A 91,461-nucleotide genomic window follows, 5' to 3' on the forward strand; every position below is an offset into this window, starting at 1 on the left:
CTCGCCAACCTCGAAGACCAGTTTACGCCCAATGTGATCGGCTTTTGGGGGGTACCTTACAATGGCCTGGTTACTTACCTCAACTCCAACTGGAACCAGTGGGTATGGCAGAATTATGCTACTTACGATAAGACCATTGCCAACATGCACAAGGTCTCAGTTGTAGCCGGCGCAGAATACCAGTATAATAAAATGCAATGGTACCAGGCAGGGGCCGTAAACTTTGCAGATCCCTTCTATGATGCCATCGTAAACGGGGCCTTCACTAATATACAGCCCGGTCAAACCAGCATATACGACCAAACCCATGGCGACCTGAATAGTTCTTCCCTGATGTCCTATTTTGGCAGGGCCAGTTATGCCTACAGCAGCAAGTATTTACTGGAGCTCTCTTTCCGTGCGGATGCCTTTTCTGCTTTCGGTATAAACAACCAATGGGGCTACTTCCCCAGCGTATCCGCTGGCTGGGAGGTAACGCAGGAAAAATTCATGGAATCCGTGAAATGGCTGTCTTATCTAAAGCTAAGAGGCAGCTATGGCCAGGTAGGCAACTCCCGTATCAGGAATCCCTACGCATCGCAAACCCTCTACACCGGCTCTGCCTATGGTATGCTCAATGGCTTTAACATCCTGCAGGTGGGCAATGCCGGCCTCAAATGGGAAAGCTCCAAAAAGCTGGACATTGGCTTTGACGCTACCCTGCTGCATAAATTCAATATCGTAGCAGACTACTTCAATAACAACATAGATAACATGATCCTGAGCGCGCCGGTGCTCTCCACCGTAGGCGTACCCAATAACTCCGTATACACCAACATCGGCAACATGCGTAACCGTGGTATAGAGTTAACGCTCAGCACCACGCCCGTAGCGCGTAAGAACTTTACATGGAACACCGCCTTAAACGTATCCCGCATCTGGAACAAAGTATTATCCCTGGTCAGCAGTAATAACAACGCAGATATTATCCAGGGCAATAGTGTAGCCAGCGTAGGCAAACCGCTCGGCACTTTTTACCTGGTACGCTGGGCCGGCGTAAACCCGGAGAACGGTAATCCCCGCTGGTTCGCCAAAGACGGCAGCATTAAGGAATACCATTTTGGCCAGACGGGTAGCGCCCTGTGGACGGATGATAAAGGCAACCCCGTTGCCCCTATGTCTGTTTCCACAGACGCTGTATATTCCAACAAAAGCGGGCTGCCTACCTGGTTTGGCGGATGGGATAATACCTTTACCTATAAGCAGTTCGACCTGGGCATCAATATCATCTTCTCCGGCGGTAACTATGTATACAACGGTACCAAGGCCACTATGCTCAGTAATAATGTGCAGAATAATTTTGACGAGATCCTGAAACGGTGGACCACACCCGGTCAGCAAACAGATGTGCCCAAGGTATACCTGCAGGATAACCAGGGCAACACCGCTTCTGACCGCTTCCTGGAAAAAGCGGATTTCTTACGGGTAAGGACCATCTCCCTGGGATATACTTTCGACAAAAGCCTGTTGGGCCGCATCGGCTTTGATCGTATACGCATCTATGGCCAGGTGTTCAATGCCTTCCTGCTCACGGGTTACACCGGCCTTGACCCGGACGTGAATACCGCCACGCGCGCCAATACCAGCAACACCAGCACGGCCAATAACATACAGATTGGTATAGATGCGCTGAGCACGCCTCAGCCCAGGACTTTCACCGTTGGATTGAATGTATCATTCTAAAATTTAAAGATCATGCGCACAATACAGCTTAAAAATATACTCACAGGAGGTTTAATGGCCTGCGTGGCTTTAACGGCCTGTACCCGGGAAAACTTTTTTGACGATCCGTTGGATGCCGTGCCTACAGACATTGCTTTCAGCACGCCGGAAAGAATAGAGAAATCCGCCGTAGGTATGTACAGCGCCTTGCAGAACATCAACTGGGGATGCGGCCGCAACCTCATCTATGCGGATGTGCAGGGCCTCGACGCCAATCCCAATAACTTCTTCAATAATGTGGGCTTCTTCGACCTTATGCGGCCCAATGACGTCACCATTACCGCCGCCTGGTCCGCCGCTTATAATACTATCTACACAGCCAACCTGTTTGTAAAGAACTTCCAGCCCAAACAAAGCCTGGTTACGCCTGCCAAAGCAGACCAGTATATTGGCGAGTCAGAGTTTATACGCGCCTACAACTATTTCTACCTGGTAAACTTCTGGGCCCAGCCTTATACGGATACCATCAAGGGGCCAGATGCTAACCCCGGCGTACCGCTGATCCTCGAAGCCGCAGATGATCCCTTTGGCGCCGGCAACCTGGTACAACGTGCCTCTGTTAAAGCGGTGTATGATCAGATAGAAAAAGACCTGAAAGACGCCGCCATCCGTCTGCCGGAAGATTATGGCGATGCCAATTCCCGTGTAACGCGCGCTACCAAAGGCGCTGCCCGGGCGCTGCTCATGCGTATGTATCTGTACAAAGGAGATTGGGCTAATGCTGTCACTTATGCAGACTCCCTGATCAATTCGGGGCTGTATGAGCTCAACCCAACACCGGCTACCCTGTACAGGAACTATACTACTAAGGAATCCATCTTCTCCATCGCTTTCTCTGGTTCCAATAATCCAGACAGGAACAATGCGCTCTCTGCCCACTACAGTCCTACCGTAAGGGGGGATATTTCACTGAGCAACGCCTTCCTGCAGTTAATGGATACCACTATAGACCTGCGCTATAAGGATCTGGTCATTACCACCGTAAGAGGTACAGGCCCATCTGCCAGCACCTATTACTGGAGCACCAAGTACACCAGCTTTGGCGATTGGGTGCCCGTAATACGCTTTGCAGAGGTGTTGCTGGTAAAGGCGGAAGCGCTTGCCAGGCAAGGTATTCCCACCGCCCCGCTTAATACGGATGCATTAGGTTGCCTCATGCGGGTCCGCGCCCGCTCCAACGGCGGGCCAATGCTGGCGGCTACAAATGCGCAGCTGATACAGGCAATTCTCAAAGAGCGCCGTATTGAGCTGGCGTTTGAAGGCCAGGCCTATTTCGACCTGCAGCGTACCCGGCAACCCGTACCGCCGCATGCCAGCATACAGCATGAGCAGCCTTATGGCAGCAACTACCGCGTATGGCCCATACCGCAACGCGATATGAACATCATGCCGGATCTGATCCAGAATCCCGGTTATTGATAGCCGTATATATTCACTATTTTGCTTTGTCAATGTTCAAATAAACAAATATGAAGAAACGCCTTGTTATTGCGCTGCTCATGGCTGGTGTAAGTGCGGCACATGCCCAATCACCCACTATTGTACAACGCGACCCGGAAATTGCTCAGATGGTGCAGGAAGTATCTGCAGATTCGCTGAAAGCATATATTAACGCTATGGTGTCTTTTGATACCCGTAGCACCCTCAGCACCACCAAAGACCCTAAAAAGGGAATAGGCGCGGCCAGGGAATGGGTAGTGGCTAAATTCAAAGAATTCGCTAAACAGTCCGGTGGCCGTATGACGGCCTTTGTAGATACGACCACCTATGCCGCAGATGGCAAAAGGGTGGATGCGCCCATTAGCCTGGGCAATGCCATGGCCATACTAAAAGGCACAGATCCTGATGATAAACGCATCTTCCTGGTAAGCGGCCACCTGGATAGCCGGGTAACAGACGTAATGAACCGCACCAGCACCGCGCCTGGCGCTAATGATGATGGCAGCGGCAGCGCGCTGGTGGTGGAATGCGCCCGTGTAATGAGCCGTCATTCCTTCCCGGCTACCGTTATATTCGTAACTGTAAGCGGCGAAGAACAAGGCCTGCTGGGTTCCCATTACCTGGCAGAGAAAGCAAAAAAAGAAGGTTGGCAGATAGAGGCCATGTTAAATAATGACATCGTAGGCAGCAATAACAGCAACGAAACCAATATCATCAACAATACCCAGATAAGGGTTTTCAGCGAAGGCATGCCCTATGGGGCAGATTCTGCGACTACCGCCATGATCCGGCAAATGGGGCTGGAAAATGATGGCAAGGCCCGCCAGCTGGCCCGTTATGTAAAGGAAACAGGGGAACGTTATGTGGATAACCTGCAGGTAGTGCTCATCTACCGCAACGACCGCTTCCTCCGTGGCGGCGATCATTCTCCTTTTGTAGAACGTGGTTTTGCGGCAGTCCGTTTTACGGAAATGAACGAGAACTTCTACCACCAGCATCAGGACCTGCGTACAGAAAAAGGCATCGAATACGGCGATCTGCCCAAATTCATGGACTTTGAATACCTGCGTAAGAACACCGCCATGAATATGGTAAACCTCTCTAACCTGGCCAAAGCACCCGCTATGCCGGAACAGGTGATCATTGAAGTGGCCGGCCTGGGTAACTCCACTACCCTCAACTGGAAAGCGCCCCTGCATGGTAAGGTAAAAGGTTATTATGTCCTGCTCCGCGAATCTTCCAACGCTATGTGGCAAAAGAAGTTCTTCACCACAGCAACCACCATCAACATCCCCTACTCCAAGGATAACTACTTCTTTGCCGTACAATCCGTAGGCGAAACCGGCAATGAAAGCTTGCCCGTGGTACCCAAAGTGCCGCCGCGCAGAAAATAATGTGCTAATGTGCCAATATGCAAATGTGCTAATGAAATGCAGCGAATGATTTAATTAAACTAATTAACTCATCTAATACTCGCGCTAATCCATTAGCACATTTGCATATTGGCACATCCGCACATTAACTACTCCCCCCATGCCGTTATCACCAGCCTCCGCTTCCCGCCATGATCACGGTGCTCGCACAAATAGATCCCCTGCCACGTGCCCAAAGCCAGCCGCCCGTTACGGACCGGTATCATAACAGAACTGCCCAGCAGCGCCGCCTTTAAATGCGCCGGCATATCATCAGGCCCTTCATCATTATGCACATAGTCCGGATCATTTTCAGGTACCGCTTTGTTAAAATACGTCTCAAAGTCCTTACGCACCGTAGGATCCGCATTTTCATTAATAGTAAGCGAAGCGGAGGTATGCTGTATAAACACCTGGCAAATGCCCGTCTTTAGCTCGCTCAGCTGTGGCAGTGCATGTACAACTTCCGGTGTGATCAGGTGAAAGCCCCGGCTTCTTTCCCGCAGCTCAAGCAATTGCTGATATATTTTCATATTTTACCATTCAGTGTGGAATAATGGAAGATGCGTCAAAATTATCTATTTTTACCGCCTTCCTGAAAACCTTATGCCGACACAATACCTGGAATGAAAACTATTTTATTGCACTGCCTGCTCCTGCTGCCGTTCACGGTGCTCAACATACAGGCAAATGCGCAAGATCCTTATACTATCAACCACTTCACAGATCAGGATGGGCTGCCGCAGAACAGTGTAAAAGCCATTGCGCCGGATGAGAATGGTTTCCTGTGGCTGGCTACGGAAAACGGGTTGGCCAGGTTTGATGGCAGCCGCTTCCTTACATTTAACAGTGGCAACCTGTCCATACAGAATAGCCGCATATACTATATGTGCCCCAGCCCTGGCGGGAATAGCGTTATGGCCAGGACCATCAGGAACGAAGTGCTGCTGGTGCGTAACGGTGGCATAGTAGTGCAGCCGCGGCCAGATCATGACTTTGACTACATGAGCTTTAAGGATGTTTCGGATGAGTATCCCATTACCGGTCTTCCTAACTATTATATCTACCAGTCAAAATCAATGCATTTACTGGTACCTGTGGGGCCGCGTGTTTATTTTAAGATCACAGCAGATACCATCCGGTTAATAGCAGATAATAAAGAACGCTACCGCATTACCCATCCCCATCTCGATGCCGGTCATTTATTCACACTGGGCGCCCGGCTCTGTTACATGGAAAAGAATGGAGAATTCTTTTTGCTGGATAAGGAGGGCGCACATACGCTGCGGCTTACGGGAGATGTATTGCAACAGCCCCGCGGGTCCACCGCCGCGCAGGAGAGGGTGCTGTACTGGAACTTTGCTGCCGGCCAGGTATTCGTGGTCATCCACAATACCTGCTACCGCCTGCAGCTATCAGGTACGGATACCCTGCATTCCTCCCTGGTATTGCAGCAGTTCGACTTTCACCGCAATGGCATCCATACCCTCTATCATGATAGCGCGCACCGGCGCGTATTCCTGGGCAGCGTTACCAAAGGCTTGTATGTCTATAGCCCTAAGCAGTTTATGAGTTTTAAAGCCAGTGGTGATGAAGATGAAGTATATTATGCACAGGCCCCTTTTGGAAAGAACGGCGTAGTCACCCCGCAGGGTATAGCCTTTGATACAACAGGCAAAAGCCGCCTGCTCCCCCTTTTAAGTAAACTGTCAGAGGGGGATAAGTACAGCATGACCCGCGATCAGAACGGCAATTACTGGTATAAGCACTTTACAAAAGTATATGGGTTTAATAGTGATTTGACCGTAAAACGCTGCGAGTTTACTTTAACAACTGCTGTCAACCAGCTCTATATCGATAACCAGGGCCGCTTATGGGTGGGCACCTGGAATGGCGGGCTGTATACCCTGCAGACAAATGACCCGCATCCACAGTTACAGCTGTATACAAACCGGATAAAGGATATCTCCTACATGGCCCTGGACAATCAGCAACAGGTGTTATGGACCGGCACAGGCAATGGATTATTCCGGATGGACCTGGCCTCCCGCAGGATCGATACCATCCGCTACTTCAATAACCGGTATGTAAGGAGCCTGTTGATCACCGCCCCGGACGAAGTATGGGTCACTACCTACAGCAGCGGTGTATACCTCTATAAAAATAATCACCTCGTACAGCTGCCGCTGGATCAGAAAAAATATATAATCACCGCGCATTGTGTGGTAAAGGATGAACTGGGCTTTTTGTGGATCACTACCAACAAAGGCCTTTTCCAATGCAGTTACCGGGACGCCGTAGCCTATGCCACAGGTACGCATCCTAACCTGTATTACCTGTACTACGGAAAGGAACAGGGTTTTTACACCAATGAGTTCAATGGCGGTTGTCAACCCTGCGCGCTAAAACTGCAGAACGGTAGTATCTCTTTGCCCTCGTTGGATGGCCTGGTGTATTTTGATCCCGCCAAAATACGCACGGAGCTGCCGGATAAACAGATCTTTATAGACCAGGTAGAGCTGGATGCCAGGGTGGTGAGCATAGATAGCGCACGCACCTTGCCGCATAACTTCCACCATCTCCGCTTTTCTATCAGCACCCCTTATTTCGGCGATCCCAATAACCTGCACCTCTACTATTCCATGACCCGGGAAGGAGAGGAGGAGCCCGCATTATGGCTACAGGTAACGGATAACAGGATGATCGAGTTCTCCTCCATGCCATCGGGCCAGTACACGCTCCGTATCCGTAAGCCCAACGGCTTTGGGCCCGGCAATATGTCCGAAATGATCTTTGTGATCAATGTAGCAAAAGCGTTCCACGAAACACTTTGGTTCCGGGTGCTCACCGGGGTGCTGTTTTTTGTGATTGCATTTGCCATCTCCTGGTTGCGGGTAATGCGGGTACAACGTAAGAACAGGATGCTGGAGCTGCGGGTGCAGGAGCGTACCAGCGAACTTAAGGAAACCCTGGAAACACTGCAGGGCTCTGAACAACAGCTCCGCCGCCAGGCCTTTATACAACAGCGGCTCATAACTGCTATCTCCCACGACCTGCGCACCCCGCTTAAACATATCATGCATGTATTAAGCAAGGGCTACCGCCAGCAGGGCGATATAGAAAAGGAGGAACGGAGTATCATCTACGAAAGCCTCTATGGCATGTATCACCTGGTCGAGAACCTCATACAGTACATGAAATCCCAGTTCATAGAAGACGATTCCTTCCTGGAGATGACAGACCTGAAAGGCCTGCTGGAAGAAAAAGCAGATATTTTCCGGCCGGTTTCTCAGTCCAAAGAAGTAACTATTGAGAACCTCACAGCCCCCGGCGCCATGGCCCTGGTAAACAGGCAGCTGCTGGCCATCGTGGTCCATAACCTGCTGGATAACGCCGTAAAATATACCCGTAGGGGAAGCATACAGCTAAACGCCTGGTGCACCGCGGAAAAGATCCATATCCGGTTTAAGGATACAGGTATCGGCATGCCCCCCGCTATCAGCGGCTGGATTAACCAATATGAAATGGGCGCTTCCGTGCTGGATGGCAAACCGGCTTCCTATAACGGCATCGGTCTGCTGATGGTAATGGAGCTATTACAGCTCATAAACGGGAGCATCACCCTGGATGCCAACAGTAACGAAGGCGCCACGGTACATATCACCCTGAACATGATCAATTAGCAATATTGTGCAGCCGCATCTTTTCCAGCAGCTCAATAATACTGTTGATCTCCAGCTTGCTGAAAATGCGGGTTTTATAAGTGCTCACCGTAGATATCTGCAGGTGCAGCATTTCCGCTATCTTTAACAACGGAATGCCCTTGGTAAGCAGGTTCATGACCTCCACTTCCCGTGTAGACAAGGTGGCAAAGGGATTGGTCTGCGGGTTGTTCTTGTTCAGGCTTAATTTATTGAGTATCTGCTGACGCGTGGGCGCGCTCATGTACTTCTCCTTGTTCAGCAGCGTCTGTATGGCCAGCTTGGTCTCCTCTTCTGTAGCGTTCTTGCTGAGATAACCGTCAGCCCCGGCCGTCAGATAATCCACCGCATACATCTTCTCATCATAGGCAGAGAACACAAGTATCATAGTATTAGGCCGTTGCAGCCTTACCGCATCCAGCATCTGTATGCTGTTCCCGCCGGGCAGATTAATATCCAGTATCAGCAGGTCATAGGCCTGCCGTTCGAGTTGGGTAATAACATCGTCAAATATTTCAACCGTGGTCACTGTTGAGGGAGCAGACAGGCTGCCTATTATTTTCGCCAGACCATATCGGACAATCGAGTGGTCATCAGCAACTAATATATTGGTCATCAAAGGCTAATATAGTGAGTGAACACGTCAATACCAGGCAAAAATAGGATATTTTTTTATTGTCATAGGTTAATTTGTAGTAATATTACTACAGTCATAGTCATGTATTACTATTTGTAACAATGTGAACCGCGTCTACCTTTGTACCGGGAAAAGAAAATAGGTTTGTTTGCGATCCCTCAAACTACCCTCAAGGACGGTCCCTATACGGACGGAAAACGTATAGCGGCATTTATAGGACAATTAACAAACTGCAATAATGCAGGCGAACAACTATTAATATTTGGTTTTACATGGAAAAAAGAAACAGATGACTATCCTATGTCTTGCCTACCAGTGATGCAGCAGACATAAATTTCACAACAGCAGAAGGACAGTGTAACTAATCACTATCAAAAAGACTATACCATGAAACGTATATAGCTTAACGCTATACCTATGCCAACTTCCATATACCCTTGACAAGGGATCATATGCGCGTACGCGCCTTTGTTTGGATAATACCCGCCCGGGTATTGTCCCTGGCCTTGCTATGTCCGGATAATGTTTCCCGTCTCGGTATCCCTATCACGTAAACTCTTACTTATAAATATGAATCGATTTTACAAAACAACTTTTACTTATTGCATAACGCTCCTATGCCTGCTTGCAGGTTTTAGTAGTTATGCAGAAGGCTCAAAGGATCTGTATCCTACCGGTGCTACCGGACAAAGGGCCTGGCTCATGTGTACCAGCATGCCTGGCGCCACCACATGGCCCTTCACCGCATTAGGCACGCACTTCGTGTATGCCAACGTTGGTGAAAAGGTACAGGCCGCATCCAGTGGCCAGAATGTCGGCGCCGGCCGTATCCGGTTAACTGCACCGGATGGTACGGTTTATAATTCTGCCAACGATGATGTGGGAAAGATCCCAAACAGGGCAGGTGAGCTGGCTGGTCCCACACCTAATCCTGGCGGTTATACGCCGTTCTCCAGAACGGTAGGCGCCGGTCAGGCGGGTATATGGAAAGTGGAGTTCATTCCTACCGGCGATATTAATGCTAATGCGGATAACGGCGGTACTATTGATGCCACCGCTAACTGGACCCAGCCCGCTGACAAAAATGCTATCGCTGCCTGGGATATTTCCGTAAGGAATACCGCCAACACTGCTTTTATTACAGGCAGGGTATACGCCAACGTATTGAACATGTATGTGACGGATGGCCGGTATTATGGTAAGATCTACGTGCAAACAAATGACGGTTACCTCTATCGTGTACAGAACAATGGTATCGCAGGTATCGGTTTCCTCGCGTTTGTCAATAACAAAGGCATTACCAACGGCACCACCGATGCTGCCCTGCCAGCTTATAAGAGTGCAAACAATACCAATTCCGGTACTATTAAAGATCCCCGTGAGCCGGACGGCGCTACCAGCATCACCCAGAAAATGTTCTATAACCTGCCGAATACAGACCTGCCAACATCCAGCGTTCTCCCCGGCGGCGGTATTACCTGGTTAAAAATGCCCGCAACGTTACCTACGATAAGTAGCATATCCATTGATGGCGTAGAAGGTACCGCAAACCAGGTGAGTAGTAAGGGTGCCTATATTAAATTTAATGCCAGCCAGGCGGGCACTTTCCGCGTTACCTTAGTTGGGCCTCCTGGCTTTGTAACCAGGAAGATTACAGGATCGGCCGCTGCTGGTCCCAATTCGGTTTTCTGGGATGGTAAGGATGGTGCCGGTAGCCGGCCAGGCCTGGGTACTGCCTCTGTAGTGGCACACATCCAGTTACAGGGTGGAGAGGTGCACTTTCCGCTCATTGACGTGGAAGCGAATGCCAGCGGTATGATCATTCAGCAAATGGATGCCGCTGGTACAACCGTGATTACGGACAAGGTGTTTTGGGACGACGCTGATCTGCCCGTAATAAGCGGTCAGATTGCCAGTAGCCCCATCACTAATGGTAACGACGGCACAGGGATAAGTAGTAGCACCAACGGACATAAATGGGGAAAAGCATCAACGCCTCCTAGTGCCTCCGAGTTCGGAAACGCCCGTATAATGGACACATGGACCTACGTCCTTGGTAACGAAGAAACGAAGACTACCAGCCTGGTGATACAAGAGGCAGATCTCCAGGTGCTGAGTATTACGCCCAGCACTACTACTATCCCCGTAGGCCAACCCCTTACTTATGATGTAGTAGTGGTTAATAATGGTCCTAGCGACGTAGTAGGTGCTCCATTTAAATTTGTGACGCCGGATGGTTTTGTAGTAAACGCAGCAGATGTAACCTTTACTACAAGTTGCGCCACCCCACATGGGGGTACTATAGATGGTAGCGGCGATTACAACGCTACGCTGGACCTGCCAAATGGGTGCATTATCACCTACCATGTTAAAGGAAAAGCAGACCCTTCCCTGGCGGGCACTAACATAAAAAATGACATAGAGGCCAGTATCATGCGTCCTAATGACGTAACGGATCCTGATGCGACCAACCCGGTAGCTACCCAACTTCCTACAGATCCTCATGTGGAATGTTTGAATGGGAACACGCCGCCGACACGGGCAAACGAACATTGTAATAATATCGCATATCCCATTGCGGTAGCCGTAACGCCCGTCGCTGATATCGTAACGGTAAAAACCACCCAAACGCCTGGTCAAACTAAATACGTGCCCGGTGGGATTGTTACCTATATAATTACAGTTACCAACAATGGCGCTAATGACGCCAGCAATGTGCACATCGTAGATAATGCGCCCGCAGGCTGTAACATTACAGAATGGACATTGACCAGCACTGGTGCGCCAGTGCCTTTCTCCACGCCCATTACCGGTACAGGCAACCTGGACATGACGGTTGGTACCTTCCCTAACGGCGGTCAGCTGACCTATGTGGTTAAAATGAAGACCCCTTCAAATGCCACCACTAACCTGGTTAACACAGCAACGGTAACCACGCCTACATCAGACCCTGATCCTACATGTCCGGCTTGTGCCAGTACGCTTACACCTGATCCGCAGGCAGATATCGTAACAGTGAAAAGCTCAGCGGTAACAGAGATTACCCCTGGTGGTGCGGATGTGGTATATACCATCACCGTAACTAACAATGGCCCCAGTGATGCTAAGAACGTACGCGTCCAGGATGCGCTGCCCGCTGGCGCCCTGAGCATGGGCTGGAGCGCTTCATCCGCCATCACCCTGCCGGCTAACAGTGGTAGCGGCAACCTGGATCAAACCATCCCGGTATTACCTAACGGTGGTGTGGTTACTTACACCGTAACCGTAAAAACTGATCCTGCCTTTACCGGTGCACACTTAGTGAACACCGCTACTGAAAGCGCTACCACACCAGATCCCGATAGCGGTACGCCTTGTACAACTTGTGATGTGACCATCCCTGTTGTGCCCAAGGCAGATGTGACTGTGGTAAAGAGCGCAACAGTAACAGAATTTACTCCCGGCGGCGCCAATGTGGAATACACGATCACAGTAACCAACCATGGGCCTAGTGTAGCTAGGAACGTGCGCATTCAGGATGCCCTCCCAGCTGGCGGTGCCAGCATGACCTGGAGTGCCGGTCCAACACCCATCACCCTTCCGGCAACCAGCGGTAGCGGTGACCTGGATCAAACCATTTCGGCAATACCCAGCGGCGAGGTAGTTACCTACACCGTAACAGTGGTAACAGACCCTGCCTACACTGGTGCGCAGATGAAGAACGTGGTAACCGAAAACGCCGTAACCTCAGATCCTGACCCTGGTAATAACTGTAACCCTTGTGAAGTAGACCTGAACAACAATCCGAAAGCGGACATCGTAACGCAGAAGAAGCTGAAGGATCCCTCCCAGACAACTTTTGTACCGGGTGAAGCAGTGGATTATGTGATCACGGTAACAAACAATGGTCCAAGTGATGCAAAAGATGTAAATATTAAGGATAACGCGCCTGCCGGTACAACTATCAGTAGCTGGAAGGCAACCGCGGTAAGCGGTGGTGCTAACCCTCCTGCTGGTGCCGGTGTTGGTGACATTGACGAGATAATCGCCAACTTCCCGAACGGCGCTGTAGTTACCTATGAAGTAACGGTGCAAACGCCGGCTTCTTTTACCGGTAACTTAACAAACGTGGCGGCAGTGACCGGCACCACGCCGGATCCTGTGCCAGCCTGCCCGGATTGTTCCGCCGGACCTATTACCCCTGCGCCTAGTGCAGACATTGTAACGCAGAAAAAACTGAAGAACCCGGGTCAGACCACTTTTGTTCCTGGTGAAGCAGTAGACTATGTGATCACGGTAACCAACAATGGCCCAAGTGATGCAAAAGATGTAAATATTAAGGATAACGCGCCTGCCGGTACAACTATAAGCAGCTGGAAAGCGACGGCTGTAAGCGGTGGTGCTACGCCTCCTGCTGGTGCCGGTGTTGGTAATATTGACGAGATAATTGCCAACTTCCCGAACGGTGCAGTGGTTACCTATGAAGTAACGGTGCAAACGCCGGCTTCTTTTACCGGTAACTTAACAAACGTGGCGGCGGTGACCAGTACTACACCAGACCCGGTAACTGCCTGTCCGGATTGTTCCGCTGGCCCTGTTACCCCGGTGCCTAGTGCAGATATCGTAGTAGAGAAAAAACTGAAGAATGCTTCCCAGACAAGCTTTGTTCCTGGTGAAGCGGTAGAGTATGTGATCACGGTAACCAACAATGGCCCAAGTGATGCGCAGAACGTGCGTATTCAGGATGCGCTGCCCACAGGCGGTACCAGCATGAGCTGGATTGCCGGTGCAACAACCATCACGCCTCCTGCAACCAGCGGTAGTGGCAACTTGGATCAAACTATTCCAACACTCCCGAACGGCGAAATAGTTACCTACACCGTAACCGTGGTAACAGACCCGGCCTTTACTGGTGCGCAGATCAAGAATGTGGTAACAAAAAATGCCATAACCCCAGACCCTACGCCTGGCAATGACTGTAATCCTTGTGAAGTAGACCTGAACAGCAATCCGAAAGCAAACATCGTAACGCAGAAGAAACTGAAGAACCCTTCCCAGACCACTTTTGTTCCTGGTGAAGCAGTAGACTATGTGATCACCGTAACCAACAATGGTCCAAGTAACGCAAAAGATGTAAATATTAAGGATAACGCTCCTGCCGGTACAACCATCAGTAGCTGGAATGCAACCGCAGTAAGCGGTGGTGCTACCCCTCCCAATGGTACCGGTACTGGTAACATTAACGAGACAATCGCCAACTTCCCGAACAGTGCCGTGGTAACTTACGAAGTTACCTTACAGACATCGTCTTCCTTTACCGGTAATTTAACGAACGTGGCAGCGGTGACCAGCACCACACCGGACCCGGTACCTGCCTGCCCGGATTGTTCCGCCGGACCAATCACCGCAGCGCCAAGCGCAGACATTGTAACGCAGAAGAAACTGAAGAACCCGGGTCAGACCACTTTTGTTCCTGGTGAAGCAGTAGACTACGTGATCACCGTAACCAACAATGGCGCAAGTGATGCAAAAGATGTAAATATTAAGGATAACGCCCCTGCCGGTACAACCATCAGCAGCTGGAAAGCAACCGCGGTAAGCGGTGGTGCTACCCCTCCTAATGGTACCGGTAATGGTAATATTAATGAGACAATTGCCAACTTCCCGAACGGCGCTGTAGTTACCTACGAAGTAACGGTGCAAACGCCGGCTTCTTTTACCGGTAACTTAACAAACGTGGCAGCGGTAACCAGCACCACACCAGACCCGGTACCTGCCTGTCCGGACTGTGCGGCTGATCCTATCACCCCTGCGCCTAGTGCAGATATCGTAACGCAGAAAAAACTGAAGAACCCGGGTCAGACCACTTTTGTTCCTGGTGAAGCAGTGGATTATGTGATCACGGTAACCAACAATGGTCCAAGTGATGCGAAAGATGTAAATATTAAGGATAACGCGCCCGCCGGTACAACCATCAGCACCTGGAAAGCAACCGCAGTAAGCGGTGGTGCTACGCCTCCTAATGGTACCGGTAATGGTAACATCAACGAAACGATCGCTAACTTCCCGAATGGCGCTGTAGTAACCTACGAAGTAACGGTACAAACGCCGGCTTCTTTTACAGGTACCTTAACCAATATTGCAGCGGTGACCACCACCACACCAGATCCGGTAACACCTTGTCCGGATTGTGCGGCGCCTGGTATCCCTGCAGCACCGGAAGCAGATATCGTAACAGAAAAGAAACTGAAGAACCCTTCCCAGACCACTTTTGTTCCAGGTGAAGCGGTAGACTATGTGATCACAGTAACCAACAATGGTCCTAGTGATGCAAAAGATGTAAATATTAAGGATAACGCTCCTGCCGGTACAACCATCAGTTCCTGGAAGGCAACCGCGGTAAGCGGTGGTGCTACCCCTCCCAATGGTACCGGTAATGGTAACATTAACGAGACAATCGCCAACTTTCCGAACGGTGCCATAGTAACTTATGAAGTTACTTTACAGACATCGTCTTCCTTTACAGGTAACTTAACAAACGTGGCGGCTGTGACCAGCACCACGCCCGATCCGGTACCTGCCTGCCCGGATTGTGCTGCCGGACCTACCCCCGCAGCACCCAGCGCAGACATTGTAACGCAGAAGAAACTGAAGGATCCTTCCCAGACAACCTTTGTACCGGGTGGATCAGTGGACTATGTGATTACAGTAACCAACAATGGTCCTAGTGATGCGAAAGATGTAAATATTAAGGATAACGCTCCCGCTGGTACAACTATCAGCACCTGGAAAGCAACCGCGGTAAGCGGTGGTGCTACCCCTCCTAATGGTACCGGTAATGGCGACATTAATGAGACGATTGCCAACTTCCCGAATGGTGCAGTAGTGACTTACGAGGTAACGGTGCAGATACCGGCTTCCTTCACCGCTAATTTAACGAACGTGGCGGCTGTGACCAGCACCACGCCGGACCCGGTAGTTACCTGCCCGGGTTGTTCCGCCGGACCTATCACCCCTGCGCCTAGTGCGGACATCGTAACACAGAAGAAACTGAAAGATCCTTCCCAGACAACCTTTGTACCGGGTGGATCAGTGGACTATGTGATTACAGTAACCAACAATGGTCCTAGTGATGCGGAAGATGTAAATATTAAGGATAACGCTCCCGCTGGTACAACTATCAGCAGCTGGAAAGCAATCGCGGTAAGCGGTGGTGCTACACCTCCTAATGGTACCGGTACTGGTAACATTGACGAGACAATCGCCAACTTCCCGAACGGTGCAGTAGTGACTTACGAGGTAACGGTACAGATACCCGCGTCATTCACCACTAACTTAACAAACGTGGCAGCGGTGACCAGCACCACACCAGACCCGGTACCTGCCTGTCCGGACTGTGCGGCTGATCCTATCACCCCTGCGCCTAGTGCAGATATCGTAACGCAGAAAAAACTCAAGAACCCGGGTCAGACCACTTTTGTTCCTGGTGAAGCAGTGGACTATGTGATCACGGTAACCAACAATGGCCTAAGTGATGCGAAAGATGTAAATATTAAGGATAACGCGCCCGCCGGTACAACCATCAGCACCTGGAAAGCAACCGCAGTAAGCGGTGGTGCTACGCCTCCTAATGGTACCGGTAATGGTAACATCAACGAAACGATCGCTAACTTCCCGAATGGCGCTGTAGTAACCTACGAGGTAACGGTACAAACACCGGCTTCCTTTACAGGTACTTTAACCAATATTGCAGCAGTGACCAGCACCACACCAGATCCGGTAACACCTTGTCCGGATTGTGCGGCGCCTGGTATCCCTGCAGCACCGGAAGCAGACATCGTAACGCAGAAGAAACTGAAAAACCCTTCTCAGACCACTTTTGTTGCTGGTGAAGCAGTAGACTATGTGATCACGGTAACCAACAATGGTCCTAGTGATGCAAAAGATGTAAATATTAAGGATAACGCTCCTGCCGGTACAACTATCAGTAGCTGGAAAGCAACCGCGGTAAGCGGTGGCGCTACCCCTCCTAATGGTACCGGTAATGGTAACATTAACGAGATAATTGCCAGCTTCCCGAACGGTGCCGTAGTAACTTATGAAGTTACCTTACAGACATCGTCTTCCTTTACCGGTAACTTAACAAACGTGGCAGCGGTGACCAGCACCACACCGGACCCGGTACCAGCCTGCCCGGATTGTTCCGCCGGACCAATCACTGCAGTGACCAACGCAGACATCGTAACACAGAAGAAACTGAAGAATCCTTCCCAGACAACCTTTGTGCCGGGTAGCTCAGTAGACTATGTGATCACGGTAACCAACAATGGTCCTAGTGATGCGAAAGATGTAAATATTAAGGATAACGCTCCCGCCGGTACAACTATCAGTACCTGGAAAGCAACCGCGGTAAGCGGTGGTGCTACCCCTCCTAATGGTACCGGTACTGGTAACATTGACGAGACAATCGCCAACTTCCCGAACGGTGCAGTAGTAACTTACGAGGTAACAGTGCAAATACCGGCTTCCTTTACCGGTAACTTAACGAACGTAGCCGCGGTGACCAGCACCACACCGGACCCTGTGCCTGCCTGCCCGGATTGTTCCGCCGGACCTATCCAGCCTGGTGCAAGCGCAGATATTGTAACAGTAAAGAAACTGAAAAACCCCGCTCAGGTAAACTTTGTTCCTGGCGAAGCGGTTAACTATGTGATCACCGTGACCAACAATGGTCCAAGTGACGCGAAGGATGTAACTATTAAAGACGTTGCGCCTGCCGGTACAACCATCAGTAGCTGGAAAGCAACCGCAGTAAGCGGTGGTGCTACACCTCCTAATGGAACCGGTAATGGCAATATTAATGAGACGATTGCCAACTTCCCGAATGCTGCCGTAGTAACCTACGAAGTAACCATACAAACACCGGCCTCATTCACCGGTACCTTAACCAACATTGCGGCAGTGACCAGCACCACATCAGACCCGGTAACACCTTGTCCGGATTGTGCGGCGCCTGGTATCCCTGCAGCACCGGAAGCAGACATCGTAACAGAGAAAAAACTGAAGAACCCCGCTCAAACCACTTTTGTGCCGGGTGAAACAGTAGACTATGTGATCACTGTAACGAACCATGGTCCTAGTGATGCGAAAGATGTAAATATTAAGGATAACGCTCCCACGGGTACAACTATCAGCAGCTGGAAAGCAACCGCAGTAAGTGGTGGTGCTACTCCTCCTAATGGTACCGGTACTGGTAACATTAACGAAACGATCGCCAGCTTCCCGAACGGTGCAGTAGTGACCTATGAGGTAACGGTAAAAATACCATCTTCATTCACCGCTAACTTAACAAACGTGGCAGCTGTGACCAGCACCACACCGGACCCGGTACCTGCCTGCCCGGATTGCGCTGCCGGACCTATCACCCCAGCACCCAGCGCAGACATCGTAACGCAGAAGAAACTGAAGAATCCGGGTCAGACCACGTTTGTTCCTGGTGAAGCAGTAGACTATGTGATCACGGTAACCAACAATGGTTCAAGTGATGCGAAGGATGTAAATATTAAAGACGTTGCGCCTGCCGGTACAACCATCAGTAGTTGGAAAGCAACCGCGGTAAGCGGTGGTGCTACACCTCTTAATGGAACCGGTAATGGTAACATTGATGAAACGATCGCCAACTTCCCGAACGGTGCCGTAGTTACCTACGAAGTAACCGTACAAACACCGGCTTCATTCACCGGTACCTTAACCAACATTGCAGCAGTGACCAGCACCACCCCAGACCCGGTAACACCCTGTCCGGATTGTGCGGCGCCTGGTATCCCTGCAGCACCTGAGGCAGACATCGTAACAGAGAAAAAACTGAAAGATCCGGCGCAAACAAAATTTGTACCTGGAGAAGCAGTGGTGTACGTGATCACGGTGACCAACCATGGTCCAAGCGATGCGAAAGACGTGAATGTTAAAGACGTTGCGCCTGCCGGTACAATCATCAGTTCCTGGAAAGCAACTGCGATAAGCGGTGGTGCTACACCTCCTAATGCTACTGGAAACGGTAACATTAACGAAACAATCGCCAGCTTCCCGAACGGTGCAATAGTAGCCTATGAGGTAACGGTACAAACACCGGCTTCCTTCACGGGCGCCTTAACTAACATCGCGGCAGTGACCAGCACTACGCCAGACCCGGTAACACCTTGCCCGGATTGTGCGGCGCCTGGTATCCCTGCAGTAGGTGTTGCAGACATCGAGATCGTAAAAGCCCTTAAAGATCCGTCTCAAACCAGCTTCACACCCGGCGACCCTGTTACATACACCATCACCGTTACCAACCACGGTCCCAGTGATGCGCAGAATGTACGGGTACAGGATGCCATCCCCACTGGCGGTACCGGCATGAGCTGGGATGCAACAGAAACCGGCGGCGTAGCCCTCCCGGCCCTGCACGGCCTCAGCGCCCTTAACCAGGTAATACCCACCATCCCCAACGGCGGTGTGGTAACCTACACAGTAACAGTAACCACAGACCCGGCTTATACCGGCGCTCAGATGGTGAACAAAGCAGCAGAGACCAGCGATACGGAAGATCCAAACGGCGGCGATCCTTGTACTACTTGCGAAGTGCCCCTGGATGCCAAACCAAGCGCGGATGTGCAGATAGTGAAAACACTGAAGAACACCACACAGCTCAACTACCAGCCTGGTGCGCCAGTAGAGTATACCATCACGGTAACTAACCACGGCCCCAGCGATGCGAAGAATGTACATATTCAGGATGCCCTGCCCACAGGCGCTAAGAGCATGACCTGGTCAGTAGTGGAAACAAGAGGTACGGTACCGGGATTGGTACGCAGCGGTAACGCGAGCCTGGATCAAACCATCGCTAACTTACCGGACAATGCGATCCTTACCTACTCCGTAACAATGCAAACAGATCCGGCCTATACCGGTACATTGAAGAACATAGCCACAGAAACCAGTACGACGCCGGATCCCAACAGCAATAATCCTTGTACTACTTGTGACGCTTCAGTAACGCCCAAGCCCAGCGCAGATATCGTGACCGTGAAAAAGTTGAAGAACGCTGCACAGACCACCTTCAACCCGGGCGATGATATAGAATACCTGATCACCGTTACCAATAACGGTCCCAGCGATGCGAAGAATGTCCGTATCCAGGATGCCCTGCCCGCAGGTGCTAAGAGCATGAGCTGGTCAGCTACTCAAACCGGTGGCGCAACCGTACCTGCATCAGGCGGCACCACGCCGCTGGATCAGACGATCGCTACTTTCCCGAACAGAGCAGTAGTAACATATAATATAACAATGACCACAGATCCAGCCTTCACCGGCAGCCAGATCATCAACGTGGCAAAAGAAGAAAGTGAAACGGAAGATCCGAACGGCGACGATCCTTGTACCACTTGTCAAACGCCGCTGCAATCAGTAGTAAGCGCAGATATCGTAACTGTGAAGAAACTGAAGAACGCCGGCCAGACCACTTTCAAACCAGGAGAAGCGGTAGACTATGTGATCACCGTTACCAACAACGGTCCTAGCAACGCGAAGAATGTGCGCATACAGGATGCCCTCCCGGTTGGCGCCAGCAGCATGAGCTGGACAGTTACCAGCAACCCTGCCATCGCGCTTCCCGCTAAAAGCGGCAACGGTAGCCTGGATCAGACCATCGCTGCCATGCCAGATGGCGCAGTTGTTACATACGAAGTAAGCGTGAAAACGCCTTCTTCTTTCACTGGCAACCTGGTGAACGTAGCAACAGAGACGAGCGAAACGCCGGATCCTAACGGCACTACGCCTTGCGCAGCTTGTTCGGTAAATACGCCGGCAGCGCCCAGCGCGGATCTCGTAACGGTGAAAACAACTAAAACGGCTGGTAAAACGGTGTTCTCACCGGGTGAGGCAGTAGTATACACCATCACCGTAACCAACAATGGTCCTAGTGATGCGAAGAATGTAAGCGTGGCGGATAACGCCCCTGCAGGTACTACCATCACACAATGGACAGCCAGTGTAACACCGGCTACCGTAAACCTGCCGAACCAGAGCGGTACAGGCAACCTGAACGAGACCATTGCCAGCCTGCCAGATGGGGCAATAGTAACCTACGAGGTAACCGTGCAAACGCCGCCTACCTTCAGCGGTACATTAAGCAACACCGCTGTGGTAAGCAGCACTACGCCAGACCCTGTATCAGGTTGTACAGCTTGTGTAACTACACCGCTTAAGAATGTGCCAGGTGCGGATATCGTAACAGTAAAAGCACTGAAGAACCCTGCACAGACCAGCTTTAAACCAGGCGATGCAGTAGTATACATCATCACCGTAACCAACAACGGCCCAAGCGATGCGGCTAATGTGAGCATTGCAGACAAAGCGCCGGATGGTACTACCATCAGCGAATGGAAAGGCAGCGCTACAGGTCTTACGCTGATCAACACCCAGGGCAACGGAGACCTCAACGAAACGATCGCTAACATGCCTGACGGCGCAGTGATCACTTACGAGGTAACCGTACAAACGCCCATCACATTTAAAGATGACCTGGTGAACACCGCTGTAGTGAACAGCACCACGCCAGACCCTGTATCCGGTTGCCCGGCTTGTACGGCGCCCGCTGTGCCTGTACAGATCGTACCGCCGGTAGCTGTTGATGATGCTGCAGAGACAAAAGCCAACAATGAAGTGACCGTACCGGTACTGGATAATGACAACCCGGGTGAGGGCGGCGGAAGCCCCATCGTTCCCACCACCGTGGAAGTAGTAGACCAGCCCAAACACGGTACCGTTAAAGTGAACGCAGACGGTTCAGTAAACTACACGCCGGATGCCGGTTATGTAGGCGCAGACTCCGTAACCTACAGGGTACAGGATGAAGGCGGTAACTGGAGCAATGTGGCCACCGTACGGATCAACGTAATATCCAACGACCTGGATATACCCAATGTAATAACACCGAATGGAGATGGTAACAACGATAAGTTTGTGATCAAAGGACTGGAAAGATATCAGCAGAATGAGATCGTCATCTTTAACCGCTGGAACAACATGATCTTCAGAAGCAAGAACTACCAGAACGATTGGGATGGACGCGGCCTCAACGCAGGTACTTACTTCTATACGCTGAAAGTACTGGACGGGAATGGCCAATGGCAAACGCGTAATGGCTTCATTACCCTGATGCGATAATTAAAAACACACAAAGGGCTGCCGGAGGCAAGCCGGCAGCCCTTTAAAAAAACAGTCCTCTTAACTAGCAAAAAATTAATTATGAATAGATACTTTACCAGGATAATGTTACTGTTCGCAGGCACGTTGTCGTTCTCAGCGGCCAATGCCCAGCAGGACGTGCAGTTCAGTCAGTATATGTTCAATGGGTTGTACATCAATCCCGCCTACGCAGGCTACCGGGAGCAATGGAACGTAAATGTGTTTTACCGTACCCAATGGCAGGGTTTCCCCGGCGCGCCCAAAACCTTTTCCGCAGCGGCAGATGGTACCGTAAATGGCGACCGTATTGGCTTAGGCTTACAGGTAATAAACGATCAGTTAGGCATCCAGAAGAATACGGCCCTCTATGGCAGCTACGCCTACCGCATCCCACTGGATGAAAGCGGAGAGCGTACCCTGGCCGTTGGTATTGGCGCCGGTTTCCTGCAGCAAAGGTTAAACCTGTCCGCACTGGATCCCGCTAACCAGAACGATCCCCTGCTGCTCAGCGCTAAAAAAACATCCTTTATGCCAGATGCCCGCGCGGGTATATACTATAACAGCGAACGCCTGTTTGCAGGTGTCTCTGCAGATAACCTCATCACCAACGCCTTCCAGAAAGGCGATGGCTTAAAGACTTACCTGCCGGTAAAACCGCACCTGTATTTCACCTTTGGCGGCTTGCTGCCGTTATCAGAAGAGGTGCTGCTAAAGCCCTCCCTGTTGGTAAAAGAAGACTTTGCCGGTCCTACCAGCGTAGACCTGAATGCCTTTTTCCTGATCTCTCAGAAACTGTGGCTGGGTGGCGCTTACCGTACTGCTGTATTGAACAGGGATAACATCGATAATAATGTTACCAGATCCGGCGCATGGGTAGCCATGGCGGAGATCTTCATCAGCAGCAAGCTGCGCCTGGGTTATGCCTACGATCAGACCATCAACGGCACCGGTGCTAACAGCTACACCACGCATGAGTTCTCCCTCGGTTACTTCTTTGAGAAACGTAAGGCCAGGATGCTGTCTCCCAGGTATTTCTAACAATGATTACAACAACCACGATGTATAAAAAGAATTATCACCTCCGCGCACTGTTAGGCATATTGATGGCCGCCGCCGCTTACAACCCGGCCCAGGCTCAGTATGTAAAGAAACAGGCCGATGAGAAGGCGCTGTTGTATAATTATGCAAAAGCCACCTCATTATACGATAAAGCATATAATAAAAAAGCCACCGCAGAATCAGCCCGCGGGGCAGCGGAAAGCTACCGCCATATGAATGACTATGTGAACGCAGAGCCCTGGTATGCAAAGCTGGTGGCCATGCCGGAGCATACCGCCCAGGATGAGATGCACTATGCGGCCATACTAATGAACAATAGCAAATACGAGGAGGCAAAAGCCGTGCTGGACAGCTTCTTAACAAAGATGCCCGGCGATAAGCTGGGAGAAAGCATGCGCCAGGGTTGCGACAGCGCGGTGAAATGGCTGGCGGCCCCGGTAAGAGGCGGCTTCCAGGACCTACAGGCCATCAACAGTGAATGGTCTGATTGGAGTACCGCTTTCAGCAATGGCAAGATCATCTTCGCCTCTGACCGTCCCTATGATTCCTTAAGGAATGAGTCTTTTCTCGGTAGTAACTATATCCGTAAAAGCTACTACAGCTGGACGGGTAACAGCTACCTGCACCTCTACGAAAGCAATGGCTTCGATAGTAGCAGCCTCCGCCCCCTGGACCGTATCGTGAATGGCGATTATCACAGCGCCAGCGCCAGCTACACGGCTGATGGCAGCAAAATGTATTATGCCGTGACCAGCCTGGCCAGCAAAGGCCGTAGCTTCCTGGGTAAAGATGAGCCCTACACCCTGAACGTAGAGATCATGGAACGCCGTTGGGATACCGCCGCAGGCAACTGGAAATTATCCGTACTGTTCCCGTATAACGAGATCTTCCACTATCCCGTAGGCGACCCGTTTATTACGGCTGATGGAAAAACGATCTACTTTGTGGCGGACTATGGCGACAAAGGAAGCGGCGGTACAGACATCTATTACAGCACCCGCGATGATAACGGTCAGTGGCAAACGCCTGTGAACATGGGACCGGAGATCAATACCCCCGGTAACGAGCGCACGCCGGTATTCGATAATAAAGGCGTATTATACTTTGCTACAGATGGCCGCCCCGGTATGGGAGGCCTGGATATCTTCAAAGCCGTACAGGCAAAAGGCGCCTGGACAATAACCAACATGCGCCCGCCGGTAAACAGCGCCCAGGATGATTTTGCCCCGGTCTTCAGCCCGGACGATTTCTTTTGGTTCTCTTCCAACAGAACGGAGGGCAAAGGCAGCGATGATATCTACAGCTTCAAAGCATTCCGGATCCTGGTATTTAGCCTGTCAGGTAAAGCCACGGATAAAAAGACCGGCCTTCCTTTATCCAATGCAACCATCACGCTCAAAAACAACGAAACAGGCAAACCTGCTGATGTAACAACAGACGAAGAAGGTAATTACCGCTTCCCCCTGGACAGCTTATCCTCCTACGGCTTAGCGGCAGAAAGGAACGGTTACAATGGCGTAACAGGTGTAGCGGTTACCACCAAAGGCCTGCTGGAATCACAGGAGCTGCACCAGGATATTGTAATGGAGCAGCCGCAGCCGGAAGTAAAACCGGAGCCTACCGCGCCGGAACCACCAGATCTGGAAGTAAATAAGCATTTCAAGTTGGAGAACGTGTACTTCGATGTAGCCAAATCGAACATTACGCCCAAGGCTAAACCGGAACTGGATAAATTGGCTGCCCTGCTCAATGAGAATCCTACCTGGAAAGTGGAGATCGCTACCCATACAGACTCCCGCTCCAGTGATAGCTATAACCTGAAACTGTCCCAGCAGCGGGCAGAGTCAATTGTAAAATACCTGGGAACAAAAGGAGTGGATAAAACGCGTTTAGTGGCGAAAGGATATGGTGAAACAAGATTGCTGAACCGTTGTGCGAATGGCGTACGTTGTACGGAAGCAGAGCACCAGGAAAACCGCAGATCAGAATTTACGATTTTGAATAAGTAAGAGGACAACAACAAACAATCAATTAGCGCGACCGTTGAGGTTATTCTTAACCTTAACGGTCGATTGTTTGAAAAGCAGGATTTACCCCGGCAATAAAGCCCCTGTCACCGCAATAGCGATAAAAAGATACAGCTCTCCGCTCAATTCCCGCCGCAGCACCTGCAACGCTTTACTGATGTGTTTTTCTACCGTTTTAACAGAAATACCCATTTCATGGGCAATAGCTTTGTAGCTTAAGCTGTTGTAGTAGTTCAGCATAAATGCCTGGCGGCATTTCTCCGGCAGGGTATCAATACCTGCCTTTATTCTTTGTCGTAATGCTACATGTTCATAGGGATCGGGTTGTGAGGCTTCTGCCTCCTGCTCCTGCCGCAGCAGGTAGGAATGGTGGGGCGCCCTGGCCAGCCGGTCCCGCAATATGGTAGATACCTTGTACTTTACCGCATTGTTCAGGTACCCGCCTATATTAATATCTGCCGGTAGCTCAAACCGGCGCAGATACAGGCTCACATAGATGTCCTGCAGGATATCCTGGGTCAGCTCCCTGTCTTTTAATACGCTGTAAGCCTGGTTGGTTAATCCTATTACCGTTTGCTGGTACAATCGTTCAAAAGCCTTGGCGTCCCCCTGTTGTATGTCCTGCCACAATGCCTCGTATGTAGGATCGTTACTGATATACTGAATTTTCCCCGCAAAAATATCCTGCCGCCCTAAAACGGCATGTTATCTTATTGTAAACATGTTTGGCCCAATGTTAACTTAATATGAATTGTCCTTTTTTCGCAAAAAAGGGATGGGGGGAAACTCCTTTTCACGAGATAATATATCAAAGCAGCACGGCATGACCCAAGAGCGATTAAAATATTTACTGGACAGGTACCTGGATCAGACAGCTACAGAAGAGGAGCTGCAGGAGTATGCTGCCTGGTACCAGCAGCAATCGCATACAGAAGAGCCGCTGTTTAAACAGGAGGGGGGAGAGGATGCCCGTGCGTACAGCCGCCAGCTCTATGCCGGCATCAGCGCTAAGATCAGGATGCTGGAGCCGCAAACGCGTAAAAGACCCGTGTTGCATTATATGAAATGGGCGGCAGCTGCGGCCGCGGTAGCCGTTGGCGTTATAGTGCTGTACAATAGTACCCGTACTAAAGATCTGACTGCCATTGCCCAAAGGGAAACACAGTATGACCGGCAGGTGGTCGTTACAAATAATACAGACAAGGCCCGCAGGATCCAGCTGCAGGATGGTTCCATCGCAGAGCTGTCCCCGGGTAGTGAGGTAAGTTATAACGATCCTTTTGGCAGCCATGACAGGGAACTGCATTTAAAAGGCAAGGGTTTCTTCGAGGTAGCGCAGCATGCCCCTAAACCCTTTACCGTGTACGGCCATAACATTGTTACTACGGCGCTGGGCACCGCCTTCACGGTTACGGCCTGGCCGCAGGAACATAATGTATGGGTAGCCTTGCATAGCGGCAAGGTAGTGGTGAAGAACAGCCGCATGAAAGATGTATACCTGTTGCCAGGCCAGCAGTTATCCTGCAATCTGGCTACAGGTAAGGCTACCCTTCAGTCCATTGCCACAAACGGCGCTACTGCACAAGCGGCTGCCGTGCCCACACTGGGCGGGCGCACCGGCTTTACCGCCAGCTTTGACCAGGCGCCCATGACAGCCGTACTGGATTCCCTGCAGGCAGGGTACGATGTGCCGCTCAAGTATAACAGGAATGACATGGAAGATCTCCTGTTCTCCGGCAGCATCCGGGAAACAGACTCCCTGTCACAGGTATTGAAACGCATTGCTTTACTCTATGATCTGAAAATTAAGCCAACGGATAGGCAATTTATTATTCGAAAAAATCACTAACTAAATATTGAAGTATGATCACGCAACAGAGCTGTAAAGCTGTGAAGGGGCATGTTATGTCCTGCATGCTGCTCCTTTTTATTTCCCTGTTTTCCCTATCGCTGTCCGCGCAGTACAAAAAGATACGGGTAAAGGGATTAGTGGAAAATGAGAAGGGGGAAGCCCTGGAGGGCGTAACCGTAGAATTGATCAGCGGACAGGCCCCTGCCCGGCAGGTAGCGCTTACCAACCAGTCGGGTATGTTTGTATTCGATGCACCCGCTGCCCAGGGACCCTATGTATTCCATATCTCACATATAGGATACACCGCGCAAACCCTGCGTAAGGAAAAGCTAGACGCAGAAAAAGAGGAAGCCCTGTACATTATCTTAAAGACCAGCACCACCTCGCTGGACGAAGTAGTGGTAAGTTACGGCCGCCAGCGCCGCCGCGATGTGACCGGCGCTATCGTACAGCTGGACGCCGCCGGCGTAAAGGATATGCCGGTAGGGCAGTTTGCGCAGCAGCTGCAGGGCAAGATCCCCGGCGTGCAGGTAGATCAGACGAATGGCCAGCCAGGCAGGGGCATGCAGTTCCGCATACGCGGCGCCGCCTCCCTGGCCCTGGGCAATCAGCCGCTGTTTGTAGTGGATGGTATCCCCATTACCGGCAGCATCAATAATATCAACCCCTCGGAAATTGAATCCATCACCGTACTGAAAGATGCTTCCGCCAGCGCGCTGTATGGCTCCAGGGCAGCAAATGGCGTGGTGCTTATTGTCACCAAACACGCCAGGCCCGGCGATGCGAAAATAGAGCTCAACGCCTGGTACGGCGTGCAGGCCATCCCCCAGAAAGGAAGACCTAAATTGATGACCGCCCGCGAATTTGCGGAGTTCGAAAATGAATACTACGAAGACAAAGCAAAGTATGAGAACTCTACCGCCACGGTGCCGGATATATATAAGAACCCCGAGCGCTATGGCGAAGGCACTAACTGGTTTAATACTCTTACCCGCAACGCGCCCATACAACACTATGATCTCACCTTTACCACCGGTACAGACAAAGCCTCTTCCGCGGTAATGGTAGGTTACCAGGATCAGCAGGGGGTAATACTGAATACCGGTACCCGGCTTTTTACCTTACGCCTTAACCAGGATTTTAGTTTTAATAACAAAAAGCTAAAGATAGGTTTTGGCCTGGCGCCCAGCTACCGCATAGATCATAATAGCAGGCTGTCCACAGAAGGCGTGAATGGTTTGATCGAGAAGATCGTGGAAGCCAGTCCCCTGATCGCCCCGGTAGATGAAAATGGCAACATGCCCCAGTACGTGAGCACCACCGGTATGGTGGCCAACCTAAACCCCTATGCGCAGTTCATGCTCAAAAGGGAAGATTATAAGACCGGCCGTTTACTGGGTAATACCTACCTGAACTACCAGATCTTAGACGGATTGATGCTGAAAACAAACGTAGCCCTGGATAAGGGGGCAGAAACCAGTAACCAGTTTACGCCTGCTTTCATTTCTTCCACCGGCGTGGCAACAGGTCTGAGCAGCTCCGTAGACAACTATTCCTGGACAGCGGAAGCTACCCTTAACTATACCAAAACCTTCTTTAAATATCATCATATAGAAGCGCTGGTAGGTTACTCCGCGCAACAGTTCGACCAGGAAAGCAATACCGTATCCGGTACCAACTTCGCCAGCGAGGAAGTACCCTGGCTCAGTACCGCCACGGCTATCTCCGCCGGTTCCAGCAATACCACGCATTACTCATTGCTGTCAGAAATTGCCCGTCTTAACTATAACTACAAAGACAAATACCTGCTGTCTGGCGCTATCCGCCGCGATGGTTCTTCCCGCTTTGGCGCGCTGCGTAAGTATGGTAACTTTCCCTCTGTATCCGCCGGCTGGATCATCAGTAACGAAAGATTCATGGAAAACATAAAACCCGTTAACTTCCTGAAGATCCGCGCCAGCTATGGTATCACCGGTAATAACGACCTGGGTAACTACCAGGCCGTTTCACAGGTAGGACAGAGCAACTATGTATTGGGTAACACACTGGTACCAGGCCTCGCGCCCAGCTCTGTAGGCAACCAGGAACTGGCATGGGAAAGGAACAAACAATGGGATATAGGTGTAGACCTCTCCGTACTGAATAACAGGCTCACCTTCACTTATGATTACTATCATAAATTATCAGATGGCCTTATTCAGGAAAGACCCATTCCCCGTGCATCCGGTTATACGTCCATTACTTCTAACGTAGGCGCCCTGGCCCTGTGGGGACATGAGTTCAGCGTGAACGCCAACATCATTGATAAAAAGGACCTGCAATGGAACGCCGCTTTTAATATTTCTTTCAACAGGAATATCATCAAATCACTCGTAGCGCCCGGGTTCATCCGCAGGAATAACACCATCACATCAGACTACTGGCGCAACCAGGTAGGCCACCACCTGGGCGCTTTCTACGGTTTCGTGTTCGAAGGTTTGTATAAAGATGAGCAGGACCTCGCCAATTCTGCTAAGTACGGTACCAGCTCCGCCGTAGGTACGATCAAGATGAAAGATGTGGTAGAAGACGGGGTGATCAACGAAAGCGACCGTACCTTCATCGGCGATCCTAATCCTGATTTCCTCTATGGTTTCACCAACACTGTAACCTATAAGCGTTTCGACCTCTCCGTAGCTGTATCCGGCTCCGTAGGCGGACAGATCTTAAACGCTTCCCGCTGGGCTTACCTCACCAACCTGGATGGCGCCCGTATGCTGCTGGCTGCCGCAAAAGACCGTTGGCGCTCACCGGAAAACCCGGGCTCCGGCATCTATCCCAGAACACTGACAGGCACCACCGCTTTAGGCCGTTCTGTTAATAGCCAGTGGCTGGAAGATGCTACTTACCTCACCGTAAAGAACATCACCCTGGGATATAACATAGGGCTGGGTAACAGCCTGGCCATAAAAGCCATCCGCGTATACGCCTCCGTGCAGAACGCATTCATCTTTACCGGTTACACAGGCATTAACCCGGAGATCAGCCTGGATGGCCTCAACGGCAGGTCGCAGGGTATAGATGAAAATGCGTATCCCACGCCCAGGACCTTTGCCCTTGGTTTCACCGCCACCTTTAAATAACTGTCTCCATTCAAAAGCATGCATATGAAAAGGCTATATATCTTCATCACCATACTTGCGTTCACCGCAGTCTCCTGCAAAAAGAGCTTTATTGATCTGTCGCCGCAGGACCAGATCTCCGGCGCCAACCTTTACAAAACAGAGCCCCTGCTCCGGCAGGCCCTCATAGGCGCTTACACGCCCCTCCGCGACCTGATGGTCAACGATTTTTACACCGGCGAAATGCGCTCCGATAACACGCATTACGAATTTTACCAGGTAGACCGTGGCACCGCATACGTGCAGCGCGAAAATATCGCAGACTTTACAGACGATCCCACCAATGCCTACACCAATGCCGTATACTTCCATTGTTATAACGGCATTACCCGCGCAAACCTGGTCCTGGAAAATATGGGACAAGCGCCCCTCTCAGACACCGCCGCCAATGACATCGCCGGCCAGGCGGAATTCATCCGCGCCTTTAACTATTTCAAGCTGGTAAGATACTTTGGCGGTGTGCCCCTGTTCCTCAAGAGCATCAGGAAAGCAGACGATGCTTTCCTGCCCCGTTCCACCGCAGACGAAGTATACGCGCAGATCATCAAAGACGCACAGGACGCCGTTGCCAAACTGAGCGATCCCGTTTTCGCCGCTAACAAACAAGGCGGCCAGGCCACCAAAGGCGCTGCTACCATGCTGCTGGCAGAAGTATACATGACACAGAAAAAGTATGCAGAAGCCGCAACCTTACTCACTTCCCTGGATGCAATGGGCTACGACCTGCTCACAGACTATGCCGCCGTATTCTCACCCGCCAATAAGAATAGCCGGGAATCCATCTTTGAGGTGCAATACCTGGAAGGGCTGCAGGGTAACCAGTTCAGCGATTTCATCTACCGCTTCCTGCCACGCTCCCTCGATACAAAGATCATCACCGGCGTTAAATCAAATAACCGCACCATCGGTGGCTGGAACACCCCCACCCAGGACATGATCGCCACCTACGAACCAGACGATAAACGCCTCGACGCTTCTATCGGTATCGCAGAAGGCGCTTACGACGCCAGCTTCCAGTTCACCTTTTCCGCCAACAAAAGCGTATTGAACTACACGCCGGCAGCAGGCAAAGTAGGGGTGCCATACATAAAAAAATACCTGCACACGCACGCCAACCCCCTCAACACGGATGATAACTGGCCCATCTACCGCTATGCAGACGCACTGCTCATGCTGGCAGAGGCGCTCAACGAACAAGGCAATGGCGGCGCCGCCCTCGCCTCGCTGAACCGTGTACGCGCCCGTGCCTTTGGCGATGGCGCCCACAACATCACCACCACCGCCCAGGCCGTCCTCCGCGACATCATCGCGCACGAGCGCCGCGTAGAGCTGGCCTTCGAGAACCATCGCTGGCACGACCTCGTACGCACCGGCAAAGCAATAGAAGTAATGAATGCAGACGGCATCCGCCTGAAACAGATTTACCCCTATCTGTCACCTGCCAGCTACCAGGTAAACGCTAATAAGTTATTATTCCCGATACCACAATCAGAGAGGGATTTGAATCCGGCGCTTGCGCAGAACCCGGGTTATCCGCAGTAATAGATATTCATATAAAAAGGAGCGTCTCAATAACATTGAGGCGCTTTTTTGTGAGGCATAGGAAGAAGCGATTACTAACGTAAATCATCTTTATCTATTGATTATCAATATATAATTATAAGCAAAATTGTTTACCTAAAATCGTTATATTTGTATTGTGAAAACAAGCGATATTGCCATATTAAAAGGAATACATCCAGGATTTGTGTTAGAACGCGAGCTTAAAAAGAGGAATCTCGCTAAGGGTCCGTTTGCCCTGTCTTTGCAGGAGTTCCCCCAGACCTTGGGTGCGATCACTAATGGCAAGCGTAAAATGAATACAGCGCTTGCATTGAAAATAGAACGTGCTCTGGGGATTGAAGAAGGTTTTTTCATGATCTTACAGGTATATTATGATATCCAGGAAGAAAAACGAAAACAAGAGACTAAGGCCATCCCTGACTTAACAAAATTAAGGCCGGGGCTTTTTTGGGACACCAAGATAGAAACACTGGATTGGCAACGATATAAAGAGGCTGTTATCAAAAGAATATTTGAGCGGGGTGATGATGTGGAAAAAGCGGAGATTACTCGTTTTTACGGAAAAAATATAATAGATCAGGTGTTGAAGGCTAGCCATTAAAATCAGAATAATGAATAAACCATTGTATTGGAACACCATCTCCCAATTATCATGAATTGTTGGATCACTATCCATTAACACAAATGATGCAATTACATGAACAACGCTACCCCTATAGCCATGATGCTGATGTGATAAAAGCGAACCTTACCAAATTTGCAATGGCGGATAAAGATTTTGATCCCCAGTGTCTAAAAGGTAAACATTGGGAGTTGATTAAATTGGATATAATAGATGAGGTAAGGAAGCAGTTTACCTGATCATATTTCCAACTTGACGTTATTCTCTTGCCAACTTTTCCAATTTAGCACCTCCATCACCAACCCCTCCCAAACCCTCACCCACACGCGTTTTCCTTATCTCGTAAATTCTTTTCCGCTTTCGATTACACCACTCAACTCCAATATCGCAAATTTGCAACGCTTAGTTAAACCATAAGCACTGTAGTACGCGACGGAATATTTTCCCGTCGCACAACGCTGGTATTTTACTCCGGAATACCAGCGTTAGAAAACCCTTAATCAACAGATAGAGACCCTCAACATTTACGTTAAAAATTTTAATCGTATGAGACCCGTAGACACAGCGCCCACCATTAGCCCAGGTAGACAGTCCATGTCCATATCAGCCAACCTCGCTGATACGCCGCCTTTACAGCCGCTGATCATCGATGTAACAGAAGAGGAAAGACTGGAAATTACCTACGTCGGAAAAAAGCTAAAAAGGAAATACAAAGGCTACGAAAACCCCGAGTTCGTCGCCATGTTACACCTCAATGCGTATACGTTATTGCCGGAACGTATTGCCACGGTGCTCAGTAGTTTCGGTACAGATTTTTCCGCACAACAGTATGGCGCCATCATACTGCGTGGGCTGGTAGAGATAGGGCAGGCGGAGCTAGGCCCCACGCCGCCCTCCTGGCAGGAAACAGATTATAATAAGATCGTCGAATACGGTTTTATTTCCTCCCTGTTGCATGGCGCCGTACCTTCCAAACCAGTAGAGTACTATGCGCAAAGAAAAGGTGGGGGCCTTATGCATGCCATCATTCCGGATGAGAAGATGAGCCATACACAAACCGGCTCCGGCTCGCGCACAGACTTATTTGTGCATACGGAAGACGCTTTCCTGTACAATGCGGCAGACTTCCTTAGCTTTTTATTCCTGCGCAATGAAGAGCGCGTGCCGTCCACTTTATACTCCATACGCTCGCACGGCAGGCCAAATGCCAGGATGCAGGAACTATTCAAACCCATCTACAAATGTCCCAAGGATGCCAACTATGAGGCGGATGATGCCATCAGCGAAGCCACCCGTACCTCCATCCTGTATGGGAACGAAGCCGCTCCCTTCATGCGTTTTGATGCCGCAGAACAGATTTACAACGAGCAGGCAGACCAGGACCCGGAGGCCCTGCGCAATCTCGTGTACTTCTGGGAAGAGGCCAGGGAATTGATCTATAACGATTTTATCCCGGAGTCTGGGGATCTTATCTTCGTCAACAATCACCTGTGCGCACACGGGCGTAATGCTTTCCTGGCCGGATTCAGGGAAGAATACGGTCAGCTGGTGAAATGCGAGCGCCGTATCATGTTACGGATGATGAGCAAGACCAGTTTGATCAACATCCGCGCAGTCACCCACCCGGAGAACCCATATCTCATCATGGAAGAGCACTACGGTAAAATATACCGCACTGCCTGAGCAAACCTTTAACCAAACCCGGAAAATTAAACCCAACATATGAGTACTACAGCATATGCAGGCCCACAGCCTGTACAGGATCGCTTATTGCCTGTAAAAGAAACCTATAAAGATATTTTTCACGAAGGCGCCGCCGCGGAGTATGAAAAAGCAATGGCCGGCGCGCGCGAGCTGGTGCTCAATTTCTTGCAACACAACCGCCAGCCTTTCAGCGGCGTCTCCGCTGCAGAGTTGAAAGCAGCATTTGCGGCCGTAGACTTTGATACCCCGCTGCCAGACTATGACAGCCTGTTTAATGAAGTACAGGAACTCTATGTAAAACATGCTACCGCCTTTCATCTCCCCGCATACATTGCACATCTCAATTGCCCGGTAGTAATACCGGCGGTAGCCGCAGAGGTATTGATCGCTGCCATCAACTCCTCCCAGGATACCTGGGACCAAAGCGCCGGTGGCACATTGATGGAACAGCAGCTGATCAGCTGGACAGCCCGCGAAATTGGTTTTGGTCCGCTGGCAGACGGCGTATTTACCGCCGGTGGTTCCCAAAGTAACCTCATGGGCCTCCTGCTGGCAAGAGATTATTATGCCGCTACACACGGCAATCATAATATCAAACAACATGGCCTGCCTGTGGATGCTTCCCGTTATCGCATCTTCCTCTCAGAGAAAGCGCATTTCAGCAATCACAAAGGCGCTGCTTTATTGGGCCTGGGTGAGCAGGCGCTGGTAGAGATAAAAACGGATGAGCGTTTCCGCATGGATCCCGAACTGCTGGAAGCGGCCATTATCCGCGAGCTGCAACAGGGCAATATCCCCATTGCCATTGTAGCCACTGCCGGCACTACAGACTTTGGTAACCTGGATCCACTGGCAGAAGCAGGCCGGTTAGCTGCCAAATACAACCTATGGTACCATATAGATGCAGCCTACGGTTGTGGCTTGCTGCTCACGGAAAAATACCGCAGCCTGCTCAACGGTATAGAAACAGCGCACTCCGTGACCATTGACTATCATAAATCATTCTTTCAGCCCATCAGCAGCAGTGCATTCATCGTAAAGGATAAACAGTACCTGCGGCTCTTGCGTATGCATGTGGATTACCTCAATCCCAAGGATGAGGATTACGATGATCTCAACCAGATCAATAAATCCATTATGCAAAGCACCCGCCGGTTTGATGCTTTAAAGCTATGGTGCACGCTCCGTTTAATGGGAAAACAGCAATTAGGCGTTTATACAGAAACCATTATAGAAACGGCAGAAAAGGCCGCAGAAGTAATTGCGCTGGACCCGGAATTAGAATTGCTTAGTTATTCAGATATGGGCGTGATCCTGTTCCGTTATGCGCCGGAGTCGCATAAAACAGCAGACCTGGATGCCCTGAACCAATACATAAAAAAAGCTATGTTCAACAGCGGCAAAGTGCTGGTGGCCAGTACCCGGGTAAATGGCGTCTTCCATCTCAAGTTTACCATGCTCAATCCATTGACCACGCTGGATGATGTACACTTCATCCTCCGTACCATTAAACAACACGGTGCTGCCTGGCGCCGCTAAAACCCAATAATATGATTCAGGAATCCATCAATAGGTCCGCCGCCGAAGCCGTTGCCCACCTGCAGCCGGAAACATGGGCCAGGGTAAACCGCCTGCTCCTCCGTAAGATCATCGCGGAATTTGCACATGAGCTGCTGATCACGCCTGTACTGGAACATACCCAGGCCGGCTGGGGACAGTACACCTTATCGCCCGCGGAAGCTATTACCTATCGTTTCAGCGCAAAGCTGTTAAGCCTCGACCATTGGTTTATAGATACTGCCTCCATTGAAAAGCAGGTAAATGGCGTCCTGGCAAACCTGGATGCCGTACATTTCATCACAGAGTTCAGCGAACAGCTGGGTTTTGATCCGGTGTTATTGCCCACCTATATGGAGGAGATCATCAGCACCTTATATGGCAGTGCGTACATGCACACCTATAATACAACTACCGTAACGGAATTAACCCAGGCAGACTACCAGGATATAGAGCACGCCATGATGGCCGGGCACCCCTGTTTTGTCGCCAACAACGGCCGTATAGGATACGATACGGTAGACTATCGCAAATACGCGCCGGAGGCCGCCACGCCCTTTCCCGTTATATGGCTGGCCGGCCACAAAAGCAGAACGGTATTCACCGCCATCGATCCCCTGGATTATGAACAGGTGCTGCAACAGGAACTGGATGCAGATACCCTGGCGGAGTTTAACGGCATACTTACCGCAAAAGGATTAACCCCCGCAGATTATTATTTCATGCCTACCCATCCCTGGCAATGGTATAACAAGCTGGCCAGCATCTTTGCGCCGGATATTGCTGCCAACTACCTCGTATGCCTGAGATACGGCAAGGATCAGTATCTGCCACAGCAATCCGTACGCACCCTGTTTAATGTAAGTTCCCCGGCGCGCTTTTACGTAAAATCTGCCCTCTCCATATTGAACATGGGCTTTATGCGCGGTCTCTCGCCTTATTACATGCGTACCACGCCCGGTATCAATGAATGGGTGAGCGCCCTTATAGAAGGAGACGCTTACCTGCAGCAGAAAGGTTTTACCATGCTTAAGGAGGCCGCTACCATGGGCTATACCAATCATTACTTTGAGGCGGCCATTAAAACAGAAAGCGCGTATAAGAAAATGCTGGCTACCCTCTGGCGCGAAAGCCCCATGACAAAACTCCAGCCCGGCCAGCGTTTAATGACCATGGCCGCCCTGCTGCATATAGATGCCCACGGCCAGGCCATGCTACCGGCGCTGATCAAAGCTTCCGGCCTGGATATCACCACCTGGTTGCAGCAGTATATGGATTGTTACCTCAGTCCCTTGCTGCATTGTTTCTATTACTACGACCTGCGCTTTATGCCGCATGGGGAGAACGTAATACTGGTATTGGAAAACAACGTCCCCGTAAGGGCTATCATGAAGGATATAGCAGAGGAGGTGGCCATCGTGAACAGCGGGCTGCAGCTGCCGGAAAACGTACAACGTATCGTCATCCCGGTACCGGAAGAGCTGAAGATCCTTTCCATCTTCACCCAGATCTTTGACTGCTTCTTCCGTTTTGTAGCACACATCCTGGTGGAGCATGCAGACTATCCGGAAGAGAAATTCTGGGCGCTGGCGGCAGATTGTATCCTGCAATACCAGCAGCTGCATCCGGAATTGGAAGATAAATTCCAACGCAGTAACCTGTTTGCGGAAGAGATCATCAAAACCTGTTTAAACCGCCTGCAGATCCATAATAACCAGCGGATGATAGAGCCCAGCAATCCTTTTAAGAGCCAGCAGTTTGCCGGCACATTTAAGAACCCGTTGGCAGCCTTTAAGCCTAAACAGGTGCCGGTTATTTAACAACTAAAAACCATTTACATGTTTAATCCAGTTAGTCCCCGGGATGCAGTGGCCCACCTGCAACCGGATATATGGGCCAGCGTTAACCGCCTGCATATACGTAAAATGATCGCAGAATACGCGCATGAGCAGATTATCCAGCCTTCCTACAGGCATGTAAAGGAGGGATGGGTATGTTATGTGCTCAAACCGGATCTGCCAGATATAGAATACCGTTTTCGCGCCAGGGTCCTGCGCCTGCATCATTGGTACATCCTTACGGAGTCCATCGAAAAGCTGGTGAACGGCCAGCCCGTGCCGCTGGATGCCCTGGCCTTTATCGTAGAGTTCAGTGAACAACTCAATATGGATCCCGCCCTGCTGCCCGTGTATATGGAAGAAGTAGCCGCCACGTTATATGGTAGCGCCTATATGCACGCGCAGGGCGGCCCATCATCCGCCCAATTGGCAGCCGCGGGTTACCAGGAGATAGAGCACGCCATGACCGGTCACCCCCGCTTTATTGCCAACAACGGGCGCGTAGGTTTTGATGCAGCAGACTATCGCAGCTTTGCGCCAGAGGCCGCGGAGCCATTCGCTTTGTTATGGCTGGCCGGGCACAGGCAATGCACAGAGTTCACCAGCATAGCGCCGCTGGATTATGCCAGCGTACTGCAGCAGGAGCTGGGCGATACAGCAGATGCCTTTAACGCCATGCTTGAAGCTAAAGGCCTGAACCCGGCCGATTATATCTTTATGCCCGTACATCCCTGGCAATGGTATAACAAACTGGCCGGCATCTTTGCGCCGGACATCGCCGCGCAGCGGCTGGTATTATTAGGCTACGGACAGGATCAGTATCTACCCCAGCAATCCATCCGCACTTTCTTCAATATAGATCAGCCGCAGAAATACTACGTAAAAACGGCCCTCTCTATTCTAAATATGGGATATGTGCGTGGCCTGTCCCCCTACTTCATGCGCACCACTCCCGTGATCAACGAATGGGTTTATAACGTGGTAGAGCAGGATCCCTACTTGCAGGAAACGGGCTTCTGCACCCTGCGGGAAATAGCCACTACCGGGTATGCTAACCACTACTACGAAACCGCCACAAAAACGGATAACCCATACAAGAAAATGCTGGCATCCCTCTGGCGGGAAAGCCCTTTATCTAAAATAAAACAAGGCCAGCGCCTCGCTACCATGGCCGCCCTGCTGCATGTGGATCCTCAGGGTATTGCCCTGCTCCCGGAGTTCATCAGGTTATCCGGGCTGGATGCGGAACAATGGCTCCGCCAATACATCCACTGTTATATGAGCCCCTTGCTGCACTGCTTCTACCAGTATGATATGGTATTTATGCCGCATGGGGAAAACATTATCCTGGTACTGGAAAACCATGTACCGGTACGCGCCATCATGAAGGACATAGGAGAGGAGGTATCGGTCATCAATACAGACGCAGCGCTGCCGGAGGCCGCCGCCCGCCTGCATGTGACCGTACCGGACAATGTAAAGACCCTGCCGCTGTTCACCCAGATCTTCGACGGCATCTTCCGTTTCATAGCGGCCATCCTGGTAGAGCATATGGATTTCCAGGAACAACGTTTCTGGGAACTGGTGGCCAATGTAGTGCAGGAGTACCAGCAACGGCATCCGCAGCTGGCGCACAAGTTCCTGCAATATGACCTGTTTGTGCCGGAGATCAGCCCGGATGCGCTCAACCGTTTACAGATCAGCAACAACCGTCAGCTACGCAACAGGGCCAACCCTTTTGATGTGCCTTCTGTTGGTAAGCTGGATAACCCGATCGCCGCTTTCAAAACATCTGCGTACGCTAAACTGGCCCTGGTAAATGAATAAGCAATTAAAAACTTGTATCGGGATTTTACTACTGATGGCCATTCATACCTCCGGCCACGCCCAGGGCAAACCAACTGTGTTAATAGAAGAGCTCACCTCCCGTGAGCTGGCTGCCCGTATAGACGGTGGCGCTACCACGGTGCTGATCTTCAGCGGTGGTACAGAAGCTTCCGGCCCGCATCTGGCGCTGGGCAAACACAACTACCGGGTATACCGCTACGCGGCGCAGATAGCAGACAGTATAGGCAATACCCTCGTAGCGCCGGTCCTTCCCTTTGCGCCTAACAGCCCGGTACTGGAGCGTTTTCCCGGCACCATCTCCCTTAGCGATCAAACCTTTGCAAACGTAAATGAGCAGATCGCCCGCAGTATGGCGGCAGCTGGCTTCCGCTACATTATCCTGATGAGCGATCACTTTAACAGCCAGCGCCCGCTTAAATTATTAGCCGCCCGCCTGGATAGCGCCTTAGCGCCTAAAGGCATACGGGTGCTTTTTTCCGGCGATGGTTATGCAAAGGCAAGGGCACAGATAGAAACGGGCATTGCACAACAAGGCCAGGTACCTGGTGGCCACGGCGGCTTATGGGATACGGCGGAAACCTGGGCCGTAATACCAGCCGCCATACGTACGGCCTACCTCGCGCCGGGCGATACCACCCAACATGGCAATGGGCCCCTGGATGCTGCCGGCGTGTCCGGAGATCCCTGCCTCGCTACACCGGAACTGGGGCGCCGCTTTGGCCAGTTAAGGGTACAGCTGGCAGTACAGGAGATCCGCGATTGGTTAAAACAAGTAAAAAATTAAAAGCATGGCAACACCGCATTTAACCGCCATGATCAACAGCTATTGCCGGGCATTCATCAACTGGAGCTGTTATGAAGGCATCCCTCAATATGATAGCACGCTGGCGGGCTATTTTGCTGCCACGGGGTATCAACTGCATCTGCGGCTGGACTTTACGACCATAGGCAAGGAAGTATTTCTGCCACTGCGGTATTTTTCAGAAAGCGGCTATCATGTATTCGACTTTCCCGCCGTGGAAAGGGAACTGGCCACAGATCAGCTGGTACCCATAGATGCCGCGCATTTCCTGGTCGTCGTAACGGAATATTTGAAGGACAGTTACCCGCAGCTCAGGCTCCGGCAGGCCCTCGATAACCTCGCCGCCTGGCCGGCGCCGGCACTGCTGGGAGATGTGTCTATGGCCTCATATAACGCCTGCATAGATAACCTGCTACAGGCGCCTGCGCCGAAGATCCACCTGGTACAGCGCCTGCTCCGTATAATAGCCATATTGGGTTATCAACAGCAGGCAGATGAAACAACGCTGCTGCAACAGGCTTATCAGTCGCTGGAACAACACCAACCGGATCATCCGCTGTTACAAGCCAACAGACTCTCCATTCCCTGCGAGCTCTTGTCCTTCCTGCATGGAGAGGAGGTTATATACCGTCCTTTCCCCAACCCGCTGCACAAGGCCTTTTTTTCACCGGCGCTTATTCAGCCCAAAGGAAAAGATCACGTATACAGCCGCTATTTTCCAAAAGAAAACATCACCGTTAGTATCCGCCCTTTTGATATAGACCGCGATCTGGAAATGGTGCACGAATGGTTTAACCGCGAGCATGCAAAAAAGATCTGGAAAATGGACTGGCCCCTGCGGGAACTGGAAACCTACTATCGTACCATGCTGCCCGGTAATGCCGCCCACAGCTATATTGGGGAGATCGATGGCACGCCCACCTACAATTTTGAAGTATACTGGGTCGTGCGCGATCTGCTCTGCGATTACTACGACGCCTTGCCCACAGATTATGGCACCCACCAGTTTATTGCGCCGGTAGACCCTAAGCAGAAATTCGCCTCGCCTTCTACCCAATCTATGCTCGACTGGGTATTTGCCCAGCCCCAGGTAGGTAAGATGGTAGGCGAGGGGTCCGTAGAATCGCTCGCCGCCCTTATGAATAAAGCCCATGTGGGTTTCCGGGTGGAGAGGGTGATAGAGCTGCCGCATAAAAAAGCCAACCTCAATTTCTGCTACCGGGAGTGGTATTGGGCCAAATTCCCGGAGAACCGTCATATCACTACACAAAAACAAACTACACATGCAACAACCGTCAGTATATAATATAATAGGCATCGGTATTGGCCCTTTTAACCTGGGCCTGGCAGCGCTGCTGCACCCGGTAAAAGAGGTCAGCGCCGTTTTCTTTGACCAGGCAGATGGCTTTGATTGGCACCCCGGCCTCATGCTCAACAGCGCTACTCTGCAAACGCCATTTATGGGCACAGACCTGGTGACCATGGCAGACCCTACCAGTTGGTTCAGTTTCCTGAACTTTCTCAAACAAACCGGCAGGTTATACCCCTTCTTCATCCGGGAAGACTTCTACATGCTCCGCAAGGAGTATAACCATTATTGTCAGTGGGCAGTAGCACAACTACCGGCCTGCCGTTTCTCGCATAAGGTCACAAAGCTTTCCTGGCGGGATGGACTGTACGAAGTAACGGTGCAGCATACCAAAACCGGTCAAACCACTATCGCCTATGCGGAAAAGCTCGTGTTGGGAACGGGTACGCAGCCTTATACGCCCTCCTTCATCAACAGGGAAGAGCTGCCGGGTGTGATCCATACCTCCGCTTACCTGCCCGGCAAAGCAGACATCCTGCGCAAAGGCGCCGTTACCATCATCGGCTCCGGCCAAAGCGCAGCGGAGATCTTTTACGATCTGTTGCCGGAAACAAAACAAGGCTTGCAGTTAAACTGGTTTACCCGGGCAGATAGGTTCTTCCCCATGGAATACTCCAAACTCACGCTGGAGCTCACCTCACCGGAATACGTGGACTATTTCTACCACATGCCGCCGGAACGCCGTAAAAAGATCTTGTCCGGCCAAAACTCCCTGTTTAAAGGCATCAACTATGATCTCATTAACCAGATCTACGACACCCTCTATGAAATGAGCGTAGGCGGCCGGCAACTAAATGTACAGTTGCAGGCTAACAGCGAGCTAACAGGCATTACGCCTGGCGGGGCAAGCCATGACTACACGCTGCACTTTACCCAGGTACAGCAGCAGCGGCAGTTCGCCCTGGATACCAACTCCGTAGTGCTGGCCACTGGTTACAAATACAACGAGCCGCCCATCCTCCATGGCATCGAAGACCGCATTCGCCGTACCCCGGAGCAGCTGCTGGATGTGCATCGTAATTATACCATAGACATTCACCACAACGAAATATTTGTACAGAATGCAGAACTGCATACCCACGGCTTCGTAACGCCAGACCTGGGTATGGGCGCCTACCGCAACTCCCATATCGTTAACGCTGTTGCCGGTCGCGAAGTGTATAAGATAGAAGAGCGCATCGCCTACCAGGATTTTGGCGTAGCCAGTGTAAAGGAGCCGGTTGCAGACCTGGCCATTACCTAACGTTAAACCACTATTACGCATGAACGCCGTGTTGTTAAGGGCCCGTTCCATATTTAACCTGTTTAAGAGCGCCATTGCCGGCACAGAAAAGGATTTCACCTCCGGCAGTGTAAACCGCGCCACCTTTTTACTATCCGTGCCATCCATGCTGGAGCTGGCCATGGAGTCCCTGTTCGTGATGGTGGACCTGTTTTTTGTGAGCAGCCTGGGAGAAAGGGCCATCACCATTGTAGGCATCGTTAACTCAGTGATCATTGTTTTTCACTCTGTGGCCATGGGCTTAAGTATTGCCGCTACCGCCATCATCTCCCGCCGGGTAGGGGAGAAGAAACCCCGTACCGCAGGTCTGGCAGCCATGCAGGCCATTTACCTGGGTATTACGATCTCCGTATTGTTCAGCATATTGTCCATCACCTTTAACAAAAATATTTTACACCTGGCCGGCGCTTCGCCGGCTTTGATCCATGAGGGCGACCTGTTTTCCCGCATCATGTTTGGCTGTATCCTGCTGGTAGTGATGCGCGTACTCATGAACGGGGTATTCCGGGGCGCGGGTAACGCAGCCATGGCCATGCGCACGCTGCTGCTTTCCAACGCGGTAAATGCCGTATTATGCGCGGTGCTCATCTTTGGCCTGGGGCCTATCCCGTCCTTTGGGTTATTAGGCGCTGCCATGGCTACCGGTATCGCCAACCTCGTAGGGGTTACCTATCAGTGCTGGTACTTTGGTAAAGCAGAGCAAATGATCACCATCGGTAAACAACAGCTCATGCTGGTACCTGCTATCATCAAACGGTTGTGCAAACTGGCAGCCTCCGGCACGGTGCAGTACCTGGTACCCTCATCCAGCAGGTTCCTTATGATCATTGTTGTGGCCAAACTGGGGGAGAGCGTGCTGGCCGGTTATATTGTGGCCAACCGCATTATTATGTTCACCGTACTGCCGGCATGGGGCATTGCCAATGCCGCGGGGGTGTTAACAGGCCAGAACCTGGGCGCCCGCCAGCCGGAAAGGGCAGAGCAGTCCGTATGGAAAACAGGCGCATTCAATATGTGCTTCCTGGGTAGCATCGCCATCCTGCTTTTAATATCCGGCCAGAGCCTGGTACACATCTTTACCCGCGAGCCCGTGGTAGTGCAGAATGCCGCCCTTTACCTGCGTTACATGTCCATCGCGTATTTCTTCTTTGGTTATACCATGGTCATCTCCCGCTCCCTCAATGCGGCGGGTTCCGTACATGTTGTTACGCTGCTGTACGTGCTTATGTTCTATATAACACAGCTGCCACTGGCCTGGTTACTGGGCATTCATTGGAACTGGGGCCCGCAGGGCATCTTCATCGCCATACTGGCATCGGAAATGGTGCTGGCCATTGCCTGCGTGATCGTCTTCAGGACCGGCCGCTGGAAAAAAGTAAAACTCTGATCATTAACACCAATAACATGTATACCACACAACAACTACACGATATTTTTGCCAACGCGCTCTCCATTCCGCCAGACCAGGTAACCGCTGACCTCAGCTACCAGAGCATACCGGAATGGGACTCCGTGTCGCATATCTACCTCATTACAGAACTGGAGGCCGCATTTAACATCACCATCGATACGGATGATATACTGGAAATGAGCAGCCTGGAAAAAGTAAAGGACACCTTACGAAAACACAATATCGAACTGGTATGAAACTCTATGAACTGATAGCCCGCAATCCACACCTGCAATATATAGATGCCGCCTCCGGCAACAGCTGCCGCCTGCCAGATCTCAGGTCTTCCCTGGATCTCACGGACCAGCAGCAGCTGGCCCTGCTTTACCTGGATAATTCCATCGCAGCCATAGAGCTGTTACTGAATTGCCTGGATAGCCGCCTCACTATTGCCCTGTTAAGCCCTAAGCTGCACACGGCATATAAACAGCAGCTGGAGGCAGCTTACGCGCCCTATTATATCTATGATCCCACCAGGGAACAGATCCAGGAGTATACGCCATACAAAGCTTCCGCCACTATATCGCTCTTCCGTAACCAGGAAAACAGGGCCAACATTCACCCGGATCTTAAATTGCTGCTCAGCACTTCCGGTACCACCGGCTCTCCAAAATTTGTAAAGCTGTCAGAAGCCAACCTGGTCCAGAATGCTTTATCCATTATTGATTACCTGCCCATCAACAGCCAGGATGTAACGCCGCTGAACCTCCCCGTGTTTTATTCCTACGGGCTATCCGTGTTTACCACCAATAGCATCGCGGGCGGTACTATCGTCTGTGCCAACCGCGATGTGGTGCAAAAAGAGTTCTGGGAAGATAGCCAGCGCTACGGATACACCTCTATAGCAGGCGTGCCCTATGTATATGAGATGTTGCACCGTATTGGCTTTTGCCGTAAAGAATACCCTGCCTTGCGTTACATGACACAGGCCGGCGGTAAATTAAACCCTGCCCTCGTAAACATTTTTGGCGAATACCTGGCGGCCCGTAGCAAACAGTTCTTTGTCATGTACGGCCAAACAGAAGCTACCGCCCGTATGTCCTGGATGCCGCCACAGGCCCTGCTGCAGAAACCCGGTTCCATTGGCCTGCCGGTAAGGAATGGCCAGTTCTGTATAGCTCCGGATACGCAGGAACTGCTGTACACCGGCCCCAATGTCTTTGGCGGTTATGCCCATACGGCCGCAGACCTGGCCACATTTGAGCCCTTACCAGTATTACATACCGGCGATGTGGCCAAACAGGACGATGACGGCTATTACTACATCACCGGCCGTATGAAACGTTTTGTAAAGCTGTTTGGTGCAAGGGTAAACCTCGATGAGGTAGAAACGATCTTAAAGCAGGAGACCAATGGCGGCACATTCGCCTGTATTGGAAGGGAAGATCAGCACCTCCTGGTATTGCACGAACATGCAGACTTGGAAGACAAGGCCATCCGGCAGCTGCTGAGTGAAAAATTGCACCTGCATCCCAGTGCCTTCAAAGTACAGCAGGTAGATCGGTTTGTATTAACGCCTAATGGAAAGCCGGATTACGCCGCTATGCAGCAGAAATTACATGAAAAGGCTATCGCAACTGCATAGCAACGTTACTGCAACTGCATAGCAACCTTACTCCCTACCACGCGTTGGTAGGGTAGCTTTTTAGCGGTTTTCTTGCGTTTGCCCCACCAGATATAAAAGCCGGTTATGGGCAAAGAGGCCGCCATCAATGCTGCCAGGAAGATAATGATCCGGCCGGGGAGGCCGGCAATGCCGCCGGTATGGATATCATAATTCATACGGATGGCCTTTTCTGCCGCCCCGGCGTCCGCATAACGGCTCCAGTAGGCCAGGGGGATAGCCTCCGCAGTATACTGATCAAAATAGAGATGGTCAGTACGGTAATAAGTGCCTTTATCCGGGTACACCCTTACAATAATGGCGGCGCTGTCATTGGCTGGCAGGTTAAACTGGTAGCCCTTTGCTTCCGCCCTGGTAGTTAAGATGGTCTGGTAGATCTTGTCCAGCGGTTGCATATCACCGGTAGCAGGTACTTTGGCGCATACCGGTACCGGCGGTTTACGTTGCCCGGCCTTACCGCCCAACAAAGCAAATTCAGCGTTCCCCGCCCATTCAAATGCCCACACCATACCGGTAAATACGGTAAAGATGATGCCCCAGCTGATATAAAAGCCCAGCACATTATGCAGGTCATAATTAAGCCGTTTGGGCGAAGCGCCCCATTTTACCTTAAAGCTGGTTTTGCGCCGCGCCTTATTGGTAGGCCACCACATCACAATACCGCTAACGATCATAATAAAGAAGATAAGGCAGCCGCCGCTGGTCACACAACGCCCTATCTCCTGTGGCAGCCACAGGTACATATGCCCGTTCAGCATAAAACGGAAAAAATCCTTGTTCACGTCCTTCACCTTTAATACCTCTCCGCTATAGGGGTTCAGATATACGGCGTAGTAATAAGGGGATGGTTTTTTAGCAAAGAACTGTACCATTACGGAAGCATCCTTTCCTTTAAACAGGATACGGGTGGGGGGAATACCGGGCAGCTGCTGCACGGCAATATCTTTGATAACAGACAATGGCAGAAAGGGTTTGTTCTCCGCTTTTACCGTCAGGTAGGGTTGGGTGGCTTTGCTAAGCTCCGGTTGAAAGGCATAGATAGCGCCGGTAAGCGCCATCACTACGATCACTAGCCCGGATGCAAGTCCGAGCCAGAGATGTAGTGTAGATATAATTTTCTTCAATGTCATGTTTAGAATTTAAATGCAACGCTTGCCAGGAAATTCAGCTGCTTCTGCGGGGTGCCTACCGGGTTCCAGTACTGCTCATTCAACAGGTTATTGGCTTTAACAGATAACCTGTATTTAGGCTGATCATAGAACACCGTGGCGTTCACCAGCGTATAAGTCGGCAGCACAAAGGTATTGGTTGCCTCAAACCAGGAATCGCTGATATAGTTAGCGCCCGCGCCAAAGCCCAGTCCTTTTGCCTTACCATGGGTCAGATAATAGCTTACCCAGATATTCGCTACGTCCTTGGGGCTGGCTGTTACATATTTGCCTTGCAGGGCCGGGCTGGCATTCGTGTATTTATTCTCATTATGGGCATAACCGGCAATAATGTTCAGGCCGGGTACCGGGTTGGCGGTCAGGTCTGCCTCATATCCTTTGCTGTGCTGGGTGCCATCCTGCCGGGTAAAGGTCTTGCCATCTACCACCTCTGTACGGGTAGAGTTGGTAACGGCTATATCATAGTAGCTGGCGCTGCCGCTCAGTTTGCCATTGATGATGTCTACTTTAACGCCGCCTTCCCACTGGTTGCCATACTGCGGTTTCAGCTCCAGGATGGAGTTATCCGGCTGGTTCACAGGTCCCAGGTTCACAAAACCGTTCATATAGTTACCAAACAGGGATACCTTCTCCTTCACCACCTGGTATACAAGGCCAAACTTGGGCGACAGCGAATTCTGGTTATAGTCGCCGGTATACTTGCCGCTGGCAATGGCATAGGTACCATCTGTGGTGTAGCGATCTGCGCGCAGGCTCAGCATCGCCATCAGGGCAGGGGTGATATTGAACACGTCAGATATGTAGGCGCTGTAGTTATATGCTTTGGCGGTACTGCCCACAAAGCCTTTCTGGTAGGAGAGGGCATTCAGCTTTTCTGCGCTGATATCAGGCAGCGGCTGGTTAATGTTCACTTTATCATAAGCTACCGTTACACGGTACAGCTGGTTGTAATTGTAGTTATAATCCAGGCCGATCACTACCCGGTTCCGGAAATTGCCCAGGTAAAAATCGCCTATAAAATTCTGCTGCAGCTGGATATTACCAAATGTCTCCGGCGTTTGGTTCCTCACCGTACGCGCCATCATAGTATCGCTCACCAGGGATAAAGTAGCCCAGTACAGGTGGTTGTAAAAACCTTCAGAATACAGGTAATTAGTCTGGGAGGTCCAGTTGTCAGAGATCTTGTATTCCACTTGTGCCTGTATGTTATTGATACCGTTGGCTACATCCAGGCTGTTATTAATATAAGACCGTTTATAGTCAATAGGTAGGTCCTTAAAGCTGCGGGCAGTTACCTTGCTCAGGGAGTCAATGGCAAAAGCGGTAGTGGTATAGGAGGCGCGGGTTACTTCCACATCCAGGGAAAACTTCAGGCGGTCATTCACCTGGTAGGTAATGCTGGGGGCAATGGTATAATTCTTCGCATAACCCTGGTCCTGGAAAGAGCCTTCGGTTTGCGCGCCGGCATTTAAACGGAACAGTAAGGTCTTGTCTTTATTCAGCGGTGCGTTCACATCCGCGGTTACACGGCCAAACTGGTAGCTGCCGCCGGTAAAGCTCACTTCGCCGCCAAAATCTTCATAAGGTTTTTTGGTCACGTAGTTGAATACGCCACCAAAGGTCACATTCCGGTTGCTGCCAAACAAAGTGCCGGAGGGGCCTTTGATCACTTCTACCCGCTCCAGGATGATGGGGTTCAGTGGTACAATAGCGCTGGTCACCATGCCATTGCGCATACCCATGGAGTTGGCAAAACCGCGTATGGTCATCCCCTGGGAGCCGCCCGCTGCAAAATTGGGCACCGCGCCGGGTATATTCCGGTACAGGTCCGTACGTTCCGTGATTACCTGTTCTTTGATCAGTTCTTTGCCGGCTACCTGGTATACCTGCGGGTTCTCCAGGTTCTTAATGGGCAGGCGGGCGATCTGCTCGCTCTCCCGGTGGCCAAATTTATTATGGCTGCCGGTAATGGTGATCTCCTGCAACTGGGTGCTGGATACCTGTAGCTGCAAACTGACCGCAGTTACTTTATTTCTTTCAACCGTTACCTCCTGTACCAGGGTCTCATAACCTACCAGGGAAACTTCCAGCTGGTGAGGGCCTGCCGGTACCCGGCTAAGGGTAAAAGTCCCATCCTCACCTGTGAGGGTGGTCTTATGTGCGTCTTTTATCAGGATGGTAACAGCCGCTGCCGGGCGGTTGTCGTTCGTAGTTATTTTACCTTTAATGGTCCCAAAATCATTTTCTTCGTTCGTATAGGCAAACCCGCATAAGGGTAATAATAATAGGATAATTTGTACAACTTGCTTCATGGTCGATAGATGGAAATTTCCGCAAAAATCACCTATGAAGGGCTATACCTTGTTTAATAATCCGGAAAACTTTTTACGCAAAAGGGAATTAGTTCAACCGCCAGGATACCCGCATGGATAATTTAGGCTGAAAAGAGGTGGCGGCAACGTCCTGCCCCTCAGACACATATACGGTCCTGTTACTGCTGATGCCAGGGTACATAATGGTGGCCACCCCCTTTTTTTGCATGAACATGGGCGTAGTGGCCCTGGTAACAAAATGGCCATAGTTGCGGTAGGCCGCTTCCATCCAGGAGGCTTGATGCCGGTTATTGATGATGCAGGATAATATTTTCGCTTTCGGTTGCATACCGGGGTATGCATATCCGCGTTTCTGGCAAAAGCTGGCCAATGACAGCAGGAGTAATGGGGCTAATAACAGTTTTTTCATAGTGATCCGGTTTTAACTGTAAGTTACCCACCCATACGGGGGTAAAGAATGACAAAGGTCAACCCGGCGCTGATCCTGGTAAGCTGATAACCGGCCCGTTGCAGGCTGCCTGCCAGGCGGTCACTGGTCCTGCCGGTATATGATCTTGCCGTCTTTTAACGGCCGGATATCTAAAAAATGAGCGTCCTGTCACTATACTGCGGCTAAACGCTGACAGGTATTTTGTATATTGTACGATCCATTCCTTACGTATAACACATCCAACATCATGCAGAATAGCCGCAGACATTTCATAAAAACCGCCGGGGTGGGCCTGGCAGGTTTAGGTTTCGCATTGAGCCCGGTATCCCAGCTGCTGGCGGCAGCGCCCGGAGGTTTCTTCCCCCATGCCAGCCCGGAATCACAAGGCGTTTCTTCCAAAGGCATACTCGCTTTTGTGGAAGCTGCCAATGCCTCCGGCATCAGCTGGCATAGTTTTATGCTGCTGCGGCATGGTAAAGTGGTGGCGGAAGGGTGGTGGAACCCCTTTGCGCAGGAATTTGTACACTCCCTGTACTCCCTGTCAAAAAGCTTTACCAGTACGGCTATAGGTTTCCTGGTAAAAGAAGGGAAACTGGATATCAATACGCCCGTGATCTCCTTTTTTCCCAAGGAGGTCCCCGCCAACCCAAGTGAGAACCTGCAGGCTATGACCGTAAAGAATTTACTGACCATGAATACCGGGCACGAAACAGATACCATGCCCGTCATGGGGTCATCCACCAAACCGTGGACACAGGCTTTCCTGGAACATCCCGTTGTATTTAAACCAGGCACACATTTCCTGTATAACACAGGCGCTACCTATATGCTGGGCGCTATCCTGCATACCATCACCGGCCAAACACTGGAGCAATACCTGGCGCCACGTTTGTTCCAGCCGCTGGAGATCACCGGCTATGATTGGGAAACCTCTCCGCAGGGACTGAATACCGCAGGCTACGGACTGCGCGTAAAAACAGAGGACATTGCCAAACTGGGCCAGCTCTATCTGCAGCAGGGCCAATGGATGGGCAAGGAGCTGCTGCCGGCCAGCTGGGTAAAAGATGCCACCAGCCATCAAACAGACTCCCAGGTAAACAACGGCGATTGGTCACAGGGATACGGCTACCAGTTCTGGCGCTGCACCCACAATGCCTTCCGCGGAGATGGCGCCTTTGGGCAATACTGTATCGTAATGCCGGACAAGGATGCCGTGCTGGCCGTCACCAGCCAAACGCCGGATATGCAAAAATCCCTGAACATCATTTGGGAACACCTGCTGCCCGCCCTGCAGGATGGTTCACTGCCAGAGGATGCCCGCGCCGCCTCAACACTGAAAAAAACATTGTCCAGCCTGAGCCTGCCGGTAGTGAAAGGATCCACCACCTCATCGCTGTTCCAACATATTCATATGAGACAATGGCTGGCAGACAAAAACGACCTGCATGCCTATTCCCTGCAGTTCGCCTTTTCCCGCAGCGGCTGCACGCTCACTACTAAAACGGATACCGATACTGTAACGCTGAACTTCGGATGGGAAAAATGGGAGCTGAATAAAGCCCGCCAGTTATACGCCTTCCCGGAGGGTAACCTCAATAAAGCGCCTACCAGGGTAGCCGGTACCGCTACCTGGATCAATGACAGTACCCTGCAGCTGAATCTGCGTTTTGTGGAGACTTTTCATGGAGACCGGATGCAATGTGTGTTTAACGGGGATCAGCTGTCTGTGTCGTTTATGAGCAGCGTGGCGGAGAATTCTAAGGAGAAAATGGATAGCAGGAAACCGTTGAGGGCGGTGTTGCAGGGGTAGGTACTAACTGGTATTGTGTAAAATTGATATATTAAGTAACTGCGTCCGCGACGGACCTCTAACAGATAAAATTTCCTAAATTTGTATCGCATAGTTGCTTAATATAATTATGAACCAGCTTATTACAATTTCGGAAAAAATTAATGCCTTGTGGAGATTATCACAGAAGGAAACTATTTTTCTGGATGATTTGGAACCGGAATTTAAACCGGATCTCCAAACCTTTATATTGGGAGACACGCTTTATATGAAAGAAGGGAAGCTGGTAATTGGTAAGAATTTATATAACAAATGGCTTAATAAACTGCGATCTAAGGGATTTGATTACGAGATTGATTTTAAATGATGATTGAAAAGAAATTAGAAGAAATTAATTTCCTTAAAAGCCAGGTATCTGCGCTTGCCACTGATAAAGATTGGGACGACGCATTTCTTGAAAGAGTAAAAGTTGACTTCACCTACAATTCCAATAAAATAGAAGGGCTTACCCTTACCTACGGACAGACCATCAAACTACTTAAGGATTTTATTACACCGCAAAACGCAGCTACAGGAGAACTTTTAGACTTGATCAATCATCAGAATGTTTTAGATAACGTTTTCAAAAACTATCGTTCTGAAAGTTTCACTGAAGAAAATATAAAAGCGCTTCATAAGGAACATAGGGAGGCTAATCACCAATCTTATTTTATTGAAGCAGGGATATCCGCCAATATTTATTCAGAACGTTGATAGACCGGAGTATTTAAAATGCTTTGAAGAATCAGACGCCGATATTAGACCCATGCTTGTTTTTTTAGCAGATAGATTAATAGAGAGCCTGAAGGCTAAGTTGTCATTCATTCAGGAGATTTAACTTCATAACACCCCCTCCTTTTTGTCGCAAAACCCCCTCAAAATATTTACAACCTCCCTTATTTTTGGCTTATAAGCTTAACAAACAAAAACCAGTAAAATGAGAACTGTATCATTCGGCATGAACATTAGCCTGGATGGCTATTGCGATCACACTTTTGCTATTCCAGATGAAGCGTTGATGGATTACTTTACAGAAATGATGGACGACGTCGATCTGTTCTTTTTCGGCCGTGTCATGTATCAGCTCATGTTTCCCTATTGGAGCGATGTCGCAAAAGATCAATCCGGCTCACCAGCTGAAAATAAATTTGCCCAAAGAATGAGCGCTATCGATCGGGTCGTCGTTTCACGAACATTAGACACCGGTGATGAAAAAACGCGAATTGTTCATAGCAACCCTGCGGCAGAGCTCCTGAAACTGAAACAACAGCCCGGTAAAAAGATTTCAGTGGATACTGTAAGCATGCTGCCAGAGTTGATTGCAGCAGGTCTTATCGATGAATTTAATCTGGTTGTCCACCCGGTGATCGTGGGAAAAGGAAGGCAATTGATTCCTGATGGAAGCCTTCAGGAAAAACTTAATTTAAAGCTGGTTAATACCGTTAATTTCAAATCCGGATGCATGGCGCTTCATTATTTGAAGCAGTGATGGAGAAGTTTGCACGAAGACGGATTATCGCTAGAGCAGACTGATTTAAAAACAGAAAAGCCCACCGGATGGTGAGCTTTTTCTATTATCATTCCTTGTACCGCGTACGGGAATCGAACCCGTGATTCATCCGTGAAAGGGACGCGTCTTAACCCCTTGACCAACGCGGCATTTCCGTTTAGGGGATGGCAAAAGTACACAAAAGATACTAATTACCAAATTTTTTCCTGCCAAACATACGGGATCAACCTATACACCGTACGTCCCATATACTCCTTATACCGTTTTACGTGGTAATTTATCATACAATGATACTACCACAAAACTCACTACACCACACGCACATCCATTGCGTAACTCACCCGTTACTTTGCATATAACATATTTGTTAACCCAAACCCCAAAAATGACAGTAACCTCGATCGCAACCCTGAAAAGTACAAATGGCGCTGCCCCAAATGAATATAGCCATGTACTGGGATATTATACGCCCGGCGACGGTGGCGGAGGGGCCTTTTATTGGGATGATGCTGCTACGGACGCCGAAGATGGCATCGTCACAATAAAAGCCCCAAATGCTACCGGTCGCTGGAAACGTCTGCACATGCACATCATAGATGTAAAATGGGCTGGCGCCAAAGGCGACGGTACTACCAATGATATTACCGCCGTACAGCAGGCAATTGATTTTTGCAGCCAGAATGGCTACACCCTCAAGCTATCACCGGGTACCTATCTGTGCAACGGCAGTCTTTGGTTAAAAGATAACACGGTCATCACCGGCGCCGGCAGCATCAGCGTATTAAAAATAGGCGCTTCCGGCCAGATAAGAGGAGAGAAGGGAGGCGTCAGGAATTATGGTTTTAGTACCAAGTACTTAGACGAAATTATTCCTGCAAATGGCGAGGATTATGACAATGTGCTGCTAACCACGGATGTTGCCAAAGGAAGCGTTACGCTGCCGGTAGCCAGTACCACACAGGTAAATATTGGAGATGTAGTGTATACCTATAACGATTTTGGTGATGCCTGGGCCATTTTAGAGAATGTAGCGTTTTCGGCGGAGTGGAACAACTATGATAACCCGCTGGCACAAATGGAGGTATTTACAGTAGTAGCCAAAACAACCACTACGGTTACCCTTAACCGGCCTACACTATTCGATTGTCCCAAAGACGCGCCCTTCCGCAAACTGATCGGCGTAAGAGATGTATGGCTCAGCGATTTCAAAGTTGAATTTGTTGCAGAAGTACAAAATGGCATCCTGTTGGAGCAGATACGTAACTGCCGCATTGATAAGCTCGTGCTGCAAAATGGTGGTATTGCGCTGATGAACAAGTCCGCATGGAGCACCGTTACAAATTGCACGATCACTACTAATACTTACCGTTGTATAGTTGTAGATGCCTTTAGCACCGGCAACAGGATCAGCAATAATACCTGCAATTATACCCACGGTGGCGATGCGGCTATTCTTGTAATGATGTCCAATAACAATAGTGTTTGTAATAATACGGTAGAAGGCAGTGGCGGGAGGCCGTTGGATGAACTCGGCATTTGTTGTCATGCCCGTAGCTATAACAATGTATTTGTAGGTAATGTGGTCAGAAATATGGCAGAAGGTTACGGCCTTTACTTTGGCTGCTGGGCCAATACATTTCACGCCAATTCATCCGCCAAATGTTTTGTGGACTATTCCGTCTACTATGCCGGCAAAGCCACTATTTCCGGCGCGGTTAGCTTCGGTACCTCAGAAATAAGGGATAATATTGTATTGCCCCCTGATCCTCCCGGGACGATCCGCCTGAAACGCTCGTTATCGATCTTCGGCAGCCGGGATATAGTAGTAACAGACGGCATCTTCGAAAAGAACATGCTCATACAGGCTACAAAAAATGTAGTGATCGCCAATAATACCCTGCAAGGGGATCTTACACTGATCCCCGACCTCAGTGATGCCGGCCCGGTGATCCGTAATAACCGCATTATTTCCACCGGCAAGTGTATCTCCGTGATGGTACCGGTCTATAACACAACGGCCCCTTATACGCCCATTCTCATAGAGGGCAATTACCTGGAAGGGAATGCAGATAGGCTGATCTATATCCAGCGGGCGGTGCACGTTTATATCAGGCACAACACCATAAAGGCCAACGATCATATAGGCGTCGGCTTTAATGATGTAGCCAGCTTTACGGCTATTACCAATAATCATTTTATGGATTGCGCTGTTGCGGTAGATTTTTCCGCCACGCCTGGCAGTAATGTAAGCACATCATATGCAGCGGTGAAGGATAACCAGTTCTTTAATTGTACAACAATGTACCAGTCCTGGGTATCCCCGGTAAACAACAGCTTTATAGGAAAATGTGGCGTAAACGGTTTTGAGATCATGAACCTTGCCGCAACCGTACCGGTAACGCCAGATAAGAAATGGGTCTACATCGCCGCTGCTGACGGTCAAACCGGCGCTGCCAACTGGAAAGAAATTACCTTATAACCCCTGATAATCCCCTTATATCCCCCTACAACCATGAAAGGAAGGCTGCCTCACCCCAAAGGCGGCCTTCCGCTTTTCCCCCCGTTATGCTATTTTCGTACACTCAAAACAGCGTAGCAATGAAAGATCTGAAAGTACTCACACAGGTAGCCGCATTCCACCACACCTTTAAAGTGCCTGTTGAGGCCACACCCGTTATCCCCTCCGCCAAAAGATGCGCCTTGCGGCTACAGCTGTTCGAAGAGGAACTACAGGAGCTGAAAGAAGCCATCGAAAATAACGACCTCGTAGAAATTGCCGATGCGTTGTGCGACCTGCAATATGTGCTCACCGGCACGGCCCTGGAGTTTGGTCTGGGTAATACCTTCCCGGACCTGTTCAATGAAGTGCACCGCTCCAATATGAGCAAAGCCTGCAAAACAGTGGAGGAAGCAGAAAAGACCATCGCCCATTACCGGGCTAACCTTAACACAGATGCTTATTACCGGGAGATAGATGGCATGTTTGTAGTATACCGTTCTTCAGATGAGAAAACGCTGAAATCCGTTAATTTCTCTGCACCCGTATTGAAACCCATTTTGGGCGGTAAGTAAGGAACTAAAGATTTCACGACAAAATATGTCGCGAAAATGTCGCGATATCAAGTTCGCGACAAAAAACATGGAGGCAATAAGGACTTAATCCTCTCCCTGTCTTTCCCATGTATAGCCGAGATCGCTATACCGGTAGGGAGGCACAATCCATGCGCATTGTGTATAGCTTCCCGCATGGTCTGAATTAAAGTTGGTTCTGAACATGGTGTTGGAATTAATACGATCCCGGTTGCCCTTGAGAACAAACATATAAAATATTTAAACTATTTAACTTGAAACTGATAGCGCAATCTTTCAGAGCGTATGAAACTGGTTAGTTCTCCAAGGGTTCCGCTTATCAAGCTGGGGTATTAAGGGCTACGAATGGAACGGCCGGGTCATTTAAATGCAATGAGGGGTACGGGATGTGGGAATTTCTCAAAATAATAAAGGCTGCTTTATAGCAGCCTTTATTAACCTCGTACCGCGTACGGGAATCGAACCCGTGATTCATCCGTGAAAGGGACGCGTCTTAACCCCTTGACCAACGCGGCGTCATTGTTTGGGATTGCAAAGGTAATATCTCCCCCCATATTTCCAAAAAAAAATTGCTTAACGCAAATTTCTATTGATTAATCCCTGTATAGCTTGTAAATTCGCATCTCTATTTTTCAATTCAAACACAGTGTAAAATGGGTACGACTCTTAAAATCGGTATTAATGGATTCGGTCGCATAGGCCGTTTGGTTTACCGTCAGATTTACAAAATGCCTGGTATTGATGTTGTAGCAATCAATGACCTCACCAGCCCGAAAGTGCTGGCGCATCTGCTGAAATATGATTCCGCGCAGGGTAGGTTCGACGCAGAAGTGAAATCCTCTGAAAACTCCATCTCCGTTAATGGCGACGAAGTAAAGATATACGCTCAGAAAGATCCTTCCCAGATTCCCTGGAAAGATCACGGTATCGACGTGGTGATCGAGTGCACCGGTTTCTTCACCGATAAAGAGAAAGCTGAAGCCCACCTGAAAGCAGGCGCTAAACGCGTAGTGATCTCTGCTCCCGCTACCGGCGACCTGAAAACCATCGTATTCAACGTAAACCACGAGATCCTGGATGGTAGCGAAACCGTTATCTCCTGCGCTTCCTGTACTACCAACTGCCTGGCCCCTATGGCTAAGGTAATGAACGATAAGTTCGGTATCGTGGCCGGTCAGATGACCACCATCCACGCCTATACCAACGACCAGAACACCCTGGACGCTCCGCACCCGAAAGGTGACCTGCGCCGCGCCCGCGCTGCTGCTGCCAACATCGTTCCCAACAGCACCGGCGCCGCTAAAGCGATCGGCCTGGTTCTGCCGGAACTGAAAGGTAAACTGGATGGCGGTGCACAACGCGTGCCCACTATCACCGGCTCCCTCACAGAATTAACAACCATCCTGTCTAAGAAAACATCCATAGAAGAAGTGAACGCTGCCATGAAGGCCGCTGCCAACGAATCTTATGGCTATACTGAAGACGAGATTGTTAGCTCTGACATCGTAGGTATGAACTTCGGTTCCCTGTTCGATGCTACCCAGACTAAGATCGTAACCGTGGGTGATACCCAGCTGGTGAAGACCGTATCCTGGTATGATAACGAAATGAGCTATGTGTCTCAGCTGGTGCGCACCGTGAAACACTTTGCAGGACTGATCAGCAAATAAGCTAGTCAATATCATTATAAGCTGAAGGGTGAGTAGTGAAAGTGAATAAACCGATTCACGCTTCACTGGTCACCCTTTACTTTTCACCTCCACAAAACTTAGGTCATGAGTAAATTCTCCGGTTATAACTTTAATGGCAAAAAAGCGCTGATCCGCGTGGATTTTAACGTTCCCCTGAACGACAAATTCGAGATCACGGACGATACCCGTATGCGCGCAGCCGTGCCTACCATCAAAAAGATCCTGAATGATGGCGGCGCCGTTATATTAATGTCCCACCTAGGCCGTCCCAAAGATGGCCCTACTAATAAATACTCCCTCAAGCACCTGGTATTCCACCTGGTAAGCCTGCTGGGCGGCGGTACCGTTAAGTTCGCGGAAGACTGCATTGGTCCGGAAGCGGAGAAAGCGGCGGCCAACCTGCAAATGGGCGAAGTGCTGCTGCTGGAGAACCTGCGCTTCCACAAAGAGGAAGAAAAAGGTGACGCCGGCTTTGCACAGGAACTGGCTAAACTGGGCGATGTGTATGTGAATGACGCCTTCGGTACAGCCCACCGCGCCCACGCCTCTACGGCCGTGATCGCACAGTACTATCCTAAAGACGCCCGCATGTTTGGCCTGCTCATGGAAGCAGAGGTAGGCAATGCGGAAAAAGTGATGCACAGCGCAGAACGTCCCTTCACCGCTATCTTGGGCGGCGCTAAGGTGAGCGATAAGATCCTGATCATCGAAAACCTGATGGAAAGGGCCAACAACATCATCATCGGTGGCGGTATGGCATACACTTTCCTCAAAGCCCAGGGCAAAGAGATCGGTAACTCCCTCTGCGAAAATGATAAGCTGGACCTGGCCAACGAGCTGCTGGCAAAGGCAAAAGCTAAAGGCGTAGCGCTGTTACTGCCCGTAGACTCCGTAGCCGCGGATAAGTTTGCGGCGGATGCTAATACGCAGGTAGTGTCTAACGATAATATCCCCGCTGGCTGGATGGGCCTGGATATCGGAGAAAAATCCGTACAGCTGTTCAGCGATGTGATCGCGCAGTCTAAGACCATCCTGTGGAATGGTCCTATGGGCGTGTTCGAGATGGAAGCCTTCCAGGGCGGCACTAAAGCGGTGGCAAACGCTATCGTGAAAGCCACCTCCCAGGGCGCTTTCTCACTGGTAGGCGGCGGCGACTCTGTTGCGGCGGTGAACCAGTTTGGCCTGGCAGATAAAGTAAGCTATGTATCCACCGGCGGTGGCGCTATGCTAGAGTACTTTGAAGGAAAAGAACTGCCCGGTATCACTGCTGTAAACGCATAAACGGTAAAAATATAATTGGCGGATCAGGATCGCTTCGGTGCTGGTCCGTAATGCATTACGCCCTCCGGACAAACCGGGGGGCTTTTTTATGCCCCTTTGCCGCCTGACACATCCGTAGCAGAAAACCGGAGTTTATTTGTATTTTGGATTACTATGAAACGGATCTTCGGGCACCTCTATTTCCAGGTTATTATTGCAATCATATTAGGTATTCTGGCTGGCATGTTATTCCCCGGCATTGCCCCCACGGCTAAGCTGATCAGCGATGGTTTTATTAACCTCATCAAAATGCTCATCGCCCCCATCATCTTCCTCACCATTGTATTGGGCATTGCCCGCATGGGCGATATGAAGAAGGTAGGCCGGGTAGGAGGGAAGGCCCTGCTGTACTTTGAGATCGTTACCACCCTGGCCATCATTATAGGCCTGGTAGTGGCCAATTGGGTAAAACCCGGACATGGCGTGGCTTTTAAACATGTGGATGTAGCCGCCGTGACCAAAATAGAGCAAGCCGCGGAAGGTATGAACTGGGCAGATTTTTTCCTCCATATCATCCCCTCCAACGTATTCGATTCTTTTGCCAAAGGCGATATCCTGCAGGTGCTGGTATTCGCCATCCTCTTTGGATACGGCGTTTCCCGCATGAAGGAGGCCGGCGTTCCGCTGTTGAACACCCTCGAAAGGATAGCACAGGTGTTCTTCAATATCCTGAAAGTCATTATGAAGCTGGCGCCCCTGGGCGCTTTTGGCGGCATGGCCTTTACCATTGGCAATTTTGGCTTACGTGCATTACAACCCCTGGCCATGCTTATGGGCTGCGTATACCTGACCATGTTCCTGTTCATCTTTCTTGTATTGGGCGCTATTGCCCGCTTTTACCGTTTCAGCCTCTGGAAATACCTGCGCTTTGTGCGTAATGAAATACTGCTGGTACTGGGTACTTCCTCTTCAGAATCCGCCCTGCCGGGTATGATGGAACGCCTGGAGGAGCTGGGCTGCTCCCGCTCCGTAGTAGGCCTGGTCATACCCGCCGGTTATTCCTTTAACCTGGATGGTACCAGTATTTACCTGTCCATGTCCGTTATTTTCCTGGCCCAGGTATTTGGGGTGGATCTGAGCCTGGCGCAGGAGATCACCATCATAGGCATCCTGGTCATTACCTCCAAAGGCGCTGCGGGCATTACCGGCAGCGGTTTTATCGTACTGGCTTCCACCCTCACTGTTATTAAGGTAATACCGGTAGAAGGGTTGGCCATCCTCATTGGCGTAGACCGCTTTATGTCAGAGGCCAGGGCCATCACTAACCTGATAGGCAACGGCGTGGCCACCATCGTAGTGGCCAAAAGCGAAAAGGAATTTGACGAAGCAAAGTACAAGGCGGCTGTCGGCCTCTAGCATTTTTCGTATCTTGCTGGCTGGTACCGTCCCGCCAGCATCAACCAACATGTAAAACGAAGAGTGTGAAAGAAAACAGACTGTTTGCATATGTCCCTATGTACGTATGGAAATTACGTAAGATCATCCTTTCATTGCTTTGCATTTTACTGCTTACACAACCTCTTTTTGCCCAGGAACCGCATATTTCCTACTCCTTCTCCCATCTGAATATACAGAATGGCCTGGCCAGTAACCATGTATCCGCTATCCTGCAGGATAGGAAAGGTTTTATATGGATAGCCAGCACCGCCCTGCAACGGTATGATGGCAGCAACCTGCTCACCGTTGCTAATCTCGATAAAGTGCCCGGCACCATCTATTATGATGATATCTGTCTTTGCGAAGACCGTAAAGGCCGTATCTGGATGGGCGCTCCGGATAATATCCGCATCTACGATCCTAATACCAATGCCGTTAAAGCCCTTAAAGTGGATATCCCGCCCGGCGCCCAGGGTAACCTGCAATGCAGCCACATTGTAGAAGACCATACCGGCGTTATATGGGCCACCACCCAGGAGGGGCTGCTGCGTTATGATGATAGCAGCCATAGCTTTGAAAAAGCCACCTTTATCCCGGAGGCGCAGCGCCTGCAAATGAATAGCGCTATTATCGAAGACCAGGATGGCGGCCTGTGGATCAGCGGCACCCACGGTATTTTTCTGCTGGATCGTGATCGCAAACACGTCTATAATGCAGACCATAACCCGGACCAACTCCCCATCTTCCGCATAGGTAATAGCGTACGCCGGTTCTTTATAGATTACCGGCGGCGTATGTGGATCGCCTCCCGCGGCGCAGGGCTGTACTGTTACGATCCTGTCACTAAAAAACTGGAGGTGCTGGGCCTGGGCGATGTATACGCCATCACCGCAGACCTGGACCATAATATCTGGGTGGCTTCGGAAAACGACGGTATTTTCCGCTATGATAACGAGCTGCAGGAGTTTAACGTGAACATCCGCGCGGAGAATGCGGATGACCAGGGGCTGCACTACGATTTCGAATCTAACTGCTTCCTTACAGACCGCGAGGGCCACCTGTGGATAGGTACAGATAAGGGCGTGAACATCCTGAGCCTGCACAACCGCACCTTCCGGATGATGGACCACCGCACCGTCTTTAACGGCACCTCCCTCTGCCTGCCCCGGGCAGAGGTCACCGATCTTTTCCAGACCCGCAGTGGAGATATATTTGCCGGCTACTGGGGACAGGGCTTTAGCTGGTTCAGCAGCCGCCTGGGCCTCAAACATAATTTTATACATGGTGCTGGCGATTCTGCCTATACCCTCCCGGAAATGCGCGGCCTGGTCTGGAGTTTTTCAGAACTGCAGAACGGGCATGTGCTGGTAGGACAGGAGAATGGTTACCTCTCAGAATTTGATCCCCAGCAAGGGCGCTTCGTAGGGCACTATACCTCGGATGCTTTCCAGGAGCAAACCCTCATGAACATGTATGTGGAAAGTGATACCGCAGTATGGGTCGGCCTCTACAAAAAAGGGCTGGCCCGCTGGAACCCGCATACAAAAAAAGCTTACGGTTATCCACAACTGCTGGAGAAGATCCACCGCCAGACCTCCGTAATGGACATCGCCAGCCAGGGCGATTCTATGCTGTGGCTCGCTACCAGCACCGCGGGCCTCCTCCTGTTCAATAAAGTGACCGGCCAGATGGTCACCCGGGAAAATTTCCGGCAGGATCAGCTAACCATTAACAATATTACCTGCCTATATAAGGCCGATGATACCACCCTCATAGCTGGTACAGATCACGGATTATGGGTATTCAATACCAACCGCCGCACCAAACAGCCCCTCAAGATCAACGGTATCCTGTTTAATGAATGGGTGCTGTGTATGCGCCCGGATGGCGATGGGGCGCTGTGGTTCACCACGGAATACGGCTTTTACCGCTTTAACCGCAAGCTGTTTAACCTGGAAACATTTGTGCAGGGAGATGATATCATCGATAACAACCGCCGGGTGCGGCGCCGTATCCTGCAACTGCAGGATGGCCGTATGCTGGTAGGGGCTTCTGATCACTTTGTTGCCTTTGATCCCGCGGTGTTAAAAGTAGCGCCGCCCCCGCCGGATGTAAGTATATTGGGCCTCAAGGCCATGGACAGCACCATACAGATAGATGCCGCCATTGATGCACGCCAGCCCGTAACGCTCTCATACCGGCAGAACTTTCTCTCCATTGAGTTCAAAAGCCTGCAATACCACCACGAAAAGATCCGCTACTTCTACCAGCTGGATGGCCTGGATGAAGACTGGGTAAATGCGGAAGGGCTGCTGGTAGCAAAATATACCAACCTGCCTCCCGGTAATTATACATTTAAAGTACGCAGCGTGAACACGGCGGGCACCTTCTCTGCCCATACCACCGCCCTGCGCATCAACATAAAACCGGCTTTCTGGCAAACTACCTGGTTCAAGATCCTCTGCGGCCTGCTGGTTATTGCGTTGATCTACCTGTATTTCCGCCTGCGCATTTACCTTATCAAAAAAGAAGCCCGCCAAAGAACGCAGATGCAGCAACAGATGGCCCAGCTGGAAATGCGTGCCCTGCGGGCGCAAATGAACCCGCATTTCATCTTTAATGCGCTGAACTCCATTCAGACCTTTATGATGAAGAACGAAACGGAGCAGGCGCTTTCTTACCTTAACCGTTTTGCAAGACTGATCCGTAGCGTATTGGACCATTCGCAGCAAAATACCATCCCCATCTCTAAAGAGGTGAACATGCTGGAGAACTATATGGAGTTGGAAAAACTGCGTTTTGCAGACCAGTTTAACTATGAGATAGTCATAGATCCCGCCATAGATGCGGATTTTACGGAGATACCCACCATGATCATACAGCCCTTTATAGAAAATGCCATCTGGCATGGGCTGCTGCATAAAAAAGAACAAGGAAGGCTGCTGCTCACTTTTACAAAAATGCAGGACCGTATCCTGTGTACAATAGAAGATAATGGAATTGGCCGGGAAAAATCCGCAGCCCTCAAACAGATCAGCGGTTTCACACATTCCTCCCGCGGGCTGCAGATCACCCGCGACAGGTTATCCCTGTACAATAGCCGCTTTAATATGGATGCCTCTTTTGATTTTGAAGATATGGTAGACGAAGAAGGTCAGCCCAGTGGCACCAGGGTTAACTTATGGTTCCCGCTAGTAGAAGACTGATGACTATTCCTCTACTCTCACTACTGTCCCTGTCTTCGCATCCCATCGCCAGGGGTTATGCATTAACCGCAACCCGCCCAGCCAGCGGTGCTCTAGGGATACATAATCGGTATATTTTTCCTCGTTATTCAGCACTTCCCGCCCCAGGCTGGTAATAGACAGCATTACATCATGCTGTTCTATCATGCCCGCACGGCGCATCCGTTGTATATAGATGTCCAGCTGAAAATCGCCAAACCCATAGATCCTCATATCATCCCAGAACTGGGCATACAGATCGTACCATCGCAGGTCTGACATATAGATCTTACGCAGGAAATATGCCTGTATGGCATTCAGCCCGTTCTCTACAGAGGGTAGCCGTTGCAGGTGCGCCTGCAGCGCGGGCCCCAGGTAGATCAGATGCCCGGTAGGCCCCCGGCTAATGGTTTCCAGCGTAAGGGGGTCACCCTGGCAATAAGCCTTCCAGGCGCGGGCCGCCAGCTCCATATCGGCAGCCTCTAAATAAATACGTTGTTCAAATAAAGCAGGAAAATGATAGGGCATCAGTAAACCCAGGCCCCGGAAATCGGTCACTTCCGGGTGACTGTCAATAGATACCAGGCTTATTTTGGGTAAACGGATCACCTGCGTGCGCAGGTAATGCAATATAAACAGGAGATTGATCTGGCAAAACAGGTCAAATTCAAACCACAGTACCACCTCTTCATAATCGGAAGCGGTTTTCAACCTTTCCAGCTCTTTTACTACGTTGGCAAAGTAGGTCTGACGGTCAATGCCGTAATGGTATTCCAGGTGTTTGGACCGGGTCTCAAAAAAGGCGGCCATATCATCGGTATACTTTACCTTCCCTTCACACATCATTTCACGGCACACCACTATTTCTCCCGGCAGATCGCTCTGTCGGAATAAAGTCAATGTAGCATCGCCGTTAAGAACATGTAAGTAAGACATGGTTATGTTTTTTCAACAAATTCCGCCATCTACCAGCTTCCACTGGCGCCACCGCCGCCACCGGAGCCTCCTCCAAAGCCGCCAAATCCGCCGCCGCCGCCACCGGACCATCCGCCTCCGCTGCTTCTTCCAAATCCGCCACCCATCGGGATGCCACCCCAACCGCCCCAGCCTCTGCGGCTGATAGTGGTGCCACCGCCGCCACGCCGGTTGTTGATAATCGACAACACGATGATCGCTATAACAATCATCACAAAAATAGCGCCGCCCCCGCCGCCGCTGCTTTTAGCCTTTGGTATGGCAGTATATTCTCCCGCAGCAGCCTTTTCAATAGCATCTACTGCTTCGTCCAGCCCCTGATAATAATGGCCTTCCCGGAAACTGGGCGCTATGATCTGACCTATGATGCGGTTGGCAATCGCATCCGGCACTGCGCCCTCCAGGCCGTAACCCGTTTCTATCCGTATTTTGCGATCCTCAATAGCGGCAAGGATCACCAGACCGTTGTTCTTTTCTTTGGAACCGATGCCCCAGTCGCGTAATATTTTCAACGCTACCTCGCTAACATCATAATCTCCTGTGGTCTTAACAGTCACAATGGCGATCTGCGTGGAGGTGCTGTCGTTATAAGCTACCAGCTTATGCTCCAGCGCCTCTGCTTCTTCCCGCAGCAATATGCCGGCCATATCGTTTACCAGCCGGGGTGGGTTGGGCCGCGGCGGTATATCCTGTGCAAATACATGTAGTCCTGTAGTTAATAATAGGCATAACCATAGCCAGCAATATTTCCTCATAAATACGTACGGTTTTGAAAAATCCCTCATCTTCCCAGGATAATGTCATCCGGCAGCTCATTATCATCGCCGGAGGCATAGGGAAAATGCGTCTGCAACGATTCTCCGATTTCTTTGATACATGCTTCTATCCCTTCTACCACATGTTCCTGCTTAAAATGGTGTTTAAGCAGCGTCGCTTCCTTTTGCCAGAAATGATCACCTACTTTTTCATGGATGCCCTGGTCGCCCAGTATGGCAAACTGGTGATCCCGCAGCGCTATATATAATAACACCCCGTTACGTTGCCGCGTTTTCTCCATGCCAAGGGAAGAAAAGATCTCTTCCGCACGGTCCTTGGGATCTACATAAGCGCAACGGCTTTCTACATACAGCCTTATTTCACCGCTGGTAAGCCGCTCAGCGGAACGGATGGCCGCCACCAGGCGGCTTTTATCAGCTTCCGGTAAAAGCTCTTTTCTGTTAAAAGGAAATAGGCGCATAAGTGGAATATTAAAGGGTAAACCTTACAGCCGCCGCCTCCCATGCTTTGTAAGCCGCAGGGGAGGCAGCGCCCATAAAGACAATATATGTTAGAAACTAACTTTGGGAGCATTCTCCGCCCCTTTGTCCGCAGTAAAATAACCTTTCTGACCAAAGCCGCTGATACCGGCAATGATATTATTCGGGAACGTACGTACCGTGCTGTTGTAGCTGTTTACCGCCGTGTTAAAATCATTGCGGGCTACCGTAATACGGTTCTCTGTGCCTTCGAGCTGTGCCTGCAGGTCCCGGAAGTTCTGGTTGGCCTTCAGATCAGGATAGGCTTCCGCTACTGCCAGTAAACGGCCCAATGCGCCGCTCAGCTGGCCCTGCGCTGCCTGGAACTGCTGGATCTTTTCGGGAGACAGGTCATCCGCATTCACAGTCACTTGTGTGGCCTTGGCCCTGGCTTCTATCACCTGGGTAAGCGTGGTCTGCTCAAAATTGGCGGCGCCCTTTACCGTGCTCACCAGGTTGGGGATCAGATCCGACCGGCGTTGGTATTGGCTTTCTACGGCCCCCCATTTATTCTTAACATTCTCGTCCTTTCCTACCATGTTGTTATACTTGTTACAGCCAAACATGCCTAATAAGACAAGGACAACAATTACAATGATCCATTTTTTCATCTGAATAACAGTTTAGTTTTTATTTTCACATTAGAAGTTAATGCCTGTATGTATGGAGCTGGTTCTGTGTGTTTTAATAGCAGCTGTTGGACATGAGCCAACCAAACCTACACGAAATTACGGAAACCGCAAAAACATTCTCTTTATCAAAAAGACAAGTCCCGTTGAAAATTTAAGAACAAAAATCCTTCGTTTATCCATAATTTTGTCAAATAATTTTTTCCTCCTGATAGCTATTAGGTCTATATTAAACATAACAATGGGTTTATTGTTTGTAACTCATTTATTTTTATTAACTTAGAATCAAGTCTCCTTGAATGAGTGCGCAACACATCCATATTCTCTATATCGATGACGAGATACATAATCTGAATGCTTTTAAAGCGTCCTTCCGCAGGCTCTATACCGTTTTTACGGCAGCCTCCGCAGAAGATGCCGAAAAAGTGCTATCGGAGGAAGAAATTCACATCATTATTTCTGACCAGCGTATGCCAAAGATCACCGGCATAGAATTCTTCGAGTCCATCCTGGAAAAATATCCCGAGCCTATCCGCATCCTGCTTACCGGTTACGCAGATATCAATGCCGTAATAGACGCCATCAACAAAGGGCAGGTCTATAAATACTTCTCCAAGCCCTGGAATGAAGAAGAGCTGAAGCATAATATCGAAAAAGCGTTTGAAGTGTTCTCGCTCCGTAAGGAAAATAAGGAGCTAACGGCTAAACTGCTGGATGTGAATGAAAAGTTAGAATTCCTGCTCAGGCAAAAACTCATCTCCTGATCCACCATTCCATTATTTCTTCGCGTTAAAATGTACCGTGTTATCGTAGATATGATACTCCAGTTTCAGGGTATTGCATAACTGATCCAGGAAATCAGTCACCGGTTTATCCTTTTCCAGGCATCCTGTATAGGGCAGGGCTGCCATCGATTGCCGGTCGAAAGCTAATTTAAGACCAAACCAACGCTGTATAACAGGCGCCAGCTCCTGCAGCTCCTTATTGCGGAAACGGTACATGCCTTCCCGCCAGGAGAGCGTAATGGATTCATCAAAACGTTTCACCTTAAACCGTTCCCCGGTTCTGTAAATAGCCTCATAACCAGGCTTCAGCGTTACATCCAGCGTATCTCCTACGTCTGTCACCGCCGCGCCCTGCACCAATGAGGTAACGATCATGCTGGAGTCGTAGGAGTTAATATTGAACGCTGTGCCCAGCGCCCGTACAGAGGTATTGGGAGTATGTACAATAAAAGGTTGTTTGGCATTCTTGGCCACTATAAAATAAGCTTCCCCTTCCAGGTATACCTCGCGCGTTTTGCCCGGGAATATAAAGGGGAACCGTAACGTAGAGCTGGCGTTCAGATGCACTTCCGTACCATCTGCCAGCTCCAGCCGGTAATCCGTTTTAGGCGGTACCGTCAGCGTATTCCACTCCACAGCAATAGGCACATCCTCGGTGGCGGCCAGTTTGGGCTGTGTAGTGTCAGGCCCTATACGGATCGGGGTCTGCTGCGCGCTGTCTGTAAGCGTACCGCCATTCATGGCCAGGGACGCCTGTTTATGTTCGCCCGTACCTGGCAGTGGCGCTACCGCGCTGGCAGTACCGGCCATCGGCAGGTCAGGCGCCGCCGCCATCGTACCCGTAGGTGCATGGGCACGGTAACCGCCAAAATACCAGGCGGCAACGCCGGATGTAGTAAGGAAACAGGCAATAACAGCTGCTGCTGCACGGTGTTTTTTGAGGAATTGCACTACGCGCACGGGAAAAGAAGGAGCGGGTCGTATCAGGGCTTCTATTTTACACCACGCAAGATCCTCCCGGAGGTCGTCCAGGAAATCATTGTTGGTGGCAATCTTGGCGTGCTCAAGCTCCATCCAGCAGTTGCGTACGTGTTCATCATACTGCATTACCTGCTGCAGGTACTTATCATCGTCTTTACTGATCTCGCCTAATTGCTTCTCAAGCAGTAATTGGTAAATGTGTTCTTGGCTAAATTTCATATGATATGATCATAAGAAAAGTTCGATGTTTAACTACTATACCGGACGCGATTGATGTCTTCTAACGCCAGTTTCAGCTTATCAGACGGCATGCCGTCCAATGCGCTTAATACTTGTTTGCGAAGTTCCTGTTCCGTTGCATTCTCGTTGGGATGTGACAGGTATTTCTCGTCGCCGGTTTGATTTTTGGGCTCTTGCGCCAGAAGGTTTAGACAATCTAAATGAACTTGTTGATAAAGGAAACCACCTACAGACTGCTGTATATCATTATATAACTTTTGCTCCCAAATACGTATAAATGTGTATTGCACTGCATCCTGCGCTCGCTTCATATTACCCAGCATGGTATGCGCCTTCAGGCACAAAGGCTTATAGTATTTCAGGAAGAAATACTGGTACGCCTTTATATTACCTTGCTTTAATTCTGATAATATGGCCATATCATCAATACTGTTCATATCGTTGCTTTTTGCGATAATGTGGTAAAATTATGGGTGATCATCATCAGGAAGGTAACCCCGCCAGTTATAGGTGTTTGTTTAGTCCTTGGCACCATAATTTCCTATTAAAAGTTACAACAAAAAGTTAATTGTTGGTTAATAAAGTTAAATTATTCCACACGTGTTACACACTGTTTATAATCTGGTATTTAGGTATGTATTTTATTTATTAATGGTTTTATTAATGTTAATATGATAATGGTATTATTCACGCTTTATCTCACAATAGGCAAAAGTCCGCTACATACTTTTCCTTAAATTGCACCCCATTGAAACTTAATCTCCTGATTATGCAAGTTTGGAAAGATTACCAGGCACAACACAAAGACCGCTTCCTGGACGAATTACTGGCGCTGCTGCGCATCCCCTCCGTGAGCGCAGACTCCAGCTATGCTGGTGACGTGAAACTGTGCGCGGACGCCGTTAAACAACGCCTGCAGGAAGCCGGCGCTGATAACGTGGAAGTATGCCCCACCGCCGGCCACCCCATCGTGTACGGCGAAAAGATCATAGACCCCCAGCTGCCCACCGTACTGGTATATGGCCACTATGATGTGCAACCCGCCGATCCGCTGGAGCTCTGGCATAGCGGCCCCTTTGAGCCGGTGATCAAAGACGGTAAGATCTTTGCCCGCGGCAGCGCAGACGATAAAGGCCAGTTCTACATGCACGTAAAGGCCTTTGAGATCATGATCAGGACCAATACCCTGCCCTGCAACATAAAATTCATGATAGAAGGGGAGGAGGAAGTAGGCTCCGCCAACCTGGGCATCTTTGTAAAAGAAAACAAAGAACGCCTCCAGGCAGATGTAGTGCTGATCTCCGATACCGCCATGATCAGCCTCGAACATCCCTCCCTGGATACCGGCCTCCGTGGCCTGGCCTATATGGAAGTGGAAGTGACCGGCCCTAACCGCGACCTGCACAGCGGCGTATACGGCGGCGCCGTAGCCAACCCGGCTACCATCCTCGCCAAAATGATCGCCTCCCTGCACGATAAGAACAATCATATCACCATCCCCGGTTTTTATGATAAGGTGATCGGGCTGTCAGAAAAGGAAAGGGAAGCGCTTAACGAAGCGCCATTTGACAAAGCGGCCTATAAAGAAGACCTGGGTATCGATAAGCTCTGGGGCGAAAAGGGCTATACCACCATCGAGCGCACCGGCATCCGCCCTACGCTGGAAGTGAACGGTATCTGGGGCGGTTATACCGGCGAAGGCTCCAAGACCGTGCTGCCCTCCAAAGCATCCGCTAAAATATCCATGCGCCTGGTACCTAACCAGGACTGGCATGAGATATCAGACCTGTTCAAAGCCCATTTTGAAGAGATCGCGCCTAAATCCGTGAAAGTAAAGGTAACCGCCCACCATGGCGGCAGCCCGTATGTTACGCCTACGGATCATATAGCTTTCAAGGCGGCCAGCAAGGCCATCGAAAGCACCTTTGGCAAAGCGCCTATCCCCGTTCGCGGCGGCGGCAGCATCCCCATCGTGGCGCTGTTTGAACAGGAGCTGGGTTTAAAGACCATCCTGATGGGCTTTGGTCTGGATAGTGATAACCTGCACTCTCCCAACGAGAAGTACGGACTGGAAAATTTCTACAAAGGGATCGAGACCATTCCCTACTTCCACCTGCATTTTGCGGAGATGAGCAAAAAGTGAGTTAGATATGGCTGCAACGCAAACAACAGAAAAGCTACGGCTGGATAAATACCTCTGGGCCATCCGCGTCTTTAAGACGCGGACCCAGGCCTCCACTGCATGCGAGGCCGGTAAAGTGAAAATGAACGGCTCGGCCGTAAAAGCCGCCCGTACCGTTAGTGTGGGCGATCAGTACGAAATAAAGAACGAAGCCCGCCGGTGGAAGATCGAGGTCACCGGCCTGCTGCATACCCGCCAGCAATACACAGAAGCGATCAAATATTATGTAGATATCACTACGGAAGAAGACCAGCTGTATAACCAGCGCGTGGCCGCTACCTTCTATACCGGTAAACGTATCAGTAAGATCGGCCGCCCTACCAAACGGGAACGCCGCGATCTGGACGGTTTCATGGAAGGGGAGAAGGAAGAGGAATAACCCGCATTACGTTTTCTCATATTTGCGTAGTAAATTCGCGCATCTTTTTGATCCCGGGTGCACGCTGGGTGTTCGCCGGCAACATCCGGGATCTCATGTTTTAAAATCTACGCAATAAATGCCTACTAAACAAAGCGATGTACTTTCCGCTGAATTCCTGGTAAAGATCGCGGAAGAATTTGGTACCCCCGTATACGTGTATCACGCGGAAAAGATCAAGATCCAGTACGAAAAACTGCAGAAGGCCTTTACCAAAACGGACGCCCGTTTCTTCTATGCCTGTAAGGCGCTTACCAATATCAACGTTCTCAAGTACATCAACTCCCTGGGCTGCGGGCTGGATACCGTATCCATCCAGGAAGTACAGCTGGGCCTTAAAGCCGGTTTCGATCCCCGTAACATCATCTTCACGCCCAATTGCGTGGACCTGCAGGAGATCATTGCCGCCAAAGACCTGGGCGTAAACATCAATATCGATAACATCTCCATCCTGGAGCAGTTTGGCAATAAATTCGGCGGCAGCTATCCCATCTGCATCCGTATGAACCCGCATATCATGGCCGGCGGTAACTTTAAGATATCTACCGGCCACGTGGATAGCAAGTTTGGTATTTCCATCCACCAGCTGCGCCATATAGAACGTATCGTAAAAAGCACTAAGTTGAAGGTGACCGGCCTGCACATGCATACCGGCTCAGAAATAAAGGATGTGGACGTGTTCCTGCGCGGCGTGGAGATCATGTTCGAAATGGCAGAGCATTTCCCGGACCTGGAATTTATAGACCTGGGCAGCGGCTTTAAAGTAGCCTACCAGCAGGGCGATCCGGAAACGGATATAGACCAGCTGGGTAAAAAACTGTCAGACGCCTTCAACAATTTCAATAAGAACTACCATCGCCCCCTGCAGCTGTGGTTTGAGCCGGGAAAATTCCTGGTAAGCCAGAGCGGCTATTTTGTGGTAAAGACCAACGTGATCAAACAAACCACCGCTACCGTATTCGTAGGCGTGAACTCCGGGTTTAACCACCTCATCCGCCCTATGTTCTACGATGCATTCCACCTGATTCGCAACATCTCCAACCCTAAAGGCACAGAACGCATCTATACCGTAGTGGGTAATATCTGCGAAACAGACACCTTTGGCTGGGACCGCAAGATCAACGAAGTACGGGAAGGCGATTTCCTGGTGTTCTATAACGCCGGCGCCTATGGCTTCGAAATGTCGTCTAACTTTAACTCCCGCCTTAAACCGGCAGAAGTGCTGGTGAAAGACGGCAAACCCCATCTTATCCGTAAAAGGGATGTGCTGGATGATTTGCTGAAGAACCAGATTGAAATAACTTTCTGATAATCATATTATTAATTATATAAGCGCTGTCTTCCCTGGAGGCAGCGCTTATTTTTACCCCTTCCTGTACCTACCCATCCCCACATTAGGGGTATGCGCACATTCATAAATTTCCGTTAACTTTGCCTAAATTACTTCTTCCCAACTGCTTGATCCTGCACACATACACTGTTCGTGACCGTCTTAAGAAAGCTAAAATATTTGGATTTGAATTAAATTATACTCACGTTGACTATGAGAGTTTTAACCGCACAAACAGGTGTTTTTAAAGACGAAGGGATCATCGAAAGCAGGATCTCCTTCGCCCCCTTTGTGAGGTTCCTGAAAGAAAAGGCGGACGATGAAGGTGATACGAGGGCGTCCTATTACCGCCAGCTGGTAGACAAGTTTGAACAGACCCCCGGTGTAATGGCTCCCCTAAAGGGCCCCGAAGAAGTAGCGCGCCACCAGGAATTACTGGATATAGTGGCCGCCAGCGTATTCCCCATTACAGCGGATATGGATAAGGATATATATGGCATCGGTATGCCATACAAATTTGCCATCTTCTACTACTCCGAACAATTCAAAAAGGTATTCACAAAGGATGGCGAGCACCTCGCCACCGCCCCCCACGGCTTTTCCATGGAAAAAGCCGAACGCGAAAAAAAGGAATGGCTGTATAAGCTCATCCTTAAAAAAGTATACAAGTTCCCCGTGAACTATGATACAGAGATCATCCACACCGTAGCTACCCCGGACAACAGCAGCGGCATAAAAGGATATGTAAAGGTAAAGGTAGACCCCCGCTTCGTGGAAGTGAAGGTAAAAGGCCCCTTGCCGGAACTGTCCTATGATCAGCTCTGCTTTAAAAAGGTATGCCTTAGCTGGCTGGAAGAGATCCTGCCCCTCAGCCTTTTTGCGCTGGAAGGATTTGTGATCTGGACCGTAAAGGATGTGACCCAGGAGCAGGTAACCAGCCGTGTAAAGGACCTCGTCATGAACATGAACGAGCATAATGAGCTGCAGAGCTATCGCAAGCTGGAAGAAAATATCCTGGCCGCCTCCCAGTTACGGGACGCTGCCGTGCACCTGCTGCCCATTCCCAAGATCAATGGCCGCTACCTGCTGGAGTCCCGCTTTAGCGAAAAAGACATTGTGCTGGGCATGAAGGGGAACGAAAAACAGCAACAGCACCTGTTCCAGCAAATGCTGGACTATGTGATCCAGAACCCGCAACCCCTGGTAATACCGGATGTCACAGACGCTACCATACAGCCCTACAGCTTCCTGAAATACCTGCCCCTCAAAGGCATCAGGAGTTTTATGCTGGCCCCGGTGATGCATAAGGACGAGCTGCTGGGTATTGTGGAGATAGCCTCCACCACAGACAATGCCATCAACCTGGAAGCGCTGGAGCAACTGGAGCCGTTGTATCCCATGGCGGTGCTGCTGCTGAGCAGAAGCCTGGATATCCTCAACAGCCGGGTAACAGGCGTTATAAAAGAACAGTTCACCGCCCTGCAACCGGCCGTGGAATGGAAGTTTGTGGATGCCGCCTGGCAGTACCTGCATACGCCGGCCGCCGAGCGTAAAGATATTGGCAACATCACCTTCGAAGAGGTATACCCCCTCTACGGAGCTGTGGATATCCGTAACTCTTCCGTGGAGCGCAGCAATGCCATCCACGAAGACCTCCGCGAACAGCTGCTGCTGATCCAGGAGACCCTGGAACAGGTAGATGGTACCATCCACCTGCCCTTGCTGGAAGAGCTGCGTTTTAAGAACGATGACCTGCTCAAAGGCATAGACGACACCATGGTATCGGAAGAAGAGCAGCAGATCAACGACTTCCTCAATGAGGAGATCGCCCCGCTGTTCCGCCATCTGTACGATAGCAATGTACAGCTGCAGCCTGCCCTGGACCGCTACTTCAAGACCATCGACAAGTCCGAAGGTCATATCCTGCACCACCGCCAGGAATACGAAGAAAGCCTGGCCAGGATCAATATGGAGATCAGCAAGTACCTCGATAAAGAAAAGGATAATATACAGCTCTCCTTCCCCTGTTACTTCGAAAAGTACCGTACAGATGGGATAGAGTATAATATCTACATCGGTCAGTCCATCTCCCAGCAACAGAAGTTCGACCTGCTGTACCTGCGCAACCTGCGCCTGTGGCAGCTGAGCTCTATGGCAGAAGTGGCCCGGATCACCCATAAGCTCAAACAGGAGCTCAAGGTGCCCCTGCAAACCACCCAGCTTATATTGGCGCACAGCAATCCCATAGATATCAGCTTCCGCCAGGACGAACGCCGCTTTGATGTGGAGGGCGCCTATAATATCCGCTACGAGATCATGAAGAAAAGGATAGATAAGGTGCATGTACAACCCGGTGGCGAACGGCTTACCCAGCCCAACACCATCGCCGTGGTATACTCCTATGCCAAGGAAATGGAAGAGTACCGTAAGTACATCCAGTTCCTGCAGAACAAAGGCATCCTTAAACCCGGTATCGAAATGCTGGACCTGGAAGAGTTACAGGGCATCAGCGGCCTGAAGGCCATGCGGGTAGAGGTGAATTTAGATTAGCTGTTAGCTTAACGAACCATACTTAAAAAACAAAAGAGGAAGTCCGCCAGGACTTCCTCTTTGTATATCCGCTTAGTGCTAAAAGCTGTTTAGAATCTGAACCCAAAAGTAAAATACGGCAATGCCCCTTCCTGCGAAGCGCCTACCGTAGCCGTTATAATAAACATATTCACCGGTGAGAAGTACAACCCGCCGCCATAGCCATCATGCCATACGCCGGATTTTTCTCCCTTCAGCCATACCCTGCCCACGTCATTGAACGCCAGCAGCCCAACAGATGCAGGGAACAGGTAAGATTTGAACGAGAACAGCCGCAGGCGCAGCTCCGTATTATTATACACCATGCTGCTACCGGAAAAGCGGAAGTTACGGTAACCGCGCAGGTTAGCTACCCCGCCCAGCTGCATCGCCTGGAAGAATTCATAATGTCCCCAGATGACGCCGCCGCCAAAACGGGTCACGATCACAAAATTGGCCGGTACCCTAAAGCTGGTATAGATGCTCATATCAGACTGCAGCTGCAGGTAATGCCGGTTCTCCTGGTTCAGCCCCTGGTTGCCAAACAGGCTGGTGGTCCATATTATACCACGGCTGGGCAGCAGTATATTATCACGGGTATCGATCTGTATGCCGGCTTTCAGGCCTGCATAATATTTGGATTGGAAAACGCTTAGGGAGTCCAGCCCGTTGTCCGGGAATTTGGTTACAAAACGGTCGTCGTTCTCGTCCTTGTCTAGCGCATAGTAAGAGAAGCTGGGGCCGTAGAACAACTGCACCTTGGAGGCCAGTTTGCTTTTTAGCAGTCCTTCCGCATTATACAGGTTATAACGGGAGCGGTAATACTGGATAGTGTTGGCCTTGTCAAACACCGTCTCATTGCCCAGGCCAAAGAAGTTAATGGTATTATGCGGCGCCTTGGCGTTGGCGGATAGTACCAGGTCCGTATTGCCAATGGCGTCTGTGAACTCTCCCTGGTAGCGGAAAGAGTAGGCCTCGGTGGCCACCGCATGTGTAGCCAGGAAAGTGTGCCTTACGGCAAATGGCGTTTTACGGAAACCCTGTCCGGTATACTGGAAGCCCAGCCCCAGGAATACGCCATCATCCTGGTTAAAGCCGCCGCCTACCAGCGGCATCAGTTTGTTGTATTTAAAGGCCATCCGGTCATAACGGATCACATCCGGACTGCTGGAGAGCAGCCGCCTGTCACGGCCGTTCATGGCAAAACTATCCTTGCCCTGTTTCAGGTCATAGATGCGGGCGCGTTTACCGCCAACAGTAGAGCTGTCTACATAGGTATCGCTGTCTTTACCGCCTATCATCCTTACCAGGATAGGAGAGCGGTGGTCGCCGCTAATAACGAACTGGTCGCTGCCGCCCAGGCCAAACAAACGTACCTCTTTGGTAATGGAGGGGTCAAAGATGCGGTCGTAAATAGGCTGTTCTCTTTCCCCGTCTTTACTGATCTTATAGGTAGTAACCTGTAGTTTGCCCTCCGGCAGCTTTTTCACGGAGAACAGCTCATTCTTTTTAGTGCCGGGTATATCCACTTCTTTGGACAGGAAATGATAGTACTTCAACGCTTCTTTCCCCAGCAGGTCGCGCCGGCCTTTTAAGCCCTGCAGGGTGCGGTCCCCGGCCATCAGACGTACCGTATCCGGGAAGCGGGTGATGGCGTCCGCCAATACGCTGTCGTTCAGCTGCTGCTGCATCAGTTTTGTATGCGCCTCCCATTGTTCCTGGGTGGTGGCATTCAGAAAAGAGCGGTCAAAATAACGGGCGTTAAAGCCAAACCCGTCTATATCCTGGTAAGTGGGCCGGAAGCCCTGGAACTTAGGTTGGATCCAGCGCCTGGAAGCAATCCGTGGCAATATGCCTTCACTCACAAAAAAAGCCTGGTCCCGGTCACGGGGAATAGGATAATATTCCTTGCCCTTGCTCTTCTTACCATCGTTCGTGCTCCAGCGCCATTGGTCGTCATGGCGGTCCCAGTCGCCTACCAGCATATCCAGCAGCCGGGCATGCAGCACCGCCTCCTGGTCCACCCGGTTGTCATTATCTTCCTGGATCTTGTCCAGCAATTTTTCTGTATTATAGGTCTTATCCTTTGTCGGCTCACGTTCTTCAAACAGGTAGAGGTCCCCGCCAAAATCATTCTCATAAATACCAAGGGAAGTGTCTTTGGGCAGGTATACAAACGTAGGCTCCGCATGGGGAATGCCCGCTGCTTTGGCCAGCGAGGCTACCACTGATGGGGCATAGGGGTTGGATGCGGAGATCTGGTCCTGCACCACTTCCACCGCAAATGTCTCCCGGAACTCTTCCGGTAGGGCATTCCGGGGATCCTTTTTCAGAGAGCGTAGCACCCATTCTTTGCCGCTGGCGTCCTCCAGGCGCAGGGAGCGGGTTTGCATGCCGCCACCACGCTGGGTGATCTTCAGCCCGCCTTTTTCCTTATTGATATCAAACACGGGGAACTTTAACGGGGCGGCCCATATGTTACGGTAGTTATTGCCCAGCCAAAACCGCTGCAGGCCGCTGGCAGTTTCGTAACGGGGATCCGTGGGCATGGTAACAAAAGCCGGCAGTTCAGCAGCCGGCGTTCCGCTGGCCGCGGCGGCTTTTATCTCCTGTATGTTAAAGAGGTTACTGGCATAAACCGGCTCCGGCAGCTTGTCTGCCAGGTAGTACTGTACCCGTAAAGTGCCATCCTGCATTAGCTCCAGCGCGCTAAAACCATTGCCATAAGTGGCAAAAAGGGAGTTGCTGCCCTTCTTTACCCGGTCATGTTTGGCGCCGCTGCCGCTTACCACATAATAGTTTTGCTGTTCCTTTAATAATTGCAATGCATGGTCATGCCCTGCTACAAATACCGTGGGCCCATGTCCTTTAAAGGCTTCTTCCACCCCTTTTATCATGGCCTGGTATTCGGGATGGGGAATGTCTTCCCGTGCGCCAAACACACCCCTGGCCAGGGGATAGATGGAACCCAGCACCGGCAGCGGAATATACAGGCTTGGCTTCAGGTCCGTGAAGGGAAATATATGTTGTTTGATGGTGTAATAACCGCCATGTATACCGTGGCTGCGTAAAGGGTGATGGGTGGCAAATAGCAGCAGCTTGCCGGAGTTGCGGTTCACAATATCCCGCAGCGCCACCAGTACCTCTTCCTTATCCTTACAGTCGCAACCTGAGCTGCCCCCGGGTTTGGCATAAGGGAATAACCACCACTCGCTGTCCATTACGATCAGTGTCACATTTGTGCTGATGGGCACGGCCACTGGCCCCGGACATCCATCCTTTGGAAAATACAGCACATTGGGCAACTGCAGTCCATCTACATATTGCTGCTCATTCCGGATGGTCTCCCAGCCATTGGGTTTGCTCTTGGCCCAGTCATGGTTACCCGGTACAAAAATTACCCTGGCAGCCATGCCCTTCACCAGGTTGGCCTGGTAGTCAAGTATCTCTTTTGCATGCGCGTAATCAGAGGAACTCTCATCAGGTAACCCATGCGGGTATACGTTGTCGCCCAGGTACAGGATCGTATTACGGGCGTCCTGCATGTTAAATTGTTTACGTACCGCATCCACTACGGGGTTACGGCCGTCCTGGTGCAGCTCGCCGGCGTCGCCAATTAATATGATACGCTGTACTACGCTATCTGTTTGCGCATGTGCAACAAGGCTCCAGCCGGCGGCAACGAGCAATAAGAATGTTCTACGGAACATGGGATGTTATTTTAATAGATACGGTTGATGGCAAATCAAATACGAATATCGTAACACGATGCTGATTCCTGATGTACAGATTACCGTTTTTGATGTGCGATTTACGGCTTGTAGCTAAACTTCAATATGTCGGCAATACTTTCGCCTGCTTCGTTGGAGATATACATATCCCCATTAGGGGCAAAAGAAAGCCCTTCCGGCTGCTCAAATAATTTGTGCTTCAGATGGTATACCTCCTGCACTTTTCCATCCAGCCCGGTGATCACCAGCATCTGGTTCACAGAAGAGATGATGTACAGGCGGTTTTCTTTGGGGTGTATTGCCGCCGCGGACGGGCGGAAATTTTTCATATCAATACCGCCCAGCCGCGCAATCTCCGTAACATCTATCCGGTATGCCGGATCGGTATCAAACTGGAAATTGTCCAGGTGAAAACGGTACGCGCTGGTAGCCCGTTGCGCCTTATCCTCCTCGCACTGCTTACAGATCATGATCACGCTGTTGGAAAGCGTATCCAGGTAAATACTCTCAAACTCCTGTTTACCTTTTTTGGGGAAATGGTATTCTGTAGAGGTAACACTGTCCGTAAACGTATCATGCATCTGGTATAAAGTGCCGTTGCTCTTCAGTATCAGCCAGCCTTTTGGGGTATATACAAGATCCTCGTAATCGCCGCTCCGGCCAAATTTGGTAGCAGGGTAGGGTTTATCCGTGGTCACATCGATCTTAAAGACCTTGCCCTGCTCGTCATTAATGGAATAGATATGGTGCTCATCCGGGAATAACACAATGCCGGATATTTCCTGCATAGATTCCCTTACCCGGAACCGTTGTGGCTCTGTTAGTTTATAGCCTTTGGGGCTCTGATATTTCTTGGCCTGTCCGTTAAAGGAGTTACAGGAAAGAAGTGCCGGTATCAGCATAAACAGTACAAAGGGGTAGCGTCTAGTCATAGTTCCAGGTTAGATAAGCGTTAAGCATTCTGCCATTTACGTGGTAAATTTAAGTCAAAAATGCAGTAACTTGCCCTACTTGAGAATTGTTATTTATGCAAATAGGTCCCATCATAGAAGCTGCCGGTCAGTATGTTAAGACACAATATCAGCAACATCCGCATCCAAACCTCGTCTACCATAACCTCCTGCACACGCAGCAGGTGGTCCAGGCAGCAGAGCAGATAGCCGCCCATTACCGGCTACAGGAGCAGGATCAGCTGGTGGTACTGGTAGCCGCCTGGTTTCATGATATGGGCTACCTGCAAGGCCCTCCGCAACAGCATGAAGAAAATGGCGCCGCTATGGCCCGGTCCTTCCTGCATAGCCAGCAGGCGCCGGATGCGGTACAACAGCAGGTGGTAAGCTGTATCATGGCCACCAAAATGCCCCAGGCCCCACAGAACCTGCTGGAAGAGATTGTTTGTGATGCTGACCTCTTTCACCTGGGCTCCAAACATTATAAGGAACGTAGCAAACTAATGCGCCAGGAAGCGGAAACCGTTTCCGGCAACGAAATATCTTCCGTAGCCTGGACAGAGAAAAACCTTGTCTTCCTCGAAGGCCACCAGTATTTTACAGACTATTGCCGGGTGCTCCTCAAACAGCAAAAGGATGAGAACATAGCCTGGCTCAAGCGTAAGCTCGAAAAGAAAAAAGGCGACGCGCCCTCCCTGCCGCAGGTAGTGAACGCTTCGCCCGCCGCCGTGGAAAAAGCAGATAAGCAAAAAGAAACCAAAGAGGCAAAAGAGGTAAAGGAAGAAAAGAAAGAGAAAAAGGTTAAAAGACCGGAACGCGGCATCGAGACCATGTTCCGTATGACCTCCACGAACCATATACGCCTCAGCTCCATGGCAGATAGTAAGGCGCATATCATGATCTCCACCAACGCCATCATTATCTCCATTCTTTTATCCGTACTGCTGCGCAAGCTCGAAGATAATCCAAACCTGATCATACCTTCCTTTATCCTGCTGGCTACCAGCGTGGTCACTATCATCTACTCCGTACTGGCTACCCGCCCTAACGTAAGCAGGGGCGAGTTTACCCGGGATGATATCGAAAGGAAGAAAACAAACCTGCTTTTCTTTGGCAACTTCCACGGCATGGGCCTGGATGAATACCGCTGGGGTATGCAGCAGATGATGGAAGACGCAGACTTCCTGTATGGCAGCATGATCCAGGACATCTACTACCTGGGCGTGGTGCTGGGACATAAATACCGCTTGCTGCGTATAGCCTACAACATCTTTATGTTTGGGCTGATCATTTCCGTATTGGCTTTTATTATTGCAGTGATCTTCTTCCCCGTGAAGGAGTAAAAGATATATGATTAACAGTCTGCAGCCGATAGCCGTTAGTCATTCAGGACTAGCGGCTATCGGTTAATAGACCATCACCAAAGACTTTTATTGAACCATGGCTTTTGAAGTTCCATTATACGATCGTGATCTGAGCTGGCTTTCCTTTAACTACCGGGTATTATGTATGGCCAAGGATGCACGGGTACCACTATACGAGCGCATCCACTTCCTGTCTATCTTCTCTTCCAACCTGGATGAGTTTTTCCGGGTACGCATGCCCGCTGTGCTGGCCGTAAACCGCTTGCTGCAAAAAGATCCCGGCGCAGCAGGAGAGGAGCCGGTATCACCCGATACCCTCCCCGCCATCCAGCAGGAGATCAACCGCCAGCTGCAGGAGTTTGGACAGATCCTTAGCCAAAGCCTGCTGCCGGAGCTCAACCGCCAGCAGATCCATCTCTATTATAAGGAAGCTATCCCTGCCGTTCATCGCCCCTTTATAAAGGAATATTTCCTCACCAGGGTACTGGCTTACCTGCAACCGGTATGGCTGAATCGTAAACAAACATTTTTCCTGGAGAATAATACATTATACCTGGTGGTATCACTCAGCCCGGCAGCCGAACCCGCTAAACAGCGCTATGTCGTGGTGAACATTCCCAGCCAGCAGCTGCCCCGCTTCCTGGAGCTGCCCCCGCAGGAGGGTATGTATAATATGATCATGCTGGATGATGTGATCCAGGAGAACCTGCCTTTCCTGTTTTCCAATTATATCATTCACGGCTGTTACAGCATCAAGATCACCCGCGATGCGGAAGCTGACCTGAACGAGCTCAAAGGCGATGTGCTGGAACAGGTGGAAACCATGATCCGCAAGCGGGAGCTGGGTATCCCCACCCGTTTCCTGTATGATGCGGACATGCCGGATGAAACCCTGAACTACCTCTGCGCCTACTTTAATATCCTGCCCGGTGAGCCTGTACAGGGCGGCCGCTATCATAATTTAAAAGACCTGGCAGATCTGCCCATGCCTGTGAAACAACTGGCATTCACCTATGGCAAACTGCCCCCCGGCCGTATTCCGCTGCTGGAGAACACAGAACGTATTTGCGACGCCATTATGGAGCGGGATATCCTCCTGCATGTGCCATACCAGCGGTATGATTATATCCTGCGCTTCTTTAATGAAGCGGCCGCAGACCCGGATGTAAAAGAGATCTTTGTGACCCTGTACCGTATCGCCTCCGGCTCCCTCATCGCCAGTGCGCTGATAAGCGCGGCCCGTAACGGCAAGGAAGTGACCGTATTTGTGGAGCTAAAGGCCAGGTTTGATGAAGAGAATAATATCCGCTGGTCCAAGAAAATGAAAGCCGCCGGCGTGAAGATCGTATACAGCATACCCGGTCTTAAGGTACACGCTAAAACAGCCCTGGTAAAACGTAAGCGCGGCCACCGCTGGGACTACCTCGGCCTTATGGCTACCGGCAATTTTAACGAAAGCACCGCCCGTTTTTATACAGATCATGTGCTGCTCACGGCTCATTCCGGCATTACCCGCGAGCTGGAGCTGGTATTCCTGTACCTCCAGAGCCGCGAGCAACCGGCAGACTACCGCTTTATGAAGTTTAAGCACCTGCTGGTGGCGCAGTTTAATCTGATAGACAAGTTCTCCGCCCTTATAGATCGGGAAATAGCCCATGCCAAAGCCGGCCGGGAAGCCCGTATCATCATCAAGCTGAATAACCTCCAGGAAAAGCAGATGATCGCCAAACTATACGAAGCCGGACAGGCAGGCGTACAGGTACAGCTTATTGCGCGCAGCATCTGCTGTTTACAGCCTGATCTGCCGGAAAGCCCCAATATCACCGTTACCCGTATCGTAGACCGTTTCCTGGAGCACGCCCGCGTATTCATCTTCCACAACGGCGGCGAAGAAGAGGTATATATGGGCTCCGCAGACTGGATGAACCGTAACCTGCACCGCCGTATTGAGGTCTGCTTCCCGCTGTATGATCCTGCTCTGCAGGCCCAGGCCAAAGAGGTCATCCGCCTGCAGCTGGCGGATAATACCAATGCGGTAAGGCTCAGCACCACCATAGAGAACATACCTGTTCCCACGCCGGAAACCGGCCCGGTCGTGAACGCGCAAACTGCCATCCACGCCTACGTGCAATCGCTGGGCTAATGTGCTAATGTGCTAATGTGCTGATATGCTAATGTGTTAATATACCGGGATGCCGATATACCCGTAAAATTGTAACTTGTACATATTTACAGGAAATACTGGCTTTGCCAGGAAATACTGAATTGCCATCATTAGCACATTAGCACATTAGCATATCAGCACATTAGCACATTATGAAAAGCATCCTGATCTGTTGCATACTACTCTTTTCCGCTTCACTGGCAAACGCGCAGGCGCCCTATGACCTGGAACATATCTACGATCCCGGCGCCAATGCCGCGGCAGATCTGGAAAAGGCTGTACAGCAGGCCGCCCGCGAGCATAAACATGTATTATTGCAGATAGGCGGCAACTGGTGCATCTGGTGCCGAAGATTATATAAGGTAGTACATGACGACGCCGCACTCACAAAGCAGATAGATCAAAACTATGTGGTCTGCCACCTCAACTACAGCAAAGAGAACAAGAACCTGCCCCTGCTGCAACAGCTGGGGTACCCGCAGCGCTTCGGCTTTCCGGTGCTGGTGATCCTGGATGCAAAAGGCAACCGCCTCCATACCCAGAATACCGCGCTGCTCGAAGATGCGGACGGCTACGACAAAGAAAAGCTGCAGGATCTGTTCAAACAATGGTCGCCGGCAGCACTCAATCCCGCCCTCTACACAAATCAATAGTATAATTATGGCTTTTATTGATAAGGTCAGAAAACCCGTTCAGTTCTCCTTATTCCTCTTATGGAAACTGCCCAGCGCCTGGCTGTCAGGCGTAAGGGTAACCCAGATCCAGCCGGATAGCTGCACTACCGTAGTACCCTTCCGCTGGTTATCCCAGAACCCGTTCCGCTCCACCTATTTTGCCTGTCTGGCTATGGCGGCGGAAATGAGCTCCGGCCTGCTGGCCATTGCCCAGGTAGAAGATGTGGCGCCGGTGCGTGTATCCATGCTGGTAACCGGCATGCAGGCTAGTTTCATGAAAAAAGCAAAAGAGAAAACCTGGTTCACCTGCCGGGATGGAGCGGCCATACAGGCGGCCATCGCCCATACCGTAGCCACCGGCGAACCGGTGACCATTACCGTACAAAGTAATGGGGAGAGTAAGGACGGCACACTAATTGCCTCCTTCGCCATCACCTGGTCATTTAAACGGGCAGGCGAAAACCAAAAGTGAAACGAGCACTAGTTTTTATACATTTACCTTTCGAAATAAAGCCTGCTAACACGGGCGCTTTCACCCTTATTGTAAACTTTTGACTTGTCATATGAAGATCGCATTCCATGGAGCTGCCCGCACGGTAACGGGCTCCAAACATCTGGTTACTTTAAAGAATGGCAAAAAGATCCTGTTGGACTGCGGTATGTTCCAGGGAATGGGCAGGGAAACAGACGCCCTCAATCACGACTTTGGCTTTGATGCCGCCCATGTGGATTATATGCTGCTCTCCCATGCGCATATCGATCACAGCGGATTGGTGCCCCGCCTGATAAGGCTGGGCTACAAAGGGCCTATCTATTGCACGGATGCCACCTGTGACCTCACCAAGGTCTTACTCATGGACTCCGCGGAGATCCAGGAAGACGATCTCAAATTCACCAATAAAAAACGTGGGCGTATGGGCTTACCCCGCGAAGAGCCCCTCTACACCGTAGACGATGCAAAACATAGCCTGGAGGCCTTAAAACCCGTTGGATACAAAGAATGGTTCAGCGTATGCGATGGGGTAGAGGCCATGTTTACAGACGCCGGCCATATCATTGGCAGCGCTGCCGTGCACCTGCGTGTTACCGAAGACGGTAAGACCATACAACTCTCCTTCAGCGGCGATATCGGCCGTTATGGCGATGCCATCCTCCGCTCTCCGGATGTTTTTCCGCAGGCAGATTATATCGTGATGGAATCCACCTATGGCAGTAGCCTGCACGCAGAAGCCGCGCCCTCAGACGATGCCCTGCTGGAACAGATCCATAAGACCTGTGTTGTAAAAAAAGGGAAGCTGATCATTCCGGCCTTTAGCGTAGGCCGCACCCAGGAGCTGTTATACGCCCTTAACCGCGCCCAGCTCAATGGTAAGCTGCCCGCAGTAGATATTTTTGTGGACAGCCCGCTGTCCCTGGAGGCTACGGAAGTAGTGAAAAGCCATCCGGAAGACTTTAACAGCACAGTAGCCAAACTGCTGAAAATAGACAACGACCCCTTTGGGTTCCCCGGCCTCAGTTATATCAAGACTGTCGAAGAATCCAAAGCCCTCAACTTCCGCAAGGAACCTTGTGTGATCATATCCGCCAGCGGTATGGCGGAAGCCGGCCGTGTAAAACACCATATCGCCAATAATATCAGCGATCCGCGCACCACGATCCTGCTGGTGGGTTATTGCGAGCCGCAATCCCTGGGTGGCCGCCTTATGCGGGGCGCCAAAGAAGTATCCATCTATGGTACCCATTTCGAAGTAAAGGCAGATGTGGCCAGTATCCGCTCCATGAGCGCCCACGGCGACTACGAAGACCTGTATCAATGGCTGGCCTGCCAGGATCCCAACGCCGTAAAAAAACTCTTCCTGGTACATGGCGAGTACGAAGTACAGACCGTCCTCCGCGACTGGCTGCACAAAAAAGGCTTCCATGATATTGGCATACCTGAGCGCCACCAGGAAGCAGATCTTATATAAAGTCGTTAGCTATTATAAATACTAAAAGAAAAGGTCCGGTGGCACAATACCACCGGACCTTTTATATAAATCGCTCTTAATTCGTAATTGAATTACTCTTCTCCTCCACTCGCCGCACGCTCCTTCAGCTCCTGTACCACTTTCTGTATATATTCACTCTGTTTGGTCAGCTCGCCTTTCAGCTCGCCATTGCTGCTGTCGGCTTTCTGCTTTTTCTGTGATACGATAGGCTGCATAAGGCTAACCAGGTAATTGTTCACCATGTTATTCTTGAACTGGTCGGCCATGGCCTTCACCTGGTCAATACCTTTGGTAACAGCGGCAGTATTGTCCACATTCGCCAGGATATGCAGGTATTGCACGGCGGCGTCAAATTTGGCTTGTCCGCCGGATGCGTCTTCAAAAGCTTTTGCAAAGAATCCCAGGTCACTGTTATTGCCTTTCTTGGCATATACATCTGCAATGCCGGTGGTCAGCGCGCCTTTGGCCGTGCCTTCCATTTGTTTGGCAATGGTGTATGCCTTGTCTATATCCAGCGCGGCTAAGCCGGTAAGGGCGGCGCCGGCGGCGGCATAAGAACTGTCTTTAGTAGCTGCTTCAAACAGGGAGGCATATTGTGCGTCCTTCAGTTTGCCTAACTGTTGCAGTGCGGCCGTACGTACCTGCGCATCGTCATCGTTTTTGGCCATAGCGCTAAGGGCGCCGATGGTAGCTTCTTTCACGGCAGCATCATCCAGCTTCAGTCCTGCAATGGCCAGCCGGCGCAGACCGCCAAATTTATCCTTCAGCGCGGCAGCTACTACCTTACGGGCGTCTGCATTGGTGGTCTGTTGTTTCAAACAGGCCTCAATGGCTTCGCGGCGGTCCAGGTATTGCGGTGCATGCGCAAACTGGAATACATAGGTGCTCAGGTCGCGATGGTCTGTTTTCTTTACCAGCAGTACCTTATCGGCATCCACATTTACAAAATCCGGTTTGGTGGCATAAGAGAAGGTAAAAGTATCCACCTCGTCATTCATCATTACCTGGTGCCTTTCGGTTTTACCGCCGGCATATACGTCAATGGCCATCGGCAGTTGGAACGTCTTGCCGGTGGTCTGTGTTTGTTTCAGGATCACGCTTACGGTCTTGGCGGCATCATCGTAAGCATAATTGATATCCAGCTGGGGGAAACCCTGGCCAAAATACCATTGGTTAAAGAACCAGTTCAGGTCCCGGCCGGTCACTTCTTCAAAGGCCAGGCGCAGCTGGTGCGCTTCGGTGGATTTGAAGGCGTTGGTCTTCAGGTACAGGTTCAGGGATTTGAAGAACGCATCATCCCCTACATAGTTGCGCAGCATGTTCAGGATCCGGCCGCCTTTCTGGTAGCTAACCGCGTCAAACATGTCTTCTTTATCATGATAATGGAAACGTACCAGGTCGCGGTCACCGGCGTATTGGGTAAACTGCTGGTAGCTCTGCATGGATTTATAGCTATGCTCATCCGCCATATCCTTGCCGTATTTATGCTCAAACCACAGGTATTCGCTGTAGTCGGCAAAAGACTCGTTCAGGGTTAGGTTGCTCCAGGATTCGCAGGTGGCCAGATCGCCAAACCATTGGTGGAACAGCTCATGCGCAATTACGCTCTCGCCCTGTTTGTTATCATCCAGCAGCTCACGGCTGGTCTTCTGCAGAAAATCACCGTGCAGGGTAGCAGAGGTGTTCTCCATAGCGCCGGATACATAATCCCTTACTACGATCTGGGAGTACTTAGGCCAGGCATAGTCATAATTCAGGACGGTAGAGTAAAAGGTCAGCATCTCCGGCGTATTGCCAAAAATGGCTTTCGCGTAAGGAGCATACTCATGTTCTACATAATAGTTCACTTCTTTATTACGCCATTTGTCCTTGATAACGGCAAAATCGCCCACGGCCATCATAAACAGGTAAGGCGCATGGGGCAGGTCCATCTTCCAGGTATCGGTACGGGTGCCGTCAGCATTGTTTTTCTGGCTGGCCAGCACGCCGTTGGAGAGGGTCACGTATTTTTTGTCCACGGTCATGCTGATCTCGTCCGTGGTCTTCTGGTTGTTTTTGTCGATAGTAGGGAACCAGGCAGAGGAGGCCTCTGTTTCGCCCTGTGTCCATATCTGGATCGGTTTATTGGGCTCTTTACCATCCGGGTTGATGAAATACAGGCCTTTGGCGTCGTTAATAGCGGCGCTGCCTTTTACCTTCAGCTCATCCGGTTTGGCGGTATAATCTATATATACAATATAAGAATCGGTGCTTTTATAGGTCTTGCCCAGCTGTATACGTAGCTCCTGGCCATCATAATCATACTTCAGGGGACTGTTCTTGCCGCCGCTCACCAGTGCTATGGATTTGATATCCATGCCTTTAGCGTCCAGTGTCAGGGAGTCTGTGGGGTAGAAATGGGGTTTCAGGGTGATCCATGCCTTCCCGTACAGGTACCTTTTAGCATAATCAAAGCGTACATCCAGTTTCGTATGCACCAGGTCATTGATCTTGGTGGCCGTAGCCCGGTATATCTTCAGTGAGGGGTCGTTCGGTTCATCGGCGTTTTGAGCCATGGCAGGGGCATAGAAGGCTGTTCCGGCAACACCTCCCAACAGTAGGCTCAGTAAAGTTTTCTTCAATACGTTCATGTAAAATCTGTTTTAATCAAATGTAGCAGGTCTGTTATTTGCAAAGACCCAAATTTAAACAAATGGCCTAAATACGACGCAAGTGGTTAAAATTCCCCCTATTTTTGTTGCAAGACAAAGCAATAATGATAAAGGCAACTGTAAACGGGAATACGCCCTTTAGCATACAGACAGGGACGGAAGTCATTTGTAATGAGCAAAAGGTAGATTGGTCAGCTGTTCAGCTGCCTGCGGGTAATTACAGCATCGTGGTTGACGGGAAAAGCTTTAATGCACAGGTATTGAAACTGGACCGGGACGCCAAAACAGTGACCCTGGAGATCCAACACCAGGTATATGAAGTAAGTTTAGAAGAACCTATAGACCAACTGCTGGCCGCCATGGGCATCAAAGACGCCCTCACCCATAAAGTGAACGATATAAAGGCCCCCATGCCGGGCCTCGTACTAAAAGTGCTCGTAGAGCCCGGCCAGGCCATCCGCAAAGGAGACCCGGTACTGATACTGGAAGCCATGAAAATGGAGAATGTATTCAAATCAGCAACAGACGCCGTCGTAAAAGCAATCAAGGTAAACCCCGGTACAGCAGTAGAAAAAGGGGAGGTGTTGATAGTGCTGGAATAATATTTGCATAGCAACACAGCAATAACGCGTTTAGCAATTCTTGTATGATCCAATATTTTAAAAGATGGGGATATGTACTGGCTTTCCTGTTAATAGCCGGTAAACTGGCTGCACAGGAGACTGAGCCACAGTACTATATATATATCCAAAACGAAAAACCGCAACCTTTTTACGTTAAATATAAAGATAAGGTCCTCAGCTCATCAGACCGGGGGTATATCATCCTGTCTGAGCTGCCGGCCGGCTCCACCTCCCTGGTGGTAGGTTTCCCCAGGAACGAAGCCCCGGAACAGCCCTTTACGGTGCGCCTGGGCAAGGCAGACCAAGGCTTTCTGTTAAAACAGACTGCGGAGCAGCATTATGCCCTGTACAACCTCCAGACGTACAGCGTTACCAAGACCTCCACCCCGGAAAAAGAGGACGTGCAGCCACCTGCTGATCCAGCCGTGGGTAATGCCGCTCCCTCCGGTGATACGGAAGTAGTGGCCACTACGCCCGCCCCTGCAGCCGATGCTCCGGTAGCAGAAACGCAGGCGCCGGATACCGCCGGGCAGGCCATGATGGCCGCCATGCGCCGCGACCTGGATACCGCCCTGGCAGGCAAAGCGGAGATCACCTCCGCCAGCAAACAACCCATAAAAAAACAACCCAGCAAATTTGCTGAAGCCCTCGATAAAGTAGTAAGTGACGACCGCCCGGATGATATCCAGCTCGAAGAACCGGCCGCGCCACCCGCAGCCGGCGTTGCCACTGCGGCAGCAGGAGCCGTAACAGACATCGCCCCGGAAGGAAAGAAGCCCCGCCGCAAACGGGGTAAGGACAGAGCGCCCCTCACACCGGAGGAGCAGGCCCTGTTAAAAGACGTAATGGCCCAGGAACAGCAGGCCGGCCAGGCTGACAGCGCCGTGGTGGTGGCCGCCGCACCTGTAACAGAAACGCCCGCGCCCGTAACGGAAACACCCGCACCGGCCACGGAAACACCGGCGCCGGCAACAGAAGCGCCAGCCGTAAAAGATACCACCGCCCCCGCGCCCCCTGCGGAAACGCAACCGGCAGTAGATTCCGCCGTTGCTACCATCCAGCCGGCAGATACTACGCCTGCCACTGAGCCAGCCGCAGAAGAAGCGCCAAAGGCAAAGAAACCCAAACGTAAAAAGTCATCCGATCCGGAATTTATAGAGTTCTCTACCGATGGGACCCAGCCCAAAGCGGCCGCGCCCCCCGCTGAAGTAGCCGCCGCCCCGGTAGAAGCCGCTACAGATGTAGCTGCCGCCACAGATATAGCGCCTGAAAAGGCGTCTAAAAAGAAAAAGCGCAAGCTGGCAGACGTAGTAGACGGCGAAGAACATCCTAACAACATCGTAACAGACAGCGTGGATTATTCCGCCCCCGTGCGAAAGGAAAAAGCTTCCGCGCTTAAAATGATCAATTCCGACTGCCAGAACGTAATGGACGATGCGGCATTCCGTAAGCTGCTCAGAAAGGTCGTAGCTGCAAAGGATGATGAGGGGATAATAGAGTCATTCAGCCGCAATACCCGTGGCTACTGCCTGGAGACTGCCCAGATAAGAAGACTTGCCCAGCTGTTGACAACGGACGAAACCCGTTATAAACTGCTGGACATGGCCTATCCAAAGGCCGCGGATTCTGAGAACTATGCCGGTTTAAGCGAATTGCTCAGCGACAGCTATTACCAGGGCCGTTTTAAAGCAATGCTGCACAAATAATGACCGAAGTTCCCGCCCAACGTTATTTTATCGACGTTTCCTATAAAGGCACGGCATATGCCGGTTTCCAGATCCAGGACAATGTACATACCGTACAATCCACCCTGGATAAAGCCTTAAGTACCCTATTACGCACGCCGGTGGTGACTACCGGATCCAGCCGTACAGACGCCGGCGTGCATGCCCTTCAGAACTTCCTGCATTTTGATACGGCAGTGGCCCTGCACCCGCAGTTCCTCTATAAAATGAATGCCATCCTGCCGGAAGATATCGTGCTCAAAGCCATTTACCCCGTTCCGCCAGATGCGCACTCCCGT

Annotated in this window: 59 protein-coding genes and 2 tRNA genes (2 of these 61 running past the window's edge); 43 read left to right on the forward strand and 18 right to left on the reverse strand. The window is 50.6% G+C overall.

Features of this window, described 5'->3' with window-relative positions; genetic code table 11:
- The 3 genes in view from F0L74_RS07205 to F0L74_RS07215 are tightly spaced (at most 50 nt apart) and all read left to right on the forward strand, a layout consistent with a single transcriptional unit that may run on beyond the window.
- Positions 1-1,722 carry the 3' portion of a TonB-dependent receptor gene (locus tag F0L74_RS07205; protein WP_188315888.1) on the forward strand. Its footprint begins 1,794 nt before the window's first position, so only the last 1,722 of its 3,516 coding nucleotides appear in the window; its start codon lies off the left edge, out of view; it ends in the stop codon at positions 1,720-1,722.
- 12 nt (positions 1,723-1,734) lie between these two features.
- On the forward strand, positions 1,735-3,180 hold the full coding sequence (locus F0L74_RS07210) for a RagB/SusD family nutrient uptake outer membrane protein (RefSeq protein ID WP_149837122.1): 1,446 nt from the start codon (positions 1,735-1,737) through the stop codon (positions 3,178-3,180).
- A 50-nt stretch (positions 3,181-3,230) separates the two neighbouring features.
- Entirely contained in the window at positions 3,231-4,595 is a 1,365-nt protein-coding gene (locus tag F0L74_RS07215) for a M28 family peptidase (RefSeq protein ID WP_149837123.1), read from the forward strand.
- 128 nt (positions 4,596-4,723) lie between these two features.
- Here the strand turns inward: F0L74_RS07215 and F0L74_RS07220 are convergent, their stop codons facing one another.
- Positions 4,724-5,146, reverse strand: coding sequence for a secondary thiamine-phosphate synthase enzyme YjbQ (locus tag F0L74_RS07220; RefSeq protein ID WP_149837124.1), 423 nt, complete (start codon positions 5,144-5,146; stop codon positions 4,724-4,726).
- A gap of 93 nt (positions 5,147-5,239) precedes the next feature.
- Between F0L74_RS07220 and F0L74_RS07225 the strand changes: the two genes are divergently transcribed.
- Positions 5,240-8,296: a sensor histidine kinase gene (locus tag F0L74_RS07225; RefSeq protein ID WP_149837125.1), complete on the forward strand. Its 3,057-nt coding sequence runs from the start codon at positions 5,240-5,242 to the stop codon at positions 8,294-8,296.
- On the opposite strand, the gene F0L74_RS07230 is transcribed toward F0L74_RS07225, so the two are convergent.
- Positions 8,289-8,930 carry a response regulator gene (locus F0L74_RS07230; RefSeq protein WP_149837126.1) on the reverse strand — a complete coding sequence of 214 codons (642 nt, stop codon included), beginning with the start codon at positions 8,928-8,930 and terminating at the stop codon, positions 8,289-8,291. The genes F0L74_RS07225 and F0L74_RS07230 overlap by 8 nt on opposite strands.
- A 591-nt stretch (positions 8,931-9,521) precedes the next feature.
- Between F0L74_RS07230 and F0L74_RS07235 the strand changes: the two genes are divergently transcribed.
- The 3 genes from F0L74_RS07235 (at position 9,522) to F0L74_RS07245 (ending at position 25,228) form a co-directional block, all read left to right on the forward strand.
- Positions 9,522-22,139 (forward strand): T9SS type B sorting domain-containing protein, encoded by a 12,618-nt coding sequence (locus tag F0L74_RS07235; protein WP_188315889.1) that lies wholly within the window; start codon positions 9,522-9,524, stop codon positions 22,137-22,139.
- An 81-nt stretch (positions 22,140-22,220) separates the two neighbouring features.
- Positions 22,221-23,198 carry a PorP/SprF family type IX secretion system membrane protein gene (locus F0L74_RS07240; RefSeq protein ID WP_213086908.1) on the forward strand — a complete coding sequence of 326 codons (978 nt, stop codon included), beginning with the start codon at positions 22,221-22,223 and terminating at the stop codon, positions 23,196-23,198.
- Between the two features lie 2 nt (positions 23,199-23,200).
- Positions 23,201-25,228 carry an OmpA family protein gene (locus tag F0L74_RS07245; protein WP_149837128.1) on the forward strand — a complete coding sequence of 676 codons (2,028 nt, stop codon included), beginning with the start codon at positions 23,201-23,203 and terminating at the stop codon, positions 25,226-25,228.
- An 81-nt stretch (positions 25,229-25,309) separates the two neighbouring features.
- Here F0L74_RS07245 and F0L74_RS07250 read toward each other — a convergent pair whose 3' ends face one another.
- Positions 25,310-25,876: an RNA polymerase sigma factor gene (locus tag F0L74_RS07250; protein WP_188315891.1), complete on the reverse strand. Its 567-nt coding sequence runs from the start codon at positions 25,874-25,876 to the stop codon at positions 25,310-25,312.
- A gap of 193 nt (positions 25,877-26,069) precedes the next feature.
- On the opposite strand from F0L74_RS07250, the gene F0L74_RS07255 reads away from it, so the two are divergent.
- The 14 genes from F0L74_RS07255 (at position 26,070) to F0L74_RS07320 (ending at position 45,879) form a co-directional block, all read left to right on the forward strand.
- On the forward strand, positions 26,070-27,095 hold the full coding sequence (locus F0L74_RS07255; protein WP_188315892.1) for a FecR family protein: 1,026 nt from the start codon (positions 26,070-26,072) through the stop codon (positions 27,093-27,095).
- A gap of 14 nt (positions 27,096-27,109) precedes the next feature.
- Entirely contained in the window at positions 27,110-30,220 is a 3,111-nt protein-coding gene (locus F0L74_RS07260) for a SusC/RagA family TonB-linked outer membrane protein (protein WP_149837131.1), read from the forward strand.
- A gap of 24 nt (positions 30,221-30,244) precedes the next feature.
- Positions 30,245-31,801 carry a RagB/SusD family nutrient uptake outer membrane protein gene (locus tag F0L74_RS07265; RefSeq protein WP_149837132.1) on the forward strand — a complete coding sequence of 519 codons (1,557 nt, stop codon included), beginning with the start codon at positions 30,245-30,247 and terminating at the stop codon, positions 31,799-31,801.
- Positions 31,802-31,958: 157 nt separating this feature from the next.
- A complete protein-coding gene (locus F0L74_RS07270) occupies positions 31,959-32,423 on the forward strand; it encodes a helix-turn-helix transcriptional regulator (protein WP_149837133.1) in 465 nt (154 codons plus the stop codon).
- Between the two features lie 567 nt (positions 32,424-32,990).
- On the forward strand, positions 32,991-34,127 hold the full coding sequence (locus F0L74_RS07275) for a Fe(II)-2OG oxygenase family protein (RefSeq protein WP_149837134.1): 1,137 nt from the start codon (positions 32,991-32,993) through the stop codon (positions 34,125-34,127).
- A 39-nt stretch (positions 34,128-34,166) separates the two neighbouring features.
- A complete protein-coding gene (locus F0L74_RS07280) occupies positions 34,167-35,687 on the forward strand; it encodes a pyridoxal phosphate-dependent decarboxylase family protein (protein ID WP_149837135.1) in 1,521 nt (506 codons plus the stop codon).
- 11 nt (positions 35,688-35,698) lie between these two features.
- Positions 35,699-37,525 carry an IucA/IucC family protein gene (locus F0L74_RS07285; protein ID WP_149837136.1) on the forward strand — a complete coding sequence of 609 codons (1,827 nt, stop codon included), beginning with the start codon at positions 35,699-35,701 and terminating at the stop codon, positions 37,523-37,525.
- Positions 37,526-37,543: 18 nt separating this feature from the next.
- Entirely contained in the window at positions 37,544-39,370 is a 1,827-nt protein-coding gene (locus F0L74_RS07290; RefSeq protein WP_149837137.1) for an IucA/IucC family protein, read from the forward strand.
- Positions 39,363-40,175, forward strand: coding sequence for a creatininase family protein (locus F0L74_RS07295; RefSeq protein ID WP_149837138.1), 813 nt, complete (start codon positions 39,363-39,365; stop codon positions 40,173-40,175). Before F0L74_RS07290 ends, F0L74_RS07295 begins: the two co-directional genes overlap by 8 nt.
- A gap of 4 nt (positions 40,176-40,179) precedes the next feature.
- On the forward strand, positions 40,180-41,499 hold the full coding sequence (locus tag F0L74_RS07300; protein ID WP_149837139.1) for a GNAT family N-acetyltransferase: 1,320 nt from the start codon (positions 40,180-40,182) through the stop codon (positions 41,497-41,499).
- Positions 41,477-42,805: a lysine N(6)-hydroxylase/L-ornithine N(5)-oxygenase family protein gene (locus F0L74_RS07305; RefSeq protein WP_149837140.1), complete on the forward strand. Its 1,329-nt coding sequence runs from the start codon at positions 41,477-41,479 to the stop codon at positions 42,803-42,805. The genes F0L74_RS07300 and F0L74_RS07305 overlap by 23 nt, the downstream gene beginning before the upstream one ends.
- Positions 42,806-42,824: 19 nt before the next feature.
- Positions 42,825-44,231 carry an MATE family efflux transporter gene (locus F0L74_RS07310; protein WP_149837141.1) on the forward strand — a complete coding sequence of 469 codons (1,407 nt, stop codon included), beginning with the start codon at positions 42,825-42,827 and terminating at the stop codon, positions 44,229-44,231.
- A gap of 17 nt (positions 44,232-44,248) precedes the next feature.
- Positions 44,249-44,491, forward strand: coding sequence for an acyl carrier protein (locus F0L74_RS07315; RefSeq protein ID WP_149837142.1), 243 nt, complete (start codon positions 44,249-44,251; stop codon positions 44,489-44,491).
- Positions 44,488-45,879 carry an AMP-binding protein gene (locus tag F0L74_RS07320; protein WP_149837143.1) on the forward strand — a complete coding sequence of 464 codons (1,392 nt, stop codon included), beginning with the start codon at positions 44,488-44,490 and terminating at the stop codon, positions 45,877-45,879. Before F0L74_RS07315 ends, F0L74_RS07320 begins: the two co-directional genes overlap by 4 nt.
- Before the next feature lie 5 nt (positions 45,880-45,884).
- On the opposite strand, the gene F0L74_RS07325 is transcribed toward F0L74_RS07320, so the two are convergent.
- The 3 genes from F0L74_RS07325 to F0L74_RS07335 all read right to left on the reverse strand — a co-directional run bounded on the left by F0L74_RS07325 (position 45,885) and on the right by F0L74_RS07335 (position 49,829).
- On the reverse strand, positions 45,885-47,048 hold the full coding sequence (locus F0L74_RS07325) for a PepSY-associated TM helix domain-containing protein (protein ID WP_149837144.1): 1,164 nt from the start codon (positions 47,046-47,048) through the stop codon (positions 45,885-45,887).
- A 2-nt stretch (positions 47,049-47,050) separates the two neighbouring features.
- Positions 47,051-49,399, reverse strand: a complete 2,349-nt coding sequence (locus F0L74_RS07330) for a TonB-dependent receptor (RefSeq protein ID WP_149837145.1) — start codon at positions 49,397-49,399, stop codon at positions 47,051-47,053.
- Between the two features lie 88 nt (positions 49,400-49,487).
- Positions 49,488-49,829, reverse strand: coding sequence for a hypothetical protein (locus tag F0L74_RS07335; RefSeq protein WP_149837146.1), 342 nt, complete (start codon positions 49,827-49,829; stop codon positions 49,488-49,490).
- A 268-nt stretch (positions 49,830-50,097) separates the two neighbouring features.
- On the opposite strand from F0L74_RS07335, the gene F0L74_RS07340 reads away from it, so the two are divergent.
- The 3 genes from F0L74_RS07340 to F0L74_RS07355 all read left to right on the forward strand — a co-directional run bounded on the left by F0L74_RS07340 (position 50,098) and on the right by F0L74_RS07355 (position 53,167).
- A complete protein-coding gene (locus F0L74_RS07340) occupies positions 50,098-51,660 on the forward strand; it encodes a serine hydrolase domain-containing protein (protein WP_149837147.1) in 1,563 nt (520 codons plus the stop codon).
- Positions 51,661-52,002: 342 nt separating this feature from the next.
- Positions 52,003-52,392, forward strand: a complete 390-nt coding sequence (locus F0L74_RS07350) for a Fic family protein (protein ID WP_149837149.1) — start codon at positions 52,003-52,005, stop codon at positions 52,390-52,392.
- A gap of 223 nt (positions 52,393-52,615) precedes the next feature.
- The gene (locus F0L74_RS07355) at positions 52,616-53,167 is read left to right on the forward strand and encodes a dihydrofolate reductase family protein (RefSeq protein ID WP_149837150.1); all 552 of its coding nucleotides are present in this window, start codon (positions 52,616-52,618) and stop codon (positions 53,165-53,167) included.
- Positions 53,168-53,265: 98 nt separating this feature from the next.
- Here the strand turns inward: F0L74_RS07355 and F0L74_RS07360 are convergent.
- Positions 53,266-53,337 (reverse strand) — tRNA-Glu (locus F0L74_RS07360).
- 236 nt (positions 53,338-53,573) lie between these two features.
- Between F0L74_RS07360 and F0L74_RS07365 the strand changes: the two genes are divergently transcribed.
- Together F0L74_RS07365 and F0L74_RS07370 are read left to right on the forward strand one after the other, a co-directional pair.
- Positions 53,574-55,667 (forward strand): right-handed parallel beta-helix repeat-containing protein, encoded by a 2,094-nt coding sequence (locus F0L74_RS07365; protein ID WP_149837151.1) that lies wholly within the window; start codon positions 53,574-53,576, stop codon positions 55,665-55,667.
- 119 nt (positions 55,668-55,786) lie between these two features.
- Positions 55,787-56,260, forward strand: coding sequence for a pyrophosphohydrolase domain-containing protein (locus F0L74_RS07370; RefSeq protein ID WP_149837152.1), 474 nt, complete (start codon positions 55,787-55,789; stop codon positions 56,258-56,260).
- 84 nt (positions 56,261-56,344) lie between these two features.
- Here F0L74_RS07370 and F0L74_RS33215 read toward each other — a convergent pair whose 3' ends face one another.
- Together F0L74_RS33215 and F0L74_RS07375 are read right to left on the reverse strand one after the other, a co-directional pair.
- Positions 56,345-56,509 (reverse strand): hypothetical protein, encoded by a 165-nt coding sequence (locus tag F0L74_RS33215; protein WP_188315893.1) that lies wholly within the window; start codon positions 56,507-56,509, stop codon positions 56,345-56,347.
- Between the two features lie 212 nt (positions 56,510-56,721).
- Positions 56,722-56,793 (reverse strand) — tRNA-Glu (locus tag F0L74_RS07375).
- Between the two features lie 138 nt (positions 56,794-56,931).
- On the opposite strand from F0L74_RS07375, the gene gap reads away from it, so the two are divergent.
- From gap to F0L74_RS07395, 4 genes are all read left to right on the forward strand, one after another.
- Complete coding sequence (gene gap / locus F0L74_RS07380; protein WP_149837153.1) at positions 56,932-57,948, forward strand: type I glyceraldehyde-3-phosphate dehydrogenase; 1,017 nt, start codon at positions 56,932-56,934, stop codon at positions 57,946-57,948.
- Positions 57,949-58,053: 105 nt separating this feature from the next.
- A complete protein-coding gene (locus tag F0L74_RS07385) occupies positions 58,054-59,250 on the forward strand; it encodes a phosphoglycerate kinase (RefSeq protein ID WP_149837154.1) in 1,197 nt (398 codons plus the stop codon).
- A 153-nt stretch (positions 59,251-59,403) separates the two neighbouring features.
- Positions 59,404-60,645, forward strand: coding sequence for a C4-dicarboxylate transporter DctA (dctA, locus tag F0L74_RS07390; RefSeq protein ID WP_149837155.1), 1,242 nt, complete (start codon positions 59,404-59,406; stop codon positions 60,643-60,645).
- 65 nt (positions 60,646-60,710) lie between these two features.
- Positions 60,711-63,872 (forward strand): ligand-binding sensor domain-containing protein, encoded by a 3,162-nt coding sequence (locus tag F0L74_RS07395; RefSeq protein WP_149837156.1) that lies wholly within the window; start codon positions 60,711-60,713, stop codon positions 63,870-63,872.
- A 3-nt stretch (positions 63,873-63,875) separates the two neighbouring features.
- Here F0L74_RS07395 and F0L74_RS07400 read toward each other — a convergent pair whose 3' ends face one another.
- From F0L74_RS07400 to F0L74_RS07415, 4 genes are all read right to left on the reverse strand, one after another.
- Entirely contained in the window at positions 63,876-64,826 is a 951-nt protein-coding gene (locus F0L74_RS07400) for a DUF1835 domain-containing protein (RefSeq protein WP_149837157.1), read from the reverse strand.
- Positions 64,827-64,855: 29 nt separating this feature from the next.
- Positions 64,856-65,620: a TPM domain-containing protein gene (locus F0L74_RS07405; protein WP_149837158.1), complete on the reverse strand. Its 765-nt coding sequence runs from the start codon at positions 65,618-65,620 to the stop codon at positions 64,856-64,858.
- Positions 65,621-65,646: 26 nt separating this feature from the next.
- The gene (locus tag F0L74_RS07410) at positions 65,647-66,102 is read right to left on the reverse strand and encodes a TPM domain-containing protein (RefSeq protein ID WP_149837159.1); all 456 of its coding nucleotides are present in this window, start codon (positions 66,100-66,102) and stop codon (positions 65,647-65,649) included.
- Positions 66,103-66,192: 90 nt separating this feature from the next.
- Positions 66,193-66,771: a LemA family protein gene (locus F0L74_RS07415; protein WP_149837160.1), complete on the reverse strand. Its 579-nt coding sequence runs from the start codon at positions 66,769-66,771 to the stop codon at positions 66,193-66,195.
- A gap of 317 nt (positions 66,772-67,088) precedes the next feature.
- Here F0L74_RS07415 and F0L74_RS07420 point away from each other — a divergent pair, with 317 nt between their 5' ends.
- Positions 67,089-67,553, forward strand: coding sequence for a response regulator (locus F0L74_RS07420; RefSeq protein ID WP_149837161.1), 465 nt, complete (start codon positions 67,089-67,091; stop codon positions 67,551-67,553).
- 12 nt (positions 67,554-67,565) lie between these two features.
- On the opposite strand, the gene F0L74_RS07425 is transcribed toward F0L74_RS07420, so the two are convergent.
- Positions 67,566-68,774 (reverse strand): FecR family protein, encoded by a 1,209-nt coding sequence (locus tag F0L74_RS07425; protein WP_149837162.1) that lies wholly within the window; start codon positions 68,772-68,774, stop codon positions 67,566-67,568.
- Between the two features lie 29 nt (positions 68,775-68,803).
- Positions 68,804-69,232: a sigma-70 family RNA polymerase sigma factor gene (locus F0L74_RS07430; protein WP_149837163.1), complete on the reverse strand. Its 429-nt coding sequence runs from the start codon at positions 69,230-69,232 to the stop codon at positions 68,804-68,806.
- Between the two features lie 332 nt (positions 69,233-69,564).
- On the opposite strand from F0L74_RS07430, the gene F0L74_RS07435 reads away from it, so the two are divergent.
- From F0L74_RS07435 to F0L74_RS07450, 4 genes are all read left to right on the forward strand, one after another.
- Positions 69,565-70,938, forward strand: a complete 1,374-nt coding sequence (locus F0L74_RS07435) for a dipeptidase (RefSeq protein WP_149837164.1) — start codon at positions 69,565-69,567, stop codon at positions 70,936-70,938.
- A gap of 7 nt (positions 70,939-70,945) precedes the next feature.
- A complete protein-coding gene (locus F0L74_RS07440) occupies positions 70,946-71,356 on the forward strand; it encodes an RNA-binding S4 domain-containing protein (RefSeq protein ID WP_149837165.1) in 411 nt (136 codons plus the stop codon).
- 118 nt (positions 71,357-71,474) lie between these two features.
- The gene (gene lysA, locus F0L74_RS07445) at positions 71,475-72,704 is read left to right on the forward strand and encodes a diaminopimelate decarboxylase (RefSeq protein ID WP_149837166.1); all 1,230 of its coding nucleotides are present in this window, start codon (positions 71,475-71,477) and stop codon (positions 72,702-72,704) included.
- A gap of 234 nt (positions 72,705-72,938) precedes the next feature.
- Positions 72,939-75,275 carry a GAF domain-containing protein gene (locus tag F0L74_RS07450; protein WP_149837167.1) on the forward strand — a complete coding sequence of 779 codons (2,337 nt, stop codon included), beginning with the start codon at positions 72,939-72,941 and terminating at the stop codon, positions 75,273-75,275.
- 89 nt (positions 75,276-75,364) lie between these two features.
- Here F0L74_RS07450 and F0L74_RS07455 read toward each other — a convergent pair whose 3' ends face one another.
- Both F0L74_RS07455 and F0L74_RS07460 read right to left on the reverse strand, forming a co-directional pair.
- Entirely contained in the window at positions 75,365-79,003 is a 3,639-nt protein-coding gene (locus tag F0L74_RS07455; RefSeq protein ID WP_149837168.1) for a BamA/TamA family outer membrane protein, read from the reverse strand.
- Positions 79,004-79,104: 101 nt separating this feature from the next.
- Positions 79,105-79,956: a hypothetical protein gene (locus tag F0L74_RS07460; protein WP_149837169.1), complete on the reverse strand. Its 852-nt coding sequence runs from the start codon at positions 79,954-79,956 to the stop codon at positions 79,105-79,107.
- Between the two features lie 95 nt (positions 79,957-80,051).
- On the opposite strand from F0L74_RS07460, the gene F0L74_RS07465 reads away from it, so the two are divergent.
- The 5 genes from F0L74_RS07465 (at position 80,052) to F0L74_RS07485 (ending at position 86,143) form a co-directional block, all read left to right on the forward strand.
- On the forward strand, positions 80,052-81,317 hold the full coding sequence (locus F0L74_RS07465) for a Pycsar system effector family protein (protein ID WP_149837170.1): 1,266 nt from the start codon (positions 80,052-80,054) through the stop codon (positions 81,315-81,317).
- Positions 81,318-81,414: 97 nt separating this feature from the next.
- The gene (gene ppk1, locus F0L74_RS07470; protein ID WP_149837171.1) at positions 81,415-83,481 is read left to right on the forward strand and encodes a polyphosphate kinase 1; all 2,067 of its coding nucleotides are present in this window, start codon (positions 81,415-81,417) and stop codon (positions 83,479-83,481) included.
- A gap of 173 nt (positions 83,482-83,654) precedes the next feature.
- Positions 83,655-84,155, forward strand: coding sequence for a thioredoxin family protein (locus tag F0L74_RS07475; protein WP_149837172.1), 501 nt, complete (start codon positions 83,655-83,657; stop codon positions 84,153-84,155).
- 7 nt (positions 84,156-84,162) lie between these two features.
- Positions 84,163-84,648 (forward strand): DUF4442 domain-containing protein, encoded by a 486-nt coding sequence (locus F0L74_RS07480; RefSeq protein WP_246197638.1) that lies wholly within the window; start codon positions 84,163-84,165, stop codon positions 84,646-84,648.
- 91 nt (positions 84,649-84,739) lie between these two features.
- Positions 84,740-86,143 (forward strand): MBL fold metallo-hydrolase RNA specificity domain-containing protein, encoded by a 1,404-nt coding sequence (locus F0L74_RS07485; protein ID WP_149837173.1) that lies wholly within the window; start codon positions 84,740-84,742, stop codon positions 86,141-86,143.
- A gap of 92 nt (positions 86,144-86,235) precedes the next feature.
- On the opposite strand, the gene F0L74_RS07490 is transcribed toward F0L74_RS07485, so the two are convergent.
- Positions 86,236-88,794, reverse strand: a complete 2,559-nt coding sequence (locus F0L74_RS07490; RefSeq protein WP_149837174.1) for a M1 family metallopeptidase — start codon at positions 88,792-88,794, stop codon at positions 86,236-86,238.
- A gap of 125 nt (positions 88,795-88,919) precedes the next feature.
- Here F0L74_RS07490 and F0L74_RS07495 point away from each other — a divergent pair, with 125 nt between their 5' ends.
- The 3 genes in view from F0L74_RS07495 to truA are tightly spaced (at most 44 nt apart) and all read left to right on the forward strand, a layout consistent with a single transcriptional unit that may run on beyond the window.
- Positions 88,920-89,417, forward strand: a complete 498-nt coding sequence (locus tag F0L74_RS07495; protein WP_149837175.1) for a biotin/lipoyl-containing protein — start codon at positions 88,920-88,922, stop codon at positions 89,415-89,417.
- Positions 89,418-89,461: 44 nt separating this feature from the next.
- A complete protein-coding gene (locus F0L74_RS07500) occupies positions 89,462-91,144 on the forward strand; it encodes a DUF4476 domain-containing protein (protein WP_149837176.1) in 1,683 nt (560 codons plus the stop codon).
- Positions 91,144-91,461: the 5' end (the start) of a tRNA pseudouridine(38-40) synthase TruA gene (truA, locus tag F0L74_RS07505; protein WP_149837177.1), read on the forward strand. The gene runs 453 nt beyond the window's last position; 318 of the gene's 771 nt are visible here — the first part of the coding sequence; its start codon is at positions 91,144-91,146; the stop codon falls past the right edge of the window. The genes F0L74_RS07500 and truA overlap by 1 nt, the downstream gene beginning before the upstream one ends.

The sequence above is a fragment of the Chitinophaga agrisoli genome (assembly GCF_008386695.1).
Lineage (GTDB): Bacteria > Bacteroidota > Bacteroidia > Chitinophagales > Chitinophagaceae > Chitinophaga > Chitinophaga agrisoli.

What these genes read in the sequence shown, in the direction of transcription:
- F0L74_RS07210 (WP_149837122.1), top strand. Translation starts at nt 1,735, where the DNA reads ATGCGCACAATACAGCTTAAAAATATACTCACAGGAGGTTTAATGGCC.
- F0L74_RS07215 (WP_149837123.1), top strand. Translation starts at nt 3,231, where the DNA reads ATGAAGAAACGCCTTGTTATTGCGCTGCTCATGGCTGGTGTAAGTGCG.
- F0L74_RS07220 (WP_149837124.1), bottom strand. Translation starts at nt 5,146, where the DNA reads ATGAAAATATATCAGCAATTGCTTGAGCTGCGGGAAAGAAGCCGGGGC.
- F0L74_RS07225 (WP_149837125.1), top strand. Translation starts at nt 5,240, where the DNA reads ATGAAAACTATTTTATTGCACTGCCTGCTCCTGCTGCCGTTCACGGTG.
- F0L74_RS07230 (WP_149837126.1), bottom strand. Translation starts at nt 8,930, where the DNA reads ATGACCAATATATTAGTTGCTGATGACCACTCGATTGTCCGATATGGT.
- F0L74_RS07235 (WP_188315889.1), top strand. Translation starts at nt 9,522, where the DNA reads ATGAATCGATTTTACAAAACAACTTTTACTTATTGCATAACGCTCCTA.
- F0L74_RS07240 (WP_213086908.1), top strand. Translation starts at nt 22,221, where the DNA reads ATGAATAGATACTTTACCAGGATAATGTTACTGTTCGCAGGCACGTTG.
- F0L74_RS07245 (WP_149837128.1), top strand. Translation starts at nt 23,201, where the DNA reads ATGATTACAACAACCACGATGTATAAAAAGAATTATCACCTCCGCGCA.
- F0L74_RS07255 (WP_188315892.1), top strand. Translation starts at nt 26,070, where the DNA reads ATGACCCAAGAGCGATTAAAATATTTACTGGACAGGTACCTGGATCAG.
- F0L74_RS07260 (WP_149837131.1), top strand. Translation starts at nt 27,110, where the DNA reads ATGATCACGCAACAGAGCTGTAAAGCTGTGAAGGGGCATGTTATGTCC.
- F0L74_RS07265 (WP_149837132.1), top strand. Translation starts at nt 30,245, where the DNA reads ATGAAAAGGCTATATATCTTCATCACCATACTTGCGTTCACCGCAGTC.
- F0L74_RS07275 (WP_149837134.1), top strand. Translation starts at nt 32,991, where the DNA reads ATGAGACCCGTAGACACAGCGCCCACCATTAGCCCAGGTAGACAGTCC.
- F0L74_RS07280 (WP_149837135.1), top strand. Translation starts at nt 34,167, where the DNA reads ATGAGTACTACAGCATATGCAGGCCCACAGCCTGTACAGGATCGCTTA.
- F0L74_RS07285 (WP_149837136.1), top strand. Translation starts at nt 35,699, where the DNA reads ATGATTCAGGAATCCATCAATAGGTCCGCCGCCGAAGCCGTTGCCCAC.
- F0L74_RS07290 (WP_149837137.1), top strand. Translation starts at nt 37,544, where the DNA reads ATGTTTAATCCAGTTAGTCCCCGGGATGCAGTGGCCCACCTGCAACCG.
- F0L74_RS07295 (WP_149837138.1), top strand. Translation starts at nt 39,363, where the DNA reads ATGAATAAGCAATTAAAAACTTGTATCGGGATTTTACTACTGATGGCC.
- F0L74_RS07300 (WP_149837139.1), top strand. Translation starts at nt 40,180, where the DNA reads ATGGCAACACCGCATTTAACCGCCATGATCAACAGCTATTGCCGGGCA.
- F0L74_RS07305 (WP_149837140.1), top strand. Translation starts at nt 41,477, where the DNA reads ATGCAACAACCGTCAGTATATAATATAATAGGCATCGGTATTGGCCCT.
- F0L74_RS07310 (WP_149837141.1), top strand. Translation starts at nt 42,825, where the DNA reads ATGAACGCCGTGTTGTTAAGGGCCCGTTCCATATTTAACCTGTTTAAG.
- F0L74_RS07315 (WP_149837142.1), top strand. Translation starts at nt 44,249, where the DNA reads ATGTATACCACACAACAACTACACGATATTTTTGCCAACGCGCTCTCC.
- F0L74_RS07320 (WP_149837143.1), top strand. Translation starts at nt 44,488, where the DNA reads ATGAAACTCTATGAACTGATAGCCCGCAATCCACACCTGCAATATATA.
- F0L74_RS07325 (WP_149837144.1), bottom strand. Translation starts at nt 47,048, where the DNA reads ATGACATTGAAGAAAATTATATCTACACTACATCTCTGGCTCGGACTT.
- F0L74_RS07330 (WP_149837145.1), bottom strand. Translation starts at nt 49,399, where the DNA reads ATGAAGCAAGTTGTACAAATTATCCTATTATTATTACCCTTATGCGGG.
- F0L74_RS07335 (WP_149837146.1), bottom strand. Translation starts at nt 49,829, where the DNA reads ATGAAAAAACTGTTATTAGCCCCATTACTCCTGCTGTCATTGGCCAGC.
- F0L74_RS07340 (WP_149837147.1), top strand. Translation starts at nt 50,098, where the DNA reads ATGCAGAATAGCCGCAGACATTTCATAAAAACCGCCGGGGTGGGCCTG.
- F0L74_RS07350 (WP_149837149.1), top strand. Translation starts at nt 52,003, where the DNA reads ATGATGATTGAAAAGAAATTAGAAGAAATTAATTTCCTTAAAAGCCAG.
- F0L74_RS07355 (WP_149837150.1), top strand. Translation starts at nt 52,616, where the DNA reads ATGAGAACTGTATCATTCGGCATGAACATTAGCCTGGATGGCTATTGC.
- F0L74_RS07365 (WP_149837151.1), top strand. Translation starts at nt 53,574, where the DNA reads ATGACAGTAACCTCGATCGCAACCCTGAAAAGTACAAATGGCGCTGCC.
- F0L74_RS07370 (WP_149837152.1), top strand. Translation starts at nt 55,787, where the DNA reads ATGAAAGATCTGAAAGTACTCACACAGGTAGCCGCATTCCACCACACC.
- F0L74_RS33215 (WP_188315893.1), bottom strand. Translation starts at nt 56,509, where the DNA reads ATGTTTGTTCTCAAGGGCAACCGGGATCGTATTAATTCCAACACCATG.
- gap (WP_149837153.1), top strand. Translation starts at nt 56,932, where the DNA reads ATGGGTACGACTCTTAAAATCGGTATTAATGGATTCGGTCGCATAGGC.
- F0L74_RS07385 (WP_149837154.1), top strand. Translation starts at nt 58,054, where the DNA reads ATGAGTAAATTCTCCGGTTATAACTTTAATGGCAAAAAAGCGCTGATC.
- dctA (WP_149837155.1), top strand. Translation starts at nt 59,404, where the DNA reads ATGAAACGGATCTTCGGGCACCTCTATTTCCAGGTTATTATTGCAATC.
- F0L74_RS07400 (WP_149837157.1), bottom strand. Translation starts at nt 64,826, where the DNA reads ATGTCTTACTTACATGTTCTTAACGGCGATGCTACATTGACTTTATTC.
- F0L74_RS07405 (WP_149837158.1), bottom strand. Translation starts at nt 65,620, where the DNA reads ATGAGGAAATATTGCTGGCTATGGTTATGCCTATTATTAACTACAGGA.
- F0L74_RS07410 (WP_149837159.1), bottom strand. Translation starts at nt 66,102, where the DNA reads ATGCGCCTATTTCCTTTTAACAGAAAAGAGCTTTTACCGGAAGCTGAT.
- F0L74_RS07415 (WP_149837160.1), bottom strand. Translation starts at nt 66,771, where the DNA reads ATGAAAAAATGGATCATTGTAATTGTTGTCCTTGTCTTATTAGGCATG.
- F0L74_RS07420 (WP_149837161.1), top strand. Translation starts at nt 67,089, where the DNA reads ATGAGTGCGCAACACATCCATATTCTCTATATCGATGACGAGATACAT.
- F0L74_RS07425 (WP_149837162.1), bottom strand. Translation starts at nt 68,774, where the DNA reads ATGAAATTTAGCCAAGAACACATTTACCAATTACTGCTTGAGAAGCAA.
- F0L74_RS07430 (WP_149837163.1), bottom strand. Translation starts at nt 69,232, where the DNA reads ATGAACAGTATTGATGATATGGCCATATTATCAGAATTAAAGCAAGGT.
- F0L74_RS07435 (WP_149837164.1), top strand. Translation starts at nt 69,565, where the DNA reads ATGCAAGTTTGGAAAGATTACCAGGCACAACACAAAGACCGCTTCCTG.
- F0L74_RS07440 (WP_149837165.1), top strand. Translation starts at nt 70,946, where the DNA reads ATGGCTGCAACGCAAACAACAGAAAAGCTACGGCTGGATAAATACCTC.
- lysA (WP_149837166.1), top strand. Translation starts at nt 71,475, where the DNA reads ATGCCTACTAAACAAAGCGATGTACTTTCCGCTGAATTCCTGGTAAAG.
- F0L74_RS07450 (WP_149837167.1), top strand. Translation starts at nt 72,939, where the DNA reads ATGAGAGTTTTAACCGCACAAACAGGTGTTTTTAAAGACGAAGGGATC.
- F0L74_RS07455 (WP_149837168.1), bottom strand. Translation starts at nt 79,003, where the DNA reads ATGTTCCGTAGAACATTCTTATTGCTCGTTGCCGCCGGCTGGAGCCTT.
- F0L74_RS07460 (WP_149837169.1), bottom strand. Translation starts at nt 79,956, where the DNA reads ATGACTAGACGCTACCCCTTTGTACTGTTTATGCTGATACCGGCACTT.
- F0L74_RS07465 (WP_149837170.1), top strand. Translation starts at nt 80,052, where the DNA reads ATGCAAATAGGTCCCATCATAGAAGCTGCCGGTCAGTATGTTAAGACA.
- ppk1 (WP_149837171.1), top strand. Translation starts at nt 81,415, where the DNA reads ATGGCTTTTGAAGTTCCATTATACGATCGTGATCTGAGCTGGCTTTCC.
- F0L74_RS07475 (WP_149837172.1), top strand. Translation starts at nt 83,655, where the DNA reads ATGAAAAGCATCCTGATCTGTTGCATACTACTCTTTTCCGCTTCACTG.
- F0L74_RS07480 (WP_246197638.1), top strand. Translation starts at nt 84,163, where the DNA reads ATGGCTTTTATTGATAAGGTCAGAAAACCCGTTCAGTTCTCCTTATTC.
- F0L74_RS07485 (WP_149837173.1), top strand. Translation starts at nt 84,740, where the DNA reads ATGAAGATCGCATTCCATGGAGCTGCCCGCACGGTAACGGGCTCCAAA.
- F0L74_RS07490 (WP_149837174.1), bottom strand. Translation starts at nt 88,794, where the DNA reads ATGAACGTATTGAAGAAAACTTTACTGAGCCTACTGTTGGGAGGTGTT.
- F0L74_RS07495 (WP_149837175.1), top strand. Translation starts at nt 88,920, where the DNA reads ATGATAAAGGCAACTGTAAACGGGAATACGCCCTTTAGCATACAGACA.
- F0L74_RS07500 (WP_149837176.1), top strand. Translation starts at nt 89,462, where the DNA reads ATGATCCAATATTTTAAAAGATGGGGATATGTACTGGCTTTCCTGTTA.